Annotated in this window: 111 protein-coding genes and 2 pseudogenes (1 of these 113 cut by a window edge); 67 read left to right on the plus strand and 46 right to left on the minus strand. The window is 62.2% G+C overall.

The window, feature by feature from the left end:
• Positions 1-193, plus strand: a pseudogene (locus ACM5SV_RS08955) (hypothetical protein); the annotation flags it as partial.
• A 303-nt stretch (positions 194-496) separates the two neighbouring features.
• Here ACM5SV_RS08955 and ACM5SV_RS08960 read toward each other — a convergent pair.
• On the minus strand, positions 497-1,189 hold the full coding sequence (locus tag ACM5SV_RS08960) for a helix-turn-helix transcriptional regulator (RefSeq protein ID WP_113547069.1): 693 nt from the start codon (positions 1,187-1,189) through the stop codon (positions 497-499).
• Positions 1,190-1,318: 129 nt separating this feature from the next.
• Here ACM5SV_RS08960 and ACM5SV_RS08965 point away from each other — a divergent pair, with 129 nt between their 5' ends.
• From ACM5SV_RS08965 to ACM5SV_RS08975, 3 genes are all read left to right on the plus strand, one after another.
• A complete protein-coding gene (locus tag ACM5SV_RS08965) occupies positions 1,319-1,954 on the plus strand; it encodes a LysE family translocator (RefSeq protein ID WP_128408250.1) in 636 nt (211 codons plus the stop codon).
• Between the two features lie 192 nt (positions 1,955-2,146).
• On the plus strand, positions 2,147-2,587 hold the full coding sequence (locus ACM5SV_RS08970; RefSeq protein WP_113547071.1) for a c-type cytochrome: 441 nt from the start codon (positions 2,147-2,149) through the stop codon (positions 2,585-2,587).
• 163 nt (positions 2,588-2,750) lie between these two features.
• Positions 2,751-3,665: a cytochrome c gene (locus tag ACM5SV_RS08975; protein ID WP_017993396.1), complete on the plus strand. Its 915-nt coding sequence runs from the start codon at positions 2,751-2,753 to the stop codon at positions 3,663-3,665.
• Positions 3,666-3,791: 126 nt separating this feature from the next.
• Here the strand turns inward: ACM5SV_RS08975 and ACM5SV_RS08980 are convergent, their stop codons facing one another.
• Both ACM5SV_RS08980 and ACM5SV_RS08985 read right to left on the minus strand, forming a co-directional pair.
• Positions 3,792-4,421, minus strand: a complete 630-nt coding sequence (locus tag ACM5SV_RS08980) for a glutathione S-transferase family protein (protein WP_222014450.1) — start codon at positions 4,419-4,421, stop codon at positions 3,792-3,794.
• Positions 4,422-4,609: 188 nt separating this feature from the next.
• Positions 4,610-5,104 carry a GNAT family N-acetyltransferase gene (locus tag ACM5SV_RS08985; protein ID WP_113547072.1) on the minus strand — a complete coding sequence of 165 codons (495 nt, stop codon included), beginning with the start codon at positions 5,102-5,104 and terminating at the stop codon, positions 4,610-4,612.
• A gap of 268 nt (positions 5,105-5,372) precedes the next feature.
• Between ACM5SV_RS08985 and dmeR the strand changes: the two genes are divergently transcribed.
• The 3 genes from dmeR to bla all read left to right on the plus strand — a co-directional run bounded on the left by dmeR (position 5,373) and on the right by bla (position 7,788).
• Positions 5,373-5,645 (plus strand): Ni(II)/Co(II)-sensing transcriptional repressor DmeR, encoded by a 273-nt coding sequence (gene dmeR / locus ACM5SV_RS08990; RefSeq protein ID WP_128439239.1) that lies wholly within the window; start codon positions 5,373-5,375, stop codon positions 5,643-5,645.
• An 80-nt stretch (positions 5,646-5,725) separates the two neighbouring features.
• Positions 5,726-6,736, plus strand: a complete 1,011-nt coding sequence (gene dmeF, locus ACM5SV_RS08995; protein WP_222014449.1) for a CDF family Co(II)/Ni(II) efflux transporter DmeF — start codon at positions 5,726-5,728, stop codon at positions 6,734-6,736.
• 125 nt (positions 6,737-6,861) lie between these two features.
• Positions 6,862-7,788, plus strand: coding sequence for a class A beta-lactamase (gene bla, locus ACM5SV_RS09000; RefSeq protein WP_128439237.1), 927 nt, complete (start codon positions 6,862-6,864; stop codon positions 7,786-7,788).
• 59 nt (positions 7,789-7,847) lie between these two features.
• On the opposite strand, the gene ACM5SV_RS09005 is transcribed toward bla, so the two are convergent.
• The 4 genes and pseudogenes from ACM5SV_RS09005 to ACM5SV_RS09020 all read right to left on the minus strand — a co-directional run bounded on the left by ACM5SV_RS09005 (position 7,848) and on the right by ACM5SV_RS09020 (position 14,318).
• Positions 7,848-8,312 (minus strand): hypothetical protein, encoded by a 465-nt coding sequence (locus ACM5SV_RS09005; RefSeq protein ID WP_012756627.1) that lies wholly within the window; start codon positions 8,310-8,312, stop codon positions 7,848-7,850.
• Between the two features lie 71 nt (positions 8,313-8,383).
• Positions 8,384-10,723: a glucose/quinate/shikimate family membrane-bound PQQ-dependent dehydrogenase gene (locus ACM5SV_RS09010; RefSeq protein WP_222014440.1), complete on the minus strand. Its 2,340-nt coding sequence runs from the start codon at positions 10,721-10,723 to the stop codon at positions 8,384-8,386.
• 207 nt (positions 10,724-10,930) lie between these two features.
• Positions 10,931-12,660, minus strand: a pseudogene (locus ACM5SV_RS09015) (ABC transporter ATP-binding protein).
• 155 nt (positions 12,661-12,815) lie between these two features.
• Positions 12,816-14,318 (minus strand): protein adenylyltransferase SelO, encoded by a 1,503-nt coding sequence (locus tag ACM5SV_RS09020; RefSeq protein WP_222014438.1) that lies wholly within the window; start codon positions 14,316-14,318, stop codon positions 12,816-12,818.
• A gap of 241 nt (positions 14,319-14,559) precedes the next feature.
• Here ACM5SV_RS09020 and ACM5SV_RS09025 point away from each other — a divergent pair, with 241 nt between their 5' ends.
• Positions 14,560-16,014, plus strand: a complete 1,455-nt coding sequence (locus ACM5SV_RS09025; protein WP_012756631.1) for a DHA2 family efflux MFS transporter permease subunit — start codon at positions 14,560-14,562, stop codon at positions 16,012-16,014.
• Positions 16,015-16,111: 97 nt separating this feature from the next.
• Here the strand turns inward: ACM5SV_RS09025 and ACM5SV_RS09030 are convergent, their stop codons facing one another.
• The gene (locus tag ACM5SV_RS09030) at positions 16,112-17,059 is read right to left on the minus strand and encodes a homocysteine S-methyltransferase family protein (protein ID WP_128407981.1); all 948 of its coding nucleotides are present in this window, start codon (positions 17,057-17,059) and stop codon (positions 16,112-16,114) included.
• Positions 17,060-17,277: 218 nt separating this feature from the next.
• Between ACM5SV_RS09030 and ACM5SV_RS09035 the strand changes: the two genes are divergently transcribed.
• The gene (locus tag ACM5SV_RS09035; RefSeq protein ID WP_017993401.1) at positions 17,278-17,946 is read left to right on the plus strand and encodes a TetR/AcrR family transcriptional regulator; all 669 of its coding nucleotides are present in this window, start codon (positions 17,278-17,280) and stop codon (positions 17,944-17,946) included.
• Positions 17,947-17,957: 11 nt separating this feature from the next.
• Here the strand turns inward: ACM5SV_RS09035 and ACM5SV_RS09040 are convergent, their stop codons facing one another.
• Together ACM5SV_RS09040 and ACM5SV_RS09045 are read right to left on the minus strand one after the other, a co-directional pair.
• A complete protein-coding gene (locus ACM5SV_RS09040; RefSeq protein WP_017993402.1) occupies positions 17,958-18,482 on the minus strand; it encodes a DUF1697 domain-containing protein in 525 nt (174 codons plus the stop codon).
• A 216-nt stretch (positions 18,483-18,698) separates the two neighbouring features.
• Entirely contained in the window at positions 18,699-20,807 is a 2,109-nt protein-coding gene (locus ACM5SV_RS09045) for a S9 family peptidase (RefSeq protein ID WP_128407980.1), read from the minus strand.
• 250 nt (positions 20,808-21,057) lie between these two features.
• Here ACM5SV_RS09045 and ACM5SV_RS09050 point away from each other — a divergent pair, with 250 nt between their 5' ends.
• The 3 genes from ACM5SV_RS09050 (at position 21,058) to ACM5SV_RS09060 (ending at position 23,005) form a co-directional block, all read left to right on the plus strand.
• Positions 21,058-21,447 carry a DUF930 domain-containing protein gene (locus tag ACM5SV_RS09050; protein ID WP_012756636.1) on the plus strand — a complete coding sequence of 130 codons (390 nt, stop codon included), beginning with the start codon at positions 21,058-21,060 and terminating at the stop codon, positions 21,445-21,447.
• Between the two features lie 102 nt (positions 21,448-21,549).
• Entirely contained in the window at positions 21,550-22,362 is an 813-nt protein-coding gene (locus tag ACM5SV_RS09055; RefSeq protein ID WP_221973309.1) for a polysaccharide deacetylase family protein, read from the plus strand.
• An 85-nt stretch (positions 22,363-22,447) separates the two neighbouring features.
• Complete coding sequence (locus ACM5SV_RS09060) at positions 22,448-23,005, plus strand: PH domain-containing protein (RefSeq protein WP_012756638.1); 558 nt, start codon at positions 22,448-22,450, stop codon at positions 23,003-23,005.
• A gap of 12 nt (positions 23,006-23,017) precedes the next feature.
• On the opposite strand, the gene ACM5SV_RS09065 is transcribed toward ACM5SV_RS09060, so the two are convergent.
• The 3 genes from ACM5SV_RS09065 to ACM5SV_RS09075 all read right to left on the minus strand — a co-directional run bounded on the left by ACM5SV_RS09065 (position 23,018) and on the right by ACM5SV_RS09075 (position 26,668).
• Positions 23,018-24,316 carry an NAD(P)/FAD-dependent oxidoreductase gene (locus ACM5SV_RS09065; RefSeq protein WP_113547082.1) on the minus strand — a complete coding sequence of 433 codons (1,299 nt, stop codon included), beginning with the start codon at positions 24,314-24,316 and terminating at the stop codon, positions 23,018-23,020.
• An 18-nt stretch (positions 24,317-24,334) separates the two neighbouring features.
• Positions 24,335-25,501, minus strand: a complete 1,167-nt coding sequence (locus tag ACM5SV_RS09070; RefSeq protein WP_113547083.1) for an AI-2E family transporter — start codon at positions 25,499-25,501, stop codon at positions 24,335-24,337.
• A 201-nt stretch (positions 25,502-25,702) separates the two neighbouring features.
• Positions 25,703-26,668, minus strand: coding sequence for a VOC family protein (locus ACM5SV_RS09075; RefSeq protein ID WP_206641131.1), 966 nt, complete (start codon positions 26,666-26,668; stop codon positions 25,703-25,705).
• A 188-nt stretch (positions 26,669-26,856) separates the two neighbouring features.
• Between ACM5SV_RS09075 and ACM5SV_RS09080 the strand changes: the two genes are divergently transcribed.
• The 4 genes from ACM5SV_RS09080 (at position 26,857) to ACM5SV_RS09095 (ending at position 29,612) form a co-directional block, all read left to right on the plus strand.
• Positions 26,857-27,276, plus strand: coding sequence for a universal stress protein (locus tag ACM5SV_RS09080; protein WP_128407977.1), 420 nt, complete (start codon positions 26,857-26,859; stop codon positions 27,274-27,276).
• A 116-nt stretch (positions 27,277-27,392) separates the two neighbouring features.
• Positions 27,393-28,061 carry a PAQR family membrane homeostasis protein TrhA gene (gene trhA, locus ACM5SV_RS09085; RefSeq protein WP_128407976.1) on the plus strand — a complete coding sequence of 223 codons (669 nt, stop codon included), beginning with the start codon at positions 27,393-27,395 and terminating at the stop codon, positions 28,059-28,061.
• Positions 28,062-28,127: 66 nt separating this feature from the next.
• The gene (locus ACM5SV_RS09090) at positions 28,128-28,679 is read left to right on the plus strand and encodes a GNAT family N-acetyltransferase (RefSeq protein ID WP_012756644.1); all 552 of its coding nucleotides are present in this window, start codon (positions 28,128-28,130) and stop codon (positions 28,677-28,679) included.
• Between the two features lie 231 nt (positions 28,680-28,910).
• Positions 28,911-29,612 (plus strand): pentapeptide repeat-containing protein, encoded by a 702-nt coding sequence (locus tag ACM5SV_RS09095; protein ID WP_222014436.1) that lies wholly within the window; start codon positions 28,911-28,913, stop codon positions 29,610-29,612.
• 95 nt (positions 29,613-29,707) lie between these two features.
• On the opposite strand, the gene msrB is transcribed toward ACM5SV_RS09095, so the two are convergent.
• Positions 29,708-30,121 (minus strand): peptide-methionine (R)-S-oxide reductase MsrB, encoded by a 414-nt coding sequence (gene msrB / locus ACM5SV_RS09100; RefSeq protein ID WP_012756646.1) that lies wholly within the window; start codon positions 30,119-30,121, stop codon positions 29,708-29,710.
• Between the two features lie 189 nt (positions 30,122-30,310).
• On the opposite strand from msrB, the gene ACM5SV_RS09105 reads away from it, so the two are divergent.
• From ACM5SV_RS09105 to ACM5SV_RS09145, 9 genes are all read left to right on the plus strand, one after another.
• The gene (locus tag ACM5SV_RS09105) at positions 30,311-30,526 is read left to right on the plus strand and encodes a hypothetical protein (RefSeq protein ID WP_012756647.1); all 216 of its coding nucleotides are present in this window, start codon (positions 30,311-30,313) and stop codon (positions 30,524-30,526) included.
• Positions 30,527-30,734: 208 nt separating this feature from the next.
• On the plus strand, positions 30,735-33,092 hold the full coding sequence (locus ACM5SV_RS09110) for a putative monovalent cation/H+ antiporter subunit A (protein WP_221964147.1): 2,358 nt from the start codon (positions 30,735-30,737) through the stop codon (positions 33,090-33,092).
• Positions 33,093-33,096: 4 nt separating this feature from the next.
• Complete coding sequence (locus ACM5SV_RS09115; protein WP_012756649.1) at positions 33,097-33,516, plus strand: Na(+)/H(+) antiporter subunit B; 420 nt, start codon at positions 33,097-33,099, stop codon at positions 33,514-33,516.
• A complete protein-coding gene (locus ACM5SV_RS09120) occupies positions 33,516-33,893 on the plus strand; it encodes a Na+/H+ antiporter subunit C (RefSeq protein ID WP_032994420.1) in 378 nt (125 codons plus the stop codon). Before ACM5SV_RS09115 ends, ACM5SV_RS09120 begins: the two co-directional genes overlap by 1 nt.
• A gap of 64 nt (positions 33,894-33,957) precedes the next feature.
• Positions 33,958-35,511, plus strand: a complete 1,554-nt coding sequence (locus ACM5SV_RS09125) for a Na+/H+ antiporter subunit D (protein ID WP_222014434.1) — start codon at positions 33,958-33,960, stop codon at positions 35,509-35,511.
• The gene (locus ACM5SV_RS09130) at positions 35,508-35,981 is read left to right on the plus strand and encodes a Na+/H+ antiporter subunit E (protein ID WP_222014431.1); all 474 of its coding nucleotides are present in this window, start codon (positions 35,508-35,510) and stop codon (positions 35,979-35,981) included. Before ACM5SV_RS09125 ends, ACM5SV_RS09130 begins: the two co-directional genes overlap by 4 nt.
• Entirely contained in the window at positions 35,978-36,331 is a 354-nt protein-coding gene (locus tag ACM5SV_RS09135) for a cation:proton antiporter (protein ID WP_222014429.1), read from the plus strand. Before ACM5SV_RS09130 ends, ACM5SV_RS09135 begins: the two co-directional genes overlap by 4 nt.
• Entirely contained in the window at positions 36,328-36,660 is a 333-nt protein-coding gene (gene mnhG, locus ACM5SV_RS09140) for a monovalent cation/H(+) antiporter subunit G (RefSeq protein ID WP_012756654.1), read from the plus strand. Before ACM5SV_RS09135 ends, mnhG begins: the two co-directional genes overlap by 4 nt.
• Before the next feature lie 440 nt (positions 36,661-37,100).
• Complete coding sequence (locus tag ACM5SV_RS09145) at positions 37,101-37,532, plus strand: MucR family transcriptional regulator (protein ID WP_003546634.1); 432 nt, start codon at positions 37,101-37,103, stop codon at positions 37,530-37,532.
• Between the two features lie 275 nt (positions 37,533-37,807).
• Here ACM5SV_RS09145 and ACM5SV_RS09150 read toward each other — a convergent pair whose 3' ends face one another.
• Both ACM5SV_RS09150 and ACM5SV_RS09155 read right to left on the minus strand, forming a co-directional pair.
• Positions 37,808-38,230, minus strand: coding sequence for a SufE family protein (locus ACM5SV_RS09150; RefSeq protein ID WP_003557812.1), 423 nt, complete (start codon positions 38,228-38,230; stop codon positions 37,808-37,810).
• 247 nt (positions 38,231-38,477) lie between these two features.
• Positions 38,478-38,972: a DUF5330 domain-containing protein gene (locus ACM5SV_RS09155; protein WP_012756656.1), complete on the minus strand. Its 495-nt coding sequence runs from the start codon at positions 38,970-38,972 to the stop codon at positions 38,478-38,480.
• A 412-nt stretch (positions 38,973-39,384) separates the two neighbouring features.
• Between ACM5SV_RS09155 and ACM5SV_RS09160 the strand changes: the two genes are divergently transcribed.
• The gene (locus tag ACM5SV_RS09160) at positions 39,385-40,965 is read left to right on the plus strand and encodes a sensor histidine kinase (protein WP_204338266.1); all 1,581 of its coding nucleotides are present in this window, start codon (positions 39,385-39,387) and stop codon (positions 40,963-40,965) included.
• Positions 40,937-41,890 carry a peptidoglycan-binding protein gene (locus tag ACM5SV_RS09165; protein WP_222014428.1) on the plus strand — a complete coding sequence of 318 codons (954 nt, stop codon included), beginning with the start codon at positions 40,937-40,939 and terminating at the stop codon, positions 41,888-41,890. The genes ACM5SV_RS09160 and ACM5SV_RS09165 overlap by 29 nt, the downstream gene beginning before the upstream one ends.
• Before the next feature lie 103 nt (positions 41,891-41,993).
• On the opposite strand, the gene ACM5SV_RS09170 is transcribed toward ACM5SV_RS09165, so the two are convergent.
• On the minus strand, positions 41,994-43,031 hold the full coding sequence (locus ACM5SV_RS09170; RefSeq protein ID WP_222014423.1) for an AraC family transcriptional regulator: 1,038 nt from the start codon (positions 43,029-43,031) through the stop codon (positions 41,994-41,996).
• Between the two features lie 58 nt (positions 43,032-43,089).
• On the opposite strand from ACM5SV_RS09170, the gene ACM5SV_RS09175 reads away from it, so the two are divergent.
• The 3 genes from ACM5SV_RS09175 to ACM5SV_RS09185 all read left to right on the plus strand — a co-directional run bounded on the left by ACM5SV_RS09175 (position 43,090) and on the right by ACM5SV_RS09185 (position 46,062).
• The gene (locus ACM5SV_RS09175) at positions 43,090-44,064 is read left to right on the plus strand and encodes an oxidoreductase (RefSeq protein WP_222014422.1); all 975 of its coding nucleotides are present in this window, start codon (positions 43,090-43,092) and stop codon (positions 44,062-44,064) included.
• Positions 44,065-44,199: 135 nt separating this feature from the next.
• Entirely contained in the window at positions 44,200-45,648 is a 1,449-nt protein-coding gene (locus ACM5SV_RS09180; RefSeq protein ID WP_222014421.1) for a methyl-accepting chemotaxis protein, read from the plus strand.
• Positions 45,649-45,714: 66 nt separating this feature from the next.
• The gene (locus tag ACM5SV_RS09185) at positions 45,715-46,062 is read left to right on the plus strand and encodes a DUF1491 family protein (protein ID WP_222014419.1); all 348 of its coding nucleotides are present in this window, start codon (positions 45,715-45,717) and stop codon (positions 46,060-46,062) included.
• 115 nt (positions 46,063-46,177) lie between these two features.
• Here the strand turns inward: ACM5SV_RS09185 and ACM5SV_RS09190 are convergent, their stop codons facing one another.
• Positions 46,178-47,185, minus strand: coding sequence for an SDR family oxidoreductase (locus tag ACM5SV_RS09190; protein ID WP_222014417.1), 1,008 nt, complete (start codon positions 47,183-47,185; stop codon positions 46,178-46,180).
• 185 nt (positions 47,186-47,370) lie between these two features.
• Between ACM5SV_RS09190 and ACM5SV_RS09195 the strand changes: the two genes are divergently transcribed.
• Positions 47,371-47,973 (plus strand): TetR/AcrR family transcriptional regulator, encoded by a 603-nt coding sequence (locus tag ACM5SV_RS09195; RefSeq protein ID WP_128439221.1) that lies wholly within the window; start codon positions 47,371-47,373, stop codon positions 47,971-47,973.
• A gap of 125 nt (positions 47,974-48,098) precedes the next feature.
• On the opposite strand, the gene ACM5SV_RS09200 is transcribed toward ACM5SV_RS09195, so the two are convergent.
• Both ACM5SV_RS09200 and ACM5SV_RS09205 read right to left on the minus strand, forming a co-directional pair.
• Entirely contained in the window at positions 48,099-49,148 is a 1,050-nt protein-coding gene (locus ACM5SV_RS09200) for a DUF2336 domain-containing protein (protein WP_128439220.1), read from the minus strand.
• Positions 49,149-49,396: 248 nt separating this feature from the next.
• Positions 49,397-49,603, minus strand: coding sequence for a hypothetical protein (locus ACM5SV_RS09205; protein ID WP_113547109.1), 207 nt, complete (start codon positions 49,601-49,603; stop codon positions 49,397-49,399).
• 540 nt (positions 49,604-50,143) lie between these two features.
• Here ACM5SV_RS09205 and ACM5SV_RS09210 point away from each other — a divergent pair.
• Positions 50,144-50,311 carry a hypothetical protein gene (locus tag ACM5SV_RS09210; protein WP_012756666.1) on the plus strand — a complete coding sequence of 56 codons (168 nt, stop codon included), beginning with the start codon at positions 50,144-50,146 and terminating at the stop codon, positions 50,309-50,311.
• 13 nt (positions 50,312-50,324) lie between these two features.
• On the opposite strand, the gene ACM5SV_RS09215 is transcribed toward ACM5SV_RS09210, so the two are convergent.
• The 3 genes from ACM5SV_RS09215 to ACM5SV_RS09225 form a co-directional block, all read right to left on the minus strand.
• Entirely contained in the window at positions 50,325-50,873 is a 549-nt protein-coding gene (locus tag ACM5SV_RS09215; protein ID WP_012756667.1) for a membrane protein, read from the minus strand.
• Complete coding sequence (locus tag ACM5SV_RS09220) at positions 50,866-51,453, minus strand: DUF1214 domain-containing protein (protein ID WP_012756668.1); 588 nt, start codon at positions 51,451-51,453, stop codon at positions 50,866-50,868. Before ACM5SV_RS09220 ends, ACM5SV_RS09215 begins: the two co-directional genes overlap by 8 nt.
• A gap of 205 nt (positions 51,454-51,658) precedes the next feature.
• Positions 51,659-53,869, minus strand: a complete 2,211-nt coding sequence (locus ACM5SV_RS09225) for a transglycosylase domain-containing protein (protein ID WP_222014416.1) — start codon at positions 53,867-53,869, stop codon at positions 51,659-51,661.
• 203 nt (positions 53,870-54,072) lie between these two features.
• On the opposite strand from ACM5SV_RS09225, the gene ACM5SV_RS09230 reads away from it, so the two are divergent.
• The 4 genes from ACM5SV_RS09230 (at position 54,073) to ACM5SV_RS09245 (ending at position 56,735) form a co-directional block, all read left to right on the plus strand.
• A complete protein-coding gene (locus ACM5SV_RS09230) occupies positions 54,073-54,549 on the plus strand; it encodes a YcgN family cysteine cluster protein (RefSeq protein WP_113547094.1) in 477 nt (158 codons plus the stop codon).
• Between the two features lie 200 nt (positions 54,550-54,749).
• Complete coding sequence (locus ACM5SV_RS09235; RefSeq protein WP_012756672.1) at positions 54,750-55,733, plus strand: TerC family protein; 984 nt, start codon at positions 54,750-54,752, stop codon at positions 55,731-55,733.
• A gap of 44 nt (positions 55,734-55,777) precedes the next feature.
• The gene (locus tag ACM5SV_RS09240) at positions 55,778-56,080 is read left to right on the plus strand and encodes a hypothetical protein (protein WP_012756673.1); all 303 of its coding nucleotides are present in this window, start codon (positions 55,778-55,780) and stop codon (positions 56,078-56,080) included.
• A gap of 28 nt (positions 56,081-56,108) precedes the next feature.
• A complete protein-coding gene (locus tag ACM5SV_RS09245) occupies positions 56,109-56,735 on the plus strand; it encodes an exopolysaccharide biosynthesis protein (protein WP_041935487.1) in 627 nt (208 codons plus the stop codon).
• On the opposite strand, the gene ACM5SV_RS09250 is transcribed toward ACM5SV_RS09245, so the two are convergent.
• On the minus strand, positions 56,732-57,301 hold the full coding sequence (locus ACM5SV_RS09250) for a TetR/AcrR family transcriptional regulator (RefSeq protein WP_012756675.1): 570 nt from the start codon (positions 57,299-57,301) through the stop codon (positions 56,732-56,734). The genes ACM5SV_RS09245 and ACM5SV_RS09250 overlap by 4 nt on opposite strands.
• Positions 57,302-57,471: 170 nt before the next feature.
• Here ACM5SV_RS09250 and ACM5SV_RS09255 point away from each other — a divergent pair, with 170 nt between their 5' ends.
• Complete coding sequence (locus ACM5SV_RS09255; RefSeq protein WP_017993424.1) at positions 57,472-58,386, plus strand: SDR family oxidoreductase; 915 nt, start codon at positions 57,472-57,474, stop codon at positions 58,384-58,386.
• 100 nt (positions 58,387-58,486) lie between these two features.
• Here ACM5SV_RS09255 and ACM5SV_RS09260 read toward each other — a convergent pair whose 3' ends face one another.
• From ACM5SV_RS09260 to ACM5SV_RS09280, 5 genes are all read right to left on the minus strand, one after another.
• A complete protein-coding gene (locus ACM5SV_RS09260) occupies positions 58,487-59,536 on the minus strand; it encodes a fatty acid desaturase (protein ID WP_128439270.1) in 1,050 nt (349 codons plus the stop codon).
• Positions 59,537-59,833: 297 nt separating this feature from the next.
• Positions 59,834-59,977: a hypothetical protein gene (locus ACM5SV_RS09265; protein WP_003546677.1), complete on the minus strand. Its 144-nt coding sequence runs from the start codon at positions 59,975-59,977 to the stop codon at positions 59,834-59,836.
• Between the two features lie 469 nt (positions 59,978-60,446).
• Positions 60,447-60,782 (minus strand): hypothetical protein, encoded by a 336-nt coding sequence (locus ACM5SV_RS09270; RefSeq protein WP_012756679.1) that lies wholly within the window; start codon positions 60,780-60,782, stop codon positions 60,447-60,449.
• A 199-nt stretch (positions 60,783-60,981) separates the two neighbouring features.
• Positions 60,982-61,359: a hypothetical protein gene (locus ACM5SV_RS09275; protein WP_017993428.1), complete on the minus strand. Its 378-nt coding sequence runs from the start codon at positions 61,357-61,359 to the stop codon at positions 60,982-60,984.
• A 96-nt stretch (positions 61,360-61,455) separates the two neighbouring features.
• Positions 61,456-62,856, minus strand: a complete 1,401-nt coding sequence (locus ACM5SV_RS09280) for an MFS transporter (RefSeq protein ID WP_012756681.1) — start codon at positions 62,854-62,856, stop codon at positions 61,456-61,458.
• Between the two features lie 123 nt (positions 62,857-62,979).
• Between ACM5SV_RS09280 and ACM5SV_RS09285 the strand changes: the two genes are divergently transcribed.
• The gene (locus ACM5SV_RS09285) at positions 62,980-63,942 is read left to right on the plus strand and encodes a LysR family transcriptional regulator (protein WP_012756682.1); all 963 of its coding nucleotides are present in this window, start codon (positions 62,980-62,982) and stop codon (positions 63,940-63,942) included.
• 7 nt (positions 63,943-63,949) lie between these two features.
• On the opposite strand, the gene ACM5SV_RS09290 is transcribed toward ACM5SV_RS09285, so the two are convergent.
• The 6 genes from ACM5SV_RS09290 to ACM5SV_RS09315 form a co-directional block, all read right to left on the minus strand.
• On the minus strand, positions 63,950-64,330 hold the full coding sequence (locus tag ACM5SV_RS09290) for a VOC family protein (RefSeq protein ID WP_012756683.1): 381 nt from the start codon (positions 64,328-64,330) through the stop codon (positions 63,950-63,952).
• 190 nt (positions 64,331-64,520) lie between these two features.
• Positions 64,521-65,363: a transglutaminase-like domain-containing protein gene (locus ACM5SV_RS09295; protein WP_012756684.1), complete on the minus strand. Its 843-nt coding sequence runs from the start codon at positions 65,361-65,363 to the stop codon at positions 64,521-64,523.
• Positions 65,364-65,390: 27 nt separating this feature from the next.
• A complete protein-coding gene (locus ACM5SV_RS09300) occupies positions 65,391-65,666 on the minus strand; it encodes a DUF1488 domain-containing protein (RefSeq protein WP_012756685.1) in 276 nt (91 codons plus the stop codon).
• On the minus strand, positions 65,657-65,986 hold the full coding sequence (locus tag ACM5SV_RS09305; protein ID WP_313903239.1) for a hypothetical protein: 330 nt from the start codon (positions 65,984-65,986) through the stop codon (positions 65,657-65,659). Before ACM5SV_RS09305 ends, ACM5SV_RS09300 begins: the two co-directional genes overlap by 10 nt.
• Positions 65,983-66,318, minus strand: coding sequence for a hypothetical protein (locus ACM5SV_RS09310; protein ID WP_012756687.1), 336 nt, complete (start codon positions 66,316-66,318; stop codon positions 65,983-65,985). Before ACM5SV_RS09310 ends, ACM5SV_RS09305 begins: the two co-directional genes overlap by 4 nt.
• Positions 66,315-66,578, minus strand: coding sequence for a hypothetical protein (locus ACM5SV_RS09315; protein WP_012756688.1), 264 nt, complete (start codon positions 66,576-66,578; stop codon positions 66,315-66,317). The genes ACM5SV_RS09310 and ACM5SV_RS09315 overlap by 4 nt, the downstream gene beginning before the upstream one ends.
• Positions 66,579-67,090: 512 nt before the next feature.
• On the opposite strand from ACM5SV_RS09315, the gene ACM5SV_RS09320 reads away from it, so the two are divergent.
• The 4 genes from ACM5SV_RS09320 (at position 67,091) to ACM5SV_RS09335 (ending at position 69,778) form a co-directional block, all read left to right on the plus strand.
• A complete protein-coding gene (locus tag ACM5SV_RS09320; RefSeq protein WP_012756689.1) occupies positions 67,091-67,408 on the plus strand; it encodes a co-chaperone GroES in 318 nt (105 codons plus the stop codon).
• A gap of 49 nt (positions 67,409-67,457) precedes the next feature.
• The gene (gene groL, locus ACM5SV_RS09325) at positions 67,458-69,092 is read left to right on the plus strand and encodes a chaperonin GroEL (RefSeq protein WP_017993434.1); all 1,635 of its coding nucleotides are present in this window, start codon (positions 67,458-67,460) and stop codon (positions 69,090-69,092) included.
• Positions 69,093-69,158: 66 nt separating this feature from the next.
• Positions 69,159-69,551 carry a hypothetical protein gene (locus tag ACM5SV_RS09330; protein WP_012756691.1) on the plus strand — a complete coding sequence of 131 codons (393 nt, stop codon included), beginning with the start codon at positions 69,159-69,161 and terminating at the stop codon, positions 69,549-69,551.
• A gap of 65 nt (positions 69,552-69,616) precedes the next feature.
• Entirely contained in the window at positions 69,617-69,778 is a 162-nt protein-coding gene (locus tag ACM5SV_RS09335) for a hypothetical protein (RefSeq protein WP_012756692.1), read from the plus strand.
• A gap of 103 nt (positions 69,779-69,881) precedes the next feature.
• Here the strand turns inward: ACM5SV_RS09335 and ACM5SV_RS09340 are convergent, their stop codons facing one another.
• Genes ACM5SV_RS09340 through ACM5SV_RS09350 form a run of 3 tightly spaced genes read right to left on the minus strand, consistent with a single transcriptional unit; the run spans position 69,882 to position 72,935 of the window.
• Positions 69,882-71,048 carry a Gfo/Idh/MocA family protein gene (locus ACM5SV_RS09340; protein ID WP_222014413.1) on the minus strand — a complete coding sequence of 389 codons (1,167 nt, stop codon included), beginning with the start codon at positions 71,046-71,048 and terminating at the stop codon, positions 69,882-69,884.
• Between the two features lie 7 nt (positions 71,049-71,055).
• Positions 71,056-71,979: a TIM barrel protein gene (locus tag ACM5SV_RS09345; protein ID WP_017993436.1), complete on the minus strand. Its 924-nt coding sequence runs from the start codon at positions 71,977-71,979 to the stop codon at positions 71,056-71,058.
• A gap of 41 nt (positions 71,980-72,020) precedes the next feature.
• Positions 72,021-72,935, minus strand: a complete 915-nt coding sequence (locus ACM5SV_RS09350; RefSeq protein WP_012756695.1) for a sugar phosphate isomerase/epimerase family protein — start codon at positions 72,933-72,935, stop codon at positions 72,021-72,023.
• A 208-nt stretch (positions 72,936-73,143) separates the two neighbouring features.
• On the opposite strand from ACM5SV_RS09350, the gene ACM5SV_RS09355 reads away from it, so the two are divergent.
• The gene (locus tag ACM5SV_RS09355) at positions 73,144-74,145 is read left to right on the plus strand and encodes a LacI family DNA-binding transcriptional regulator (protein WP_222014411.1); all 1,002 of its coding nucleotides are present in this window, start codon (positions 73,144-73,146) and stop codon (positions 74,143-74,145) included.
• 68 nt (positions 74,146-74,213) lie between these two features.
• Here the strand turns inward: ACM5SV_RS09355 and ACM5SV_RS09360 are convergent, their stop codons facing one another.
• Together ACM5SV_RS09360 and ACM5SV_RS09365 are read right to left on the minus strand one after the other, a co-directional pair.
• Positions 74,214-75,119, minus strand: a complete 906-nt coding sequence (locus ACM5SV_RS09360; RefSeq protein ID WP_012756697.1) for a S1C family serine protease — start codon at positions 75,117-75,119, stop codon at positions 74,214-74,216.
• 156 nt (positions 75,120-75,275) lie between these two features.
• A complete protein-coding gene (locus ACM5SV_RS09365) occupies positions 75,276-76,220 on the minus strand; it encodes an AraC family transcriptional regulator (protein ID WP_128439213.1) in 945 nt (314 codons plus the stop codon).
• A 126-nt stretch (positions 76,221-76,346) separates the two neighbouring features.
• Here ACM5SV_RS09365 and ACM5SV_RS09370 point away from each other — a divergent pair, with 126 nt between their 5' ends.
• The 3 genes from ACM5SV_RS09370 (at position 76,347) to ACM5SV_RS09380 (ending at position 79,767) form a co-directional block, all read left to right on the plus strand.
• The gene (locus ACM5SV_RS09370; RefSeq protein ID WP_012756699.1) at positions 76,347-77,306 is read left to right on the plus strand and encodes an SDR family NAD(P)-dependent oxidoreductase; all 960 of its coding nucleotides are present in this window, start codon (positions 76,347-76,349) and stop codon (positions 77,304-77,306) included.
• A 377-nt stretch (positions 77,307-77,683) separates the two neighbouring features.
• Positions 77,684-79,087 carry a PLP-dependent aminotransferase family protein gene (locus ACM5SV_RS09375; RefSeq protein ID WP_012756700.1) on the plus strand — a complete coding sequence of 468 codons (1,404 nt, stop codon included), beginning with the start codon at positions 77,684-77,686 and terminating at the stop codon, positions 79,085-79,087.
• Positions 79,088-79,398: 311 nt separating this feature from the next.
• Positions 79,399-79,767, plus strand: coding sequence for a DUF983 domain-containing protein (locus ACM5SV_RS09380; protein WP_003546717.1), 369 nt, complete (start codon positions 79,399-79,401; stop codon positions 79,765-79,767).
• A gap of 109 nt (positions 79,768-79,876) precedes the next feature.
• Here ACM5SV_RS09380 and ACM5SV_RS09385 read toward each other — a convergent pair whose 3' ends face one another.
• Positions 79,877-80,776, minus strand: a complete 900-nt coding sequence (locus tag ACM5SV_RS09385; RefSeq protein WP_222014409.1) for a LysR family transcriptional regulator — start codon at positions 80,774-80,776, stop codon at positions 79,877-79,879.
• Between the two features lie 143 nt (positions 80,777-80,919).
• Here ACM5SV_RS09385 and ACM5SV_RS09390 point away from each other — a divergent pair, with 143 nt between their 5' ends.
• The 4 genes from ACM5SV_RS09390 (at position 80,920) to ACM5SV_RS09405 (ending at position 83,653) form a co-directional block, all read left to right on the plus strand.
• Entirely contained in the window at positions 80,920-81,531 is a 612-nt protein-coding gene (locus ACM5SV_RS09390) for a glutathione S-transferase family protein (RefSeq protein WP_128439210.1), read from the plus strand.
• 61 nt (positions 81,532-81,592) lie between these two features.
• Positions 81,593-82,525 carry a pyridoxamine 5'-phosphate oxidase family protein gene (locus ACM5SV_RS09395; protein WP_128439209.1) on the plus strand — a complete coding sequence of 311 codons (933 nt, stop codon included), beginning with the start codon at positions 81,593-81,595 and terminating at the stop codon, positions 82,523-82,525.
• An 85-nt stretch (positions 82,526-82,610) separates the two neighbouring features.
• Positions 82,611-83,072, plus strand: a complete 462-nt coding sequence (locus ACM5SV_RS09400) for a DUF1348 family protein (RefSeq protein ID WP_012756704.1) — start codon at positions 82,611-82,613, stop codon at positions 83,070-83,072.
• Between the two features lie 20 nt (positions 83,073-83,092).
• On the plus strand, positions 83,093-83,653 hold the full coding sequence (locus ACM5SV_RS09405; protein ID WP_128439208.1) for a TetR/AcrR family transcriptional regulator: 561 nt from the start codon (positions 83,093-83,095) through the stop codon (positions 83,651-83,653).
• A gap of 149 nt (positions 83,654-83,802) precedes the next feature.
• Here the strand turns inward: ACM5SV_RS09405 and ACM5SV_RS09410 are convergent, their stop codons facing one another.
• Entirely contained in the window at positions 83,803-83,934 is a 132-nt protein-coding gene (locus tag ACM5SV_RS09410) for a hypothetical protein (protein ID WP_020486941.1), read from the minus strand.
• 156 nt (positions 83,935-84,090) lie between these two features.
• Here ACM5SV_RS09410 and ACM5SV_RS09415 point away from each other — a divergent pair, with 156 nt between their 5' ends.
• Both ACM5SV_RS09415 and ACM5SV_RS09420 read left to right on the plus strand, forming a co-directional pair.
• A complete protein-coding gene (locus ACM5SV_RS09415) occupies positions 84,091-84,795 on the plus strand; it encodes a hypothetical protein (protein WP_222014408.1) in 705 nt (234 codons plus the stop codon).
• A 51-nt stretch (positions 84,796-84,846) separates the two neighbouring features.
• Positions 84,847-85,152: a Dabb family protein gene (locus ACM5SV_RS09420; protein ID WP_012756708.1), complete on the plus strand. Its 306-nt coding sequence runs from the start codon at positions 84,847-84,849 to the stop codon at positions 85,150-85,152.
• Positions 85,153-85,391: 239 nt separating this feature from the next.
• Here the strand turns inward: ACM5SV_RS09420 and ACM5SV_RS09425 are convergent, their stop codons facing one another.
• Entirely contained in the window at positions 85,392-86,618 is a 1,227-nt protein-coding gene (locus tag ACM5SV_RS09425) for an MFS transporter (protein ID WP_113547102.1), read from the minus strand.
• A 373-nt stretch (positions 86,619-86,991) separates the two neighbouring features.
• Here ACM5SV_RS09425 and ACM5SV_RS09430 point away from each other — a divergent pair, with 373 nt between their 5' ends.
• From ACM5SV_RS09430 to ACM5SV_RS09490, 13 genes are all read left to right on the plus strand, one after another.
• A complete protein-coding gene (locus ACM5SV_RS09430) occupies positions 86,992-87,240 on the plus strand; it encodes a hypothetical protein (RefSeq protein ID WP_012756710.1) in 249 nt (82 codons plus the stop codon).
• 55 nt (positions 87,241-87,295) lie between these two features.
• Positions 87,296-87,967, plus strand: coding sequence for a response regulator transcription factor (locus tag ACM5SV_RS09435; protein WP_012756711.1), 672 nt, complete (start codon positions 87,296-87,298; stop codon positions 87,965-87,967).
• Positions 87,957-89,360: a sensor histidine kinase gene (locus ACM5SV_RS09440; protein WP_012756712.1), complete on the plus strand. Its 1,404-nt coding sequence runs from the start codon at positions 87,957-87,959 to the stop codon at positions 89,358-89,360. Before ACM5SV_RS09435 ends, ACM5SV_RS09440 begins: the two co-directional genes overlap by 11 nt.
• A 118-nt stretch (positions 89,361-89,478) precedes the next feature.
• Positions 89,479-89,901, plus strand: coding sequence for a hypothetical protein (locus ACM5SV_RS09445; protein ID WP_012756713.1), 423 nt, complete (start codon positions 89,479-89,481; stop codon positions 89,899-89,901).
• A 182-nt stretch (positions 89,902-90,083) separates the two neighbouring features.
• Positions 90,084-91,262 carry a c-type cytochrome biogenesis protein CcmI gene (gene ccmI / locus ACM5SV_RS09450; RefSeq protein WP_419425185.1) on the plus strand — a complete coding sequence of 393 codons (1,179 nt, stop codon included), beginning with the start codon at positions 90,084-90,086 and terminating at the stop codon, positions 91,260-91,262.
• A complete protein-coding gene (ccmE, locus tag ACM5SV_RS09455; protein ID WP_012756715.1) occupies positions 91,259-91,756 on the plus strand; it encodes a cytochrome c maturation protein CcmE in 498 nt (165 codons plus the stop codon). Before ccmI ends, ccmE begins: the two co-directional genes overlap by 4 nt.
• On the plus strand, positions 91,753-93,750 hold the full coding sequence (locus ACM5SV_RS09460; RefSeq protein WP_222014399.1) for a heme lyase CcmF/NrfE family subunit: 1,998 nt from the start codon (positions 91,753-91,755) through the stop codon (positions 93,748-93,750). The genes ccmE and ACM5SV_RS09460 overlap by 4 nt, the downstream gene beginning before the upstream one ends.
• Positions 93,751-93,926: 176 nt before the next feature.
• On the plus strand, positions 93,927-94,391 hold the full coding sequence (locus ACM5SV_RS09465; RefSeq protein ID WP_222014397.1) for a cytochrome c-type biogenesis protein: 465 nt from the start codon (positions 93,927-93,929) through the stop codon (positions 94,389-94,391).
• Positions 94,392-94,606: 215 nt separating this feature from the next.
• Positions 94,607-96,202: a Do family serine endopeptidase gene (locus ACM5SV_RS09470; protein ID WP_017993453.1), complete on the plus strand. Its 1,596-nt coding sequence runs from the start codon at positions 94,607-94,609 to the stop codon at positions 96,200-96,202.
• 66 nt (positions 96,203-96,268) lie between these two features.
• Complete coding sequence (locus tag ACM5SV_RS09475; protein WP_017993454.1) at positions 96,269-97,024, plus strand: response regulator transcription factor; 756 nt, start codon at positions 96,269-96,271, stop codon at positions 97,022-97,024.
• The gene (locus ACM5SV_RS09480; RefSeq protein ID WP_017993455.1) at positions 97,021-98,430 is read left to right on the plus strand and encodes a sensor histidine kinase; all 1,410 of its coding nucleotides are present in this window, start codon (positions 97,021-97,023) and stop codon (positions 98,428-98,430) included. The genes ACM5SV_RS09475 and ACM5SV_RS09480 overlap by 4 nt, the downstream gene beginning before the upstream one ends.
• A 235-nt stretch (positions 98,431-98,665) precedes the next feature.
• Positions 98,666-101,623 carry a bifunctional [glutamine synthetase] adenylyltransferase/[glutamine synthetase]-adenylyl-L-tyrosine phosphorylase gene (locus ACM5SV_RS09485; protein WP_222014395.1) on the plus strand — a complete coding sequence of 986 codons (2,958 nt, stop codon included), beginning with the start codon at positions 98,666-98,668 and terminating at the stop codon, positions 101,621-101,623.
• A 100-nt stretch (positions 101,624-101,723) separates the two neighbouring features.
• Positions 101,724-102,374, plus strand: a complete 651-nt coding sequence (locus ACM5SV_RS09490) for a glutathione S-transferase family protein (RefSeq protein ID WP_017993457.1) — start codon at positions 101,724-101,726, stop codon at positions 102,372-102,374.
• Positions 102,375-102,386: 12 nt separating this feature from the next.
• Here the strand turns inward: ACM5SV_RS09490 and ACM5SV_RS09495 are convergent, their stop codons facing one another.
• The 3 genes from ACM5SV_RS09495 to ACM5SV_RS09505 form a co-directional block, all read right to left on the minus strand.
• Positions 102,387-104,696, minus strand: coding sequence for a PAS domain-containing sensor histidine kinase (locus tag ACM5SV_RS09495; protein ID WP_064654037.1), 2,310 nt, complete (start codon positions 104,694-104,696; stop codon positions 102,387-102,389).
• A 192-nt stretch (positions 104,697-104,888) separates the two neighbouring features.
• Positions 104,889-107,537, minus strand: coding sequence for an aminopeptidase N (gene pepN / locus ACM5SV_RS09500; RefSeq protein ID WP_222014385.1), 2,649 nt, complete (start codon positions 107,535-107,537; stop codon positions 104,889-104,891).
• 188 nt (positions 107,538-107,725) lie between these two features.
• Positions 107,726-108,832: a methyl-accepting chemotaxis protein gene (locus ACM5SV_RS09505; RefSeq protein ID WP_032996269.1), complete on the minus strand. Its 1,107-nt coding sequence runs from the start codon at positions 108,830-108,832 to the stop codon at positions 107,726-107,728.
• A gap of 347 nt (positions 108,833-109,179) precedes the next feature.
• On the opposite strand from ACM5SV_RS09505, the gene ACM5SV_RS09510 reads away from it, so the two are divergent.
• Both ACM5SV_RS09510 and ACM5SV_RS09515 read left to right on the plus strand, forming a co-directional pair.
• Positions 109,180-110,118: a DMT family transporter gene (locus ACM5SV_RS09510; RefSeq protein ID WP_222014383.1), complete on the plus strand. Its 939-nt coding sequence runs from the start codon at positions 109,180-109,182 to the stop codon at positions 110,116-110,118.
• Positions 110,119-110,363: 245 nt separating this feature from the next.
• Positions 110,364-110,686, plus strand: partial view of a hypothetical protein gene (locus ACM5SV_RS09515; protein WP_222014382.1) — the 5' portion only. It continues 550 nt past the right edge of the window; 323 of the gene's 873 nt are visible here — the first part of the coding sequence; it begins with the start codon at positions 110,364-110,366; the stop codon falls past the right edge of the window.

Consider the following 110,686-nt stretch of genomic DNA (forward strand, 5'->3'; position numbering starts at 1 on the left):
GAGCCTGGCCGGCCTCGACAGCTTGCCGGCCAAGAAGCCGGAACTGGCCCGGGCATGGCTCTACGCCAGACTGATCGTCGCCATCATCGCCGAACAGATTGCCGGGCAAGTCCCGGACTCTCCCCCCCTCTGGATGTGGCAACCCCACTGGCTAGCCCCCCATTGGCAAGCCCATCGCGCTGGCGTCTCATGAAGATCGCCCTGGCCACCATTTGCGCCGCCATCCGCGGACCACTTCTGTGGCAGGCCGTCTGTAATCTCGTCACGCGAAGTCGTCGCCACCTCTGTGAGCCGCCGCGACGACGCCGAAAACAATGCGACGATCTACACGCTCGCTTAACCTAGCGCATATGACCCTAACCCTCTCCCCGTAAACGGGGCGAGGGGACGTGCCTTGCGCGAGGTGAGTGGGGAACGGCGACGTTGCGGCATATCCCCTTCGCCCCGTTTACGTGGAGAAGGTGGCGGTAGCCGGATGAGGGGCAGGCGCCACACATCAAGCCGGCACAGCCTTCTCCGTCCACCCACTGGTCCAGAGTTCCCTCAGCCGGTCGCCGTCGCCCTTGAAGAAATCCTCGGCTGTCGCGCAGCGCTCCACCCGGTCGCTGCGGAAATTGCGGATTGCCTGGCGCAGCTCGCACCATGCGACGATATTGGCGGTCTGCGAATAATAGATCAGCGCGACCGGCCGGATTGTCCGCTCGCTCTCGCGGCCGAGTTCATCGCGATAGCCGAGCATTAGCTTGCGCTCGTCGCGGATCGCGCGGCGCACGATTGCCAGGTCGAAGCCCGCCGGCTGCGCGATCGAGCCCCAGGCATAAAGCGCCTTGTTGTCCATCGCCTGGCGCAGCGGCGCCGGCACGGCGCCTGATATCTTCCGGTTGACCCGGCGTGCGGCCTGTTTCAGCTCCTCGTCCGCCGTCCGTTCGAGCAGCGCTAGCGACAGCACGATCGCCTCCATCTCCTCGATCGAGAACATCAGCGGCGGCAGGTCGAAGCCCGGCCGCATGATGTAGCCGATGCCGCGCCCGCCTTCGATCGGCACCCGCATCGCCTGAAGGGCGGCGATGTCGCGATAGATCGAGCGCACGGTTACCTCAAGCGTCTCGGCCATCGTCGCCGCCGTCATCGGTTTTCTTGCCAGCCTGAGGATCTGGATGATCTCGAAAAGCCGCGAGGCCTTGCGCATTTAACCTCTCCCATCCGCCACGCTCCTGACAATACACTGTCAGTTGGGTTCCCGTATAGAGCCGCCTATCGGATTGAAATCAATCAGGGTCTTTCAAAACGACCCGCAGAACCAAAGGCGGTAACTGACATGAACTACAATGAAAACCTCTGGCTCTTCTTCACCCTTCTCTTCGGCATCATCATCGTGCCTGGTATGGACATGCTCTTCGTGCTCGCCAATTCGCTGACCGGCGGCGTCAAGCGCGGGCTGGCGGCGACCGGCGGCATCATGGCCGGCGGCGCCGTGCATTCGGCCTATGGCGCGGCCGGCGTCGGCGTGCTTGTCACCATGCTGCCGCAGCTCTTCAACGTGCTGCTCTTTGCCGGCGTCGCCTACATGATCTGGATCGGTATTTCGCTGATCCGCAGCTCGATCACCGTCGAGGCGGTCGGGCCGGGAACGGCACGCTCCGGCTGGCGCGCCTTCCGCCAGGGCGCCGTCACCTGTCTCGTCAATCCGAAGGCCTATATATTCATGTTTGCCGTCTACCCGCAGTTCCTCAGGCCGGAATATGGCCCGATCTGGATGCAGGGCCTGATCATGGGCATCATGACTGTCGTCACCCAGTTCGCCATCTACGGCACGCTGGCGATGACGGCCGGCCGCAGCCGCGACCTGCTCGTCGCCAACCCTGACGTCACGGCCTTTGTCGGCCGCTTCGCCGGACTGCTGCTGGTTGCCGTCTCCGCCTTCAGCCTCTGGCAGGGGTGGAAAAGCGCCTGAACCGCCACTGCATGTCGCCCGGAAGTGTGCAACGGTTCCGGGATAACGACATGCATAAAAGCAGAGAACGGCCTATCACATTGTTTTTATGACAATCCGGCAAAAAGTGACTGTCTGCCGCCGTGGATTTTGTCATGCTCCCGGTGCAGATTGGCCATCGGCCAGCTTGGCCGAGGAAAAAGGGAGAGAAATATGAATTGGAAAGCAGCAGCTGCGGCTGTAGCGATCGCCGGCATGGCCTTCGGTTCGGTGACCGCCGCCGACGGCACCCATGATTCGCGCATTGCGCTGATGAAGCAGATCGGCGGTTCGGCTGGCGCGCTGGCGGCCATCGCCAAGGGCACGAAGCCTTACGACGCCGAGGCGGTGAAGGCGGCACTGACGACGATTGCCGCAACGGCCAAGGTTTTCCCCGATCAGTTCAAGCCGGGCACGGAGACCGGCGACAAAGAGGCGAGCCCGAAAATCTGGGAAAACATGGACGACTTCAAGGCGCGCGCCGCCAAGCTCTCCACTGACGCCGAAACTGCGCTCGCCCAGCTTCCGGCCGATCCTGCGGCCGTCGGCGCCACGATGAACACGCTTGGCGCCAATTGCGCGGGCTGTCACAAGGCCTATCGTATCAAGGAGTGATAGGCCGGCCTGAGCAATTCCAGCAAAGGTGCGCGGCTTGCTTCAGCGTGATGTGGGGGAAATGGAACGCTCGGGATCCGCGATCCGTGCCGGGCTTGCCGCCGGCGCGGATCGCTTTATGTGGGACCGACGGTGGCAACATTGGCAAAAGGAGAGGCGGCGCATGGTCCGCAGGTTCATCCGGGTACTGCTCTGTCTGATCGGCGTCGCTGTGCTCGGCGGGGGCGCCTTCTATCTCGTCACCGCACCCGATCCGCTGCCGGAGAGCCATTGGGCGGGTCTCGGCGCGCCGGATCCGGCAAATGGTCAGATGGTTTTCTGGGCGGGCGGCTGCGTCAGCTGTCATGCCGCACCCGGTTCCGAAGGCGATGCAAAGCTGACACTTGCAGGCGGTCTGGCGCTGAAGAGCCCCTTCGGGACCTTCCACGTGCCGAACATCTCACCCGATGAAAAAGCCGGCATCGGTGGCTGGACACTTGCTCAGTTCGGCAACGCGATGAAGCGCGGCGTCGGCCCGGGCGGGCAGCATCTCTACCCGTCCTTTCCCTATGGCTCCTATTCCCGCATGAGCGACAAGGACGTCAACGATCTCTATGGCTTCCTGAAAACCCTGCCGAAGAGCGCAAACGTGGCGCCGCCGCACGAACTGCCGTTCCCCTTCAACATCCGGCTGGCGCTCGGCGGCTGGAAATTTCTCTATCTCAACGACCAGCCGCGCGTCGCCCTGGCAAAGAGCGACGACAAGATCAAGCGCGGGCAATATCTCGTCGAAGGCCCCGGCCATTGCGGCGAATGCCATACGCCGCGTGATGCGCTCGGCGGCTTCAAGGCGGATCAGTGGCTTGCCGGCGCGCCCAATCCGGAAGGCAAGGGTCGCATACCCAATATCACCCCGGCTTCCGAGAGCATCGGCGGCTGGAGCGAGGCCGATATCGCCAGTTATCTCGAAACCGGCTTCACCCCCGATTTCGATTCCGTCGGCGGCTCGATGGTCGATGTGCAGCAGAACATCGCCCATCTGCCGGCCTCCGACCGTGAAGCGATCGCAGCCTATCTGAAGGCCGTGCCGGGACGCTAGAGCATGTTGCGAGCAACGACATGCGTAAAAACAAACATCCGAAGCGCGTCGCATGAATCAAGTTTGATGCGACGCGCGCTTTAAAGTGCGGTTGTGCTTGGCGCCTTCGCAGGGTCCCACGCCTGTTTATAGGGAGGTGGGACCCGGCATCAGATCATAGGGATGGCGCCAGCCGGGCATCGTGCTGATACGATCTTTCCAGGCTGCGATAGCCGGGAAGGCGCTGTGATCTATCCCGGTTTCCTCCGGCATGAAGACGTAGCCCGCCAGAGAGAGGTCTGCGATCGTCAGCCGGTCGCCGACCATGAAGGCCTGGTGCGCCAGATGTTCGTCAACAATGGCATAGGCAGCTTTGGCCCTCAGTCTCAAAAACTCGACGACGGGCGTCTCGCCGCTCTTCTGGAGGCCATACATGAACCTCAGCGTCGCGTAATAGCTCGTGAATTTGTGGTTGTCGAAAAGAATCCAACGCATAATGTCTCGTCGCTCTTCGGCTGTCTGCGCCCCGAAGTGGCCTGTCACCTCTGACAAATAGTCCAGGATAATCCCCGATTGGCTGATCTTCGTTTGGCCGTGCTCGAGCACAGGGGCTTCGCCCTGCTTGTTTATGGTTTTTCGCCATGCTTCAGTGCGTGTTTCGCCGCCGAGATAGTCAACGAAAATGCTCTCCCACTCGATGCCGGCAAGTGTGAGGAAGAGCGCGACCTTGTAACAGTTCCCCGAGAGAGCGAAGCAATGTAGTTTGAAATCTGGCATGAAAGCTCCTCATGCAATTCGATAATTGTCAGTAGGCTGAACCGGTCCCTACATAAACCCGACCGGCCGCTTCATGACCTCCAGCCCTGAAGCGCGTCGCAATCTTTCAGATTTGCTCGTCGCGCTTTAGGCCTTTATGTCAACGCATCCTGTTATCGCAACACCGCTCACACTTTGCGCGACGCGCTTTAGGCGATCGATTGCATGTAGCGCATGCCGGTCACTGGCCGCGGGGTGAATTCCAGCTGTTCGTAGAAGCGGTGCGCCAGCACGTTTCCGGTGGCAGCGCTGACGGAGAGGTAGCCGCAGCCGGCGTTGCGGGCGGTCTCGCGCGCCCGGTCGACGAGCAACTGGCCGGTGCCGTGGCCGCGATGGCCGTCGCGCACGAAGAGATGGTGCAGGTCCATGCCGCGCTTGCCTTCCTGCGCCCTGTAGAGCGGCACGAGAATGGCGTAGCCGATCAGCCCTTCGCTGGTCTCGGCGACGAGCGCATTGATCCAGGGCAGCGGGCCGAAGAGGTCGCGCTCCAACTGCTCCGCCGTTGTAGCAGCCGCATCGCCGTGATGGGCGGCAAGCAGGGCGATCATCTCGTTGAGTTCGGGCAGGTCGCGCGGCTTGGCGGCGCGGATCGTCACCACCGATGGGCGCATCAGTGAAATTTCGCTGTCTTCGATTTCGGTCATGGTCTTCGCGTCCTTTGATAGTCTGCCGTCAGGACGCTGCCGATACAACAAAGCCGCCTGACGGCGGCTTGTTGACAATATGATCTTGTCCAGCCGCCCTTTACAGGTACAGCCAAAAATACGAGCGGCTCTGGTGCGCGTTCTTGATCATGGATCATAAATCGTCGGAAACGCGGGCTTTGTCAATGGCGGATCAAGCCCATCACAGGTATTGAGCCTCGGCTTCAGCCTTGATACTATACCCCCCTATGCTATATGAGAGTCCATCATGTCTCACACCACCCTGCAGAAAAAGAAGCTCGTCGCCCGCATCAGCCGCCTGAAGGGGCAGATGGAGGCGGTCGAGCGCGCGCTCGAGGCCGAGCGCCCCTGCGGCGAGATCCTGCAGCTGCTCGCCTCGATCCGCGGCGCCCTGACCGGGCTGACCGGCGAGGTGCTCGACGATCACCTGCGCGAGCATGTGCTGAATGCCGCCGACGAAGCGGCGAGGGCCGAGGCGGTCGAGGAAATATCGGAAGTCTTGAGAACCTATATGCGCTAGAGAAATTCCAGGCAAAGCGCGAAGCGGTTTTGCCGAGAAGTGCGTAAAAACAAAGAATTAGAGCGACGAAGGAGACCGTCATGAGTGCCGGAATCGACAAGGCTGGAATGGATGCCCTGGAACACGATCACGTCTTCCTCGGCAGTGAACATGCGCGCAACGAGCGGCGCATCTGGCTGGTGATTGCGCTGACGGCGGTGATGATGGTGGCGGAAATCGCCGCCGGCACCATCTACGGCTCGATGGCGCTCGTCGCCGATGGCTGGCACATGTCGACCCATGCCAGCGCACTGCTGATTTCCGCACTCGCCTATCTCTTCGCCCGCCGGCAGGCGCGCAATCCGCGTTTCACCTTCGGCACCGGCAAGCTCGGCGATCTCGCCGGCTTCGCCAGCGCCATCGTCCTCGCGCTGATCGCCCTGCTGATGGCCTGGGAGAGCCTGTTGCGCCTTTCCAATCCCGTGCCGATCGGCTTTGCCCAGGCAATCGCCGTGGCGGTGATCGGCCTTGCCGTCAATCTGGTGAGCGCCTGGCTGCTGGCCGGCGGCGGCCATGCCGCGCATGGCAATCATGCGCATCACGGGCATGGTAATCATGCCCATGCCCATGCCCATGCCCACGGCCATCATCATCACGGACATGGCGATCATGCCCATCACGCAAAGACCGGCGACAACAACATCCGCGCCGCCTATCTGCATGTCATCGCCGATGCCCTGACCTCCGTGCTCGCCATCGCGGCGCTGACGCTCGGCAGTCTCTACGGCTGGCTCTGGCTCGATCCCCTGATGGGCATCGTCGGCGGGTTGGTGATCGCCAACTGGTCCTGGAGCCTGATGAAATCTTCGGGCGGCGTCCTGCTCGACGTCATTTCCGAAGGCGAGACGCTGCCGGCCGAGATCCGCGGCGCCATCGAGACGGAGGACGACCGGATCACCGATCTGCATGTCTGGCAGGTCGGCCCCGGCCATCATGCCGCGATCGTCGCCGTCCTCACCTCGCAACCGCGCGACCCGGCTTTCTACAAGGGCAGGCTCTCGGCGCTGGAGGAATTGTCGCATGTGACGGTTGAGGTCACACGCGCCGCATGATCGGGGCGGGCGGAGACGCTCGGCGGACGACAAGATCGCTCGACGGACGATTAACATCGCCGTGGGGACGACAAGTCGCCGCAATCGCTGCTTAGCTCTGTCCTCCTGATACGCCGGAGGATTTCATGGATCGCAGTCTGACCCGCCGCATGCTGATAGGCTCGGCATTGTGCCTACCCGTGCTGACGCTTCGAGCCAATGCTGAGGAGGGGGCTGAGGAGGGGGCCAAGGAGAGTGCCAAAGAGAGTGCAGGCGAGGGCGAGGACAATATTGAACATCGCCTTGCCGCTTTGGAAAAACGCACCGGCGGCCGCCTCGGTGTCTCGGTGCTCGACACCGAGACGAGCATCTCCTTCGGTTATCGCGGCAGCGAGGCCTTTCCGATGTGCAGCACCTTCAAGGCGCTGGCCGCCGCTTTCGTGCTCGCCCGGGGCGACAAGGGCGAGGAGAACCTCGACCGGCGGGTGAGCTACGGCAAGGACAAGCTCGTCGATTATTCGCCGATCAGCGAAAAACACGCCGGAACCGATGGCATGACCCTTGCCGAACTCTGCGAGGCGGCGGTGACCGTCAGCGACAACACCGCCGGCAACTTGCTGCTCGAAAGTTTCGGCGGTCCGGCGGGGCTGACCGATTGGCTGCGCTCGATCGGTGACGGCACGACGCGTCTCGACCGCACCGAGCCGACGTTGAACGAGGGCCGGAAGGGTGATCCGCGCGACACGACGACACCGGATGCGATGCTCGACACGCTCGGCAACCTGACGCTCGGCTCGGTCCTGGCCGAGGCCTCCTCAGACAGGCTGATAGCCTGGCTGGTGGCGAGCACGACGGGAAAGGAGCGGCTCAGGGCCGGCCTGCCGGCGGATTGGAAGGTCGGCGACAAGACCGGCACCGGTCCGAATGGATCTCTCGGCGATATCGCGGTGATCTGGCCGCCCGATCGCGGCCCGATCGTCGCGGCCGTCTATATCAGCGAGACGACCGTGCCGGTAAAGGAGCTCAACCCGCTCTTTGCCGAAGTCGGCCGCATGATCGTCGAGATGGTGTGAATCATAAAAAATGCGGCGGAGAAGGCTCTCCCGCCGCATGCTGTCGATCTTTCAGTGGCTCAGGCGGCGGTGATATCGTCTGCCGTCTCGGTGCCGTCATCCTCGATGCCGGCCATCTCGCGCTTGATCTGGTCGGCGATTTCCTTCTCGATTGCGGCGCGCTGGTCGGCCGGCATGGCGGCCAGATCGGCCTCGGTCAGATCGTGCTGCTCGAGGTAGCGGGCCCGGATATATTCCGCCGGCGTCATGTTGCCCCATTTGGAGAATTCGTCGACCAGGGAGTCATGCGCAGCGCTTGCCGCCACTTCTTCGTCGGAGGGCGGGTTGATATAAGGGCCTTCGCTGCTTTGAAGAGCCCAGATCGTATTGGCGATCGAAGGCGGCGTGCTGCTGGGCTCGAGACCGGGCGCGGTATTGCGCGCTGTTTTGGTGAAGTCCGTCGTCTGCTGATTCTTGGATTTGGCCGGCTGATCGAAAAGGCCGCCGATGCCGTAATAGTTGCGAATATTGCTAGAGATTTCCATAAAAACTCTCCCCGAAAACCGGGGAGAGAATGAAGCGGTAAACCTGCGCAGAGCTTGCGGGAAGCTTGGTGTCACGGCAACGTATAGGCGATCACATAATCGCCGGGCGTGGTGCCGACCGAGCCGTGGCCGCCGGCGACCATGACGACATATTGCTTGTTGTCATCGGTCATATAGGTCATCGGCGTCGCCTGGCCGCCGGCGGGAAGCCGTCCCTGCCAGAGCTCCCGGCCACTCGTCACGTCATAGGCGCGCAGGTAGTTGTCGACCGCGGCCCCCAGGAAGGCGACGCCGCCCTTGGTCAGCATCGGCCCGCCGATGCCGGGCACGCCCACCTTGAAGGGCAGGGGCAATGGCGTCATGTCGTGGACGGTGCCGTTCTTGTGCATATAGGCGATCTTGCCGGTGCGCAGGTCGACGCCGGCGACATAACCCCATGGCGGCGCCTGGCAGGGGATTTGGAGCAGCCCGAGGAAGGGACCCATGAAGACGCCGTAGGGCGCGCCGTCATTGCGGTTGAGCCCCTGTTCGCTGCCCTTCTCGTCCTGGCCTCTCGGAGGAATGTCGGCGGCCGGCACCAGGCGCGAGGTGAAGGCGAGATAGGTCGGCATGCCGAACATGATCTGCCGCTCCGGATCCACCGCCACCGAGCCCCAGTTGAAGGTGCCGAAATTGCCGGGATAGACGATCGTCCCTTTCAGCGAAGGCGGCGTAAAGCGGCCCTCATAGTGGTAGCGGTGGAAGTCGATGCGGCAGGCCATCTGATCGAACAGCGATACGCCCCACATGTCTCTTTCCTGGAGCGGCTCTGGCGAGAAGGTGAGGTCCGAGATCGGCTGCGTCGGCGAGGTATGATCGCCCGAGACCGCGCCGCCTGGCGCTGGTATTTCCTTGATCGGGATGATCGGCTCGCCGCTGCGCCGGTCGAGCACATAGATATCGCCCTGTTTGGTCGGGCCGACCAAGGCCGGAACCACGGTGCCGTCTTGCTTCGTCAGGTCGATCAGCGCCGGCTGGGCCGGCACGTCCATGTCCCAGAGATCGTGATGCACTGTCTGGCGCACCCAGCGCAACTGGCCGGTGGCGATATCGAGCGCGACGATAGAGGAGGAGAATTTCTCGACATTGTCGCTGCGGCCGATGCCGATCTGGTCGGGTACTTGGTTGCCGAGCGGGATGTAGACCATGCCGAGCGCCTCGTCGACGCTGAAGACCGACCAACTGTTCGGCGAGTTGGTCGTATAGGTCTGGCCCTCGGTGATCGGCGTCGTCACATCGGGATTGCCGGAATCCCAATTCCAGACCAGGGCGCCGGTATTGATGTCGAAGGCGCGGATGACGCCGGATTGCTCCTCAGTCGAATAATTGTCGTTCACCGCCCCGCCGACGATGATTTTGCCCGCCACCGCGACCGGCGGCGAAGTGGAATAATAGTATCCGGCCGGGTTGAACCGCATGCCGGTTTCCAAATGCAGCACGCCCTGGTCGGCAAAGCTGGTGCAGACCTTCCCGTCCGCCGCATCGAGCGCGATCAGCCGGGCGTCTGAGGTCGGCAGGTAGACGCGCTCGGCGCAGGGCTGGCCGGCGGCAACGGTTGGATCGGCATAATAGGTGACGCCGCGGCAGGTCTGATGCTGCCGGTCGGGGTTCATGCCCGAGTTGGCGTCGTATTTCCATTTTTCCTTGCCGGTCTTGGCGTCGAGCGCGATCGCCCAGTTATGCGGCGTGCAGAGATAGAGCGTGTCCTTCACCTTCAGCGGCGTCACCTGATAGGTCGTCTCGCCGACATCGTCCGGCCGCTTGACGTCGCCGGTCTGGTATCGCCACGCTTCCTTGAGGGTGGAGACGTTCTCGGCGGTGATCTGGTCGAGTGGCGAATAGCGCTGGCCGAAGGGCGTGCGGCCGTATTGATGCCATTCGCCGTCCGGGACGCTGCCGCCGAAAGCGGGATTGGCGGCGACCGTATCCTTGGGCAGCTCGCCGGCGAGATCATGCGGGTCAGTCGTCATCGAATAGAGGGCGACAAGGATGGCGAGAATGACAGGCGCGGCGAGCGGCCAGGGGTTTGCGGCATAGGTGATGCCCGTTGGGCTGCGCAGGCCAAGCGGCCGGCGGATCCATGGCGTCAGCAGCCAGAGCCCGAGCAGGATGATCATGCCGCCGCGGGGCCCAAGCTGCCACCAGTCGAAGCCGACCTCCCAAATCGCCCAGGCGAGTGCTGCGACGACGAGCACCGCATAGACCCAGAGCGCCGCCGCCTTGCGCATCAGCAGCAGCCCGGCGGTAGTCAGGAACATCAGCCCGGCGAACAGATAGAAGACGCTGCCGCCGAGCGTGACGAGCCAGAGCCCGCCGCCGCCGAGAGTGAGCCCGACGATGATGAAGAAGATGGAGGTGACGATGATCGCCATAAGGCTGTCTCCCGCTGAGGTTAGCCGGGCTGAAGGATCGGCGGAAAAGTCCCGCCGATCAGGCAGATAGCGCGAAGGAGATGCCTTTCAACGGCCACAATTGCCGCAGGGGCTACAGCGCCGCGCGTCTTTTAAGACGCGCAAAGAACGCTGTAACACTTTGAATGCTGCATAACTTTAGCCTTAAATCGATTCCGATTTAAGGAATTATGCAGTCGGTCCGGATGCACCGAACTGGGCTTGATGCAGCCTGGCGTAGCCGCCTTCGCGCGCCAGCAACTGGCTGTGCGTGCCCTGTTCGACGATGCCTGACGTTCCCACCACGACGATGCGGTCGGCGTTGCGGATGGTGGCGAGTCGATGGGCGACGACCAGCGTGGTGCGTCCCTTGGAGAGCGCCGACAGCGACTGCTGGATGGCATATTCGGTCGCCGAATCAAGCGCCGAGGTGGCTTCGTCGAGGATGAGGATCGGCGGATTTTTCAGGAAGATGCGGGCGATCGCCAGGCGCTGCTTCTGCCCGCCGGAAAGCTTGACGCCGCGTTCGCCGACGACAGTATCGAGCCCGTTCGGCAGCGACAGCACGTATTCGTCGAGGGCGGCGCGCCGCAATGCATCGATGATCGCCGCGTCGTCGGCGCCAAGCCGGCCATAGGCGATATTGTCGCGGATGGTGCCGCCGAACAGGAATACGTCCTGGGCGACGATGCCGATCTGCGAACGCAGCGACATCTGTGTCATGTCGCGGATGTCGATGCCGTCGATCAGGATCGAGCCGGAATCCACCTCGTAGAAGCGCGGCAGCAGCGAGCAGATCGTCGTCTTGCCGGCGCCGGACGGGCCGACGAAGGCGATCGTCTCGCCGGCCGCGATCGAAAGTTCGAGCCCGTCGAGCACCTTGCCGTCGCCGGTATAGCCGAAGCTCACCTTCCGGTAGACGATGTTGCCGGCAAGGTGATCGACGCTGATCGCGTTTACCCGGTCGGCAATATCAGGGGCGGTATCGATCAGCTGCGTGAAGCGCTTGAAGCCGGCAATGCCCTTCGGATAGCTCTCCAGCACCGAGGTGATCTTGTCGATCGGCCGGAAGAATACATTGACCAGCAGCAGGAAGCCGACAAAACCGCCATAGCTGAGCTCGCCCGATATGACGAACCAGGTTCCCGATATCATCACCACCAGCTGCACGAAGCGCGTGCTGAAATAGCTGAGCGTGATGCTGGCGGTCATATAGGCATAGGCGTTGAGTTTGGTTGCCCTGTAGCCCTCGTTGTTGCGGGCGAACAGATCGCGTTCGTGATCCTCGTTGGCGAAAGCCTTGACGACGCGGATGCCGCCGACGCTTTCATGCACGCGTGTATTGAACTCACCGACCTGCCGGAACAGGTCTCGCCAGCTGAGCGTCATCTTGGCGCCGTAGCGGCTGACTAGCCAGGTCATGAACGGCACGATGGCGGTCGTCAGCAGCGCCAGCTTCCAGTGCACGGTGAACATCAGGATGAAGGCGCCGATGAAGGTCATGATCGCGATGAACAGGTCTTCGGGACCGTGATGGGCGACTTCGCCGACTTCTTCGAGGTCCTTGGTCACATGGGTGATCAGATGGCCGGTCTTGTTGTTGTCGAAATAGCGGAAGGACAGCTTCTGGATATGGTCGAAAGCCTGCCGGCGCATATCGGTCCGATCCCGATTCCGAGCGCATGGCCCCAATAATTGACCACCGCCATCAGCGCCGTGTTGAACAGGTAGACGACCAGCAGCAGCCCGGCCGTCGCCGCAATCAGCCACCAGTCCCGCTGCGGCAGCAGGGTGTCGACGAAGAGCTTGACGGCGATAGGAAAGCCGAGTTCCAGCAGCCCGGCAACGACCGCGCAGCCGAAATCGAGAAAGAACAATTGCTTGTAGGGACTGTAATAGCGAAAGAATCTGAGCAGCATGGACGGCCCCACGGGAAATGCGGAAGGAGGCGCCGCTCCTCGTCAAGGACGCTGTAGCGGCGGCGATCCTGCAAGGACAGCCCTTTTCGTCGCAGGCCGGATGGAAGCGGATCGCTGTGGCGCAACTGCCGCACCGAAAACGATCGAAGCGCCTGTCACGTTCCGCAGAAGGTCGCAAGCACCCGTTCGTCGGGCTTCGGCGGTTCCCGATAGGCAACAAAGCCCGGCTGGTCCTCATAGGGTTTCGAAAGCACGCTCAGCAGCGCCTCGAACAGCGAAAAATCGCCATTCTCGACGGCGGCCTCGATCGCCTGTTCGACGCGGTGATTGCGCGGAATGAAGGCCGGATTGACGCGGCGCATGGCAATGGCGCGCTCGGTGGCCGTCTGCGGATCGCGTGACAGCCGCTCGCGCCACTGCGTAAGCCACGCGCCGCGGGCGTCCGGCTCGCGGAAACTCGCCGCAAATTCAGGCTCTGCGGCATCATCGCCGGCAAGATCCGATAGCCGCCGGAAGGTCAGGGTGAAATCGGCGCCCTGCGCCTGCATCAGTGACAGTAACGCCTGCACCAGGTCGAGATCGCCGTCCTCTTCGCCGGCAAGGCCGATCTTTTCGCGCATGCCGGCCAGCCAATGCGCCTGGAACCGTTCACCGTAACTCTTTATCACGATATTGGCCTTGTCGACCGCGCCGTCGGGCTCGGCGTCGATCAGCGGCAGCAGCGTTTCGCCGAGCCTTGCGAGGTTCCATTGGCCGATGCCGGGCTGGTTGGCATAGGCGTAACGACCATGCTGGTCGATCGACGAAAAAACGGTCGCCGGATCATAGGCATCCATGAAAGCGCAGGGGCCGAAATCGATCGTCTCGCCGGAGACGGTCATATTGTCCGTGTTCATCACGCCATGGATGAAGCCGACATGCAGCCAGCGGGCAATCAGCGGCGCCTGGCGTTCGCAGACCGCTTCGAACAGCGCGAGATAGGGGTTCTCGGCTTCTTTCAATGCCGGATAGTGCCGGTCGATCACATAATCGGCCAGAGCCCGCACGCCGTCGGTATCGCCCCTGGCTGCGAAGTACTGGAAGGTGCCGACGCGGACATGGCTGGCCGCGACGCGGGTGAAAACCGCGCCCGGCAGCACCTCTTCGCGATAGACTGGCTCGCCTGTCGTCACCGCCGCCAGCGCCCGCGTGGCGGGAATGCCGAGCGCGAACATCGCTTCGCTGATGATATATTCACGCAAGACCGGCCCGATTGCCGCCCGCCCATCGCCGCGGCGCGAAAAAGGCGTTGGTCCGGCGCCCTTCAGCTGGATGTCGTAGCGCTTGCCGCTGCGGCCGACCACCTCGCCGAGAAGGATCGCCCGCCCGTCACCGAGCTGCGGCGAGAAGCCGCCGAACTGGTGCCCGGCATAGGCCATCGCCAGCGGTTCGGCCCCTTCGGGAACGAGATTGCCGGAAAAGATCGCCGCGCCATCGCGGCGCAAGGCCTCGACATCGAGCCCGAGTTCGGCGGCGAGCGCCTCGTTGAGCTTGATCAGCCAAGGCTCCGCCACCGCGGTCGGCGCTTGCGCCGCAAAGAAGTGGGGCGGCAAACCGACATAGCTGTTGTCGAACGGAAAGGCCGCACCGGGCCGGTTTTTCTGCAGGGCGGAGGTCATGGTTCATAGGTAGGGCCGGGGTGTCTGTGGCGCAAGCCGGACATTCACGAAGATCGAACCGATGCAAGGAATCGTGACCTGCCTTTACCTCTCGTCAAAGCAGCTTTGCCATAAACGACATAGCGCCGCCATGATCGCGGGCGTATAGCAAATCGTCTCCCCTTGGCTTTGCGCCATGTCATCCCCCGCGGCCTTGCTGCCTTTGTGTGCTCCGCCGCGCCACCGCGAGTGATCCCGGACGATGTCGGATCAGATTTACCAGGCGCCGATGGTTCGGCGCGCCACGCCCAATTTTCGGGTGATCGCGATGATTGTCGCGAGTGCGATGCTGATGGAAAACATCGATGCGACCGTGCTTGCGACCGCGCTGCCCACCATGGCGCGCGATTTCGGCGTCGGCGCCCCGGCCATGTCGATCGCCCTGACTTCCTATCTCTTGAGCCTTGCGATCTTCATCCCGGCAAGCGGCCGGATGGCCGACAGTTTCGGCTCCCGCACCGTTTTCCGCTCGGCGATCGCCGTCTTCGTCGTCGGCTCCATCCTCTGTGCTCTGGCGCCGACGCTGTCCTTCCTGGTGCTGGCGCGGCTGCTTCAGGGCATAGGCGGCGCGATGATGATGCCGGTCGGGCGCCTGGTGCTGATGCGCAGCGTCGACCGCAAGGATATGGTCAGCGCCATGTCCTGGCTGCTCGTACCGGCGCTGATCGGCCCGATTGTCGGCCCGCCGCTCGGCGGCTTCATCGTCACCTATCTCGACTGGCGCTGGATCTTTTATATCAACGTGCCGATCGGCATCATCGGTATGATCTTCGTCTCGATCTACATCGACGAGGTCAAGGGCAAGGCAAGTGGTCCGTTCGATACGATCGGTTTCGTCCTCTCGGGCATCTCGCTCGGTTCGCTGCTCTTCGGCTTCGAAATGTCGAGCCATGAGGGCGAGGGTGCGTTTTCGATCTTCCTGATCGCCATCGGCCTGCTCTTCGGCATCGCCTATCTCAGGCATGCCCGCAAGCATCCGTCGCCGATCATGGATTTCTCGCTGATGAAGGTGCCAAGCTTCGGCACGTCTGTCATTGCTGGTTCCCTGACCCGCATCACGCAAGGGGCGCAGCCCTTCCTCCTGCCGCTGCTCTTCCAGATCGGCTTCGGCCTGTCTGCCGCCGCGGCCGGCCAGATCATCATCGCGACCGCGCTTGGCGCTCTCGCCATGAAGCCGATGGCCAAGTTTGTCTTCCGCCGGCTGGGCTTCCGCAGAAGCCTCATTCTCAACGGTATCCTCGGGACGATCGGCTATGGCCTTTGTGCCGCCTTCCGGCCGGACTGGCCGATGCCGCTGATCTTCGTCGTCCTGGTGCTCAGCGCCTTCTTCCTGTCGTTCCAGTTCACCGCCTATAACACCATTGCCTATGACGAGATCAGCAAGGAGCGGATGAGCTCGGCCACGAGCTTCTACACCACCTTCCAGCAGCTGATGCTGTCACTCGGCATCTGCATCGGCGCCTTGGCGCTGCACGGCTCCATGGCTTTGTCAGGCACTGAGACGCCGGCTCTTGGTGATTTCTCGGCCGCCTTCATCGTCGTCACGATCATCTCGATCACCGCCACCTTTTGGAACCTGCGCTTCTCGCCGACCGCCGGCGAGGAGATCACCGGCTATAGGGCGAAACAGAGGAAGGGCGCCGTCGCCGAAAGCTGACGCCGCCCGCGGCCCGTCCACCGCCGTCGCCATTTCTGTTGTGCCGTGTCGGCACCCTCTGCCCTGCCGGATACAACATCTCCTCCCTCTCAGGTCGTCACGCCGCTTGCGGCAGGCATGCCTCGCAGATCGCCGCGACGTGGCGGTGGTCGGTGCCGCAGCAGCCGCCGAGCACGCGGAGCTCCGGCATGCGGTCGATGAGCTTGCGGTAGCGGCGGCCGAGATCTTCGGGATCGCCCGCATCGAGCGTCTCGCTATTGTCGAGCTGCTCATGGCTCATGGTCGAGGCATTGGCGCGGATGCCCGAAATGCGCTTCACCCAGGCGCTTCCAGGATCGAGCGCTGTTTCGAAATGCGTCGGGTGGGCGCAGTTGATCATGTAATAGGCAGGCGCCCCGCCGGTCATCGCATCGGTCGTCTCGATGGCCTCCTGAATGCTGCGGCCCGTCACCAGCCGGCCATCCGTTTCCAGCGTGAAGGAGATGGCCGAGGGCATGCCGAGCGACTGTGCGGCCCGCGCCACGCCGATCGCCTCGTCGATATTAGTCAGCGTGAAGGCGCTCACCATATCGGCTTCAGTGCCGGCAAAAGCCCCGATCTGAAAGGCGTGGTAGTCTTCCGCTTCGGCCGCATCCATGAAGCCTGCCTTGTAGCCGTCGCCGCGCGGGCCGATCGCGCCGCTGATCACGATCGGCTGCTCCGGCCGTTCATAGGCGCTGCGCAAGCCGACCAGCAAGTCGATGGCCTCCTCATTGACCGCCTTCAGGGCTTCGCTGGTATAGCCGAGCTTCTGCCCCCAGTCCGGATTGGCCCGCCAGGTGGCGGTATCGAGCACGAAGCTCGTGCCGTGCCGCCGTGCGATATCGAGATAACGGCGATAGTAATTCCGCATGCGCTGCCGCCCGTCTTCGGAAGCCAGCAATATGAAGGCGGCGAAATGCGGAAGCTCGATCCCTTCCTGGAAGATCATCGTCGTTTCCATGCCGCCATCGGTAATGAAAGTGCCGCCTTTGAGCTGCGGCAAACAGTTTCTGTACTTTGCCATTGTTGAAGCCTCTCCATCGCGGCAGCCGATTGGCTGCCGTCGATGAATGATGTTCTGGCGCTTAATCGGCTGCCAAACTAGGCGACTTGAGGTATACTCCAGGCGGTTGTGGCTTTTGCCGATTGATATCAATTGCTTGCTTCAACCGATCCTGCCGGGGGCGGAGGCAGGTTTGATCGTGCGAGACTGAAAACTGTACCGCCGGTACAGGAGGGGACATGCGAAAGGGCGAGGAAACGCGGACCCGCATCCTCGATGTGGCCGAAGCGGCAGTCTTGCAGAAGGGTTTCGGCGGCACTTCCATCGAGGAGCTGATCGCCGAGACCGGCATCACCAAGAGCGGCTTCTTCTATCATTTCAGGGACAAGAACGAGCTCGCCAAGGCGCTGCTCAACCGCTACATCGAAAATGACGAGCGCATCTACGACGAAATCTTCAGCCGCGCGCGCGACCTGACCGACGATCCGCTGCAATCCTTCCTGCTCGGCCTGAAGCTGCTTTCCGAATTGCTCTCCGACCTGCCGAACGGCCATCCGGGCTGCCTTGTGGCGGGCATCTGCTACTACGAGCGGCTGTTCGACCGGGAGATACGGGAGATCAACCGGAATGCGGTGCTTGCCTGGCGGCGGCGCTTCGGCCGCATGATCCGGGATATCGTGGCCGTCTATCCGCTACGCGAACCCGTCGACGTCGACCAGCTTGCCGACATGGTGTCCTCCGTCCTGGAAGGCGGCATCGTTTTGTCGAAGACGCTGAAGGAGCCGAACACGCTGGCCGAACAGGTGCTGATGCTCCGCACCTTCGTAAAGATGCTCTTCCTGCCGGTGGCGGAGATGCCGAAGGCGTCGAGCGGTTCAGCCTTTCATGGAGGCGCAGAGCCGCACTAGCTTTTTGGGCGTCAGTCCTTGCCTTCCATCGCCGCGGCCATTTCCGCGAGCTTTCGCACGGTGTTGAGATTGCGCGACGTTCCAGTCTTCAGCGCCGGCAGCTTCAGCTTCGAGCGGCCGGAGCCGTTGGGGTAATGCACGTAGATTTCCCGGCCGGCGAGTTTCGCCTCCTCGCCGTCGGGCGCAACCATCGTCGCCAGCGCATCGCCGGTCGCCTTTTCGGGCAGGAAGTAGACGAGCAGGAAGTTCGGCTTGGCATCGGGAAAGGGTGCGTTGGCAACGATTCCGTCGAGTTCCTTGCGGCTGCGCACCATCACGCCCGGCCGCTTGCCCATCGTCTTGCCGAGCGCCTCGTCGAGCCGCTCCTCCACCGTCTTTTCCGCTTCGTCCGAACGGAAAAGCACGTTGCCGCTCTGGATGTAGGTCTTGACGTCGGAAAAGCCGAGGCCTTCGCAGATCGCCTTCAGCTCGGCCATTGGCAAAGAGCCGGTGCCGCCGACGTTTACGGCGCGGAGGAGGGCGATATAGACGGGCATTTCTTTCTCCCTTGACCTCGTGCCGTGCCGCCCCCCTCTGCCCTGCCGGGCATCTCCCCCACAGGTGGGGAGATTGGCTGGGCGCGATGGCTTCCCCAAACAACAGGCCGTCACATCAATCTCAAATCAGGGCGAGGCATGGCCTCCTGCCGATCTCCGGGGAGATGCCCGGCAGGGCAGAGGGGGGTGCCGTGCCACTAGCACGCCCCCAACCCTTCACATCTTGCCGGCAACCTTGATCGCAAACGCATACTCAAACGCGATCTCTTCCAGCCGCTGGAAGCGGCCCGAGGCGCCGCCGTGGCCGGCGTCCATGTTGGTCTTGAGCAGGATCGGCGCGTCGCCCGTCGTCTTGTCGCGCAGCTTCGCCACCCATTTGGCCGGCTCCCAATAGGTGACGCGCGGGTCGGTCAGGCCGCCGAGCGCCAGGATGGGCGGGTAGGCTTTTGCGTCGACATTGTCATAGGGCGAGTAGGAGGCGATCTGCTCATATTCTTCCTGGCTGTCGATCGGGTTGCCCCATTCCGGCCATTCCGGCGGGGTGAGCGGCAAAGTGTCGTCGAGCATGGTGTTGAGCACGTCGACGAAGGGGACGGCGGCGATGAGGCCGGCGAACTTCTCCGGCGCCATGTTGGCAACCGCACCCATCAGCATGCCGCCGGCCGATCCGCCCTCGGCGATGATCGTCGCGTAAGAGGTGAACCTCTGTTGATTCAGATAATCGGCCGCTGCGACGAAGTCCTTGAAGGTATTCGTCTTCTTGTCCATCTTGCCGTCTTCGTACCAGGAAAATCCCTTGTCCTTGCCGCCGCGGATATGGGCGATGGCATAGACGAAGCCGCGGTCGGCGAGCGACAGGCAGTTGGTGTTGAAGCCGGCTGGAATGGTGATGCCGTAGGCGCCATAGCCGTAGAGCAGGCAGGGGGCGCTGCCGTCGAGTGGGGTATCCCTGCGATAGAGCAGGGTGACCGGCACCTTCTCGCCATCCCATGCCGGGGCAAAGACGCGGCGGGTGACGTAGTCGTCGGGATTGTGGCCGGACGGCACTTCCTGCGTCTTCAATAGCGTGCGCTCGCGCGTCACCATGTTGTAGTCGTAGAGCTGCGACGGCGTCGTCATCGACGAATAGGAGAAGCGGATGATATCCGAGTCATATTCCGCCGCGCCCTGCAGCCCCAGTGAATAGGCTTCCTCGGCGAAGGCGATCGCATGTTCCTCGCCGGTCTCCCGATTGCGGATCATGATCTGCGGCAGCCCGTCCTTGCGCTCCAGCCACAGAAGATGGCGGGCATAGGCCATGTGGCTGATAACGAGCGTGCCGGGCTTGTGGGCGACCACTTCGCGCCAGTTCTCTTTCACCGGATTGTCGACCGGCGCTTCCATGATCTTGAAATCCTTGGCGCCGCCGTCATTGGTGAGGATGTAGAAGACGTCGCCGCCCTCGGTCAGCGAATATTCGATGCCCTCTTCGCGTGCCGCCACCAGTTTCGGCTCGGCTGTCAGGTCCTTGGTCGACAGCAGCCGGTATTCGCTGGTCTCGTGGTCGTGAATGTCAATATAGATGAAATCGTCGAGCAGCGAGCCGCCGACGCCCATGAAGAAGCCGGCATCCGCTTCCTCATAGACCAGCCGGTCTTCCGACTGCGGCTGGCCGAGAATATGGTGGAACACCTTCGACGGCCGGTGATTCTCGTCGAGCGCCGAATAGAAGAAGCTCTTGCCGTCGGGCGCCCAGACGCCGCCGCCGCCGGTATTCTCGATCCGGTCGGCAAGGTCTTGCCCGGTCTGGAGGTCGCGCACCTGCAGCGTGAAGAATTCCGAGCCCTTGTCGTCATAGCCCCAGATGCCGCGGCTATGGTCGCTCGTATGGTCAAGGCCGGCGAGACGGAAATAGGCCTTGCCGGCGGCCTCCTTGTCGCCGTCGAGCAGCACCGTGCGGATCGTTTCGTCGGCGACATTGCCATCGCGGGCGATGCGGAAAAAGCGCGGCTGTTCGCCGCCGGTCACATAGAAGGTGCCATAGGCATAGGCGCCGTCCTTCATCGGCACCGAGCTGTCATCTTCCTTGATGCGGCCGCGCATTTCGGCAAACAGCACCTTCTGCAACGGCTTGGTGTCCTCCATCGCCGCGTTCATATAGATGTTTTCGGCTTCGAGATGCCGGCGGATCTCAGGGTCGAGAATCGACGGATCCTTGAACATCGCCTGCCAGTTGTCGGCGCGCAGCCAGGCATAGTCGTCCGTGCGGGTGATGCCGTGGCGCGTATCGGAGATCGGCTTCTTCGGTGCGGCAGGCGGTGTCGGCAGGCTCTTGAAAACGGACAAGGAATGGCTCCGGGTCGGAATGCGGGTTGGCAAGAGATAGAGGCGCGCCGCCGCCGGATCAAGCGGCAAGGGTGCGACAAGGCCGCGGATGACCTTCCACAGACAAGGAGGACGCCCGGCCCACCTTGCCTTGATGTCACCACAATATTTAAGAAAGTCCGCTATCTCAGTGAATTTGCACGTGCCAAGCTCCCGGCAAGCTGTCGGCGGTAGGGTAAGAATTGCAGAACAGTAAGGGATTTTCACCGCAATGCCGAAACGTCTGGTCCTGTTTCTATCCCTCGCAAGCCTTGCTGCCCCCGCCTTTGCCGTCGATCCCGCCATCAAGAAGCAGCTGGAAAAACTCGATCCCTCGACCCGCCTGGAACAGAGCTGCGACACCGAGGCGATGAGCCGTATCAACAAGGACAGCACCGGCTTCAAGCCCGACAAGGTGATCGCCTACACCTTCAAGGACCCGATCCCCGGCGACAATTCGCTGGACGCGCCGGGTGCCGTCTTTCGCAGCAAGGGCGACTGGTACCATCTCTCCTACAATTGCATCACCGGTCCGCAGCATATCAATGTGCGCGAGCTCAACTACGAGATCGGCGAGAAGGTGCCGCGCGAGAAGTGGGACAAGTATTATCTCTATGATTGATACGGCCCTGTCCGTCCAAGCGGCTGCGGTGACATCCGGCCGCATGGCGCCGGGAGAGAGCTGCCGCTAAAATTGGCAGTTCGAATCATAGAAACCCATTACATGAACCGCATCCTGCTCGCTTCGGCGTTCCTTCTCGTCAGTATCTCCGCTGCATTCGCGGACGGAATTCCGTCAGCCGTGCCGACGGCGGTTGGTTCGGTCCCGGCTGCGGTTAGGCCGGCCCCGAAGGCGTCGGCGCTAAAACTCGTCGAGCCGCATCTGCACATCGCCCGCTCGAACCTTGTCGGCCACGCTCGCATTGCGCTGACCTTCGATGCCTGCATGGGGCAGGCGGACGAGCGCATCCTTTCGACGCTGGTGCGTGAACGTATCCCGGCAACGATCTTCGTCACCGCCCGCTGGCTGAAGCGCAATCCCGCAGCACTTGCCGTATTCCTGCAAAATCCTGATCTCTTCGAACTCGAAAATCATGGCCAGAACCATATTCCGGCCGTCGATACGCCGACGCTGGTCTATGGCATTGCGTCCGCCGGCTCGCCGCAGGCGGTGCGGCAGGAGGTCGAAGGCGGCGCTGCCGCCATGGTCGCGGCCGGCATTCCGGCGCCGCACTGGTTCCGCGGCTCGACCGCCAAATATGATCTTTCCGCCATCGGCGAGATCCGCGCCATGGGCTATCGCATTGCCGGTTATTCCGTAAACGGCGACGGCGGCTCGCTGCTCGGGGCTGTCATCACCGAAAAGCGCATCGCCTCGGCCAGGGACGGCGACGTCGTCATCTCCCACATCAACCAGCCGACCCATGCAGCCGGCGAGGGCGTGGCGAAGGCGCTGGTCGATCTCAAGGCCAAGGGCACGCAATTCGTCCGCCTCCAGGATGTCGAGGACACCGGCGACGACAAAACGACCGAATAGAGCGTCCGAACCTCTTGCTTGTTTACCCCCGGAAAACGAATAATGCTGTTTTTGTTTGTTCGGTTGCGGGAACGTAGGGGAGCGCATGTCTCGTGCGGTTTGGAATGTCGAAAGTGAAATTCGAAATGAGCTTCATCCCGCGGAAGTGGTTGTCTGGACAGGGCAGCCAAGTGCCTGGGGAACTTTCGTTTTTAAATGTCCCGATGTGCTTTTTGGCGTGATCTTCGTGATCGTGGGTTCCCCCGCGCTATTGTGGGCAAATAACGGGGTTATCAGCATCGATCAGCCAGCTGGAATCATGGGCATCATATTCCCCGGGATCTTCATGCTCATTGGCATCTCGACTATCGCGGGCGTGGTTTTCGATATGATCGCCACGAGTCGAACCGTTTACGCCGCCACCGATCGCAGGCTTCTCATCATTCGAAACATGATCAGGCGACGCGCGACGACGATAGCACCAACAGCCATCAACGTCGTGGAGGCCCGGGAAAAATGGGACCGCTCGGGAACCCTCACTTTCCGTCGGGAGGGAGACGGGGATAGCGTCAAAAAATTCGCCTTTATCGGTATCCCAAACGTTCGCGAAGTGGCTAAGCATGTTGAAGAATTGCGAATGAGTGCAAGAAAACAAGCCAGCTAGACGACTGAAATTTCAGCGCCTTTGGCTTTCCGTCTCGCTTCTATGCATTCCCGAATGAAAGCGCGCCAAACCCGGCCCATCCCTGTCGACCGCAAAATCCTCGAACCATTCGCGATGCATGCCGGCGAGCATGGCGCCGATCATCTGGGCGGCGAGATAGGAAAAGGTGATGCCGTTGCCGCCGTAGCCATAGGCTGCGAAGACATGCGGCGTCTCCGGCACCGGGCCGATCAGCGGCAGACCGTCGACCGTCTCGCCGAAAGTGCCGCACCAGGCGTGTTCCACCCGCGTATCGGCTTTCGGCCACAGCCGCTTCATCTTCTCCTGGATCGCCATGGTCTTTGCCGGCAGCTTGCGGTCGCGCGCCTCCGCATCGATCGTCTCGTCATCTTCGCCGCCGGCGACGATGCGATTGTCCGCCGTCGTGCGCATGTAGAGATAGGGGTGGCTGTCCTCCCAGATCAGCGCCCTGTCGCGCCAGAAATTTGCCGGATCCTGCGGCACGGTGGCGAGCGCCCAGCTCGAACTCGAGCGGTGCAGCTTCGGCATGTCGAGACCCGGCATCGAATAGCCGGTCGCCAGCACGACATGCCGCGCCTCGATCACGTGGCCTCCACCTGTCTCTGCCGTGACGTGATTGCCTTCGCTGTGAAGCGCGGTTACGGAAGCGTTGACCAGCCGCGCGCCGCGCCGCATCGCCATCTCCAGCAGCGCCCAGGTCAGAAGCAGCGGATCGCACTCTGCCGAACCCGGCGAATAGATCGCACCATCCCGGTCGAGTTCGAATTGTGTGAAGAGATCGGGATGTTCGAGATAGACGCCGGGCAGGCCCGCCCGGCGACGAAGCTGGCGCTCCTCCAGGAGGTCACGCGCGCCTTCCCGGCCGTCAGCCAGATAGAGCGTGTTGCGCGGCCGGAAGCTGCAGGCGATGCCGTTTGCGGCGATCAGCTTGGAAAGGCCGGCGACCGCGGCACCACTGCGGCGGTAGATGCCGGCGGCGCGCTCGAAGCCGTAATAATCCTCGAGTTCGGTGAGCGTGCTGTCGATTTCCCATTGCAGCATCGCCGTGCTCGCCGCAGTGCTGCCGAAACCGGGCTCCTCCCGGTCGATGATCGCCACCGAAAAACCGCGGGCCGTCAGATGTTCGGCAACCAAGGCACCGGTGATACCGCCGCCGATCACGGCGACATCGATGGAAAAGCTCTGCTCGATCGGCCGCCATTCCGGCCGTATCCCGCTCTTCCCCCAGAGAGAACGGCCGCTCACCATCTGGTCGTGATCGGATTCGGCAAGATCGAGATCAGATGCCACTGACGTTCCCCCGGTTGATCATTTCGGCAACTGCGGCTGCGGCTTTTCCTCGATCAGCAGTTCATCGATGACAGTCATGACGATCAGCGAGAGCGGCAGCGCGAGCATGGCGCCGACGGCGCCCCACATCCATGTCCAGAACAGGATGGCGAGGAAGACGACGAAGGGATTGATTTCCAGCCGCCGTCCCATCACTGCGGGGAAGATCAGGTTCTCCATGAGCAGATGCACGGTGAAGAAGGCAGCGGCCGGCATCAGGCCGATAAGGAGGCCATCATGGGTCAGGATGCCGGCGACCGCGACGGCAAGCGTCATCAGTGTGATGCCGAGATAGGGGATGAAGCTCGACAGGAAGGCGAAGAAGCCCCAGAGCACCGGGGCCGACAGCCCGCCGGCATAGGCGATGACAGTCATGACCACGCCGAGCCCGACATAGATCAGCGAGGCCGTGGCGAAATAGAAGCCGAGCACCTGCTCGACGGCGTTGATGACACGGATGGCGGCCAGGCGTTGCGTGCGGGTGCGGAAGGTCATGATGATCGTCTTGCGCAGGTTGACCCGACCAGCGAGGAAGAACAGCAGCGCCGCAAAGAAAATCAATCCCTGCACCAGGGCGGGCGTCAGGCTGGTGGTCACGACATGCAGCACATTGCCGGTGTTTTCGAGCAGCGCACCGATCGACATCGACCCGCTTTCGAATGTCGCCGGCGTGATATGCAGCCATCTGATGCGCTCCAGATAAGGCATGACGCGGTTGATGGTTCGCTCGGCGAAGGCGGGGCCTTCATTGGCTAGCGTCATTAGCGGGTCGGCAAGCGAGTTGATCAACAGGAAGATCACCAGCGCAACGCTGCTTGACAGGATGAAGGCGTTGGCAAGCCGTGGCACCCCCATCCTGCTGAGCTTCTCTGCCGCCATACCGAGGATCATGCCGACGACGACGGCAAGTGTGATCGGAATGAGGATCAGCGACATCAGATAGACAGCGGCAAGGAAGAGAATGCCGAACATGCCGATGATCGCCCAGGCCATGCTGACATCGAGCCCGTCCTTTTCCAGCCGGTGCAGCGGTGGTGGCGGCAGCTCTTCGGCCGCCTCCTTCAGCGACTGTGCCCAGGCGCTGGTGTGGCGTTCGCCGATGGCGATCTTCTTTGCTTGTTTGCGGATGCCATTGGCGATGCCCATGCGGTGAGGTCCCCGAAGCCCCATTGCTTCCTCACGGAAACGCGCCGATGCGGTTCCGGTTCCTCAAGGGTGTGACAATGTGGCGCGGTGCATGTGAAGGCGCACGGCATTGACGCCCGTTGCCGTCTGGCATGCAACCGAAGCAGGCCGATTCCCGCCGTTATTCCTTCAACCGATAAGGCTGATCCGTAGTTACTGGAGTTACGCCGAAAGCGTCAGGCCGATACCCCAGGGATCTTTCAGAAACACGCCGCCGTCGCGCTTCTCGCTCTTGATCTCCAGTGCGTCGAGCTTGGAGACCGCCGCATCCAGCGTCGCCTTGTCGTTGAAACGGAACTTGTAGTCCGAAAGCCCGGTCATGTTGCCGGCGCGTGCCGTGGCGCCTCGGCTGTTCCAGATATTGGCGCCGAGATGGTGGTGGTAGCCGCCGCTTGCAAAGAAGCTCGCGCCCGGATAGCGCGCCATCAGCTTGAGGCCGAGGACGTCGCGGTAAAAGGCGTCGGCCTGCGGGATGTCGCCGACCTGCAGATGCAGGTGGCCGATCGCCGTCCCCGCAGCCATGCCGTCCCAGCGCTCATCAGGCGCGCTGTTGTAGAGCGCCTGCAGGTCGAGGCGAAGCGTCGCCATCTCCACCATGCCGTCCTCATGGAATTTCCATTGTTCGTGCGGGCGGTCGGCATAGATCTCGATGCCGTTGCCTTCCGGATCGGAAAGATAGATCGCTTCGCTGACCAGATGGTCCGAGGCGCCGTCGAGCGTGACGTTATTCCGTGCCGCGTGGCGCAGCCAGCGTGCGAGCTCCGTCCGGTCCGGCATCAGGAAGGCGGTGTGGAAAAGGCCTGCGGCATTGCGCGGCGCGATCATGGCATTCTTTGCGGTGGTCAGCGTCAGCAAAGGCAGGTCGCCGACACCCAGCACTTCGCCGCTCGCCGTCTTCTCGATCACCTTCAGGCCGAGCATCGATTGGTAGAAGCCGGAAACCAGACCGAGGTCGGTCACAACCAGATGCGACTGGTCGATATAGGCGGGTCGCGTCAGCGCATAGGAAGTTTCGGTCGTCATGGATTGGTCTCCTGCCTCTGAATTGGCCCTTGAGATAGAAGGCGTACCGGCGGTGGCGGCAAATGTGCCGCCTGCAGCAAGCCCGAGGAAGTTTCGCCGGTTCATTCTCTGAGGTCCCCTCGGTTGCCGTACTTGATCTCTATATGGCGCATCCCGATTGTTCACAGAAGATCTGTTTTTGAGGATGAAGCGTTGAGCAGGCGTTGACGATGACTTGCGCCCACTTGATCGCGATCAATGCGTTCATATCTTCTTTAGAGAAAGCTTATGCATCGCAGTCATGGAGGGAAGCCATGTACAGAAAGATCATCGTAGCGATCGCGCTCGGCGGCATCGACAAGGGAGAAAAAATCCTCCGCAAGGCCGCGTCCTTGCTCGACGAAGGCGGCGAGATCATCGCGCTCAATGTTGTCGAGGATGTGCCGAGTTATGTCGCGATCGAACTGCCGGCCAATATGGTCGAGGACGCCATGAAGGATGGCCGCGACAAGCTGGAAGCACTGATCGCCGCAGCCGGCGTCACGGCAACCATCGAGATCCGCAACGGCCCGCCGGCCAAAGCGATCATTTCGGCCGCCGAAAGCCACGGCGCTGACCTGATTATCGTCGCCTCGCACGTTCCGGACTTTTCCAACTACTTCATCGGCGCCACCGCCGATCGGGTCGTGCGCCATGCCAAATGCTCGGTGCTGGTCGACCGGCAGAAGGTTTGATTTTTGCGCCACTGCGGTCTGTCACGAAGATTTACCGCCCGTGCGCTTTGCCGCAGTTGCACCTCCGTCCGTTCGATGCGACGATTGCAATCGGGGTATGAAACGGATTGGCGTGCATGGGCGAGTTCAACGGCATTCGCTGGGCTTATGATAGATACGAATTGATCGCCGACGGCATTGTCCACGGTGTCGGTCTCGTGCTGGCGCTGATCGGGGCCACCGTGCTGATTTTCTACGCCACGGTCTGGAGCTCCTACGGCGCGCTCGCCGCCGCCTGGATCTATGGCGTCGGGCTGGTGCTGACGCTTGCCATTTCCTTTTCCTATAACGCCTGGCCGGTCTCGCGCACGAAATGGTATCTGCGCCGTTTCGATCATTCGGCGATCTTCCTCTTGATCGCCGCCACCTACACGCCCTTCCTCGAACGCGGCGCCGACGATCCGCTGCTCTTGTTCATGTTGGTCGCCATCTGGTTGTTCGCCGCCGTCGGCATTTTCTTGAAATGCGTCTTTCCCGGGCGTTACGACCGTCTTGCCATACTGCTTTATCTCGCCATGGGCTGGAGCGGCGTGCTGGTGGCCGAGCCCGTCGCCTCGCGCATTCCCGCCGCCTCGATGCTGCTGATCGTCATCGGCGGTGTCATCTATTCACTCGGCGTCATCTTCCATGTCTGGGAGAAGCTGCGCTTCCAGAACGCCATCTGGCACGGCTTCGTCGTCACCGCGGCGGCCGTGCATTATTCGGCCGTCTTCACCTGTTTCAGCCTGTCGCCACCAGGCCTCTGAACGACTGATGTGCCCGAAGCCGTTCCTGTTTTGCGTCCGCCGTTTACATCTCTCGAGGCGGGGCGTATGCCCGCCTTCGCAAACAATATGAACCCGAGCATCATGACAGACGCTGTCCTCCTCCGCGACGCCACCGAAGCCGATCTTTCCGCCATCCGCGATATCTACAATCACGCCGTCGAGCACACGACGGCAATCTGGAACGACACGCTGGTCGATCTCGAAAATCGGCTGGAATGGTTCAAGGCGCGCAAGGCACGCGGCTTTCCGGTCATCGTCGCCGAAATGTCGGGCAAGGTCGCAGGCTACGCCTCCTATGGTGATTGGCGCGCCTTCGACGGCTACCGCCACACGGTCGAGCATTCCGTCTATGTCGACAAGGATTGCCGCGGTGGCGGCATCGGCGAGCGGCTGATGCGGGAGCTGATCGTGCGTGCTGCCGCCGGCAATATCCATGTGATGATTGCCGGCATCGAGGCTGAGAACACCGCCTCGATCAGGCTGCACGAAAAGCTCGGCTTCCGCATCGCCGGCAGGTTTTCCGAGGTCGGCACCAAGTTCGGCCGCTGGCTGGACCTCACCTGCATGGAACTTCGCCTGCCCGGCAAGGTGGATTGATCCACCTGGCCGGCAAGGCGGATTGACCTGCCTGCCCGGCAAAGCCCCAGATTGATCAGGCAAAGCGCCAAACTCATCAGGCAAAGCCCCAAACTCATCAGCCAAAGCCATTGTGAACGGCGCGCGCCATCTTTTTATTGTAGTCTGAGCTGTGTAAGAATGTGGAAGCAGTCTGCTTCGCGGAAGGCGGCCTGAAAGCATATTGTAGGCGTCATGGGGGTGAATAGTTCAATGGCAAAGCACGGATCGTCGCTCGGTCTCCTTGCCCTCGTCCTTCTGGCATTTGCGCCGGTTGCCGCACGGGCCGCCGATTGCGGCAGCCTGGCCTCGCCGAAGCTCGACTGGCAGGAATGCACCAAGAAGAACCTGATGTTGCAGGGCAGTGATCTCGAAGGCGCCAATCTTGTCGGCACCGATTTCTCGCTGACCGATCTTGCTGGCGCCAACTTCAAATCCGCCAATCTGGAGAAGGCGACGCTGGTGCGCGCCTCGCTGGAGGGCGCCCATGCCGAAGGCGCCAACTTCGCCAAGATCGAGGCCTATCGCTCCAGCTTCGCCAATATCGCGGCCGATGGCGCTTCCTTTGCCGGCGCCGAGTTGCAGCGCGCCAATTTCGCCGGCGCCCGGCTCGCCGGCGCGAGCTTCGAAAAGGCCGAGCTCGGCCGCGCCGATTTCGACAAGGCGGTGCTGACGGGGGCGAAATTCTCGTTCGCCAATCTCTCCCGTGCCGATCTCTCCGGCGCCACCTTCGAAACCACGCCGATGTTCGATCGTGCCTTCATGTTCCTGACCCGCATCGAAGGCCTTGACCTCTCGGCCGCAACCGGGCTCGAACAGGCCCAGATCGACCTTGCCTGCGGCGATACCTCGACCAAGCTGCCGGCCGGCCTCTCCGCACCGACAACCTGGCCCTGTCCCGCCGAGCACGAGTGATCAGGCAGGCTCGCCGGCCTTATGGTCGAGCTGCGCAAGCGGCTGTCTCGGCTTATCATCCGAATGAACCGCTTGCCGATTACGGGGCCGGTCGCTTACTTCCCAGGCTCGAACACCATGGAGTGGCCGTTGATGCAATAGCGCAGGCCGGTCGGCGGTGGGCCGTCGGGAAAGACGTGGCCGAGATGGGCGTCGCAGCTGCCGCAGCGGATTTCGGTGCGCACCATGCCAAAGGCCGTGTCGCGATGCTCCGTCACCGATTCGGGCGACACTGCTTCGAAATAGCTCGGCCAGCCGCAGCCGGCATCGAATTTCGTGTCGGAGCGGAAAAGCGGCGCGTTGCAGCCGACGCAGCGGTAAAGCCCCGTCTCGAACGAATCCCAATAAGGGCCGGTGAAGGCGCGTTCGGTGCCGTGCTGGCGCGTGATGCGGTACTGCTCGGGAGTGAGCTGCTCTTTCCAGTCGGCGTCGGTCTTGTGGATCTTGGCGGTGGTCGCAGTTTCGGACATGAGGTGCTCCTTTCGCCGAGGGGCGGGTTCCGTTTCGCGAGAAATGTGGTGCGCCGCGTTCAGTTCATCAAGTCTCCCGCCGGCGCGCCATGAGATTGGCCGCATACCCAATTGGGGGAAGAGGCTTGCTTTTACATCCGTTAGGGGTTTTCTGTTAGGGTTAATGTTGCGTGCATTGGAGAATCACTGGTGTTTGAAACAGCAATCGTCCTGCTCTACGGCCTCGTGGCCGTGGCAGCCATGGCGGTCACACTGTTGGAAGGCTGGGCCAACCATGACGGCGTGACGCTTCATCGTCTCGCCGGGCTCTTCGCCTGCCTGCTCTGGCCGCTGACGCTTGTGGTCTTCATCCTCCACGGTTGCATCGCCCGGCTGCTGACGCGTCTTTCCAGATCGACGGCCTGATCGGCTTTGAACATCACCATGCAGTGCGGCTCGCGGCCGAAATCACTTGAGACGCTCCCCCGTTTCGCCTAAGCCAGAGGACAGGCTGGTTTTCTCCGGTTTTTCCGTCTGTTGCTCTTGCAACAGACTTTTGCCTTTACAGCGCCGCGCGCCTTGTCGGACGTGCAAAGGACTGTAACATTTTGAATTATGCAGTAGAGGAGGGGACATGGCCGATGTCACGGCTCTGACATTTCTGGCCCTGTGTCTGCCGCTCGTCGGCGCTCTTGCCGCCCCCTTCGTCATCCGCATCTTCGGCGCAAACGGTGCCTGGCTCCTGGCGGTCGCTCCCTTGCTCGCCTTCCTGCATTTCCTGCGTTTCATTCCCAAGATCGCGCGCGGCGAGGTCGTCGCCGGCGGTTATTCCTGGGTGCCGAGCTTTCATCTCTCTTTTTCCTGGTTTCTCGATGGCCTGTCGCTGACTTTCGCGCTGCTGATCACCGGCATCGGCACCCTGATCGTGCTTTATGCCGGCGGCTACCTCAAAGGACACAAGGATCAGGGCCGCTTCTTCTCCTTCATCTTCCTCTTCATGGGCGCGATGCTCGGCGTCGTCGTTTCCGACAGTTTCCTGATGCTCTTCGTCTTCTGGGAATTGACGTCGATCACGTCCTTCCTGCTGATCGGCTTCGACCACGAGCGTGAGGCGGCTCGCCGCGCCGCCCTGCAGGCGCTTGTTGTGACCGGCGGGGGAGGGCTCTGCCTGTTGGCCGGCCTGCTGCTGCTCTGGAACATCTCGGGCGTCACTGAGATGTCGCGGCTCATGGGAGCGGGCGATATCGTGCGCGAAAGCCCGCTCTATCTCGCTGCCCTCATCCTGGTCTTGGGCGGTGCCTTCACCAAATCGGCGCAGTTTCCCTTTCATTTCTGGCTGCCGAACGCCATGGAGGCGCCGACGCCGGTTTCCGCCTATCTGCATTCGGCCACCATGGTGAAGGCAGGCGTCTATCTGCTGATGCGGCTCAATCCCGTCATGGGGGCAACCCCTGCCTGGGAAATCCTTCTGCCCTTCTTCGGCGGGCTGACGCTGGTCGTCGGCACCGCGCTCGCCATCCGCCAGACCGACCTGAAGCTCAAGCTCGCCTATACCACCGTCTCCTCGCTCGGCCTGCTCGTCATGCTGATCGGCTTCGGCTCGGACCATGCGGTGGAGGCGGCGGCGCTCTATCTGGTGGCGCATTCCCTCTTCAAGGGCGCGCTCTTCATGGTCGCCGGCATCATCGATCACGAGACCGGCACGCGCGATATCACCAGGCTCAGCGGCCTGATGCGGGCGATGCCGCTCACCTGGATGATTGCCCTTGCGGCGGCCTTCTCGATGGCCGGCCTGCCGCCCTTCTTCGGTTTCCTCGCCAAGGAGGAGATTTATATGGCACTTGTCGGCGGCGATATCCGCGCGCTCACCTTTACCGCCATAACCGTCTTCGGCAATGCGCTGATGTTTGCCGTCGCCTTCGCCGTGGCGCTGAAACCCTTCCTCGGCCAACCGGTGGAGACGCCGAAACCGCCGCACGAAGCGCCCGTCCTGCTTTGGCTCGGCCCGGCCGTTCTCGCCGTCCTCGGCCTGCTCGCGGCGATCTTTTCGACCTTCACCCATACCGTCCTGTCCTCGCCGATCGCCTCCGCCATCCGCCAGACACCCGTCGAAATCGACATTTCGCTGACGCCGCATATCGGCCTGCCCTTGGCGCTTTCCGCCCTGACCGTGCTGCTCGGCATCGGCGTCTACGGGCAGCTCGCGCGCGCCCGTTTCCTGATGGCCGTTTTCCTGCGCGCGGCCGGACCTGGGCCGGACCATGGCTTTGATGTTGCACTATCGGGCCTTGTCCGCTTTTCCGGCCGCGTCATGCGTGTGCTCCAGCCGGGGCGGCTGGAGATCTATGTCACCTGCACCTTCCTCTGCGTCGCCGCTATCCTCATCATTCCGCTTGTCGTCTATGGCGAACTGCCGCGTCTGCCTGCCTGGCCGGCCGATGTCAGGCTCTATGAATGGGCGGTCTTCCTGATCGCCGCCGTCGGCCTTGCAGCCGTGCTCGTTGCCCGCGACCGGCTGACGGCGATCGTCTCGCTCGGCATCCAGGGTTTCGCCGTCGCCATCATCTTCCTGCTGTTCGGCGCGCCGGATCTGTCCTTCACCCAGTTCATGGTCGAAACTCTTTCGGTGGTGATCCTTGCCCTGGTCATGACCAGGCTTCGTCTCTCGCCCGCCGATCGGCGGCCGCTCGGCCGCAAGCTCTTCGACGGCGTGCTGGCGCTTGCCTGCGGCCTCGGTTTCACGCTTCTGCTGATGCGGGCGACGCAGGCGCCGTTCAACGATGCGCTGACGGAATTCTTCAACGCCTATTCCAAATCGATCGCCCATGGCGCCAATGTCGTCAACGTCATCATCGTCGATTTCCGCGGCACCGACACGCTCGGCGAAATCGCCGTCGTTGCGGTCACCGGCCTTGCCATCCTGGCGCTTATCCGCATTCGCGCCGGCAGCGAGCGCAAGCTTGCCGCCAATGATCCCGCGACGGAGGGCTGAGCGCGTGAACACCCTCATCTTCCGCACCGTCGCCCCGTTCCTCACCGCACTGATGCTGCTGTTTTCCGTCTTCGTGCTGCTGCGCGGCCATAACGAGCCGGGCGGCGGCTTCATCGGCGGGCTGATCGCTGCCTCGGGACTGGCGATCTACGGCATTGCCCGCGGCGTCGGCGCCGTTCGCCGGGCGCTGTTTTTCCATCCGCTGTCGATCGCCGGCTTCGGCCTGTTCCTGTCCACCGCAGCCGGTCTTCTCTCCATCCTGTTTGCCGTTCCCTTCATGACCGGCCTGTGGATCTATCCGACGCTTTTCGGCGCCGAGGTGCCGCTGTCGAGCGTCATGCTCTTCGATATCGGCGTCTATCTTGTCGTGCTCGGCGCCATCACGTCGATCGCATTGGCATTGGAAGAAAAGGAGGTGGAATGATGGAGCCGCTTCTGGCGATCCTCGTCGGTCTGTTCTTCGCCGCCGCCATCTATCTGATGCTGTCGAAATTCTCGATCCGCATCATGCTCGGCATCGCCATCCTCGGCAACGCCGTCAACCTGCTGCTCTTTACCGGTGGCCGGCTGACGCGCGAGGTGCCGCCGATCATCCCGGCGGGTCTCGACAGCTTGCCCGCAGGCACGGCCAACCCGCTGCCGCAGGCCCTCATCCTGACGGCGATCGTCATCTCCTTTTCCTTCCTTGCCTTCCTGCTGGTGCTGACCTACCGCGCCTATCAGGACCTCGGCACTGACAACACCAGCGACATGCGCGCCGCCGAGCCCGACGACCGGCCGCTGCCGCCATTGGGGTATTGAGGATGTTGGTGCGGATGCTCACTACACGGCAAACCCTCTCGTGCGATAGCGGAGGCGCCATCTGATGGCCGCCGCCACCTCCACCGTCGATCTCTCCGCCGCCCTGATCACCACCCCGGTGCCGATCAGTCACTGGCTTGCCATCCTGCCGGTCGCCCATTGCATCACGCTCGGCGCCGTCCTGCTGATGCTGCGCGCCTATCCCCGCCTGCAGGCCTGGCTTGCCATCCCTGGTCTTGCGGCGCTGGCGCTGATCGATGCGGCGCTGCTCGCCAAGGTCGCGGCCGACGGGCCGCTGACCATGGTCATGGGCCGCTGGCTGCCGCCCTTCGGCATCGCCTTCACTGTCGATCTCTTCGGTGCGCTGATGGCTTTTGCCGCGGCCCTTGCCGCACTCGCCGGCGGCATCTATGCGCTGGCCGATATCGGCGAAAGCGGCCGGCGATATGGTTTCTTCCCGCTGCTGATGCTGCTGATGGCCGGCGTCACCGGCGCCTTTCTCACCGGCGATATCTTCAATCTCTATGTCTGGTTCGAGGTGCTGCTTATCTCCTCCTTCGGGCTGATCATCCTTGGTTCCGAACGTGAGCAGATCGACGGCGCGCTGAAATATGCGGTGCTCAATCTGATCGCCACGACCCTGTTCCTGGTCGGCGTCGGCATTCTCTATGCCGCCTTCGGCACCCTCAACATGGCCGATATCGCTGCGAAAGCTGGTGATTTGCGCGGCACGGCGCCGCTGATGACGCTGGCAAGCCTCTTCCTGCTCGCCTTTGGCATGAAGGCGGCGGCCTTCCCGGTCAATTTCTGGCTGCCCGCCGCCTATCATACGCCGCGTATCGTGGTCTCCGCACTGTTTGCCGGCCTGCTCACCAAGGTCGGCATCTACGCGCTGATCCGGGTGATGGTCATGCTGTTGCCGGTGGAGCGCCAGGAATTGAGCCCGGTGATCGCGCTCGCCGCCGCCGCGACCATTGTCGTCGGCGCTCTCGGCGCGCTTGCCGAAAACGATATCCGCAGGCTGTTCGGCTATGTCGTCATATCGGGCATCGGAAACATGCTGGCCGGCGTCGCCCTCGGCGGCCTTGGCGGCATCAGCGGCGCTGTCTTCTATGCGCTCCATTCGATGGTGCTGATGACCGCACTTTATCTTGCCGCCGGCGAGATCGCCCGGCGCGGCGGCGGCTTTTCGCTGTCGGCCCTCGGCGGGCTCTACCGGCAAAGCGGCGGTTTCACCGCACTCTCCCTCGTGCTCTTCCTGGCCGCCTGTGGCCTGCCGCCCTTTTCCGGCTTCTGGCCGAAGGTCATTCTCGTCAAGGCCTCGCTCGATCTCGGCGCCTGGTGGCTGGCGGCCTCGATCCTCGTCGGCGGTTTTCTGACGACGATCGCCTTCGGTCGTCTCTTTCTGCTCGCCTATTGGCGCCCGGCGGCGATAGCACTGACGCCGTCCGGACCGAGGTGGCGCACGGGCCTGCCGCTCGCCGCGCTGACCGCGCTGGTCATCGGCTTCGGCATCTTGCCGGAACAGTTGCTGGCGCTGTCGCAATCGGCCGCCGCCGGCTTGGCCGATCCCCACGCCTATCTTCATTCGGTCTTCCCGGAAGGGCGTGCGCCGTGATCTTCTTCCTCTTCAACCTGCTGCTTGCTACTGCCTGGGTCACTGTTACCGGCAGCGCCTCGCTGCACAATCTCGTCCTCGGCGTCCTGCTCGGGGCCCTGGCGCTGGTCATCATCCGCGAATCCTTCGGCGGCAAGGGACGCATCCCCCGCGTCCTCCCGGTATTCTCGCTCGCCGCTCTGTTCCTCAAGGAGTTGTCGCTGTCGGCCTGGAAGGTCACGGTCACCGTGCTCTCGCCCGATATGAAGCTGAAACCCGGCATCTTCGCCTACCCTTTGACGGTGACGAGCGATTTCGAGATCACTTTGCTGGCAAACCTCATCACGCTGACTCCAGGCACGCTTTCGGTCGACGTCTCCATAGATCGCCGCACGCTCTATGTGCACGCGCTCGATTGTTCCGATCCGGAGGCGACCAGGCGTGATATCGCCAACGGTTTCGAACGCAAGATCATGGAGGCCTTCCGGTGATCACATCTGCCGCCATCGTCGCAGCCGCATCCTCGGCCGCACTCGTCATCCTCGGCCTGGCGCTGATCCTCACCGTCTGGCGCGTCGTTGCCGGCCCGACATTGCCGGACCGGATCCTCGCCCTCGACATGCTGACCGGCATCGCCATCGGTTTCATCGCCGTCATTGCGGTCAAGACCGGATTTTCGCTCTATATCGATATTGCCATCTCGCTCGGCCTCGTCGGTTTCCTGGCGACCGTCGCCTTCGCCCGATTCGTGCTGTCGCGCGGCAATATCAAATCGAAGCCGTCCGCATCTGCGGCAAATGGCAACACGCAAAAACGCCGGGCAGGGGGGAAGAAGCGATGATCGATTATATCGTGGCTGCCGTCACCGCCTTGCTTTTGATCGTTGGTTCGCTCTTTACGCTTGCGGCAGCGATCGGCCTGGTCCGGCTGCCTGATCTCTATACGCGCATGCATTCGGCCTCGAAGGCGGGGACTGTCGGCTCCGGCCTGTTGCTCCTTGCCGCCGGCCTTTATTCGCAGGACCCGGCGATTCTCGCCCGCGCCATTGCCGGTTTCGTCTTCTTCCTGCTGACGGCACCGGTGGCGGCCCATCTGCTTGCCAGAGTTGCCCATCGTTCGGGATATGATCTCGGTGCACTCTCGGTCCGTGACGATATCAGGGATCGTTGAGGCTATGCTGTTCGGCGACTTTACCAGATTTATGCAAAACTTATGCACAGGAAGCTGTGAGTAAAGCTTGCCGAAGAGCCCCTCAATTCTTCATCTGTCATTTTTTCTCAAGAAAAACGACAAATAATAATTGGCCTTTCGACCAAACGATGGTATTTGAAAATGCAAGTAGAGTTCTGATTGTGAATTGCAATCGTACTGCTTCCAAGTCCCTCAGTTTTGATTTTTAATGTCTAAACTGGGGCCATCGCCTGGAGCATGACGTAGTGGTTTCCAGTCAGGCAGTATAAGAACAGGTCAGGCTCTTCGGAATCTAGGGGTGGATTTCGCGTTTTTCGAAACAGAAGGTCGCTTCCTGTGCTTTTGCTGTTCGCTTCTACGAGGCGGGTCTTTGGCGTGTCAGTCAAAGACCGTTTGAGCATGCTAACAGGAGAAAGAATATGACGGATATAGCGACCGGCAGTGCGCCGGAGCTGCTTGTGGAACTGACAGCCGACATCGTCGCAGCTTATGTCAGCAACCATGTTGTACCGGTCAGCGACCTGGCCAATCTGATTTCCGACGTGCATTCGGCACTGAGCAACACGTCCGTACCGCAGCCTGCTGCGGCGATCGTCGAAAAGCAGAAGCCTGCAGTTTCTGTCCGCAAGTCCGTACAGGACGAGCAGATCACGTGTTTGGAATGCGGCGGCAATTTCAAGTCCCTCAAGCGTCACCTGATGACGCATCACAGCCTCTCGCCGGAAGAATACCGCGAGAAGTGGGACCTGCCGACCGATTACCCGATGGTAGCGCCCGCTTATGCCGAAGCGCGTTCGCGCCTGGCAAAGGAAATGGGCCTCGGGCAGCGCCGCAAGCGCGGCCGCGGCTGAGCTTTTTCGAAAGCATCAACGACAAAAAGCCGGGTCTTGTGCCCGGCTTTTTTGTGCCTTCGCAAGGGGAAGAAATACATTTTCCGGTATTTGAAGCGTTGCGTCTGATTCGGCCGGACGCCACGACTGCGTAAGAGATCCCGTCTTATGCTTTGCCGACAGGCTTTGAATGTATTCCTATACTATGAGCAAGTGTTAATATACTCGATTGCAGAGCCGGCACTGACCCGCTTGCTCGCCTTATGGCTCTGAAAGCCGGCCAGCCACGGTCGCGGTCAAGCCGCAGCGCGGACTCTTGCCTCTTCGCGGATCCTGTTCACCATCGAGCGCAGTCCGTTCGAACGCTGCGATGACAGGTTCTCCACCAGGCCGATCTTCGAGAATATCTCGAAGGCATCGAGCCCGGCGATCTCCGATGCCGTCTTGCCGGAATAGGTGGCAAGCACGATGGCGACGAGGCCGCGCACGATATGGGCGTCGGAATCACCCTCGAAGCTCATGACCGGATTGTCGGGATCGCCTGCCGTATGAGTCACCAGCCAGACCTGGCTGGCGCAACCCATCACCTTGTTCTCCGAGGTGCGCTTCTCCTCGGCCAAATCAGGCAGCGCCTTGCCGAGTTCGATGACATAGCGGTAGCGATCTTCCCAATCGTCCAGGAAAGCGAAGTCGTCGATGATCTGGTCGAGGGATGCCATGGAGAAGCCTTTCACTATTAAAGCAGTTCCAGCAAAAGTGCGCAGCGGTCTTGCGTCCGGAATGCGTCAGGAAATGCTCTAAGAGTGCATATAGGTGAAAGACCGGCAGATTTGAACCGTTAAAAAGAAACGCCGTGAGGGATGGGCATCCTCACGGCGCAGCAACATGCTGAATTAAACAGGGCAGGCACGTCAGGCATGGGGCATCTCCGCGTCATGCGGACCACCGATGCAAGCTGGTTGAGGGTTAGGTCGCCGGCTTCGGCGTCGGCAGCGGAATAGCGCCGGTCACCACCGTCTCAGAGGAGGCGTCATCTTCGACCGGCGGACGGTAAGGCATCGGCTGGTTGAGCGCTGCCTTGGCCTCGCGCACCTTTTCCTGGATGGCAGGCGTGGTGAGGGAAGGCATGTTGAGCGCCACTGGCACCTGCGGGTCGGCAAGCTTTGCGGTTGCCGGCGTCTCATCCTTGAACTGGCTGTCGAGAAGTTCATAGGCAACGCGGGCGCCTTCACGGGCCCGGTAGCCGAGTGCGGTGAGGGTCTCGGTACCCTTGGCGCAGACTTCGGGCTTCTCCGAGCACATGCCGGTCAAATAGTCGTAGGCGCCGCTTGCCGCCGTGAACGCGTCGGAAAGCTGCAATTGCGGGCCGCTGGCCAACTTGTCGGAACTCTCCGTGCTGAAGACGGAAAGAAGCACGAGCACAAGGCCAAACCAGAAGGATCCTTTGATCAGAAACCACATTGTCGTCGCCCATCCTGTTTCCCCGTCCGGTTCTTGTTGCCGAATCAGGCCGGTTGTCCGGTGTGTTTTCACCCTACCGCCAAGTTGCGAATGCCGCTTTTCGAAACTCACGCGCATTTGCGGCAAATTTAGTTCAAATTTTAGCGAACGGCATTTGAGCCGCATTTTAGTCGAATGCGAGCGATCGCCGTTAAGCATCAGGGCAGCACCTGCTTGCAATTGCAGGACTTTTGCCGGCTCGCCTTGCCACAGGAGTTAACGCAATGCTGAAATATGAGGAAAATCCGTCGCTTACCCCCTATTAACCACAAAAGGCAAAGAGCCTTCCAGATGCTTCAAAACGAGAATTTCAGCCGTTTCAGGCTGTGAACAGCGCTTTTGCCTTATCCTTTCTTTAAGTCGCCAAGGCCTATTGTCCGGATCGATCGACAGCCTTTCGGGCGGGTATTGCGTGCGTGTATTGAGTAACATTGGCGGCTGGATGACGGCCCTCGTAGACCGGGCAGCGACAAGCTGGCTCTCCCGGACGGGCGGCGGTGAAGCCGTGCGCCAACGCGAGCTCGCGATCCTGCGCCGCCTCGTGCTGCTCTCGTCGGCCGCTCTCGTTGCCGCTCCCATCGGCCTTTCGGCAGTCACCAGTCCTGCCGTCGCGCTGCCGGCAGGTGTCGCCATGGTCTGCGCCGCCTTTCTTTTTTCCGCCGTCGGCAGCATCGCGCTCGCCCGTCAGGGCTCGGCAGCCGGTATCGCCACCCAGTCGGCCGAGGATTTCTTCCTTGCCGCCACCCCGGGCCTCGTCTTTTTCCTCGACCCGCACGGCAGTGTGGCGACCATCGGCGGTCGCGACCGGCGCGACTTCCTCGGCTGGATGCGTGATCCCAAGGGCAGGGGCTTCCTCGAGCAGGTGCATGTCTCCGACCGCATCCTTTTCCTGCAGGCGCTCGATGGCCTGCGCCGGGGCGAGGATGCTCAGAGCGTCGATCTGCGCCTCGACCGGCCCTCGGTCTCGCGCGATCAGCGCCAGTTTGCATATCTGAGAATGGACATGACGGCCCGGCGCGATGCCGACGGCGAACTTGCCGCCATCATTGCCCAGCTGCGCGATGTCTCCGTCGAGCAGCAACTGCGTGACGAAGCCCAGAACCGTGCGGCGGACGCCGAATCCGCAAACGACGCCAAGTCGCGCTTCCTCGCCGCCGTCAGCCATGAGCTGCGCACGCCGCTGAACGCCATTCTCGGTTTTTCCGATATCCTGATCGGCGAATATTTCGGCAAGTTCGAAAACGACCGTCAGCGCGAATATGTCGGCCTGGTCCGCGAATCCGGCGCGCATCTGCTGTCCGTCGTCAACACCATGCTCGACATGAGCAAGATCGAAGCCGGCCGCTACGAGCTGATCCTCGAAGCCTTCGATATATCAAGCTCCGTCAAATCCTGCGAGTCGATGCTGGCATTGCAAGCCAAGACCAAGGGCCTCACCCTAACCAGCCGTATCCAGCGCGACCTCGGCGAGGTCGTCGCCGATCAGCGCGCCATCCAGCAGATCCTCATCAATCTCGTCGGCAATGCCATAAAGTTCACCGAGGCCGGCGGCGTCGTCTCGGTCGATGCGGCAGCCCGAGACGGCATCCTCAAACTGACGGTCAGCGATACCGGTATCGGCATCCCGGCCGACAAGCTGGCATTGTTAGGCCAGCCCTTCGTCCAGATCCAGAACGACTATACCCGCCGCTTCGAAGGCTCCGGCCTCGGTCTCTCCCTGGTCAAGGGGCTGGTGGCGCTGCATGGCGGGTATTTCGCCATCGCCAGCCAGCCGGGCGAGGGCACGATCATCACTATCGAGATCGCAGCGGACGGCTCGGGCGCCCAACACGCCGAAGACGCCGGTCATGGCGCGACTGTCGAGTTTCCGCCGCGGCTGAAGGGCGCGGTCAATAGCGGTGTAGAATTGAAAGAGGGGCGTTTCGATGGCCGCGCGCAAGCGAAAATCGCCTAAGGGAAAAAGAGGACGGCAGCAGCCGGGCCTTCTGATGTCAGGCGCTGCCGCTCTCGGCGGTCTCGGCCTGCAGGGCGCCTCCGTGCTCGGCGGGGTCGGCCTGCAGGGCGCCTCCGTGCTCGGCGGCGTCATCGGCCGCAATCCGTCGGTCGCCGGCGGCGCGATCACCTTCGCCGTCATCTTCTCCTTCGTCGCCGCCAATGCGCTCTGGTATCAGCCGGGCCTGCATCCGCATCCGATCTTCCGCACCCGCGATCCGCAGTCTCCGACCGTGCTCGGCGCCCGCCGCCCGGCCGAGGAGCAACAGGGCGACGTCACCACCTTCCGGATCGAACGGCCGCAGGATACTGCCACCACCAACGCGACACCGGCGCCCGCCGCACCCGGCCAGCAGCCAAGCCAGCTCGTCATGGACATCCAGCAGCAGCTGGTGCGCCGCGGTCTCTATAGCGGCATACCCGACGGCATTATCGGCCCGCGCACCAGCGCGGCCATTCTCTTCTTCGAGGAGACCGTCGGCATGACCCAAACCGGCGATCCGACGCCGGAGGTGCTAGTGGCGCTGAAGACCGATGCCGCTGGCCCTTCGACCGTGCCCGCCGAAAAGCCGCCCGAGGATGTGAGCTCGAAGGCGGCGGCGGAAGACCCGGTGGCAGCCGCGATCCGCAGCGCCGAAAAGACCGTCAAAACGGCTCCATCAGCGGCAAAGCAGGTTCCATCAAGCGAAATCACCAATGTTGACCTGGTGTTGAAGATCCAGAAGGGTCTTTCCAACATGGCCTATGCCAATGTCGGCGTCGACGGTGTCGCCGGTGAGCAGACCCGCGCGGCCATCCGCCATTTTCAGAAGCACTACAACCTGCCCGAAGACGGCGAGCCGAACCAGGCGGTGCTGAAGAAACTCAAGGAAATCGGCGCGATATAGAGCAATTCCAGCAAAAGTGCGCAGCGGTTTTGCGTCCGGAATTGCGCAACCAAAATGTTAGAGCATTTTCGCGACTTGGAGCAAAACGGAAATGCTCTAACCACTAGGATGCCGCCTTCAACAGCCGGTAATGTGTCGTCATCGCCTGGCCCTCGACATCCACCACCTCTTCGATCGGCCCGGCCTCGCGGGCCATCGCCACGCGATAGCGCCTGGGCGCCATACCCGTCATCCGCTTGAAAGCGTTGCTGAAGGCGCTTTCGGATGTGTAGCCGAGCGAAAGCGCCAGCGCCGAAACCGGCATGCTACCCTCCCGCAGCTCGCGTTCGGCAAGGCGCATGCGCCAGCCGGTGAGGTAGGTGAGCGGCGCAACCCCCGCCACGGTCTTGAACCGCAGTGCAAAGCTCGTGCGCGACATGCCGGCCGCCTTTGCCAGTTCGCCAAGCTGCCAGGACCGGCCGGGATCGCCATGCATCAGCCGCAGCGCCGGCGCAATGCGATCGTCGCCGAAGGCGCGGAGCCACCCGACCGTCAATGGCGCCGAGCTCATGATATGCGCCCTCAGCACCTGCACGAACATCAACTGCGCAAGCTGGGTCGAGGCGAGCAGGGCGCCTGGCCGCTTTGCCGCCATCTCCCGCACCAGCTGGTCGAGCAGCCAGCGCAGCACGCCGGCTTCGGCAAGGGCGGCGCGCACATGAATGATCGGCGGCAACACGTCGGACAACAGCTCCATGCCCTGCGGCCCGAGCGCGATGTGGCCACCGAGATAATGGAAATCCTCGCCAACGCCGTGGCGCGCCATGCCGTCGACCTTCTCCTTGAACGCGCCGACCGCGTCAGTGGGCGCAACGGCAAGGTCGCTCGCCAGGATGAAGGAATGCCGGCCGTTCAGAAGCGCAACGTCGCCCGCCTCGAGCAGAATGGGTTCGCTGCCATTGTCGAGGCAAAGCCAGCAGCGCCCTTTGGCAACCGCGCTGATCTTGATCCGGTTCGGCCGGGGGAAGCGCAGCGCCCAGGCACCGCCGGCGATCAGCCCGCCCGACACCAGGCAGCGCGCATCGAGCAGATTGAGCATTTCGGAGAGCGGGTCACTGATCATTTTTGAACGATGAAGCAGGAAATCTGGATTTGCAAGCATTCAGAATCCCGTTTCCGAGGCGTACAGAAGGCCATCTTGCAACAACGGAGGGCATGCCATGTCCACCCCACAAGCTCCCATCGGTTCCGCCTTCGGTGCGGCATCAACCGCCGCCGACGTCATTGCCGGGCGCGATCTTTCAGGCAAGGTCGCGATCGTCACCGGCGGTTATTCCGGTCTTGGCCTCGAGACGGCTCGTGTGCTCGCCGAAGCCGGCGCCAGGGTTGTCGTCCCCGCCCGCAATCTCGAAAAAGCCAAGGCAGCCGTGGAAAGCATTCCCGGCCTTGTGCTGGAAAAGCTCGACCTGATGGACCCCGGCTCGATCGACGACTTCGCCGACCGCTTCCTCGAAAGCGGCGAGCCCCTGCATCTGCTCATCAACAATGCTGCCGTCATGGCGAACCCGCTGACGCGTGACGCCCGCGGTTACGAATCGCAGTTCTCCACCAATCATCTCGGCCATTTTCAGCTTACGGCTCGCCTCTGGCCGGCACTGGTGAAGGCCGAGGGCGCGCGCGTCGTCGCCGTCTCCTCGCGCGGTCACGTCTTCTCCGGCGTCGATTTCGATGATCCGAATTTCGAGAACCGCGAATACGCGCCCTATCTCGCTTACGGCCAGTCGAAGACGGCAAATGCTCTCTTTGCGATCTCACTGGACGCTTTGGGTGCGAAGCACGGTGTCAGAGCCTTCTCGCTGCATCCCGGCGGTATAGTCACCACCGATCTGGTCCGCCACCAGTCGAGCGACTTCCTCAAGGCGAGCGGCTATGTCGACGAGGATGGCAAGCCGGTCATCGATCCGGAAAACAACAAGAAGACGATTGAGCAGGGGGCGGCGACCACCGTCTGGTGCGCCGTCAGCGAGAAGCTAGAGGGGCTCGGCGGCGTCTATTGCGAGAACTGCGATATCGCCACCGCCGTCCCCGGCGATTCGACCGAGATGCTCGGCGTCCGTCCTTGGGCAACCGATCCGCAACTCGCCGAACGCCTCTGGCAGTTGAGCGAGCGGCTGACGGGCTTCATCGCCAGCTGATGGGGCGCCGCACGGCCGGCCCACAGTCACGGAGTTCGATTTCCCTACAACCTAAGTCTAAGGTGCTGCCACTGTTTGCAACTTGTTAACCATGTTGCCTGAAGCTTTTCTGATTGGAGCGGGGGAGCGTCGGTCATGCATGCGCTGAAGGCGATAGACGATCTGGCCGCAGAACCTGTGGTCGAAGCGGTGGGGCCAGATCCCGAGGCGCTGCGCCACATCCTGCTGCGTCTTGCCGAAGAAGCCTCCACCCTTGGCATCGACCTCGTCGATATCGCCGGCGCCATCCAGGACATGGCGGGAATGTCGGCCCGGCATGCCTCGGCCTTCGATCATGTCACCCGCACCGCGCTGTCGATTGCCGAGACCAACCGCTCGGTCGCCGTGTCGCTGCGCGAGACCGACCGCACGGCGGCCGAGGCCCGCCACATGCTGAAAGAATCGGCCGACCGCCTGACCGGCTCCGTCGCCGAGATCGGCCATATGGTCCAGTCCTCCAACGAGATCGGCACTGAGATTGCCGGCTTCTCCAAGTCGCTTGCCGATGTCGACAATATTGCCGAGGAGATCAGCATCATCGCCCGCCAGACCAACCTGCTGGCGCTGAATGCCGCGATCGAGGCGGCGCGCGCCGGCGATGCGGGCAAGGGTTTTGCGGTCGTCGCCACCGAGGTCCGAGCCCTTTCGCTGCAGACCTCGAAGGCGACTGGTTCCATCCAGCAGACGCTGGACGAACTGCGTGTCAAGATCGACCGGCTGTCGGCTGTCGGCAGCGATGCGCGCGACAGTGCGGCCGGCGTGCGTGACAAGTCGGAGGCGATGCGCGGCGCCTTCGAAAGCATGGAACATGTGATCACCCGCATCCTCGACAGTTCGACTGTCATGGCCAACACCACCGAGGCGGTCGACCAGCAATGCGCCGGCTTCGTCGAGAAACTCGGCGAGATGTCAGCCGAGGTCGCCGGCTCGAATGTCAGGCTACAGCAGGCGGCAAAGCGCGTCGACAGCGTCGTCGGCCTCTCGGAAACCCTGATCCAGCTGACGGCGAGCGCCGGCGTCAAGACTGCCGACAGCCGCTGGATCGAGGAAGCGCAGTCGGTGGCAAGGCAGATTTCCGGCGCCTTCGAACGTGCCGTCGCTGAAGGGCAGATCGGGCTCGATGCTCTCTTCGGCCGACGCTATCGGCCGATAGCGGGCTCCGATCCGGCACAGGTGATGGCAGCCTTCACCGAACTCACCGACCGCCTGCTGCCGCCGATCCAGGAACCCGTCACAACCTTGGACGAGCGCATCGCCTTCTGCGCGGCGATCGACGAGAACGGCTATCTGCCGACTCACAACCGGAAGTTCTCGCAAGCCCAGCGGCCCGGCGACACCGTCTGGAACACCGCCAATTGCCGCAACCGCCGCATCTTCGCCGATCGCGTCGGCCTTGCCGCCGGCCGCAGCACCGCGCCCTTCCTCGTCCAGACCTACAGGCGCGACATGGGCGGCGGCAATTTCGTGATGATGAAGGATATCTCCGCTCCGATCACAGTGCGCGGACGGCATTGGGGAGGCTTGCGGCTGGCGATTAAGGTCTGAGCCCTGGGGTCAAACTCTGACCGACCCCGCATTGCCGCCACCGGCGCGCCGGTCTATACCGCGCCGATGAGATTACGCGCCGACATCTTCGTTTCCGCCCTCTTGCGCCGCGTCTTTGCCAGCGGCGATTTCGCCGCCGTCGAGAAGAAGGGCGCGGAGGAGGCGGGTGCAATCTTCATCCGTCAACACTTCCGCGACGGCCTGGAAACGCTCTATGCGCCGGCGCCGCAGACCGCCTTCGACGAAGGCCAGGCCGGCGACCGCCTGTTCGAGATCCGCCTGTCGCGCGGCGAACCGGAAGCAGTGCGCGCGATGCTGGAGCGCGAACGCAAGTTCGATCCCGATCTCTGGATCGTCGAGCTGGAGGCGGAGGAACTGGGGGACATGATCCCGCTTATCAGGGACAGCGGATGACGGCCGGAGGCAGCCGTCAGGTCAGCGCCATTTCAACAGCCGCTCGCTGAGATCCCAGAGCCTGTCCGCGTCGCGCAGCAGATGTTGGTCGCGGCGACCCTGTTGAATGGAGCGGTCATGCCTTCAGAAGGCTTTCGGCGCAGTCGACGACGGTCACGGCACCGGGTCGGGGCGTAAAGCCGAGCAATCGCTGCGCCTTCTCTGAGGTGAGCCGGAACTTGCGTCCGATCAGCGGCGCCAGGCTTTTCAGCTTCGGCAGGAAGGGCAGCAGGAGCCTCACTAATATGGTCGGCAGGCGCCGTGTCGGCGTCTTGAGCCCGCTCGAACCGAGGCCCACCCGCAGCGCCCTGGCAATATCTTCCATCCACATGAATTCGCCGGCGGCGATGAAGCGTTCGCCGGCTGCCCCCGGCGAGATCATCGCCTTTATGTGCAGTTCCGCCAGATCGCGCACGTCGACCACCCAGAAGCCAAGCCGCGGCATCGCGCGCGGGCGGCCCTGCAGCAAGTCCTGGATGATCCCGGCGGAGCCGGGCGTCTCCTTGAAAAGGACCGGGCCGAAGACGGCGCCCGGCAGCACCGTCGTCAGCCGGCTGGTTTTTCCGCGCCCTTCCATGAAATCCCAGGCCGCGCGTTCTGCGAGGATCTTCGACACGCGATAGGCATCGAACTGCGGATCGTCGGGATTGGCCCAGATCGTCTCGTCGCTGATCCGGTCGGTGCTGAGCGGCGGGCGGGCGGCGGCCGCAGCCGACGTCATGACGACGCGTTTCACATCTGCCGCAATGGCCGCTCGCAACACGCGCAGAGTTCCGGCGCGGGCGGGTTCGAGGAATGCATGCTTGTCGCCGGGCTCTCCGCCGCCGAGCGGTGATGCGACATGGAGGACATAATCGCAGCCTTGCATCGCTATCTCCCAGCCTGCGTCGGCAAGCAGATCGGCGACGACGAATGGGAGGTTGTCGGTGTTCCCGGCTACTACGGCGATAGCCGAGCGAAGACCTGCTTCCCGGGAAAGGTCGCGTATCGTCGTGCGCACGAGATAACCGCGCTTCAGCAGTTCGACGATGCACCAGCCGGCCACGAATCCGGAGCCGCCGGTTACAAGCACTGTCTCAGCCATGCCGTCTCCTCGTTCAACACATCAAGGTATCGTGCGCCGGGATCTGCGTTCTTGCCGTCGCGACAGTCTCGTTCGTGCTGTGCTGCACAGGCCTTCGGCCCGTCGTTGCCATCAATTGTTTACACTCGTATACTTCAGGGAGAAGCAAGAGTCTACAGATGTAGACAATGGATGGAACAAGAGGAATGACACGCACCACCAACGCGCGTCCGCGTAATGCGGCGGCGACACGCGAGGCGATCCTGGCGTCCGCGAGGCGCGCATTCGCGCAATCGGGTTATGACGGCGCCGGCGTACGCGACATCGCAGCTGGCGCCGGCGTCACCGCCATGCTCGTCAATCGCTATTTCGGCTCGAAGGAGAAGCTGTTTGCCGAGGTGATTGCCGCGACGATGGCGGCCCCGATTATCCTGACGGCGGAAAACCTTGCCTCCGCAAAACTTGGCGAGGCCATCGCCGCCTCGCTTGTCGACATCACCAAGGCGGGCGATACTCCGCTGGAGGGCTTTCTCATCATGCTGCATTCGGCATCGAGCAAGCGCGCCGCCGAGATCGGCCGTGAACAGATCGAGGCTGGCCATCAAAAGGTGATGACGGGTGCGCTCAGCGGCGATCTGGCGCCGCAGCGCGCCGCTCTCATTCTATCTATTGTCGCAGGTTTCCAGGTGATGCGGCAGATGATAGGCCTCTCGGCACTTGCGGATGCGGAACCCGAAGCGCTGGTGAAGCTGCTTGCACCGGTCTTCCAGTTGCTCATCGAGGCGGAGGGAGCAGACAGGCCGCTCTAAAGCATGTCGAGTAAAACTGCGCAGCGATTTTGCGATAACGACACGCGTAAAAACAAAGACCTAAAGCGCGAGGAGCGAATCTGAACGATCACGACGTGCATTAGGCGGATCGGGCTATTTTGCCTTCAACGAGACCGCCGTCCCATGACGCGCATGTCGCGCTGCGGCGGCGCCTGGCGGATGAAGCGATAGTCGGGCGTTGCCGCCGGCGCGGGCAAGGCGGGCGCTTCCGGCTTATAAGTGTAGCGATCGGCGCGCCGCCAGGCTTCGACGCGTTCGTGGCATTCTTCCGGGTCGAGCGCATCGAGCACCATCCAGCCGCGCGTGACGTTATGCTGCTGTTCGGCAAGGTGCGGATAGAGCCTTTCGAGCACGAAGACGGCGTCGAGAAAGCCCATGCCGAGGCTGGTCAGCGTCGTGGCGAGCTGCTGGCCGGAAAGATCGAGCATGATGCGCTCGGCAAGCCAGCGGCTGGCGGAAAGCGCATCGGCAAGCGCGGTTGCGAAATGCGTCGCCTCACGCGAACGGGCGAAGCGCACCAGCAGCGCCTCTTGAATGTCGGTGAGCGTGCGCAGACCGAGCCTGTCCTCGTCGGCACGGCCGAGATGGCCGGCAAGCCCGAGGATGCGCTCGCGCAACGCCTCTTCATTGGCAATCCGCTGTTCCGCCAGCGCATCTGCCTCGTTGGTCTCAGTCGGCGCTGGTGAAAGCGGGACCGCCGGCGATTCCATCACTGGCGCCGATGCGCTCGCGGACCGCGGCTGGCTCTGGCGCAGCGCCACCAGCGCATCGATGACCTTCGGCGAGAGTGAATCGCGGCTGACGATCGCCTTGACATGTGCTGCACCCTGCATGCGCGCGATGGTGATCAGCGTGTCGTCGGCGACTGCCTTTGAGGCGGCAAGAAAAGGCGCCGCGATCTCGATCGGCTGGTTGCCGATGAACAGCGCTACAGCGGCCGGCATGTTCTGGCATTGGGACAGCGCCGCGACCGCCTGGCGCTTGGCCTCGTCGGAGGAAGCCTGGAACAGCGGCATGAAAAGTTCGGCGAATTGGCGCAGTTCGGACCTTGTCGGATGAGACAGGTTCTCGAAACTGCTGACAGTCGCCATCAACACCACGTCCTTTTTCCTGACGGCCAAGGGGCCTTCTAGGTCTCGAAACCGGTCACGCACAAAAACACCCCGAAAACGCAGAACAAGGGGACCAAGGGCCGATATGCGCTGGCGGAACGCATGTCAGGCCATACGGTTATGAACAAATCCTACACCGGTACGGTTAATGCATGCTGAAGATTTTATTAAAATGCTACAGAAATATACACGCGAAAAGTGTCGCGACATGGTTGGCCGGCAATATAAAAATGCGCGGTTTGAAAGGAGTATTGCAACGATGCCTATCGCTGCCGTGATGGTGGAAAAACTCAGGCGGCCCTTTGATCGCGTAGCGCGTGCAGCAGCTTTTCGCGGCTGTCGTAACCTGCCTGATAAAGGTCGAGTGCTGCGGATGCCGCGAATTGCGCGTCGACGCTTTTGATGTCGATGCGCCGTTCTGTGCACCAGGCATCAAGCGCACTGCGCAGCACGTCGAGATCGTCAGGCGAGAAAGATGAATTTACCAGCAAAGACACCGCTTGCCCTCCGCATTCCGGCAAGAACGTGGAAAATCCCGATCGATCGGAGCCCGGAAACGTGTGATCGACATGAGCGAACATACGCGCATCCGCGCGCCTCGCAATTAAATATTTTCGTGATGTATTTTTGCAACATCGCGCTTTTCCCGGCCGGCGGATTGCAGCGCCGATGTCAACTATATGAATTGTTTCTAAATTTATCCGTTGAACTCCAGCCGGCAGTTTGCGCAGGCGGGGTGAAACCAAATCAACTCTTCGAGCGTTAAAGGGGAAGTAACGTGAACTGTGTTTGGCATCGGCCGAATATTAGTAAACTGTTAACTGTCATCTGTCTCAATTCGGATAGGAACGACGCGATTTGAGTATTTGGATCGTTGAAACTCCGCATCACGGTATTTCAATCAGGTGCCGTGGGAAAGGCGCGAATGCCCTCGGTCCGGTCATCCCGGTACTGCAGGACGCGCCGGCCCGCACATTGGCGGGCAGGGTGAAATCCATCGCAAGTTCATCCGTCTCGGGCAGTGCATGGAGACGAGAATGGCAATAGTAGTCGCATTGGCGGATCGGCAGCCGCGGGCGCCGCGTCGTCCGGACAAAGAGCCCCGCGAAGCCAAGATTCTTTGGTTCACCGGCGTCCGCTACGAGCGGTTGGCCGAGAGCCCGAAACATCGTCCGGCGCCCGCGCCACGCGTCAACAAGAAGTAACCGCTCTTCAACCTCAGCGAGCGGCGAATTGCTCGCAGCCGGCTTCCGTCAGGAAGTTGCGCGCAGCCTCATCGAAGCTCGCCTGCGGCGCCAGCGTCCGCAGCACGGCATAGCCGTCAGGCCGTGCCATTTCCACCAGGATCGCCTGTTGCAGCTCCTGCGGCAAGTTCTTGCGTAGGTCTGTCAGCTGGATCGGACTGCCGGCCAGCACATCGAGCGCGCCGCCGACCGATGTCCTGTCGTTCATGCTGAAGACCTCGTTGGAGGCGCTGTCGTAGATCGCGATCGACCAGAAGGGCACATTGCCCTTGGCAGTGAAATGCACCGGCGCATCCTCGACGTCGAAGGAGCAGACGGCGGTGCGCAGGAAGGGGTCGCCATTGGCAAGGCCGGCTTCGTCATACTGGTTGCCAAGCAGGTAGAAATTGTTGAGGTCGCCCTCTGCCTCCACGCGGGTCGCCGCATCCCTGCCGGTGAAATGCGGCAGCGACAGGATGATCACGAGATGCAGCAGGGCTGCGCCGAAAAGACCGGTCAGGACCGCGAAGAATATCCTAAGCATTGCCGCATCCGGTCTTGGTGAGCTTCGGCATGGCGAGGTCGATCACGCCGGAACTGCCGGCGGTCGGGGTGTCGAACAGCGTCAGTACCAGCCGGAAGGTGCCGGCCTGTGGCAAGGCCAGCCAGTTGCCCGGCTGTGCGACGGCTGAGATCTCGATCGAGAAGCCGCTATCTTGCTGGCGCAGCACCGTCCAGGAATTCAGCGCTGAGGGATGCCCGGTCGTCACCGCCGCCGGATTGCCGCCATTGTCGGCGGTAAAGAGGGTCCAGAGCCGGGCAGGCGGCGTCTGCCCGCTGATGCGGTAGCGGCAGCCGGCATTCAGCCGCGCGCCCTCGTCGTCGACGCTCGCCGTAAACGTCAGGCCCTCGGCGCTGCCATAGAGCAGCTTGCCGGCGCGTGCCCGGTGCGACTTGGCATAAGGATCGGCCTCGACCGTCTGCAGCGCTGGAAAGGCCTCCCAGGCGCCGAGCTTGATCGCCCCGAAACCCTGTGTCGCGTCCAGCGCATAAAGCGAAATCATGATCCCGCCGCCAAAGGCGACGATCAGCGTGATCGCGATAAAGAGGGGGAATCGAAACACGTCAAGACCTTGGAAACCATATCGGATGAAAGGGTTACCACTGATTCTGGCAGGGTGGAATGCCGCGCCGTGACATGGGAGCCGATTGATCCACGGTTATGTCCATGCGGCAAAGCCGTCATGCCAAGTGCGGCAACGGCAATCCGTGCCGATATATCGAGGCGGGCGGAGGCTGATTTCGGGATCGTGCGCCAGGCGGAGCCTGCTACTCCGCGCTCGCCACCTTCGCTGGCGCGAGCGGGGCGGCATTCTTCAGCTTTTCGCCGAGCTTCTTGAGGATGTCGGTCGATTGAACCGAGAGCATGCGCGGCCGGATGAGCTGCGGCAATCCGTCCTGCGGCTTGGCGGCGGCGGTCTTGGCGAGATCCTTTTCCGAGGGCAGGGGGTTTTCGACGCCGGGGATGGCCCGCAGCGTCACACCCTGGTGGGCGTAGTCCATGGCGCGCTTGAAGGTCATCGCCGGCAGCGAGCCGCCGGTCATCTCGTTGGTCGAGGTGTAGTCGTCATTGCCGAACCAGACGGCGCAGGTGTAATTGCCGGTGAAGCCGACGAACCAGGCGTCGCGATAGGCCTGGGTCGTGCCGGTCTTGCCGGCCGTCAGGATGCCGTTGTCGAGGGCTGCCTTGCGCGCCGTGCCGACATAGGGAACACGCGACAACATCTGGTTCATATAGGCGTCGGCCTGTTCGGAGAGCACGCGTTTCGGCGCCGGCTCGTCACGGTCGAAATCGTAGAGCACGTCGCCGTCGTAATCGAGGATCTGGGTGATGCCGTGGCGGCGCGACTGGTAGCCGCCGGCCGGGAAGGTGGCATAGGCCGTCGCCTGGTCGAGGACCGTCACCTCGGAGGTGCCGATCGGGATGGTGACGTCGTCGCGGATGGGCGTTTCGACGCCGAGGTTCTTCGCCATCGCCCGGATCGGCTGAATACCGAGTTTTTCCTTGGCGAGCCGCACCGGCACGGTGTTGATCGACTGGGCGATCGCGGTCTCGAGTGTGATGCGGCCGGCATAGCGGTTTGCGTAATTGTGCGGGCTCCAGTTGCCCCAGTAGATCGGCGCATCGACGATCGTCGTCTGCGGCGTCATGCCGCTCTCCATCGCCACAGCATAAGTGTAGACCTTGAAGGACGAGCCCGGCTGGCGCAGCGCCCTGCTGGCGCGGTTGAACTGGCTCTCCCCGTAATCCCGGCCGCCGACCATGGCGCGCACGGCGCCACCGTTTTCGATCATCACCATCGCGCCCTGCTTGGCGTGATAGGCCTCGCCATATTCGCGCAGCGACGTCTCGACCGAATCCTCCGCCGCCTGCTGGATGCCCATGTCGATCGTCGTGCGCACCATCAGCGAATGCTGGTGGAAGCGCGACGAAAGCCGCTGGACCTCGTCGAAAGCCCAATCGAGGAAGAAATCGGGCGATTCCACCTCGTTGCGGTCGACGACGGTGGCCGGATTGCGCCTGGCGGCGATCACCTGGCCCTCGGTCATCAACCCGCTCTGCACCAGATTGGTCAGCACTTCGTTGGCGCGGGCACGCGCCGCCGGCAGGTTGACATGCGGCGCGTATTTCGCCGGCGCCTTGAACAGGCCGGCAAGCATGGCGGATTCGGCAAGGTTCACATCGGTGATGTTCTTGCCGAAATAGAACTGCGCCGCCGCCGCCGCGCCAAAAGTACCGCCGCCCATATAGGCGCGGTCGAGATAGGTGGAGAGGATTTCCTTCTTGGAAAGGTTCGCCTCGAGCCACAGTGCCAGGAACGCCTCGGTGACCTTGCGGTCGATCGAGCGTTCGTTCGACAGGAACAGGTTCTTGGCGAGCTGCTGCGTCAGTGTCGAGCCGCCTTGAACGACTTCGCCCGCGCGCGCATTCTCGCTCATGGCGCGGAAGAGGCCGATGAAATCGATGCCGAAATGGTCGAAGAAGCGCCGGTCCTCGGTGGCGATCACCGATTTGATCAGCGAATCCGGCAGCTCGTCGATCGGTACGGAATTCTGGTGGATGACGCCGCGATGGCCGATGACGTTGCCGTAGCGGTCAGTGAAGGTGACGGCGAAATCGCCGCGGTTGCGCCAGTCTTCCTTGGTTGCCTCGAAGGCGGGCTGGGCAAGCAGCAGCATCAGCACCGAGCCGGCCGCCCCGAGCGTCAGCCCTTCGCCGGCGAGTTCGAAGACCATGCGCTTCCAGCCGCGCACGCGGAAGCGGCGGAAGAAAATGGTAATGTCTTCCCAGATCTCGGCAGCGCGGAAGCCGGCGTTCCAGACGGTCGAATCGATCCAGGAATCGATGCGCAGTAGAATGTGACGGCTCTTCGCCGGCCGCTTTTCCGCTGCCTCGCTCGCCGCTTTTCCGGGCCTTTTTTCTGGCCCGTTTTCTGGCCCATTTCCTGGCCCATTTCCTGGGTTGTCCGGATCCTGCACGTCCTGTATTCCCGCCTGATCTCGCTTCGGTCATATCAGACAAAAGCGCGAGGCCCGCATATGGCCGCAAATCTCTCCGATACCAGGAGAGAATTCTCCGAGTACCAGGAGTATACTGAAGGATTGATTGATTTTGCGGCCGATAACAAGAGAGATGCATAAGGGTCACGCGAATTTGCGGGTCGCTGTTGCATGAAACGACGATGAACGATGTGCCCTTCTGGAAGAGCAAGACGCTTGCCGAGATGACCGTCGCCGAGTGGGAAAGCCTCTGCGACGGCTGCGGCCTCTGTTGCCTCAACAAGATCGAGGAATGGGATAGCGGCGATATCTATTTCACCTCGGTCAGCTGCAAGCTGCTAGACGGCGAAAGCTGTCGCTGCTCCAGCTATGAGAACCGCTGGGATTTCGTGCCGGACTGCGTGCAGCTGACCAAGGAGAACGTGCCCGATATCGCCTGGCTGCCGCCCACCTGCGGCTACCGGCTGGTCAATGAAGGCCGCGACCTCTACTGGTGGCACCCGCTCGTCTCCGGCGACCCGGAGACCGTCCATGCGGCCGGCATTTCCGCGCGAGGCCGCGCGATCAACGAAAATGAGATCGATCTCGATGATCTCGAGGATTATGTCGTCGACTGGCCGCTGACCGTGGGCGAGGAGAAGGACGACGAGGACGCCTGAGACCGCTGGCGAAGGCTTTCTCTCGCACGGCTTGCCTCCGGCGCGATGCGTAAAATTGGCACTGGCCGCTGCTTGATTATTGAAAAGTGAGACCCTACTTGCGGTGCAACCCGCTGGTCCGGGCCCCTCTGGCGAGAGCTTCGGCACTCTTGCGATGTCGGACCTCTTCTCCGACAACCAGTGCCGACAGGGGACTATCCTTGAATCTCTCATTTTTGTTCGTCGAGTGGCTGGGAACGCCGCTCTGGATGTGGTCGAGCTTTTTCGCCCTCGTCATCGCCATTCTGTCGTTCGACCTCGGTATTCTTCATAAGCAGAACAAGGAGATCGGCGTCGGCGAAAGCGTCAGGCTTTCCGCTCTCTATATCGCGCTCGGCCTTACCTTCGGTGGTTTTGTATGGTGGTACCTCGGCTCCGAGGCCGGTCTTGCCTATATGACGGGCTTCGTCGTCGAAAAGACGCTGGCCCTCGACAACGTCTTCGTCATCGCTCTGATCTTCTCGTTCTTTGCCGTGCCGCGCATCTACCAGCACCGGGTGCTCTTCTGGGGCATTCTCGGCGTCATCGTGCTGCGCGCCATCATGATCGGCGTCGGCGCGACGCTGGTCGCCGAATTCGCCTGGCTTCTCTATATCTTCGCCGCGTTCCTGATCGTCACCGGCATCAAGATGCTGGTCATCAAGGAGGCAGAGCCTGATGTCTCGAAGAACATCCTCGTGCGCTTCATGCGCAGCCGCTTCAACGTCACCGAGGAACATCACGGCGAACGGTTCTTCGTCAGAAAGGCAAATCCCAGGACGGGGAGGATGACTTGGTTCATCACGCCGCTCTTCATGGCGCTGGTGATGGTCGAGGTGGCCGACGTTATCTTCGCCGTGGATTCGGTCCCCGCGATCTTCGCAATCACCACCGATCCGTTCATCGTCTACACCTCGAACATCTTCGCGATCCTCGGCCTTCGCGCCCTTTACTTCGCGCTTGCTGCGATGATTCATCGCTTCCGTTACCTCAAGCCGGCGCTTGCCATCGTGCTGATCTTCATCGGCTCGAAGATCTTCCTCGCCGACCTGCTGGGCCTTGAAAAATTCCCGGCCGCGCTCTCGCTCAGCATCACCTTCGCGATCATCGCAGCCGGCGTGGTCTGGAGCCTTCTCAAGACGCGGGATCCGCAGCAGCCCGCCTGAGCGGGCTCTGCACAGGGAATACGTCAACAAAGAAGGAAACAGATATGATTTCGAATTTCATCGGTTGGATTTTTGCCCTGCTCGTCGTCGATCCGTTGCAGGCTGAGATCCAGCAACAGGCTGAGCGCGCCCGGCTTCCCGTGGAGATCGTCCGCCAGTCCCAGGCCTGCCTGACATCCCAGGGGCCGAAGCTCATAGAGCGCGCCGCCGGCGACTACGGCTGGGCGGCGGCCACAGTCGTCAGCATAGCGATCGGTCATACCGCGCCGGCCGAACTTCTCGACGGCAGCGACCCGCAATGCGCAGCCCTGGTCGGCGCCCTGAAGGGAGCCGGCGCGGGTGCGTGACGGCGACCAGCTGAAAATGGACTGCGTAATGTCTGATCAAGCCGGAAATAGACGGCCGCCGCGCGGTGTGGCCACCGCGCGGCTCCGGGAGATGCTGGAACTCGCCCGGGCGAAGGGCGGCCTCTCCATCGGCGAGGCTCTGGAGGCGATGGGCTCGACCAGCATCGCCTTCACCATCCTGTTCCTGGCAATCCCGGCACTGACCCCGATTCCCGGGCCATTCGGAATGGTTTTCGGTACCGCGCTGGCGCTGGTCTCCCTCCAGATCGTTGCGGGCGGCCGGAAGGTCTGGCTGCCCGCCATCGTCAGGGATCGCCGGGTTTCATCGGCGGCGCTCGATCTCGTCGTGGGTCACGCGGTCCCGGTGATCGCCCGGGTGGAGAAGGTCGTGCGCGCCGGCCGGCTGCAGGCCCTCACCGGCCCGACGGTGCAGGCGCTGCTCGGCATTCCTGTCTTCCTGCTCGCCGTGGTGATCGCGCTGCCGATCCCCTTCGGCAATATTCTGCCGGTGTTCTCGCTGGTGGTGCTCGCCGTCGCCCTGATGGAGCGGGATGGTCTCGTCACCCTGATCGGACTGCTGCTCACATTGGCGACCATCGTCGCGACTGCCGCCTTGCTATATTTTATCAAGGCGATGATCTTCACGGCCTCTTAACCTGAATGGACAGGTACCGCGGCGAGGAAATGCCGCAACTCCGTCTGGACATAGGCAGCCACCGGCCCTTCGGCGCCAAAACCCCACCAGATGAGCGAACCCTGCCATTGCGACAGCATCAGCCGGGCGATCGTCTCCGGCGCCTTCGCCGAGCCGAAACATCGCGCGATTGCCGCCGTCAGTGCCGCTCCCCAGGCCGCACCCCGGGCACGCAGCACCGGATCGCGAAAATCCTCGCGAAGCACCAGCAGTCCCTCGCCATAGGCGGCGGCATTATCGCCGTAATCCTGCGACAGGCCGACGAGCAGCGCGACGGCGCCTTCTTGCGTTTTCGGCACGACCTCGGCAAGCCGCGCCGTTTCCGCATCAAGCCTGTCCCAGGCATAAAGCAGCGCGGCGCGCAGCATCGCCGCTTTCGTGGCGAAGCGCTGTACCAGCGTCGAGCCGGAAAGACCGCTCGTTTTCGCCACCGCCGCAAAGGTCGCCGCCTCCGGCCCCTCGGCATGGATCAGCGCCAGCACCATGGCGAGAAGCTGTTCGTCGGACAGTGTGCGGCGACGCGGCATGAAATTCCTCTTGCATTCACATTATATATAAACGATCATTCGTTTATAAACAAGGAGCGCCGGCCAATTCCTGGCGCTTCCATTACGGCATAAGGCGTTCTACAGCGCCGCGCCTCTTTAGAGGCGCAAAGGACGCTGTAACACTTTGCATTGGCGTGGAGGATGGAGAAGTGACAGCAAACTTGCGGGAGAAAGTTGCCTTGGTGGCGGGTGCCACGCGCGGCGCCGGCCGCGGCATCGCGGTGGAGCTCGGCGCCGCCGGCGCCACCGTCTACGTGACTGGGCGCACGACGCGCGCCAAGCAATCCGAATATGCCAGGCCGGAGACGATCGAAGAGACGGCCGAACTGGTAACCGCCGCAGGCGGTAAGGGTATCGCCGTGCAGGTGGACCATCTCATCAAACAACAGGTCGAGGCGCTGGTCGCCCGCATCCGCAGCGAAGCCGGTCGGCTGGATATTCTCGTCAACGACATCTGGGGCTGCGAGAAGCTATTCGAATGGGACAAGGCCGTCTGGGAGCATTCGCTGGACAAGGGCCTGCGCATGCTGCAGCTCGGCATCGAGACGCATCTGATTACCGCCCACTACGCCTTGCCGCTGATGATCGAGCGGCCCGGCGGGCTGCTGGTGGAGATGACCGACGGCACAGCCGAATACAATGCCACCCATTACCGGCTGTCGCCCTTTTACGACCTCGTCAAAACGGGCGTCACCCGCATGGCCTGGGCGCATGCGCAAGATTTGGCGAAACACGGCGCCACCGCCGTTTCGATCACGCCCGGCTGGCTGCGCTCCGAAATGATGCTGGATGCTTATGGTGTTCGCGAGGAGAACTGGCGCGAGGCGACGAAAGTGCAGCCGCATTTCGCCATTTCCGAAACGCCGCATTTCGTCGGCCGCGCCGTTGCGGCCATCGCCGCCGATCCCGACCGCGCCCGCTGGAACGGCCAGTCGCTGTCGAGCGGCGGAGTGGCCAAGACCTACGGCTTCGACGATATCGACGGTTCGCGGCCGGATTGCTGGCGCTACATGGTGGAAGTGCAGGAGCCGGGCAGACCGGCTGACGTGACGGGTTATCGCTAAACAATTCCAGGGAAACGGCTTTCCCTGGAATTGGATGCAGGCAAAAGGTTAGAGCGGCTCTGCGCTTCCGTGAAAGCTAAACCGCTCTAACGCCCCGTTATCATGCTGCGGCAAGCCGCGCCGCCTCGCGAAACGAGACCAGTCGCTTCGTCTGTTCGTCCCACAGCACCAGCTTGACGCAACGCAGGCTTTCCATGAGCGTGATGCGGCCCAGATCGGCAAGCTCAGGATGATCTCGCAGCACCTCCGGCAGCCGGTAGTAAGGCACCCGGCTCGACAGATGATGCACGTGGTGGATGCCGATATTGCCGGTGATCCACCGTAGCACTGGCGGCAGGTCGTAATGCGAGGCACCGTGGAGGGCCGCATGCTGGAACTGCCAGTCCGGCTCCTTCGACCAATGTGTTTCCTCGAATTGATGCTGGACGTAGAACAACCAGACGCCGGCAGCGCCTGCCAGAAGCACGGTCGGAAGATGCACCAGTAAAAAGGGGACGATCCCGACCGCCCAGATCAGCAGCGCGGCGACCACTGCGATGGCAAGATTGGTTGCCATGGTCGAGACCCAGGGCAGGGCGCCGGAGCGCATCATGCCGAAAGGCAGGCGCTGCTTGAAGAGGAACAGCCATGCCGGTCCGATCCCGAACATCACGATCGGGTGCCGGTAGAGCCGGTAGCCGAGCCGGCCCCAGCGCGACAGCGCGTTATATTCGGCGATCGTCAGCGTTTCGATGTCGCCAACGCCGCGTTCGTCAAGGTTTCCGGCCGAGGCGTGGTGCTCCGCATGCGCCCGGCGCCAATAGTCGTAGGGCGTCAGCGTCAGGATGCCGATCGTGCGTCCAACCCAGTCGTCGACGCGGCGACGGGCGAAAAACGAGCCGTGGCCGCAATCATGCTGGATCATGAACAGCCGGAGCAGGAAGGCGGCGGCGGGAAGGACGAGGATCAGGCCGGGCCAGAAGCTGTAGTGAACCGCTGCCCAGGCGGCAGCCCAGAACAGCGCGAAGGGGACGACGGTGACGGCAAGCTCGAAAGCGCTGCGTCCGGCTCGTGGCTGGCGATATCCGGCAAGGATCTTCAACCAGCGCTTTTCAGCGAAAAGCTCGGCATTCCCCCGGGATCGCTCCGGGTTTTCGTCGGGCTCGCCCAAAGGGGCCACTTGGATTTCCTCGCACTCGCTGCGGCGCGCAGATTCGATCACAGAGTGACGCCGTGAAAGGCCGCGACGGCCGAAAGGCCGAGTGCAATCACTACGGCCGAGCGGATGAGGAAGAGCGGATAGTCGAAGTGGTACATTGTAAGAAGTGTGGTCATGGTTGCAGCAATTCCTGTTTTTCTGTAGACATGTCAATAGGTGATGATGTCACGCCGGCGCGTCCGCCAGGACGCGTTATCACTTGCGCTGTTAGGCGCAGCGAGGGCGAGAGCGGCGGCTCGATAAGAGGTTCTATTTCTTTGGAGCACTGCCCTGCGGGGCGGTTTTGGTCGCCGTCTTCATCTGATTGGCGAATGTGCTTTCCACCTTCGCTGCCTGCTTGTCCTTCTTCGGCTTCCGGACCTCGCGATTGCTTCTTACCTGTCCTTTTGCCATCGATAAAATCTCCCTTTAGATCGAAATTGAAAGCCGCAGCCTGCGTGGTATTCGCCCCGTTTGTCGGTCGCGATCGGAGATCGCGGGATCGTCATGAGGGGCAACCCGACAACACCGGGCCGCAGGGATGGAATGAAAATGATGCCTGCTGAAACCGCATCGCTGTCTGGAGGCGGATGACCGGAGAGGTCACCGAAAGCCAAACCCGACGTTGAGACGGGACGTCACCATGCTTTCGCGATCGGGAAAATGGCGGGGCCGGAAACCCGGTCACCGCTAACGCCGCATCGGCCAAATCAGCGAGCTTCCCTTATAGACTAAAATTGAGGTGCCATTAAGGCCGCCGCCGCAGGAAAGCCATATTTCCACAGGGCATAAAGCGCGCCGCGCAAAACTGCGCAGCGATTTTGCGATAGCGACACACGTAAAAACAGGACCTGAAGCGCGAGCAACGAATCTTGCGAACGCCTTAGTCATTCACGGAAAACAGGCGGATCAACTTCGTTCTTTCCATCTCCGCTCGGCCTGATGTCGACATGATGCCGCGGTCCAAACAGAGTTCTATGTCCCGTCCGATATCGAGCGGCACCAGCATGCCGCCGGCCTTGAGCAGACGGTCTGTCATCGACAGAAGCATATCCACTTTCGCCTGGCAGCCATCGACTTCCAGGAGCGCCACCCGGCGCTCCCTGTCGATGTCGGCAAGATCTCTAGCCTGTTGCCGTTGTTGGTAAGCCCCGAATTGCACCCATCCGAAATAACCGGCCGCTGCGACGCAGATACAAAGCAAGAGGGTTTTTCGCACAATATTCCTTCGGAGCCGGGCGGCTCGCTTGCCGCTAAAGCATGTCGCGCAAAAGTGTGAAGCGGTTTTGCGCTAACGGCATGCGTAAAACAAAGACCTAAAGCGCGAGGAGTGAATCTGAAAGATCGCGACGCGCTTTAGAACATTCAGTGAGAGCATGAGGTCGTCCGAAAACCGCTCACACTTTTCGCGTTATGCTCTAGCCAGCAGCGCGTCTTTCGCGGGGCAATCCCTGTATCGCATATCGGTTAAAGACGGGGGTTACCGGTTTCGGCGGCGTCTTCAGCTTGCCGAAATGGTGTTCGAGCGCTTGTGAGAGCATGGCCGGCGAGGTGACGCCCTCTTCGAACAGCCTGATCAACAGTATGGCCGCGACGTTGAAGACACGTTCGTTGCCGATCAGGATTTTGGCGTCGTAGCCGGCGTCGTCGAGCACGCCTTGCAGCATGTCGAGATCGGACGAAGTCAGATGCGACTTTTCGAAAGTGGAAGACATCGGTCCTCCTTTCATCGGGGCAAGGGTATAAAAACCCTCAGTCGGCAGCGCCCGTACACTGGCTGCCGAAGTTGCGACCATGCGCCTTTCACCCAGGCAACGCAACGGGATTCTTGCTGCAGATATCGCTCCGGTTCATGAGCAGCCCGCACCGGTCAGGGTGCGGGCCGATGACGGTTATTCCGCCGCCTGATAGCTGGGTCTCCGGGCGGCCGATGTCCGCGGACCGGCAGCGGCAAGCAGGGTAATCGCCACCGCAAGCAGCGCCACGAAGGCGATGCCGGCGACATAGGGGTTCCAGCCGAAATGCGGTGCGGCGCCGAAGACTGCCGAGGCGGCCGCAAGCACGATGCCGCCGCCGATCTGGAATGAGGCAAAGAGCAGTCCGGAGGCGAGTCCCGCCTTGTCATCCTCCACATCGGAAAGGGCCGCAACCTGCACCGAGGGGTAGGTCAGGGCGTAACCGAGGCCGAGCGGGATCTGCGAGAACAGCACGAGCAGGATCGGATCGACATGTCCAAGTGCGGTCACCCAGAAGATGTAGCTGAACGCCTGCAGACCGACCCCCACTGCCATCAGCCCGGTGGCGCCGCGATTTTGCGCAAGCGTCGCAAAGCGGGGCGCCAGGAACATCACGAAGACACCGCCAAGCGCAAAACAGAAGCCGGTGGTGAAGGCCGACCAGCCGAGGACGTTCTGATAATAGAGCGTCGCCAGGAACTGGAAGCCGACATAGGCGCCCTGGAAGAGGGCGGCAATCGCATTGGCATGCCGGAGCTTGGCCCGCCGGAACATGCCGAGCGGCACCATTGGATCGGCATGGCGCGCTTCGACCACGAGGAAGAGCAGGATCAGCGCCAGCGACGCGACGAGCGAACCCCAGGTCGCAAAAGCCTGCCAGCCGGCGGCCGCAGCATTGGTGATGCCGAAGACGAAGAGCAGCAGCCCAGGGGTGATCGTCAGCGCGCCGGCCCAGTCGAAGGCCGGCCGCGGTCCCGTCCTTTTCGGGTCGGCGGGCAGCACCAGTGGCGCAACAAAAAGCGTCAGGATGGCGACGGGCGCGCCCATGACCAATGTCGCCCGCCAGCTGATAATCGTCGCAGCACCACCGAGCACCATGCCGAGCACGAAGCCGGCGGCGCCGGTGGAGGAGAAGACCCCGAGCGCCTTTGCCCGTGCCGTTCCCTCGCCGAAGACGGAGAGCAGCAGCGCAAGCGCCGCGGGCGCGGTGAAGGCGGCGGCAATGCCCTTGACCAATCGGGCGGCGATCAGCGTCGGGCCGCTGTTGACGAAGCCGCCGGCGATGCTGGCGGCGGCAAAGATCGCCAGCGACCAGAGAAAGACGCGGCGATGGCCGAAGACATCGGCGACCCGGCCGCCGAGCAGCAGGAAGCCGCCATAGCCGAGCACATAGGCGCTGACGGCCCATTGCAACGAGGTCGCCTCCATGCCGAGTTCGGCCTGGATGGCGGGGAGCGCAACGCCGATGGTGGAGACGTCCATGGCGTCGAGGAAATTGGCGGCGCAGAGCAGCAGCAATGCCAGCCCCGCTCCGCTTCGCGATTTGGAAAGAGTCATCGAAATCGTTCCTTCTTTGCTGCCGCCTCATCGGGGGAGGTTGCCGGGCGGCAGGGAACGAGAAAATGTACAGCTTCCATTCCTATTGCAAATTGATAGTAGCCATGCCAGGTATTACTGACGATGATGAATGATGTCACCCTTCGCAAGATCGACCTCAATCTCCTGCTGGCCTTTTCGGTGCTGATGCAGGAGCGCAATGTCAGTCGCGCCGCCGAGCGCCTGCTGCTCGGTCAGCCAGGCCTGTCGGCCGCTTTGCGGCGCCTGCGCGAGGCGCTGGACGATGAACTATTCGTGCGTGTCGGGCGCGGCCTGCAACCGACGCCGCGCGCCCTTTCCATCGCCCCGGCGATCGAGGATGCGCTGTCGGGTATCGAGCGCGCCATCCGCCCGCAGGCCGAGTTCGATCCGGCAAGCTGGCAGGGCGAGTTCCGCATCGGCATGTGCGACAATCTCGAATCGGCCTTCTTCGGCCCGCTTGCCGCCCGTCTCCTCCAGCTTTCACCCGGCGCCCGGCTGATCGGTATCGCTTCCGAAAAGCGCGATGCTGCACGCCGGCTGGATGAAGGCGTCTTCGATTTCAGCGTCGCGATGCACGACGAGCCCGCCTCCTGGCACATTCGCGCGCCGCTGTTCGACCAAGTCTCGATCTGCATCTACGATGAAGCTCAGCTCGGGCTGAAGGCGCCGTTGAGCCTCAGGGATTTCGCCAATGTCGCGCATGTCACCGTCTCGTTCGAAGGCAACACCTCGACCGGTATCGACATGGCGCTGAACCGCACCGGCGATGTGAGACAGGTGGTGGCGACCGTGCCGCGCTTTTCCGCTCTGCCGATGGTGCTGAAGGCGATGCCCGCCATTGCCACGGTGCCGGAATCGATCGGTCGCTGCATGGCGCAGTTACATGGGCTGATGCTTTGCGAGCCGCCGCTTTCGCTGCCGGCCGATCCCGTGACGATGCTTTATCGCCGAGTCGACCAGACGGACGGCCGGGCGCGCTGGTTCCGTCGCCTGTTCATCGATGTAGCCAATAAAGCGCTCGAAGCTTCCGGCTGCTGCGTATCCATTCCGAGAGCCGCTGCCTGACGGTCCGTTATAGCTCGCCTTTGTGGAAATAAGCTTCGAGGCGATAGCCGTCCGGGTCGATGATGAAGGCGGCGTAATAGAATTGCCCATAATCCGGCCGCACACCTGGTTCGCCATTATCCGTGCCGCCGGATGCAACGGCCGCCGCGTGAAAGGCATCGACAGCGGCCTCATCAGGCGCGACGAAGCAGAAGTGCAGCCCGGATCGCATGTCGGCAACAACGGGCTGTTCGACCTGCATCACCCAGAGCCCGACCCTTTCCGGGCCGTAGCCGATCATGGAGTCGGAATTGGACAGGCGCTCATATCCGAGCGGCGTCAGCGCCGCATCGTAGAAACGGCGGGCTCTTGCGAGGTCTTTTACGCCGATGGAAATGTGATCGAACATGGACTGCCAACTCCCTATCTTCCGCTAACCCCGAAGGACTGCCCACACCCAAGATGGCTCGACGCCAACATCTTTCAACCGTTGTTCTAAGCATGTCGGATAAAAGTGTGTGGGACAGGCAGTCCCGCGACATCTGCCGCCTGCGGCAAAGCCTGCGGCTGGACATTGCCGCATCCGTTCAGGTCTCGTTCTAAACAGCTTCCTCGGCGACGTTTTGCATCGGCTCCACGTTCGTCACCTCATAGGTCCAGACTCGAAACGCCTTCAGCACATGCGGTCCGAAGGAATTGATGAGCGGTATGTCGGCGGCGTCGCGCCCGCGTGCGACGATGATACGACCGATCCGCGGCGTGTTGTTGCGCGGATCGAATGTATGCCATGCACCGTCCAGGAAGACCTCGATCCAGGCGCTGAAGTCCATCGGATCGACGACGGGAATACCGATGTCACCGAGATGGCCATTGATATATCGGGCAGGAATGTTGAGGCAACGGCACAGCGCCACCGCGAGATGCGCAAAGTCGCGACAGACGCCGACACGTTCGTGGAACGCCTCGAAGGCTGTCCGCGTCGATCGCGCCTGCATGTAGTCGAATTGGATATGGCCGTGAACGAAGTCGCAGATCGCCTGAACGCGGCCCCAGCCGGGTGAGACGGTGCCGAACATATCCCATGCAATTTGACTGAGACGATCCGTCTCGCAATAGCGGCTGCCCATCAGGTAGACGAGGCAATCATCCGGCAACTCCGAAACCGGGACTTCCCTGGCGCCTGGCAGCGACCTGTCCAGTTTGCCGTCGTCTTCGATCGTCGCATCGCCCCATATGGTCAGGTCGCCCGCTGGCGCAACCAGCCGAAGACAGCGGTTGCCGAAGAGATCGCGATAGGAAGAAGTGGGGACATCGGGCGTGGTGAAGACCGTTTCCGGAATTCTGATGTCGGCCGCGCGATCGTCATGAACCGACAGCAGACAGACCAATGCGGTCGGCTGCGGGCAGGTCAGCGTCATTTCATAGCCGTAACGGATCAACATGGAGCGTTCTCGCGCGTCCGGATCCGTCTAGCGGAAATCCGCCGCAGTTAGAGTATAGAAGGCGCGGCGGCGGTACGAATAGGCTTTGTGCGCCACGTCCTGAATGGAGTTGCGCAGGGCGTCGAACGACGAAAGCCACCCCGTTTCCGAAGGCTCGGTTCTTTGCAATGCGGCGTCGGATTTCGCCAGCGCGCCAACCTCGACGAAAAACAACACCTGGAACATGCCGTCATGGCCGATGAAGCGCACTGCATTTCTCGCCGCATCGAAGCTGCGGCTTTGGTTCAGAAAGGCTAGCGCCATGGTTGAACCGGCGGGGTCTGGCGACCGCTCCGGGCGGTGTCCGACAGCCTCAGCCACTCCTTCCGGTATCCTATGTTGAGAAGATTGAAGGACATCATGTCTTCACCGGCCTCCGAACGGCTCTTGCCGATCATGCCATGGTCGGCGTGCACTGGAACGCTTGCAGAGACACGATAGACGGTCCACGAACGGGCAGATTCGATCCGGCGGTCATGTTCGACCTCCATCAAGTAGCGGCCCGACGCACCACATTTATTTTCCCATGTGCCGACGGCAACGGCATTCCGTCTGCGTTCGGCTTCGTCTTCATGACTGTTCACGATGTCAACCTTTCGTCATTCGGGCCGTGGCCATGGCCAAACGTCCTCTCGATCAGTGTTGCGCCGCTACCGGCGGGCGATAGGTTTACCAGTTCCAGGCTATCTTCCGTCGCGACCCGCTCATGACGTTCATCGTCACTGTGGATACGGTATTGCAGCACATTTCCTCTCAGAGGCAGTGTGGCGGTAATGCGGTATGTGTCGGGAAGCTTGGAGGGAACGACCAAGAACCCGTCCTTCACTCGGACAGTCTGCCCCACCTTGAAGATATGCGTTGCTGCCTCGCGCCGGATTGAGCGTCCATTGCGTTGCGGGATGCGCGTAGCGGTCATGACGGTTTGTGGTCCTTTTCGATCGCGGTTTCGAGATCTGACAGGTGGATAGGCATCATCTGCTGCGTCGAACTCTGCGCAGCGATCGCCGGCAGGTGGATGAAGGCGCCGACCCGTCGCCAGGCAAGCCTGGAAACGCTGTCGATCAATTCCTCGTCATAGTCGACGCGGTATTCTCCGGCTGGCTGCGCCCCGTCGAAACCGGGCAGACGGAATGGGGATGAAAAGCGGACGACGGTTTGTGTGGTACGACTGGTCACGGCTGAGGCCTCCGCAGGAATACACCGATGCGTTTCCTGTATCGTTGAGATCCGAACCGGACGAACTCGAGGCTGCCGGTACATCCGCGGTCAGCGCCAAGCTCATTCCGGATCGGAACAGGCGAACTCAACGCCGGAACGACGTCATGGATCGCTATCGAGAATTCAGTGGTGATGGCGGGTCGTAGGTCTCTGACACCGCGAAGCCAAGTCGGCCAAATCGACGAAGCCTATCATTGCGCCTCGATTGAGTTTAAATCAAGATAAATTCTGATTTATCTATGAAAAACGCCAAATTAACTCTTCGCTCACGAAAATAAAATGGAGCGCGATGGCGTAAAAAATTCTATTTATTTGCTGATCAATACAAAATATCCGGTCGGATTGATTTCCTGAATATCTCAAAAAAGTTCATGGGCGAATAATATTTCTTAGCACTCCTATCAATCGAGTGCCACGAGTGCTATTTATGAGTTGCAGCCGCCCTACGCGCCGGCAGCAGAAAGACCTCTATGAAATTCCGTTCACTTCACGACCGCGTCGTCATTCGACGTGCGGAAGGCGATGTCAAATCCAAGGGCGGGATCATCATTCCAGACACCGCCAAGGAGAAGCCGCAGCACGGCGAAGTGGTCGCAGTCGGCCCGGGCCTTCGCGACAAAAGCGGCAATCTGGTCCCGCTCGATGTCGAGGTCGGTGATCTCATTCTGTTTGGAAAATGGTCGGGGACAGAGGTCACGATCGATGGCGAAACCCTTCTGATCATGAAGGAGACCGACATCATGGGCATCGTCGAAAAGACTGAAGCGGCTGCCGACAAAGCTGCCTGACCGTCGAATTTGTGACCAGCATCTCAAGACCGAACTGGGAAGAAATATCATGTCTGCCAAGGAAATCAGGTTCTCCACCGACGCGCGCGACCGCCTGCTGCGCGGCGTCGAATTGCTCAACAACGCCGTCAAGGTGACGCTTGGCCCGAAGGGTCGCAACGTTGTCATCGACAAGGCCTATGGCGCGCCGCGCATTACCAAGGACGGCGTTAGCGTCGCCAAGGAGATCGAGCTCGCGGACAAGTTCGAGAACATGGGCGCGCAAATGGTGCGTGAAGTGGCTTCGAAGACCAATGATCTTGCCGGCGACGGCACGACGACGGCAACCGTTCTCGCCGCCTCCATCTTCCGCGAAGGCGCCAAGCTCGTCGCTGCCGGCATGAACCCTATGGATCTCAGGCGCGGCATCGATCTCGGCGTTACCGCCGTCGTCAAGGAAATCAAGGCGCGGGCGATGAAGGTCAAATCGTCAGGTGAGATCGCCCAGGTCGGCACCATTGCCGCCAATGGCGACGCCGCCATCGGTGAGATGATCGCCAAGGCGATGGACAAGGTCGGCAATGAGGGCGTCATAACGGTCGAAGAGGCGCGAACCGCCGAGACCGAACTCGACGTCGTCGAGGGTATGCAGTTCGACCGCGGCTATCTCTCACCCTATTTCGTCACCAATGCCGAGAAGATGCGCGTGGAACTGGAGGATCCCTATATCCTCGTTCACGAGAAGAAACTCGGCAGCCTGCAGGCGATGCTGCCGATCCTGGAAGCCGTCGTACAGACCGGCAAACCGCTTCTGCTCATCTCGGAGGACGTCGAAGGCGAGGCCTTGGCGACGCTTGTTGTCAACAAGCTGCGCGGCGGCCTGAAGGTCGCAGCCGTCAAGGCGCCGGGTTTCGGCGATCGCCGTAAGGCGATGCTCGAAGACATTGCCGTGCTGACCGCCGGCCAGATGATTTCCGAGGATCTCGGTATCAAGCTCGACAACGTCACGCTCGATATGCTCGGCCGCGCCAAGCGCGTGCTGATCGACAAGGAGAGCACCACGATCATCGACGGCTCCGGCGAGAAAGCGGCCATCCAGGCGCGCATCCAGCAGATCAAGGCGCAGATCGAGGAGACCACCTCCGATTACGATAAGGAAAAGCTGCAGGAGCGCCTGGCGAAACTCGCCGGCGGCGTCGCGGTCATCCGTGTCGGCGGCGCCACCGAGACGGAAGTCAAGGAAAAGAAGGACCGCATCGACGATGCACTGAACGCCACCCGTGCGGCGGTCGAAGAGGGCATCGTGCCCGGCGGCGGCGTGGCACTGTTGCGCGCCAAGTCGGCGCTGACGGGGCTGACCGGGGAGAACGCCGACGTGACGGCGGGCATCTCGATCGTGCTCAGGGCGCTCGAAGCCCCGATCCGGCAGATCGCCGACAATGCCGGGTTCGAGGGCTCCATCGTCGTTGGAAAACTCGCCGGCAGCAATAATCACAATCAGGGCTTCGACGCACAGACGGAGACCTATGTCGATATGATCGAGGCCGGCATCGTCGATCCCGCCAAGGTCGTGCGCACCGCTCTGCAGGACGCCGGCTCGATTGCGGCGCTGCTGATCACCGCCGAGGTGATGATCGCCGACATTCCCGCAAGAGACTCCGCCCCTGCAGCCGGAAATGGCGGCATGGGAGATATGGGATACTGAGAACAGCCTGAACTGTTCCGGCGTGGCCGGACGGCGCAACCCGAACAATAGACAGGGAGAATTCCAATGTCCGTGCAGAGCAGCAGCAAGACATCGATCACCCAGCGTTTCGAGAGTTACCAGCCATCCAAGACGCTTCTCGTCTGGGCCTGCGTCGTCACGGCGATCGCCACGATGATTATCGGCTTCAGCTGGGGAGGTTGGGTAACAGGCGGCACGTCAAGCAAAGCGGCAGTCGCCGCCGGCGACACCGCACGCGGAGAGCTGGCGTCGGCCATTTGTGTCGAGCGGTTCAATGCGGCGCCGGACGCGAGCGCTAAACTGATCGAGTTCAAGGCGATTACCGAAGGCTACAAGCAGCGGCAGTTCGTCGAGGCCGGCGGTTGGGCGACCATGCCTGGGCAGACTTCACCCGACAGCCGAAGTGTTCAAGCCTGCGCCACCGCGCTTGCCGTCTGACACCATTTTCAGAGCGCTCCGATAGGTGTGCGGAGCGCTTCCACTCTCAAAGCAGGAAATGACCAATGATCCGTTTCGTGAAAAAGAGCGACCCGCAGCCACCCGCAGACGACAACCGCTTCCAGAAAATCCGCGAGGCAGCTGCCGACGAGCATAAGAAAGCCGCCAATGACAGCACGCCCCGCCGCGCCCCGCGGGCGCCGGAAGATGAAGACCCGCTTATCTGAGAGGGTATGGAAAGGCGTCCTTGAACAGGTCTCCAGCGCAGCTGTGTAAAGCCGGCATACGGCGCGATCTGAGAACAGGGACGCACCAGGGCCCCTTGAACACCTAGCGATAATCCAGCCAGATCCCGCCGGCATCGGCGGAACGCACGCAGTTTTCCACCCAGCGCACCCCTTCCAGTCCGGCATCGACATCGGGAAAGACCAGCTCTTCGATCCCCGCAGGGGCGCGGCCGCGCTCTCTGTTGATGGCGAAGCCGAAGCGGCGATAGAGGTTCGCCCAGGCTTCGAAGAGACCTTCCGGGTGGCCGCCGCCGATCCGGTCGTCGATCCTGGCCTCGGGATAGAGATAGTCCATGCCACGCTCGAGAATACGGGCCGGTTCGCCCTGGATCTCGTAGGAGAGCTGGTTCGGCCGCTCGTCCCACCATTCGATACTGGCCTTCGAGCCGACGATGCGGATCTTCTGGCCGTGCATGGAGCCGGCATTGACGGCGCTCGACCAGATGGTGGCGATCGCGCCATTATCATATTCCATCAGGGTCACCGCATTGTCTTCGAGCGGCGCTCGGCTTTTGACGAAGCTCTGGCGGGTGCAGAGGAGACGTCTGATCTTGAGGTGCGGCAGGATGACCTTGGCGATATAAAGCGGGTGGGTCCCGACATCGCCGAGGACATAGCTAGGACCTGCGAATTTCGGATCGACGCGCCACCGCGTCGAGGGGTTCTGTTCCTCCACCGCAGCACTATGGAAGCCATGGGCGAATTGCAGGTTGACGATGCGGATTTCGCCGAGATCGCCATTCCTGACCATGGCGCGCGCCTGCTCGATCATCTGATGGCCGGCATAACCATAGGTCACGCCGACGATCCGGCCGCGCGCCTGGGAAAGCGTCTTCAGTTCTTCGGCCTCGGCGATCGTGAAGCAGAGCGGCTTTTCGCAGATCACATGCAGATCATGTTCAAGTGCTGCCTTGCAGATCGCGAAATGGGTGTTGTTGGGTGTCGCGATCGACACGGCCTCGATGCCGTCGGCTCGCCGGGCCTCAGTCGCAAACATCGCCGCATAGTCCCGGTAGCTCCTGGCTTCGTCGAGCCCGAGATCGACGCCGAACGCGCGGCCGCGTTCCGGATCGATATCGAAGGCACCCGCCGCAAGGGCAAAGACGTCGTCGCGATGCGCTGCCGAGCGATGAATATAGCCGATCTGGCTGCCTCTGCCGCCGCCGACCATGCCCCAACGGATCGGCTTTCGCCTGTCATTCGTCATCATCTTTTCCCTAAAAACCAACCGATCGCAGGTAATCGCGGCTTTGCTTCACATCTTCGAGGCTGCCGGCGACATTCCTCGGATCACGCTCCTGCTCGACGGTGATGAAGCCGTGATAGCCGATCTCCTCGAGCGTTCGCTTGACGGCGGGATAATCGATGACGCCGCGGCCGATCGGGCACATCACGCCCTGTCCGCAGGCATCGAAGAAGCGGATCGTCTCGCCAAGCACACGATCGAAGACGGTCTGGTCGATGTCCTTGAAGTGGACGTAATCGAGCCTGTCGGCATAGCGGCGGAGCATCTCCACGGGATCCATGCCGGCATAATAGCTATGGCCGGTGTCGAGGCAGAAGCCGGCGATCTCCTGCGGAATGTCTCTTGCCACCCGCTCGATCTCATCGGCGAATTCGATATAGCCACCCGCATGCGGGTGGATGACGGCGCGCACGCCATATTTGCGCTGAGCGAGTTCAGCAATCGCCGTGATATTGGCGATCATCCCGGCCCAGGCCTTGTCATCGAGACGCGGCGCCCGATCGGAATGGCCGGCGGCATAGTCCCGCTCGTCGTGGCCCCAGTCCATCACTGTGAGATAGGGTGTCCTGAACCGCTGGCCTGCCACTTGATCCGGCTGCGGCAACTTGGTGATGACGGCGCAGATCTCATCCGTCTGCCGCAGCAATGTCTCCCGGTTTTCAGGAGAGACCAGATCGTCGAAGATCGTGCCGGCGACGATGAAGAGATTGCGCTCGGTGAGCGCCTTGGCGACGAGCGCATCATCGAGCGGCACGTAACCATAGGGGCCGAGTTCGAGGCCGCCATAGCCGGCCGCCGCCGCCTCGTCGAAGACGCGTTCCCAGGCGGGAAGGTTTGGATTGTTGACGTCGTCCACGCCCCAGCAGCAGGGGGCTGTCGTAATGGTGATGGTCACGGTTTTATTCCTGATAGTGGTGCCGGGGCGGATGTTGACGATCAGCCAAGTTTCCCGGGCCAGTATTTGTCGACATATTTCTGGATTTCGGAGCGCATGAAGCGCCCGGAATCGTCGGCGCGCTCCTCCCAGCCGAAGACGCAGGCGGTGATGATGCCGTCGAATCCGACCGCGGCGAGCGAGGAGAAGAAGACATCCCAATTGATCTCGCCTTGGTACATATCCATGTGCTGATGGATGGTGACCTTCGCGCCCGGCGGATTGATGATGTAGCGCAGCCCGGATGAGGCCTTGTGATTATAGGTATCGGCCACATGCACATGGGCAATCAGCGGGCCGGCATCGCGGATCATCTGCGCCATGTCGTCACCGAAATAGAAGGTATGCGGCGCGCAGTAGAGGAACTTGACGTTCTTCGAGCCGATGGTCTTCAGCATGTCGATCGCCGGATGCAGCGTTTCGCACCAGTCTTCCGGATGCGGTTCCATGTTGAGCGTGACGCCTTCGCGCTCGAACACCGGAACGAGTTCTTCTATCGAGCGCCACCAGGCGGCCTCGCTGTGCTCGTGGGTATGCATGCCGCCGCAGCAGCTGGCGCGGTGGCTGCGATCCGGCGATGGCCCGCGGCCGAATTCCGAGTTCATCGTATCGCAGCCCATTTCGGCCGAAATCGCGATCGCTTCCTTCCAGTAACGCACTGCTGCCTGCCGCTCGTCCTCATGCGGGCTCGCCCAACGATACATCGGCAGGATCGAGGCGAGCTGGACGCCGTGATCCTTGAGGGCCGCCTTGAATTCCGCGATGCGTTCCTTATGCGCCCGCGGGCGCACCCACCAGGGCAGAAAATCGTCGCGCGGTGAAAGCTCGATATGCTCATAACCGAGTTCCGCTGCCTTGCGGCAGAGGTCGCGCAGGTTGAGGTGACGGTGCATATGCGGGTCGAGTGCGATCTTCATCTGGCTCCTCCGTCATCCCCGGCCGCTTCGTGCCGGCGGATGATCCTTGATCTCGGTTGTTTTGGACCGTCCGGTGCTCCTCCCGGATTGCTGGTACGATACGGCTGCGGCGCCCCCATGCTCCAATGCTTCCTTGATCAAATTTGATCATTGACCTCACAGCAGGCCGATGCTTTGCTGTGTCAAGCTTTGGGAGTGGGTGAGCCTGATGAAGGTGACTTTGAAGGATGTCGCAAGCCAAGCCGGCGTTGGCACCGCGACCGTCGAGCGCGTCCTCAACGGCCGCGGCGGCGTGCGGCCGGAGACGGTGGAGAAAGTCTTCCTGGCGGCAAGGCGGCTTGAATACCGGCAAAGCCTGCCGGTCGCCCATCGCGGCCTGATCCGGATAGAGGTGATCCTCGTTCGCCCGGAGACCAGCTTCTATTCGCGTCTGAACCGGGCGTTCGAGCGCATCGCCGCCTCGCTCGGCGACAGCATCACCGTTCACCGCACCTTCGTTCGCGAGAACGAGCCGGCGCAATTTGCCCGCTACATCGCCAATCCGACGGCGCGCCGATCGGCGCTGATCGTAGTGGCGCCCGACCATGCCGATGTCGTCACCAGCGTGCGCAAGGCGGCCGGTCTCGGCATTCCCGTCGTTCAGATCATGACCCGTCCGGCCCCGGAACTGCCCTATGTCGGCATCGACAACTATGCCGCCGGACGCACCGCAGCTCACTACATGTCGGGCATGCTGGCGCAGCGCACCGGTTCGTTCGTCGCTCTCTGCCACAGCGGCGCCTATGAGAACCATAAGGAGCGGATCCGCGGCTTCTCCAGCTATCTCTCGGAGAAGGGTTCAAACGACCATCGTTTCATCGAGGTCATGTTCGACCTCGATGACGAGCACAATGCCATGGAGCTGCTGCAAGCGGCACTCCGGCGCGAGCCCGGCATCATCGGGGTCTATAGTGCAGGCGGCGACAACAAGGGTGTTGCCAGGGTGCTCGCGGCCAACAAGGCTGGGCGGCCGTTCTGGGTCGGCCACGAATTGACGCGAGAGACGCAGGACTATCTCAGCCGTGGCATCATGTCGATCGTGCTCGACCAGGCGCCGGAGGTCCAGGCGAGGCGATCGATAGATCTTGCCCTGAACAGGCTCGGTCTCATCGAGATGGAGGTCAGCGCCGAGCCGGTGCGCTTTCTGACGATCACACCGGAAAATCTTTGAGGGGGATAAGGGTGCCCGGACAATCCGCTCGAACGAGCGCCAGCGGCTTTCACGGCGCCGGCGCGGACTTACTGCAGCTGCGGCTTCTTAAGAAAGCTGTTGCGGTCGGCGGACTTGATGCGCAGCCAGGCTTCCCGGCCGTTCCTGAGGATGCGCATGGGGATCTCGGCGCCGGCCGGGCCGCTGCTCCAGACCTTGCGGTAGAAATCGGCCAAGCCATCGACCTCTTCGTCGCGGATTTCCGAAATGATATCGCCCTGACGCAGGCCCGCCTGAGCGGCCGGCCCGCCTTCGGCCACGCTCATGACCACCACGCCGCCATTGCTCTCGGCGGAGAAGGCGCCGAGCCAGGGCCGCGGCGGTCTGTTGACCTGTCCCCGGTTCAAGAGATCGTCGAGGATCGGCGGCAAAAGGTCGATCGGCACGACCATGTTGATATCGGCGACCTCGTCGCCATCGCTCATCTGCAGGCGAAGCGAACCGATGCCGAGAAGCTTGCCGTCCGAACCGATCAGCGCCGCACCGCCCCATGAGGGATGGGCTGGTGACGTGAAAATCGCCTCGTCCAGCAGATATTCCCAATAGCCGGCGAATTCCTGCCGGGCGACGATATTAGCCTCGACGAATTCTCCGATGCCATCGGCCAGCACGACGGGATCGCCGGCCTTGGCCGTGGCCGCGTCGCCGAGATCCACCGCCGGCGCATTCAGAGGGCCAAGCGCCTGCACCAGACCGAAGCCGCTTTCCTGATCATAGGCAAGCGCATGCGCGGGAACCACACGCCCGTCATGGGTCGTCAGCCAGACCTCTTCGGCCTCGGTGATCAGATAACCGATGGTCAGCACCAGCCCGTTGTCGCGAATGACCACGCCGCTGCCCTCCCGGACAGTGCCCAGCGTCTCCGCTGTGAAGGCATCTTCCGGAATGGAGGAACGGACGGCCACGACTGACCGCAAAATCGGATCGATATTCATGCTTTCATCCCGATGGGCGCCGACGCGAAAGGCCGAAAGCCGGCGCATTCTTCCTTGAATAGGTAAGAGAATCGACGGCAGGTGCAAGACCGTATCGGAGCGAATTTCGGCAGGCCAACGCGCGACCTCCCTCCGATGCCTGCACCAATCAAGGTTTCACTGAGCGCCGAGACTATCTCGCATGGCACTGGCGGGCGGCTGAGCGCGACCATATTGCCGCGGCGAGCATCCCATCACTCTTTTGAAAGCGGTGCTGAATGCGCTTTCGGATTCATAACCGAGCGACAGGGCGACACCGGCAATTGCTTCGGCCGAGCTTGTCAATCGGTCACCGGCGAGAAGCATGCGCCAGCGCGTCAGATAATCCATCGGCGCAAGCCCGACCTTTTCCTTGAAGTGGAGAGCAAAACTGGACCGCGACATCGAGGCACGTTCAGCCAGTGACTGCAGCGTCCACTTGCGGGCTGGATCGGCATGCAGGGCACCGATAGCCGCACCGATCCGCCGGTCGGTAAGCGCGAAAAGCCAGCCGACGCCGCGCGCATTCGGCGATGCGATATGGAGGCGCAACACCTGCATGAGCATGACATGAGCAAAATGCTCCGCCATCAGAAAGCCACCCGGCTGCTGGTCGCGCAATTCGCGCGTCATCCGATCGAGACACCAGCGCAGCACGGCGGCGTGATCGGAATCCCTCTTCACGTGGACGATCGGCGGCAGGATTCCGAGAAGGATGTCCGAATTTCCTCCCGAAAAGGAAAAACGGCTGCCGATCAGGAAGAAATCGCCGCCGCCATTGCAAGTCGCAATGCCGTCGCGGGCGATCGAATAGATCGCATCGGACGGGATCGCTTCGAGAGCCGGATCGCTGGCGAGACGAAAGGCTCGGCGGCTCGTCAGCAGAAAGCAGTCGCTTTCCTCCAGGCGGACAGCTTCGGGGACGCCATCGACGCTCAGCCAGCACGCGCCTGAAATCACTGCGTTGAACTTGATGCCGTCAGGGGGAGGAAAATCGATCGCCCAAGCACCGCCAGCGTCAAGCCCCGCGGAAACATAGCTGCGCGGTTTGAGCAATGCGAGAACATCGGATAACGGGTCCATGTAGAAATCCGGACGATGGCGAAGAGATGCCGGACCTTAGCGCATGGATCGTCTGGAAGCCACGCCTTATTCTCGCGACCGTCATCCCGAGCGACGGCAACGCGCCGCAGAACAAAGGTAATTATCATGAGTGACAAACAAGTCCCCATCCGCTCCGGATTTGGAGCCCACACGACGGCCGGCGAGGTTTTGGCCGGTCTCGATCTTTCCGGCAAGCGCGCCATCGTCACCGGCGGCCATTCCGGCCTCGGGCTCGAGACCACGCGCGCTCTGGCGGGCGCCGGCGCGAAGGTGACCATCGGCGCAAGGAGCATCGAGGCGGCGCGTAGCGCGGTCGCCGGTATCGATGGCGTAGAGATTGATCGGCTCGACCTTTCCGACCTCGAAAGCGTTCGCGCCTTTGCCGAGCGGTTCGTCGCATCTGGCCGCAGCATCGACATTCTGATCAACAGCGCCGGCATCATGGCCTGCCCGGAAACGCGTGTCGGCGACGGATGGGAGGCACAGTTCGCGACCAATCATCTCGGCCATTTCGCCTTGGTCAACCGCCTCTGGCCGGCGATCTCGCGCGGCACTCGCATCGTTTCGGTTTCCTCCGGTGGCCATGGCAACTCGGCCATACGATGGGAGGATGTGCATTTCGAGACCGGTTACGACAAATGGCAGGCCTACGGCCAGTCGAAGACCGCCAACGCACTTTTCGCCGTGCATCTGGACAGGCTCGGGCGCGACACCGGCATCCGCGCCTTCTCGCTGCACCCGGGCAAGATTTTTACCCCCTTGCAGCGCCATCTCGCAAAGGAGGAAATGGTCAGTGCCGGCTGGATCGATGCAGACGGCAATCCGATTGATCCGACGTTCAAGACACCAGCCCAGGGGGCAGCGACGCAGGTTTGGGCGGCGACCTCGCCACAACTCGAAGGTATGGGAGGCCTCTATTGCGAGGACTGCGATATCGCCATCCGCGCAACGGTTGGAGAACCCGGCGGCGTCAGCGACCATGCAGCCGATCCCGAGGAGGCGGCACGCCTGTGGATCTTGTCGGCAAGGCTGACCGGCATTGACGCTTTCGCGGCGTACGCCTGAAGCCATGGCTCGCGGCAAACCGTCGTCAATGCGCGCTGAAGACGCTGCCGATTGTCTTGCCGTCCTCGCGCCTCACCGGGGACTTCTCGGGTGAAGCCCGATCGGCAAGCCGAGCGGATCGTCAGCACGTCATTGGCGCACACGCTGCCGAAATCGGCCTGCGACAGCGCGGTCGTCGTGCCAGATCGAATTTGCGCAAACAGCAGTCAAATCCGGCGACAATCCGTCATTAAATTGTATCAAGGCGTGCGCAAAAGCTGCGGCATTTCGACGTGCATCATTCTCGGGACTTGGCGCGCGACATTTTTCGTGACAGCGGCACTATGCAACAATATACGGTCAATCTCATCAGGAATCAGACCGACACGGATCACGACATGAAAGACTGGCATCCCGATCTCAGCCGCAGCAGCAGTCCGCGTTATATGGCGATCGCCGATGTGATCGAAATGGATCTGCGCAGCGGGCATCTGGTGGTTGGGGACCGGCTGCCGCCGCAACGCGAACTCGCCAAGCGGCTGAATGTCGATTTCACGACGGTGGCGAGAGGTTATGTCGAGGCGCAGAAGCGTGGGCTTGTGGATTCGCATGTCGGCCGAGGCACCTTCGTTACCGGTGGCGCGGACAAGGAGCGCCAGGGATTCGCGCCCGACGCCGCGCCCGATCCCCGCCGCGCCTCCATCGTCGATTTCTCGATGAACATGCCGCCGGAAACGCACGACCCCGAGCTGATCGCCCGCATGCGCGAGGGCATGTCGGCGGTGACGGCGAACCTCATTCCGCTTCTGCGCTACCAGGGCTTCGGCGGCTCCAGCATGGACAAGGAGGCTGCGGCCTCCTGGCTCAGCCGTCGCGGGCTGGTGCCCTCGCAGGAGCGCATCTTCGTCACACCCGGTGCCCATCCGGCCCTGCTGGCGATCTTCGGCCTGCTGGCAAAACCGGGCGAAACCGTGCTTTCGGAAATCATCACCTATCCCGGCATGCGCTCGATCGCCGCCCAGCTGCGGCTCAATCTGGCCGGTCTGCCGATGGACGAGGACGGTATCCTGCCGGACGCCTTTGCCGAGGCCTGCGAGAGATTGAAGCCGAAGGCGCTCTATCTCAATCCGACGCTGCAGAATCCGACGACGCTGACCATTCCGGCCAGGCGCCGTGAGGAGATCTGCGCCGTTGCCCGCAAATATCATGTGCCGATCGTCGAGGACGATGCCTATGGCTTCATTCCGCAGCACGGCCCGGCGCCGCTCGCGGCAACAGCGCCCGATCTGACCTGGCATATCGGCGGGCTGGCGAAATGCATCGGCGCGGGTCTGCGACTTGCTTATGTCGTAGCGCCGGACAGCAAGGCCGTGTGGCCCTTCGTCAGCGCCATGCGCGCCAACAATGTTATGGCCTCGCCGCTGACCGTGGCGCTCGCCACCCGCTGGATCGAGGACGGCACCGCCGATACGATCCTGCGTTTCATCCGCGCCGAGGCCGCCGCCCGCCAGCAGATGGTCGCCGCCATCCTGCCGGCCGGCAGCTACCGCGCCGATCCGATCAGTTTCAACATCTGGCTGCCGCTCTCCAACGGCTGGACCCGCTCGACCTTCGGCAGCCACACCCGTTCTTCCGGCATCGGCGTCGTCGCAAGCGATGCCTTCACGGTCGAGGGCGCGGCGCCCGAGGCCGTGCGTGTCTGCCTTGGCGGACCGATCACCCGGGAGAAATTGCAGGGCGCACTGGAATTCATGGCCCATGCGCTGGAAGGCCCGCCGGAAATGGCAGCGTCGTTCTTCTGACGCGGAAACGCCGCCCCAGGCTGATCAGGCACGAGCGGTCGAGATCAGATCGGTCTGGCCCTGATCTGTCGGGGCCTGGGCGAAGCGAAACCGTCACGTTCACGTCTGATTCGCCCAGGCTGCCAGGCCTGGCTGCGGCCCCAAATGCTGCTTGATAAATCTGCAGTCAGCTTGCTGCCGGCATGCGCTGGGGAGCTCTGCGGCATTCTGGCGAATTGACTGGTAATTTCCCTATAATGTAATTATATTGAATGCAGTCATTATAGATATTGATGGCATAAATGTTCGCGAAGCAAGAAAGCGAGATCGTCATGGACACGGAATATCCCCCACTTCCTCCGATGCAGACCGGCATCAAGGGACGCTGTCCGCGCTGCGGCCAGGGCCATATGTTCAAGGGCTTCCTGACGTTGCGGCCGGAATGCGAGGTCTGCGGTCTCGATTATTCCTTCGCCGATCCGGCCGACGGTCCGGCCTTCTTCGTCATCTGCTTCGCCTGCATCCCGAGCGTGCTGCTCGGCGTCTGGTTGGAGGTGGCCTTTTCGGCGCCGATTTGGGTGCAGCTTCTGGTCACCGGTCCGTTCATGCTCGCCACCTGTATTCCGCCGCTCCGGCCGCTGAAGGGCTGGCTGGTCGCCAGCCAGTATTTCTACAAGGCGGAAGAGGGCAAGCTCGCCTAGAGCATGATGCCGAAAAGTGTGAGCGGTTTTCAGACGACATCATGCTCTACTTCTTTGATTTAGATCAGGATTCAGATTTTAGGCCGATCGGGCCTAAAAGCATCCTGATCTAGGACTTGTTTAGCGTCGCGCGCAGGCGCGGCGTCGCGAAATCGAGCAGCGCCCGCAGTTTCAAGGGCACCAGTCCCTGCGCGGGATAAACGAGATGCACCGGCGCCGGCGGCGGTTCGAAATCGGCAAGCAGCGGCACCAGCAGGCCAGCCATCTCGGCGCGTGCGGCCTGGTAGGAGAGCACGCGGGTGATGCCGAGGCCGGCGACAGCCGCATCGACCGCGGCCTCGGCAGTGTTGACGGCAAGCCGCGAGCGGATCGGCACCGTGAGGTCATGTCTCCCTTCAATGAATGTCCAGCTCAGCATCGAGGCCATACCCTCGAAGGTGACGCAGTCGTGCCCGGCGAGATCGCCTGGATGCCGGGGGAGTGCGTGCCGTGTGAGATAATCCGGGCTGGCATAGACCGTGCGGTGGATCGCGCCGAGCCTTGTGGCGATCAGGTTACTATCAGGCAGGTTGCCGATCCTCAGCGCCACGTCGATATGATCCTCGACGAGGTTCGACAGCCGGTCGCCAAGCATCAGCCGCAGATTGATATCGGGATAGGCTTTCAGGAAATCCACCACGACAGGCAGGACATGCAGCCGCCCGAAGACGATCGGTGCGGTCATCGTCAGTTCGCCCTTCGGGGCGCTGTATTCGCCGGCTGCCGTCCGTTCCGCCTCTTCCACCCGATCGAGAATTTCCCGCGCCGCCTCGACATAGGAGCGGCCGGCCTCCGTCAGCGTGATCTTCCGGTTGCTCCGTTGCAGCAGCTGGGCGTTGAGATGGGCTTCCAGTTCCGAAACCTTGCGGCTGACGGTTGCGAGCGGGGATCGCAGATGCCGTGAGGCGGCCGACAGGCTGCCCTGTTCGACGACGGCAAGAAGCACGGTCATGGCGTCGAGGCGGTCCATTCTATCCTTCCATGAATTGGTAAGATGCCTCCCAGATTAGCATTCTACTGCAGCCAGATGGAAGGCAGTAAATTAGAGAGCAGATGGTTCGAAGCGGCCATCGCCAACCGCGTCCCGTCGATCGGAAGACCAGAGGAACCATCATGAAACTCTACCATCACCCGCTTTCCGGCCATGCGCATCGGGCTCACTTGTTCCTGTCGCTGCTTGGCGTTCCCTATGAACTGGTCGAGGTCGACATGGCGGCAGGCGCCCACAAGGCGCCGGACTTTTTGAAGCTCAATCCCTTTGGCCAGGTGCCGGTGCTCGACGACAATGGCACGGTCATTGCCGATTCCTCTGCCATCCTCGTCTATCTCGCGCGCAAATACGGCCGCACCGACTGGCTGCCGGAAGAGGCGGTGGCCGCGGCGCGGATACAGAAATGGCTCTCGGTTGCAGCAGGCGAGATCGCTTATGGGCCATGTGCTGCGCGCCTAGTCACCGTCTTCGGCGCTGACTTCCGCACCGACGAGGTGATCGCCCGGGCGCACCGCATTCTTGCGCTGATCGAGGCGGAGCTCCACGGTCACAGCTTCCTGCTCGGCGACAATCCTGTGATCGCCGACGTGGCGCTCTACAGCTACATCGCCAATGCGCCGGAGGGTAATGTCGATATCTCGGCCTATCCAAGCGTTCGCGCCTGGCTTGCGCGCATCGAGGCGCTGCCGGGTTTCGTCGGTTTTCGCAAGACCAAGATCGGCCTTGCCGCGTGACAAGCCGCCGGGGCAGGGACGCTGCCCCGGTTCCCAAAATGCTGCCCCGAAGGAGGCCGTGATGCTGGAACAGACAAGACAGGATGCCACATCGCCCTGGCATGCGGGCGAACTCGCCATGCAGCGCAGTGTCGGTGTCGCCGAACGCATGGACGGGCCGGGCCGGAATTTCGTCCGCAAGGCCATGCCGGAGCAGCATCGCGCCTTCTTTCCGATGCTGCCTTTCGTCGTGCTCGGCGCGGTCGATGCCAAGGGCGATGTCTGGGCAACGGTCAGGGCCGAGCGCCCGGGGTTCATGGCCTCGCCGGAGCCGGAGATTCTCGAGGTGCACCTGCCGCGTGACGCAGCCGATCCTGCCGATGCCGGCATGGAGGATGGTGACGCGATTGGAATGCTCGGCATCCAGCTCGAGACCCGGCGGCGCAACCGGCTGAACGGCGTGATCCACAGGACGGATGCTGAAGCTTTCCAAGTACGCGTCGGCCAGAGCTTCGGCAATTGCCCGCAATATATCCAGCTTCGCTCCTCCGCCTTCGTCCGCGATCCCGATCTGCCGACGGCGATGCCGACGCTTCATTCCAGCCAACTCGACGATCGGGCGCTAGGGATGATCGAGGGCGCCGATACGTTTTTCGTCGCCTCCTATGTCGACCGCGACAATGGCGAGCGACAGGTGGACGTGTCCCATCGCGGCGGCAATGCCGGCTTCGTCCATGTCGGCGCCGATGGCGTACTGACCATTCCCGATTTTCCCGGCAATCGGTTCTTCAACACGCTGGGTAATTTCCTCGTCAACCCGAAGGCGGGGCTGGTCTTCATCGATTTCGAAACCGGGGACATCCTGCAGATGACGGGCAGGGCCGAGGTGCTGCTGGATTCGCCTGAGATCGCCACCTTTCAACGGGCGGAACGGTTGTGGCGTTTCACGCCGCAAAAGATCGTGCTTCGCCCGGATGCCCTGCCGTTGCGGTGGCGCCGGCCTCCCGGCCTTTGAGAAACGCCGCCTGGAAGCGGCTTGCCAATCAATGTACTGATCAGTACAATGATAACCGTTCAGTACAGGAGCGCCCGGAGAACCTATGTCCAGCCTCGTCCCGCCTTTCACCCTTGAGACCGCCACCCAGAAAGTCCGTCTTGCCGAGGATGGCTGGAACAGCCGTGATCCCCAGCGCGTCTCGCTCGTCTATACGCCGGACAGCCGCTGGCGGAACCGCGCTGAATTCATCACCGGCCGCGCGGAGATCGTCGCTTTCCTCACCCGCAAATGGGCAAAGGAGCTGGATTACCGGCTGATCAAGGAGATCTGGGCCTTCACCGATCATCGCATCGCCGTGCGCTTCGCCTATGAATGGCACGATGACAGCGGCAACTGGTTCCGCTCCTATGGCAACGAGAACTGGGAATTCGACGCCGCCGGCTTGATGCAGCGCCGCTTCGCCTGCATCAACGACCTGCCGATCCGGGAATCGGAGCGCAAGTACCATTGGCCGCTCGGCCGGCGGCCGGATGACCATCCCGGTCTGACCGAACTCGGCCTCTAAACAAGCCAGGGAAGCCACGGGTGAAGACCGTCTACGAACGCGCCGACATCGTACCGCTGCTCGCCGAAATCTTCCGCGAGCTCGGCTATGAGGGCACTTCGCTCAGCCGCATCACCGAACGCACCGGCATCGGCAAGGGCAGCCTTTACCACTTCTTCCCCGGTGGCAAGGAGGAGATGGCGGGCGCCGTGCTCGCCGATGTCGATGCCTGGTTCGAACATGCGATCTATCAGCCGCTGAGAAAGGACGACGCCGATCAGGCGATCGCGGCGATGTGGACGAATGTGAACGACTACTTCCGCTCCGGTCGCCGCATCTGCCTCGTCGGCGCCTTCGCGCTTGACGAAACCCGCGAGCGGTTTTCGGCAGAGATCGGCGATTATTTCATTCGCTGGATCGACGCCTTGCGCTCGGCGTTGATGCGGGCAGGCCGGTCTGAGGGGGAGGCGCAAACACTCGCCGAGGAGGGCGTCGCGGGCATTCAAGGCGCACTGGTGCTGTCGCGTGCGCTCGACGACAGGATGATTTTCACCCGATCATTGGACACGCTGGCGAAACGGCTAGATGCTGTGATGCGATGAGGGGGCTGTACTACGATGAGGGGCGGTCAACCGCTGGGACGTGTATTGTACCTATGAAAAAATTCACCCGGCCATGAGTGACTGGCCGGGGCGTTGATCGGGCGCTGGGGCGGCGCTCGAGCTTAAATCGGTACCGCTTTGCGTCTATTTCAGCGTTGCTGTTGAGGCTGCTGGGCCGGGCGCGTATTTTCCCGTTCAGGGCGAACCTGGCGCCATTCGTTTTCCATCTGGTCGACGACATGCTGGGGAATGGTGGTTGGGCTATTGGCGGACGTCTGCATCGGAAGTCTCCTCTTTTCGCAGTAAGGCTTCAGGGCAGGAAGATGCATTGCACAAGACAAAAGGCGTGTAAATCAGTGGCTTAAACACTTTAAACGATTAAATCGAATTTAATCGATTAAGATAGTTTTAACCTTGATATTTGAGGGAAGCGCGGAATGGTTGTCCACATGGACCGGGCATTCTTTTTCGACACGGTACGGCACGGACTCTTCAAGGGAAACCTGACTCAGCCTCAGGTAGTGGGCATCACGGCGATTCTCGACGCCTGGGAAGAACGGTTTGCCGATGCCGACCGGCGGTGGCTCGCCTATATCCTCGCAACCGCTTACCACGAGACCGCCTATACGATGCAGCCGGTGCGTGAGACGCTGGCGGAAAGCGATGCGCGCGCAGTCGAGATCCTCGAGACGGCCTTTGCCGCAGGCCGGCTCTCTTGGGTGAAGACGCCCTACTGGCGGCCGGACGAGGATGGCTGCAGCTGGCTCGGACGCGGCCTGGTGCAGCTCACCCACAAGCGGAACTACGAGGCGATGGGTGTGCTGACGGGGATCGATCTCGTTGCCGATCCCGACCGGGCGATGGAGATGGATGCGGCGGTGACGATCCTGATCGAGGGCATGCTGCAGGGAAGTTTTACCGGCCACAAGCTCGCCGATCACCTGAACGCGACGACCGCGGATTGGGTGAATGCGCGCCGCATCGTCAATGGCACCGACCGGGCGGAAAAGCTCGCCGCTTATGCCATGGTCTTCGATGCGGCGATACGTCCCGATGCGGCCCGTGGCATGCTCGCGCGGTTGAAGGCCTGGGGCGCGCGTGTTATCGCCCGGCTGACAGCTGGAGCGCCGCGCCTCCGATAGGGTGCGCCAAGGTCGCTTCATCATTTTGATAAATCTGACAGGAGCTTCCGCGTGATCCGTCATATCGTCTTCTTCACCGTGCAGGAGGAACATCTGCAGGAGGTGAGGGCCGGGCTTTCTATACTGACCGGCATTCCGCATGCGCGGCTGCTGGAAATCGGCACCAATGTGAAGACCGATCAGCTGGGCACCGAGATCGATCTCGTAGTCTATGGCGAATTCGACGACGAGGCGGCCCTTGCCGCCTACAAGGCGCATCCCGATTATCAGCTCTCGATCGATCGCGTGCGGCCGCTCCGGGAAAAGCGCATCGCCGCCGACTACGATAACCGCACGGCTGTGACGCGGCCGCTCTGACTTGCCCAGGCGTTTGGCCACGCTGTATTCCATCGAAATTTCAACTGGATGAATGATTTTCCGGATTCGGATCGCCCGGAAGCTGACTCAACTTCTGAGTCCTCAGACTCACCTTTCGAAAAAGCGGCGGCAAGCGATTCAAAAGATTCGTGAAAAGCGGCTTCTGGTTCATGATCTGGCTGCCGCAGCGGTTGCGGCGTATGGACGGAAAGCCGCGCTCGTCCATGCTTGGATGATAATCAAGAGACATTAAGAATGGCTGACTCTGATGCGCGGGCACCGCGCACCAGCGCCATCAGCATCAGCACGAAGGCCAGCGACAAGGCCGCGAGAACGGCGCAGGCGGCGAGCGCCGGGCCGGTGCCGGCGCGATCGAGGATGGCGGTGAAGATGACGGGGGCGATGGCGTTGGCGAGGTTCTGCGGCAGCGACAGCCGGGCCGATTGCAGTCCGAATTCGCGCGGTGAGAACAGCGCCAGCGGTAGCAGCGCGCGGGCGACGGTCATGACCCCGGTGCCGAACCCGTAAAACAGGACGAAGGTGACAAGCAGCGGCGTCGACGGGCTGGCAACCAGCATCATCAGGAAACTGATCATCATCAGGCTGATGCCCATGACCGCGCTGAGCATGGGGTTGCCGTGCCGGCCGAGCAGCATGTCGAGGAAACGTGCAGAGATGCCGAGGACGCCGCGTGCCGAGCCGAGCTGCAGCGCAAAGGCCGGCGAGGCGCCGGACTGGCGGAAGATTTCGAGCAGTGATGGCGAGATGCCGAAGGTGACGAAGGTCGAGATCGTCGTCGTCGCGGCGATCAGCAGGAAGGCTTTTCGCTGCTTGGCTTTCGACAGCGGCACCGGAGCGATTTCGGCTGTGCCGCCTTCGACATGTGTTGCGATCGGCTTCGGCAGGCCTAAGAGATGCAGCGGCAGACAGACGAAGAATTGCAGCGCCGCACAGACCAGGAAGGTGAGGCGCCAGCCGACCGCCTCGTTGAGCAGGCTGAGGATCGGCCAGAAGATGGCGCTCGAAAGCCCGGTGAACAGCATCAGGATGGCGATGACGCGTTTGCCGTTTGCTCCTTCGCGCTCGACGACGGCGGTATAGGCCGGCGCCGAGAGGCCAAATGCGCCGCCGATGCCGATGATGACCCAGGCGCTGGCATAGAGCACGATGCCGTTTGCGGCGGCAAGCAGAAGCAGCCCGAGCGCAAAGGTCAGCGAGGCGGCCGAAAGCACACGGGCAGCACCATAGCGGCCGAGCCATCGGCCGGTCGCCGGACCGACGATGGCGCTGACCACCATCATGATCGTCAGGCCGGCAAACGCCACTTCGTTCGCCAGGCCGAGATCCGGCGCGACGACACGGCCCATGACCCCGAGCATGTCGAACGTCGTGCCCCAGCCGATCAGCTGGGTAACGGCGAGGACGGTGACCGTCTGCGCCGAGCGGAAGCGGGAGGATTTTGGCATTGGTGCTGAAACGGTCTGAAATGTGGGGGCGGCAAGGACATAACAGTTTCAACCGGCCCGTGAAAGCTGCGGTCGGCAGGAATCGGAACGGCGCGGCCGATTCGCGGACAAAGACTGTGGTGTCGGTCCCGCCGGCTCCCCACCTTTACCGGAGGTGATAAAGAACGCGTGGATAAGGCTGGAGGTCATCGTTTTTGGGTGCAATGGCGGTGGCCGTAGCTGGCTGCTGCGGCGTTTTCCAGGCCCTGAAACCGGCTGCTTCGAACAGTCGAGAACAGTTCTAAACACCCTGCATTACGGGGCATTCATTTGCCATTCAGGTCGCGTGAGTACATATTCGGAGCAAGTTGGCATTACCTTGAAAGCATAACACATGGCCTTTCCTCTGAGCGTCGCAGCATTGGCCGCCGGACTGGTGGTATCGGCGCCCTCACCGGACGCCACGAGCAGTTTTGTCGTGCGTATCGGAGGCGATTGCAGCGCCGCCGCAGCCCAGGTCGTCGAGCAGACCGGCGGCCAGCTCCTGTCCGTGCAACCGGTGGGCGATACCTGCATCATCACCGTTCTTGTGCAGGGCAATGGACAGCGCCCACGCAAAGTCACGGTAAAGGTTCCGATGTAGGCGGAATCGGCTTATTCAGGACATTGATTGATTTGAAGCGGACGAAGGCGGACCGATGCGCATCCTGGTAGTCGAAGACGACGTGAATCTGAACCGGCAGCTGGCCGACACGCTGAAGGAGGCGGGCTATGTCGTCGACCAGGCGTTCGATGGCGAGGAAGGCCATTTCCTCGGCGACACCGAACCCTATGACGCCATCATCCTCGATATCGGCCTGCCGGAGTTGGACGGGGTCACCGTTCTAGAAAAATGGCGTGGCGCCGGCCGCGGTGTGCCGGTGCTGATCCTGACGGCGCGCGACCGCTGGAGCGACAAGGTCGCCGGCATCGATGCCGGTGCCGACGACTACGTCACCAAGCCCTTCCATGTCGAGGAAGTGCTGGCCCGCCTTCGGGCGCTGATCCGGCGCGCGGCCGGGCATTCCTCATCCGAGATCATCTGCGGGCCGGTGCGGCTCGATACCAAGTCCTCGAAGGCGACGGTCAACGGCACGACGCTGAAGCTGACCTCGCACGAATATCGCCTGCTTTCCTATCTCATGCACCACATGGGCGAGGTCGTTTCGCGCACGGAACTGGTCGAGCATATGTACGACCAGGATTTCGACCGTGATTCCAACACGATCGAGGTCTTCGTCGGCCGCCTGCGCAAGAAAATGGGGGTCGACCTGATCGAAACGGTGCGCGGTCTCGGTTACCGCATCCAAGCGCCGAAACATGCGAATTAAGTCGCTCACCGCACGTGTGTTGCTGCTGACCACGGTCTGGTCGACGGTGGCGCTGGTGGTGATCGGCCTCTTGATCTCCACCCTCTACCGCAAGAGTGCCGAACGCGGTTTCCAGGATCTGTTGCGGGCGCAGCTCTACAACGTCATCAATTCGGTGACGATCGGCGATCAGGGCGCTCTCAGCGGCAGCCCGCAGCTCGGCGACCTGCGTTTTGCCCAGCCGAAGACCGGCTGGTACTGGGTGGTGGAGCCGCTCGGCACCTATACGACCGCGCCGCTGGTGTCGCCTTCGCTCGGCTCGGCGCTCATTCCGGTTCCCTCCGTCGTCGAGGCGCCCTTCGACAAGAATTACGAGCGCTACTATCAGGTGACGGATGCTTCCGGGAACCGCGTGCAGGTGGCCGAGACCGAAGTGGTGCTCGATACCGACGGCCGCGCGGCGCGCGTCCGCGTCACCGGTAACGTCGATGTCGTCGAGGACGACGTGCGCACCTTTTCCCACAGCCTCTATCTGGCGCTGGCCGGTTTCGGCGTCGGCAGCCTGATCGTCAATGCGCTGGCGATTCTCTACGGCCTTAAGCCGCTCGACAAGGCGCGTGCCGCGCTGGAACGCGTCCGCGCCGGCGAGAGCGAACAGCTGAAGGGCGACTTCCCGCGCGAAATCCTGCCGCTCGCCAACGAGGTGAACGCGCTGATCGACAGCAATCGTCGCATTGTCGAGCGGGCCCGCATGCAGGTCGGCAATCTCGCGCATTCGCTGAAGACGCCGATCGCCGTGCTTCTCAACGAGGCGCGCGTCCTGGAAAAATCCCATGGTGAGCTGGTCCGCAGCCAGGCGGAAGCGATGCAGGGGCAGGTGCAGTCCTATCTCAATCGGGCGCGCATCGCCGCGCAGCGCGAATCCGTGCTCGCCCGCACCGATGCCGAGCCGGCGCTTGAACGGCTGGTGCGCGTCATGCGCCGGCTGAACGTCGATACCGAATTCGATCTCGTCGTCTCGCCGCCGCATCTGGCCGTTGCCATGGAGCAGCAGGATCTCGAGGAGACCGTCGGCAATCTCCTGGAAAATGCGGCGCGTTTTGCCAAAAGCCGGGTGCGGCTTTCGGCCGTCGAGGCCGCCGAGGATGTGAAGGGGGTGGAGGCGAGCGGCCGCCGCCATTGGGTGGAACTCGCCGTCGAGGATGACGGGCCGGGCCTGGAGCCGGACCAGATCCGCGAGGCGCTGAAGCGCGGCCGCAGGCTCGACGAAAGCAAGCCTGGAACCGGGCTCGGCCTTTCGATCGTCACCGAGATTTCCAACGAATACCAGGGACGGCTCGAGCTTTCCCGCGGTGAATGGGGCGGGCTGAAGGCCAAGCTTATCCTGCCCGGCGTCACAAAGGATGTTGCATGAGCAACTGCTTGATGTCACAAAGATACTGGCAAATGTATAGCATGCTTTGCCTTAATGCTGACACGGGGACGCTGCACTTCGATCGGCTGAAATTGACCCCTGATCGTGGTTCGACGCAATGATTTTACGCTCGCAAGGCATGATCGCTTCCGCTCTTCTCGTCGCCGTCGCGCTGTCCGGCTGCACGACGACGAAGAGTGCCGCTTCGCGCGGCATTTTTTCGAGCAAGCCCTCGGCATCGGCCGCCTTCATCACCGCGCTGCAGGGCGGCATCGTCGGCCGCAGCGGCGTGACGCTGAACGACAGCGACAAGCAGCGCGCGCTCGAGGCGGAATATCGGGCGCTGGAAGGCGCCGCCGTCGGCCAGCCAGTGCTCTGGACCGGCAAGGACGTGACCGGCAAGGTCGTTGCGGCTGCACCCTATCAGGTCGGTTCCCAGAACTGCCGGCAATATACCCACACGCTGACCGTCGACGGCAAGGACACGGTGACGCGCGGCGCTGCCTGCCGCAATGACGACGGCAGCTGGTCGCCGCTCTGAATTGCGGCCAATAGAGCGCCGCGCGTCCGACAGGACGCGCTAAGGACGCTCTATCACTTTAAATGGCGCATAATCCTTTCCGAAAATCGATTCCGATTCTCGGGGTTATGCGCTAGCCTCAAATCTTCGTCATTCCGGCTTTGGCAGTTGGAATGAAGGCGCGCTTCACGTATTTGGGCGACATGCTGTTCTGGATTCTCGTTGCCGCTTTGACGGCAGCCCTCGCCGTCATCCTGCTCTACCCCCTTCTGCGCGGAGCGAAGGCGGCGGATAATATCCGTGCGGGCGAGGCGGCGGTCTATCGCGACCAGTTGCGCGAACTCGACCGCGATCTCGATGGCGGGCTGATCACCCCGGAGGAGGCTGATTATGCGAGGGCGGAAATCGGCCGGCGGCTGATCGCCGTCTCTGCCGACGAGCCGGCTGAGACGCCGAAACCCGCACGGCATCACCGTTTCACCGAAGCCTTCGTTCTCCTGGTCCTGCCGGTTCTCGGGCTCTGTCTTTATTTGACGACGGGCAGGCCGGACCTGCCCTCGCAGCCGCTGGAGGCGCGGCTGGAAAACCCTGGCAACGACGTGGCGGTGCTGATCGCCAAGGCGGAACGGCACCTGGCTGAGAAGCCCGATGACGGCAAGGGCTGGGACGTGCTGGCGCCGATCTATTTCCGCACGATGCGCGTCAACGATGCGCAACTGGCCTATCGCAATGCCATCCGGCTTCTCGGCCCGAGCTCGGTCCGGCTCGATGGCCTTGCCGAGACGCTGATGGCGGTCTCCGACGGCGTGGTGACGGAGGAGGCGCGGCAGGTGCTGGAACAATCGCTGACGCTCGAACCTGACAATCCGCGTGCCCGCTTCTACATCGCCCTCAGCATGGAGCAGGCGGGACGGCCGAACGAGGCGCGCCAGGCCTTCGAGGCGCTGGCAAAACAATCGCCATCAGATGCGCCCTGGCTGCCGCTGGTCAACCAGCATATCGCCATGAACGGCGGCGCGCCGGCCGGGACCAATCCGGCTGCCCCAGGCGCCGATCCGGCTGCCCCGGGCGCCGGTCCGGCTGCCCCCGGCAATCCCACGCAGCAAGATGTGGCGGCGGCCGAGACTATGAGCGCGGGCAACCAGCAGCAGATGATCCGCGGCATGGTCGAGAGCCTCGACGCCAAGCTCAGCGAGGATCCGAACAATTTCGAGGGATGGATGCGGCTCGTCCGCTCTTACGCCGTATTAAACGACAAGGATCGCGCCGCCGGCGCCTTGAAGCGTGGGCTTGCGGCCTTTCCGCCGCCCGGCGAACAGGGCAGGCAATTGCTGACGCTTGCCAGGGAACTCGGCATAGCCACGGAGGGAGCGACGCAATGACACGCAAGCAGAAGCGCCTGGCGGTGATTGCGGGCGGCATGGGCTTCATCCTCGCCGCCGTGCTGCTGGTGATGTTCGCCTTCAGCCAGTCGGTCGCCTATTTCTACATGCCGGCCGATCTCGCCAAGACGCCGGTGGCGCCGGAAACCCGCATCCGCCTCGGCGGCCTGGTCGGTGAGGGCAGTGTCGTGCGCGGCACCGGTTCGACGGTGGAGTTTGCCGTCACCGACGGCAGCACCAATGCCGTGAAGGTCAAATATACCGGCATCCTTCCCGATCTCTTCCGCGAGGGCCAGGGCGTCGTCACCGAAGGCATGTTTGCCGCTGGAACGAACGTCTTCGTCGCCGACACCGTGCTTGCCAAGCATGACGAGACCTACATGCCGAAGGATGTGGCCGACAGGCTCAAATCCCAGGGACTGTGGAAGGAAGGCCAAGGCCAGGAAGCTCAAGGGAAAGAAGCTCAGGGCCAGGAAGTGAAGGCGACGCCATGATCATCGAGATCGGCCATTACGCGCTGGTGCTGGCGCTGGCCACGGCGCTCATCCTCTCCATCGTGCCGGTGATCGGAGCCCGCCGTCACGACCGGGCGATGATGGATGTGGCGACGATCGGCTCGCTGGCGATGTTTGCGCTCGTGGCCTTCTCCTTCGGTGTGTTGACTTATGCCCATGTCGTCTCGGATTTCTCGGTCGAGAACGTCTGGGAGAATTCGCATTCGCTGGTGCCGCTGCTCTATAAATATTCCGGCGTCTGGGGCAATCACGAGGGATCGATGATGCTCTGGCTGTTGATCCTGACGCTGTTCAGCGCGCTGGTCGCCATCTTCGGCCGCAATCTGCCGGAGACGCTGAAAGCCAACGTATTGGCCGTGCAAGCCTGGATTTCGGTCGCCTTCACGCTGTTCATCCTGCTGACCTCCAATCCCTTCCTCCGTCTCGATCCGGCGCCGGCCGAGGGCCGCGATCTCAACCCGGTTCTTCAGGATGTCGGCCTCGCGATCCATCCGCCGCTGCTCTATCTCGGTTATGTCGGCTTCTCCGTCTGCTTTTCCTTTGCGGTTGCGGCCCTGCTGGAAGGGCGCATCGACGCCGCCTGGGCACGCTGGGTGCGGCCCTGGACGCTGGCCGCCTGGACCTTTCTGACGCTTGGCATCGCCATGGGCTCCTACTGGGCCTATTACGAGCTCGGCTGGGGCGGCTGGTGGTTCTGGGACCCGGTGGAAAATGCCTCCTTCATGCCGTGGCTAGCGGGCACCGCACTGCTGCATTCGGCGCTTGTCATGGAGAAGCGCGAGGCGCTGAAGATCTGGACGGTGCTGCTCGCCATCCTCACCTTCTCGCTGTCGCTGATGGGCACCTTCCTGGTGCGCTCCGGCGTGCTGACCTCGGTGCATGCCTTTGCCAGCGATCCCTCCCGCGGCGTCTTCATTCTCTGCATCCTGCTGATCTTCATCGGCGGGGCGCTGTCGCTCTTCGCCTTCCGCGCGCCGAAGCTGTCGGCCGGCGGGCTGTTTGCGCCGATTTCGCGCGAGGGCGCGCTCGTCGTCAACAATCTCATCCTGACGGTCGCCTGCGGCACGGTGCTCACAGGTACGCTCTATCCGCTGCTGCTGGAAACGCTGACCGGCGACAAGATTTCCGTCGGGGCGCCCTTCTTCAACCTGACCTTCGGCCTGCTGATGGCGCCGCTGGTCGTCATCGTGCCCTTCGGGCCGATGCTTGCCTGGAAGCGCGGCGATCTGCTTGGCGCCCTGCAGCGGCTCTATGTCGTCGCAGGTCTGGCCTTCCTTGCCGCGGTGGTCTTCTTCTACATTCAACATGGCGGGCCGGTGCTTTCGGTGCTCGGCCTCGCTGCCGGGCTGTTCCTGATCCTCGGTGCTGTCGCCGATCTCTGGTACCGCGCCGGCATCGGCAAGGTCGCAGGCCGTCTCGCCTGGCGCCGGCTTTCCGGCCTGCCGCGGTCGGCCTTCGGCACGGCCCTTGCCCATGCCGGGCTCGGCGTCACCGTGCTCGGCATCGTTGCGGTGACGACGTTCGAGAGCGAGTATGTCATCGAGATGAAGCCCGGTGAGGTGACCGAGGCCGGCGGTTACAGTCTGCATTTCGACGGCATGCAGCCGGCGACCGGGCCGAACTATACCGAGGACCGCGGCCACTTCACCGTCCGGCGCGCCGGTGTCGCGGTTGCCGATACCTGGTCAGCCAAGCGCCTCTACACTGCCCGCCAGATGCCGACGACGGAGGCCGGCATCCTGACCTTCGGGCTCAGCCAGCTCTATGTGTCGCTCGGTGACGCCACCAAGGACGGCGGCATTGTCGTGCGCATCTGGTGGAAGCCGTTTATTCTCTGCATCTGGGGCGGAGCGGTGTTTATGGCCTTCGGCGGCCTGGTCTCGCTCAGCGACCGCCGCCTGCGTGTCGGCGCGCCGCGCCGCAAGGCGAAGCCGGCAAGGCCGGCAGCTCCCAAAATGGAGCCGGCGGAATGATGCGCTCACCGGACCCCTCATTCCTGTGCTTGTCACAGGAATCCAGCGCGCCCAAGTCCTTGGGCGCGGGAGACTCTTATTTGCGAAAAGGTTCATTCACGGCGCGGACGCGCCGTGGCTGGATTCCTGTGACAAGCACAGGAATGAGGGGAGGAGAGGTTGGGCGCGTCTCGCAGATGTCGCGGCTTCTCTCTCGCCTTCTCATCGTCCTTTTCGTTCTCTTTGCGCCCGCCCCCGCCTTCGCCGTCAATCCGGACGAGGTGCTGGCCGATCCGGCGCTCGAGGCGCGGGCCCGCACACTTTCGGCGGAACTGCGCTGCATGGTCTGCCAGAACCAGTCGATCGACGATTCCAACGCCGATCTGGCCAAGGACCTGCGCCTGCTGGTGCGCGAGCGCATCACCGATGGCGACAGCGACGAGGCGGTGCTGAACTATATCGTCTCGCGCTACGGCGAGTTCGTGCTCTTGAAGCCGCGTGTCAGCATGAAGACGGTGCTGCTCTGGGGCGCACCGGTACTGCTGGTGCTCGCCGGCGGGCTGTCGCTGCTGGTCTTTGCGCGCAAGAGGGCGGGCAAGCCGACCGGCAGCAAGCTGACGGCAGACGAGCAGGCGCGGCTGAGCGAGCTGCTGAAGAAATAACCAACCGGGCTGAGCCGGTAGACGAGCATTTCCGACCGCGTCCAGGCCGCCCAGAGAAGCCCGCGGCACGTTCGGCCGTTTGCCAAACCTTGCAAACATTACCAACTTTTCATTGGCCGGACAGTTCGCAGTAAGGTGCGGCGTCCTATATCTTTACTCATCGACTGATCCGGCATCGCCGGCTCTGAGAACTAAGAACAAGAGAAGGTGCTCCAATGCTCAAGAATTTCAACGGACGTCCGTCCCTCGCCACTGTGCTCAAGGCTTCTACCGTTGCCGGTATCGCAGCCGCTGTGCTCGCAACCGGCGTTCCGCTCGAAATCACCCGGTCTTATGCCGAAGCTGTCAAGGTTCAGGCGCCCGCCGTTCCGAGCTTCGCCAATGTCGTCGACGCCGTTTCGCCGGCCGTCGTTTCCGTCCGGGTCGAAAATCGCGTCAATCCCGTCTCCGACAACAACAATGACGGCTTCTCCTTCGATTTCAACGGCCGCGGCTTCGACGACCTACCCGACGATCATCCGCTGAAGCGGTTCTTCAAGCAGTTCGGCCAGGATCCGAATGATCAGCAGGGCCATTCCAGGCGCTTCGGCCAGAACGGACCGAATGGTGGCCCGAATGGTCCGGGCGGCAAGGGTCGCCTCCGCCCCGTCGCCCAGGGCTCCGGCTTCTTCATCTCTGAGGACGGCTACATCGTCACCAACAATCACGTCGTTTCCGATGGTCAGGCCTTCGTCGCCGTCATGAAAGACGGCACCGAACTCGATGCCAAGCTGATCGGCAAGGATCCGCGCACCGATCTCGCTGTGCTGAAGGTCGACGGCAAGGGCAAGAAGTTCACCTACGTCAACTGGGCCGACGACAACAATGTCCGCGTCGGTGACTGGGTCGTTGCCGTCGGCAATCCCTTCGGTCTCGGCGGCACGGTTACAGCCGGCATCGTCTCAGCTCGCGGCCGCGATATCGGTTCCGGTCCTTATGACGATTATCTGCAGGTGGATGCCGCCGTGAACCGCGGCAACTCCGGCGGTCCGACCTTCAACCTCAGCGGCGAAGTCGTCGGCATCAACACCGCGATCTTCTCGCCGTCGGGCGGCAGCGTCGGCATCGCCTTCGCCATTCCCGCCTCAACCGCCAAGGACGTCGTCGCCGATCTGATGAAGGACGGCCAGGTTTCGCGCGGCTGGCTGGGTGTCCAGATCCAGCCGGTAACCAAGGACATCGCCGAATCCATCGGCCTTTCCGAGCCGAGCGGCGCTCTGGTCGTTGCCCCGCAGGCCGGGTCGCCGGGTGACAAGGCCGGCATGAAGGCCGGCGACGTCGTCACCGCGCTGAATGGGGAGACGATCAAGGATGCCCGTGATCTCAGCCGCCGTATCGGTGCGATGCAGCCGGGCAGCAAGGTTGAGCTTTCGGTCTGGCGCGCCGGCAAGGCCCAGCCTCTCACCGTCGAACTCGGCACGTTGCCGATCGACCAGAAGGATGCGTCTGCCGATGACAACAGCCAGCCGCAGCAGCCTGAGGCACCGGCTTCCGAGAAGGCGCTTGCCGATCTCGGCCTGACGGTCGGCCCGTCTGACGACGGCAAGGGCCTGGCGATAACAGACATCGACCCGAACTCCGATGCCGCCGACAAGGGCATTAAGGAAGGTGAGAAGATCACCTCGGTCAACAACCAGGAGGTCTCCAGCGCCGACGACATCGTCAAGGTGCTGAACCAAGCCAAGAAGGACGGGCGCACCCGCGCTCTCTTCCAGATCCAGTCCAGTGAGGGGAGCCGCTTCGTAGCGCTTCCGATCAACGGCCAGGGCTGATCTTCAAGAAAACTGGAGCCGTGCGGACGAGAGTCCGCGCGGCTCGATTCTTCTGACCTTTGAAGGATGATCGCGATGAGCGCCGCCCCGCAGGAAGATGCTTTGAGCCTTGCCGAAACGCAGCCGGTGGGTAATGTCGGCCGCATGAAGATTCTCATCATCGAAGATGATCTCGAAGCCGCGGTCTACCTCACGAAAGCCTTTCGCGAGGCGGGCATCGTCGCCGATCACGCCAGCGACGGCGAGAGCGGCCTGTTCATGGGGTCGGAAAATACCTACGACGTCATCGTCATCGACCGCATGCTGCCGCGCCGGGACGGGCTCTCGGTCATCAGCGAATTGCGCCGCAAGGCGATCCATACGCCGGTCCTCATCCTCTCCGCGCTCGGCCAGGTCGATGACCGCGTCACCGGGCTTCGTGCCGGCGGCGACGATTATCTGCCGAAGCCTTATGCCTTCAGCGAATTGCTGGCGCGCGTCGAGGTGCTCGGCCGCCGCAAGGGCACGCCGGATCAGGACGTCGTTTATCGCGTCGGCGATCTCGAACTCGACCGGCTCTCCCATGAGGTGCGCCGCGGCGGCAAGGAGATCCCGCTGCAGCCGCGCGAATTCCGCCTGCTCGAATATCTGATGAAGAATGCCGGCCAGGTGGTGACCCGCACCATGCTGCTCGAAAATGTCTGGGACTATCACTTCGACCCGCAGACCAACGTCATCGACGTCCATGTCTCGCGCCTGCGCTCGAAGATCGAGAAGGACTACAGCCAGCCGCTCCTGAAGACCATTCGCGGCGCGGGGTATATGATCAAGGATGAGGGATGAGCCGTTTCAAGGTTCTCTTCAAGTCCACCGCAGTCCGCCTTTCGGCACTCTACATCCTGCTTTTCGCCATCTGCGCCGCGACGCTCGTCTTCTATGTGACGGCAATGTCGGAACGGCTGCTGACGGGCCAGATCCGCGATGCCGTCAGGCAGGAGGTGGAACAGGTGCAACGCGCCTATGACACCGGCGGCATGAACCTTCTCCTGCGCACGATGGAGCGGCGTGCCCGCCAGCCGGGCGCCAACCTCTACATCATCGCCGGTCCTTCGGGCGATATTCTCGCCGGCAACGTCGCGTCGGTGCAGCCGGGTGTCTTCGAGGAGATCGGCTGGACCTCCGCGCCATTTGGCTACCAGCGTTATACCGACAGCGGCGTCGAGCGCCGCCACAAGGCGATTGCCAATATCTTCGTGCTCGACAATGGCCTCAGAATCCTGATCGGCCGCGACCTCGGCGACCCCGAGCGTTTCCGTCTGCTGGTGCGCCAGGCGCTGATGGTGGCCTTGGCGATCATGGGGCTCGGCGCCATCATCATCTGGTTCGGCATCGGCCGCAACGCGCTGAAACGCATCGACCGCATGTCGGATGCCAGCAAGAAGATCATGGCCGGCGACCTGTCGCAGCGCCTGCCGGTGGGCGGATCCGGCGATGAATTCGACCGCTTGTCGATGTCTTTGAATACCATGCTGGAGCGCATCGAGAAGCTGAACGAGGGCCTGCGGCAGGTCTCCGACAACATCGCCCACGATCTCAAGACGCCGTTGACGCGGTTGCGCAACAAGGCGGCCGATGCGCTCGATATCGCCGATGGCGAGACGCGGCGCACCGCGCTCGAAGGCATCATTTCCGAATCCGACCAACTGATCCGCACCTTCAACGCGCTGTTGATGATCTCCCGCGTCGAGGCCGGATCGGTCGCCGCCGAGATGTCGCCGGTGGAGCTTTCGGCCATCGTCTCCGATAGCGCCGAGCTTTACGAACCGGCGGCGGAGGAGGCGGGGCTTGGCTTGAGCTCCAGCATCGAACCGGATGTCGAGGTGCAGGGCAATCGCGAGCTGATCGGCCAGGCGATCTTCAACCTGCTCGACAATGCCATCAAATATTCTTCCGATACGGAAGGGGCGGGCAAGGTAACGCTGAAGCTCGCCCGCCGCCCGGATGGCATCTGCCTTTCGGTCGCCGACCACGGGCCGGGCGTTCCGGCCGACAGGCGCGACGACGTGGTGAAGCGCTTCGTCCGCCTCGATGAAAGCCGGTCGAAGCCGGGAACGGGGCTCGGGCTTTCGCTGGTGGAAGCGGTGATGGAGCTGCACAATGGCCGGTTGGAACTCTCCGACACCGATCCCGACAAACCCGAAAAGCGCGGATTGACGGTCAGCATGATCTTCCCCGCCAAGGCTGCCTGATTGCCGAGATCGATGATCGGCTGAATCGCGTATTGGCGGTTTTCCACCAAGACCCTAGTTTAATGCCGATCGAAGGAGGCGTTCCCGAGATTCTGCGTGGTCGTTTCCCTCGAGCATGTCGCGCAAAACTGTGCAGCGGTTTTGCGATAACGGCATGCGTAAAACAAAGGCTGAAAGCGCAAGGAGCGAATCCGAAAGATCGTGATGCGCTTTAGGTGCTAAAGCAGGAGAGCGCATGCTGACGAAATCGACGCATGGTCTGAAGGATGTGGCCGAAGGGCTGCTGCGTCCGCTGAACCAGACGGAGTTGAAGCTGGCGCTGGCCGACCTTCAGGAGGCCGGCGGGAGCGAGCCTTCCGTGGCTGCGATGCTGAAGACGGAAGGGCCGCTTCGCGATTTCATCGCGGCCGTGCTGACGCTGTCGCCTTATCTGCGCGAAATCGTCAATCTCGATCCCGCCATCCTCGCTGGTGCCATCACCCAACCGCTGGAGCCGCAGATCGAGGCGCTGGTCGCCGAGGCGCGGCGCTGCTGGCAACCGGACGGCGAGGGGACAGCGCCCGCGGAATCCGTGGTAATGAGCAGGCTGCGCATCATCAAGCGCAAGGTGGCCTTCCTGGTCGCGCTCGCCGATCTTGCACGCATCTTCGACGGCCGGGCGACGACGGCCTGGCTGAGCGAGCTTGCCGAAGCTTCGGTTGCCGCCGCGATCGACCATTTGCTGCTTTCGGCGCATGAGGGCGGAAAGCTGCGGCTGCGGGATGTGGCGGCGCCGAGCGACGGCTCCGGGCTGATCGTGCTCGGCATGGGCAAACTCGGCGCATCCGAACTCAACTATTCCTCCGATATCGACCTCGTCGTCGTGTTCGACGAACAGGCGGGAATCGTGCCCGACCCGGATGACGCGATCGAGATCTTCCCCAGGATGATGCGGCGGCTGGTGCGCATCCTGCAGGAGCGGACAGCGGACGGCTACGTCTTCCGCACCGATCTCAGATTGCGTCCTGATCCGGGTTCGATGCCGCTGGCGATCCCGGTCGATGCGGCGATGATTTATTACGAGGGCAGGGGTCAGAACTGGGAACGGGCGGCTTTCATCAAGGCGCGCGCCGTTGCCGGCGACTTGACCGCGGGCAGTGATTTCCTGCGCGGGCTCGCCCCTTTCGTCTTCCGCAAATATCTCGATTACGCGGCGATTGCCGATATCCATTCGATCAAGCGGCAGATCCACGCGCATAAGGGCCACGGTGCGATCGCCGTCAAAGGCCACAACGTCAAGCTCGGCCGCGGCGGTATTCGCGAGATCGAATTCTTCGTCCAGACGCAGCAGCTGATCGCCGGCGGCCGCATGCCGGCCTTGCGTGGCCGGGCGACGGAGGAGACGCTCGGTGAACTCACCAAAGCGAAATGGATCGACGCTGAAACCCGCGACGAGCTGATCGAGGCCTACTGGTTCCTGCGCGATGTCGAGCATCGCATCCAGATGGTGCGCGACGAGCAAACTCACCTGCTGCCGGAGACGGATGCCGATTTGAAGCGCATCGCCTTCATGATGGGCTTTTCCGACACGCCGAGCTTCTCCGAACGGCTGGTCGGCGTGCTGAAGACGGTCGAGCGGCGTTATGCCCACCTCTTCGAACAGGAGAGCAGGCTTTCCACAGACACCGGAAATCTCGTCTTCACCGGCCAGGGCGACGACCCGGATACGCTGGAGACGCTGAAGAAACTCGGTTTTACCAGGCCGTCGGATATTTCGCGCATCATCCGCACCTGGCACTATGGCCGCTACCGGGCGACGCAATCGGTCGAGGCGCGTGAAAGGCTGACGGAGCTGGCGCCTCAGCTCCTGCGGGTCTTCGGCGAAAGCAAGCGCGCCGACGAGGCGCTGTTGCGCTTCGACAGCTTCATCTCGGGCCTTCCCTCCGGCATCCAGCTGTTCTCGCTGCTCGGCAGCAACCCGGCGCTGCTGTCGCTGATCGTCAACATCATGTCCTCGGCACCCCGGCTTGCCGAGGTGATCGCCGCCAAGCCGCATGTCTTCGACGGCATGCTCGATCCCGGCCTGATGGCCGAGCTGCCGACGCGAGATTATCTCGGCGAACGGCTGAAGGGCTCGCTTGCCCAGGCCCGCCATTATGAAGAGGTGCTCGACCGGCTGCGCATCTTCGCCGCCGAGCAGCGCTTCCTGATCGGCATCCGCCTGCTCACAGGCGTGATCAACGGCGTGATGGCTGCACGCGCCTTCACCCATCTCGCCGACCTCATCATTGCGGCGGCACTCGATGCCGTGGTCGGCGAGATGCGGGCAGCACACGGCGACTATCCCGGCGGGCGCATCGCGGTCGCCGGCATGGGCAAGCTCGGCAGTTTCGAGCTGACGGCCGGTTCCGACATCGATCTGATCCTGCTCTATGATTATGACGATTCGGCTTCCGAATCCGACGGGCCGAAGCCGCTCGACGCGACGCGTTACTTCACCCGCATCACCCAGAGACTGATGGCCGCCTTGTCGGCGCCGACCGCCGAAGGTGTGCTCTACGAGGTCGACATGCGGCTGCGCCCATCCGGCAACAAGGGGCCCGTCGCCACCCGCATCAATGCCTTCGGCAAGTATCAGCGCGCTGAGGCATGGACCTGGGAACATATGGCGCTCAGCCGCGCCCGGCTGATCTGCGGCAATGAGAGCCTGATCGCCGAGGCGGAACTGATCGTTCGCGAGGTGCTGTCGGCCGATCGCGATATTGCTAAGGTGGCGCATGATGTCACCGAGATGCGCGGACTGATCGACAAGGAAAAGCCGCCCTCCGGTCCGTGGGACCTGAAGCTCATTCCCGGCGGCGTCATCGATCTCGAATTCATCGCCCAGTATCTTGCACTGATCGCACCGACCAAGGGCGTCGGCATTGCCGTCAATGGGGTGAGCACTGGTGAAGCTCTGAAGGTGCTTGGTGACCGGCTGATGGCAACGTCCGATCTCGACATATGTCTCGAGGCCTTCACGCTTTATACCGGCCTTTCGCAACTGATCCGCCTCTGCATTGATGGCCTGTTCGATCCGAAGGAGGCGCCGGCGGGTCTCGTCGAACTCGTCTGCCGCGCTGGCGACTGCCCCGACATCAGGACGCTGGAAGCGGAGATGAAGCGGCTTTCGAAAGCGGTTCGGAAAATATTCCTGACTGTCGTGAAAGCCTGATCTCACACCAGATGGAACGACCGTGAGGATTATCTCGAGCATCGCCTGTCGGATTCTCGGTTAGCCAGTCGTCTTCAGGGCAAAGCTATGGAGAACACGAATGACGATTACCATTACCGCCTTTGAACGGTCGCCCGATCGCGGCAGGGGCCTGGCCCGTGACATGCGCGTTCGCTGGGCGCTCGAAGAAGTGGGCCAACCTTACGACGTTCGTCTTGTTTCGTTCAAAGAGATGAAGGAGCCCGCGCATCTGGCGCTGCAGCCATTCGGGCAGATCCCGACCTATGAGGAAGGCGATCTCACTTTGTTCGAGTCCGGCGCCATCGTCTTCCATATCGGCGAGCGCCATGCGGGCCTGCTGCCGGACGATGTGAATGCCCGGGCGCGCGCGCTCACATGGATGTTTGCCGCGCTCAACACGGTGGAACCACCGATCTTCGACCGCGCTCTCGTCATGATCCTCGAGCGCGACAAGCCTTGGTACGATCACCGCCTTTCTGCCCTCGAGGACAGCATCCGCAAACGGCTGATCGGTCTCTCCCACCGTCTTGGCGATGCCGACTGGCTCGATGGTGCGTTCAGCGCCGGCGACCTGCTGATGGTGTCGGTGCTGCTCAGGTTGAAAGGATCTGCCATACTGGAGGAATATTCGAACCTCTCCGCCTATGTCGCCCGGGCCGAGGCGCGGCCGGCATACAAGCGTGCTTTCGCCGCTCAGCTGGCGGTTTTCACCGCCGCATCGGCCGGCTAAATGAGGTCGGCTCTAGATATCATCCGGAATGCGCAGCGAGATCACGGTGCCGACCGCTTCGCGTGAGCGGATCTTCATGCGGCCGCCATGCAGCGAGGTCAGGGAGCGCGAGATGGCGAGCCCGAGGCCTGAGCCGCCCTTGCTTTTGGCATACTGGCTCTGCACCTGCTCGAAGGGCTGGCCGATCTTCGACAGCGCCGAGCGTGGAATGCCGATGCCGGTGTCGGCGATGGTGACGACGACGGCGCCATCGACGCGGCGGGTGCGTACCGCGATGCGGCCGCCATTGTCGGTGAACTTCACCGCATTGGAGAGCAGGTTGAGCAGTACCTGTTTCATCGCCCGGCGGTCGGCCATCAGCGTCAGGCCGGAGCAGATGCGCTGTTCGATGACGATGTTCTTTTCAGCAGCGGGCATGGCGGTGAAGCGCAGGCTTTCCTCGATCAGCGGCACAAGATCGATGCGCTCGCAATGCAGCCTGACATGGCCGGCTTCGATCTTCGACATGTCGAGAATGTCGTTGATGACGTTGAGCAGATGTTTGCCGCTGTCATGGATATCGCGGGCATATTCGTCGTATTTCAGCGAGCCGAGCGGACCGAACATCTGGTTCTGCAGGATTTCCGAGAAGCCGAGGATGGCGTTGAGCGGCGTGCGCAGCTCATGCGACATGTTGGCCAGGAATTCCGATTTCGCCTTGTTGGCGGCCTCGGCGCGTTCTTTCTCCGCCTGGTAGTTGGAGTTGGCCGTCGAAAGCTCGGATTTCTGGATCTCCAGCGTCTGGCGCGAGGCGGACAGATCGCCGATCGTCGCCATCAGCCGGCGCTCGGATTCGCGCAGCCGCTCCTGGTGGCGTTTCATCAGTGTGATGTCGGTTCCGACCGAAACCCTGCCGCCGTCGCGGGTGCGCCGCTCGTTGATCTGCAGCCAGCGCTCGTCGGCAAGCTGCACCTCCGTCGTGCGCGAATAGCCGGAGCCGTCGGCATCGGAAATCCGCCGCTCGATGACAGGCCGGGCGGCGGCGGCATTGACGGTCGAACGCTCGGTGCCGGGCACGAGCACGCTGTCCGGCAGGCCATAGGCCTGCTGGAAATGCGTGTTGCACATGACCAGCCGATCGTTCTTGTCCCAGAGCACGAAGGCTTCCGAGGTGCATTCGATGGCGTCGGCCAGGCGCTGGTCGGCTTCTGCGTAGCGCTGGGCGAGCCGATGCTGTTCGGTCACGTCCATGGCGATGCCGATCAGGTGCATACGGCCGGAATTGCTGCGGATCACCTGGGCACGCGCCCGCATCCAGACATAGTGGCCGCCGGCATGGCGCATGCGGAAGATCTGATCGACCTGGCCGGAAGCGCCCTTGCCGATGGCGCGCGCGATCTCGTAGAGCCCGCCGTCATCGGGATGCATCAGTCGGGCGGCTTCGCCGAAACCCATCGTCTTGTCGGAACCCGGCAGGCCGAGCATGTCGTACATCGAGCGCGACCAGAAGAATTCGCGGTTCTCGAAATCGAAGTCCCAGAGGCCGCAACGGCCGCGCGACAGCGCCGTCTCGACGCGCAGGTTCGATTCCAGGAAGATGTCGTCGGCGTCGCGAGCGCGCTTCACCTGCGTATAATAGGCATAGAGGATGACGAGCAGGATAGAGGAGATGCCGGCAAACAGCGTCACGTTGAGCGCCAGTTCCTCACGCCAGAGCCGGCCGATCTCGTCGAGCGAGGTGGCGGCGACGATATAACCGCCGGCATTGCCCATCAGCGTGATCTCGGCATAGTGCGGCACGCCGCCGATCGTCGTTTCGATGACGCCGGCGCGATCGCCGAAGCGGCGGATCGCCGAGACCTCGGGGAAGAAGTCGCCGACATTGCTGCCAACATGCGAAAGCCCGGCGGTGGTCGCGGCAAAAACCTTGCCGCTTGCCTGCACGAGCAGCACGAAAGCGCCGCTGTCCAGCCGGTCCTGCGGCAGGTATTTGGCGAGGCGGGCCTGCGCCCCGGTGATATCGCCGCTGTCAAAGATGTCGGCCGCATCGGCAAACACCGCAGAGGCGGTCGCCGCCGAAAGTGCGGTGGCATGGCGCGCCGAGGCCTCCAGCCGCCCATATTCGCTCATCATGCCGAAGAAATGCGAGGCGGCGACGACGGAGAGGAAGGCGACGATCAGCGCCGGGATGGCCCGCTTCAAGACCAGCTCGGCCTTCGGCAGATAACGCAGAAGTGGTTCCGATGTCGCATGGCCCGAAAGGCTGTCGCGCCAGGCATTGAGCCCGTCAAAATCGACACGCAGCCGTCCTCCGGCCACGGTTGCCCGCCGCACGTCCATCATCTCTTCGCCTTGTCCCTCATGTGATTCGCGCGCCGCTCGCTCGAACCTGACCTAGAGAATCATGGGTGATTCGCCTTGTCCAGAGGCAAAGGTAAAAATCCGTTAACTATTTATAATTTCGGGTTTTTCCAGATGATTCGAGGTGCTGGGCGACCGGCCGCCGAATTTCTCCTGATGGCCGGTCGAATCAAATTACCCCTTAAGCGTGCGCTCGACGATATCGCGCACGTCGGTCGAAAGATCGGTGGCTCGCTCGATCTCGATCAGCGCCGAGCGTGCGTGATCGGCACGCACGGGTTCGAGCGAGCGCCAGGAGCGCATCGAGGTGAGAATGCGGGCGGCAAGCTGCGGGTTGCGCCCGTCGATATCGAGAATCTGATCCGAGAGGAAGTGATAGCCTTCGCCATCGGCGCGGCCGAATCCGGTGGGGTTGGCAAAGGCGAAGGTGCCGACCAGCGACCGCATCCGGTTCGGATTGGTGCGCTTGAAGAGCGGATCGTCCATCAGCGCGCGGACCCGTCCCAGGGTTTTTGCGCCCGGAATGCCGGCCTGGATCGCGAACCATTTGTCGATGACCAGCGCATTTTCCGCGAAGCGGTCACGGAAGGTGGCGAGCGCCTCGCTCGTCTCCGCGCTGTCGGGAAAACGATGGGCGAGGATGGTCAGCGCATGGCTGAGATCGGTCATATTGTTGGCCGCATCGAAGGCGGCCTTGGCGCGGGTCGGCGTCTCTTCGGCATGCGAGAGGTAGGTGAGGGCGCTATTGCGCAGCGCCCGCAGGCCGGCGCTCTTCGCATCCGGGTTGAAATCGCCTGATGTCGTCATCGCTGCGTAGAGGCCGGCAAAGACATCCTTTCCGGCATCGGCGATCTGTTTCAGGACCGCCTGCCGGCCGGCATGGATGGCATCGGGGTCATTGTTGCCGCCGAGTTCACGGGCGATATCGGATTCGCTCGGCAGAGCCAGCGCCTGGGCGCGGAAGGCGGGCTCGAGGCTCTCGTCGGCAGCGGCGGCAATCAGCGTCTCGACGAAGGTCGCCTCGCAGATCACAGGCTTGCCCTCGCGGGCGTCGCGTGCCGCTTTCAAGAGATTCGGCAGCGCCAGATCGGTCAATGCCTGCCAGCGGGCAAAATGATCGGTCTCATGGCGGGCGAGATGGGCAAGATCGGCCGGGCTCTGATCGAAATGCAGGTTGATCGGCGCCGAGAAGCTGCGGTTGATCGAAACGACCGGCCGCGAGCCAACGCCATGGAACACGGCCGTCTGCGTGCGGCCGGTGAGATGCAGCACCTCGCCGGCATATTCCGCGCCGTCGACCGAGGTCGGCTCGATCTTGCCGCCGTTTTCGCCAAACAGCGCGAGGCTGAGCGGAATGTGCATCGGCTCCTTGCTCGGCTGGCCGGGCGTTGCCGGGATCATCTGTTCGAGCGACAGGGTGAAGCTGCCGGCTGCCGCATCATAGCTGCCCGATGCGGTGACGAGCGGCGTGCCGGCCTGATGGTACCAGAGCGAAAATTGCGCGAGGTCGCGCCCGCTTGCATCCTCGAAGCATTTGACGAAATCCTCGATCGTCACGGCCTCACCGTCATGGCGGTCGAAATAGAGGTCCATGCCCTTCTTGAAGCCGTCCTTGCCGAGCAACGTCGCGATCATGCGCGTGACTTCGCTGCCCTTTTCGTAGACGGTCGTCGTGTAGAAATTGTTGATCTCGCGATATGTCGTCGGCCGCACCGGATGGGCGAGCGGGCCGCTATCTTCCGGGAACTGCTCCGATTTCAGGTGGCGCACTTCGGCGATGCGCTTGACGGCGCGCGAGCGCTGGTCGGAAGAGAATTCGTGGTCTCGATAGACCGTCAGGCCTTCCTTGAGGCACAGCTGGAACCAGTCGCGGCAGGTGATGCGGTTGCCGGTCCAGTTGTGAAAATATTCATGCGCGATGATCGTCTCGATATTGGCATAGTCGGCATCGGTGGCGATCTCGGGATCGGCAAGCACGTATTTGTCGTTGAAGACGTTGAGGCCCTTGTTCTCCATCGCGCCCATGTTGAAATCGGAGACGGCGACGATCATGAAGATGTCGAGATCGTATTCGCGGCCGAACCTCTCTTCGTCCCACTTCATCGAGCGTTTCAGCGCGTCCATGGCATAGGCTGCGCGCGGCTCCTTGCCGTGCTCGACATAGATCTTCAGCACCACCTCGCGACCGGACATGGTCGTGAACGTGTCTTCGACAACGCCGAGATCGCCAGCGACGAGCGCGAAGAGATAGCTCGGCTTCGGATGCGGATCGAACCAGGCGGCGAAATGTTTGCCGGGGCCGTAGCCGGCGCCGCCGAGGAAGTTGCCGTTCGACAAAAGCAGCGGGTTGGCGTCCTTGTCGGCGATGATGTTGACCGTGAACGGCGCAAGCACGTCAGGCCGGTCGGGGAAATAGGTGATGCGGCGGAAACCCTCCGCCTCGCACTGCGTGCAGTAGATGCCGCCGGTGCGGTAAAGGCCCATCAGCTTGGTGTTGGCCTCAGGGTTGATGACGGTGGTGATCGTCAGTTCGAAGGGCGCACTCTCCGGCAGGTCGCGCACCGTCAGGCTTTCCGGTGCTGCGTCGTAACGCGAAGGGTCCAGCTCCACCTGGTCGAGCAGCAGCCCCGACAGCGTCAGTTCGTCGCCGTCGAGAACGATCGGCGCTGCCGGATCGGCGCCCGGGCGACGATGAAAGATCAGACGCGCCTCGACCTTTGTCTCCGTCGGGTCGAGTTCGAAGGTCAGGTCCACACGTTCCAGCACGAAGTCGGTGGGACGGTAATCTGCCAGATGAATGACCTGGCCGGTATCTGTTCGCATGGTGTTTCCTGAAGACCGTTATTTGACAACCGCGGAATACAGAGGCGGGCGCACTCTGCCATAAATTTTGCCGGGAATGATTACATTAAAGTCTGAACTAAAGTTAAAGCAAATTGCCCGCGAACACCAAGTTCGCGGGCAAAATATCTTATTGGAAACGAATGAACGCAGCTGAGGGGAGAAAGCCTCTACTTCAGATTGAGCGCAGCCTTGATCGTCGCGTCATTTTCCGTCTGCTGCACGACGACGCCGTACCAGCCGAGCCCGTCGTAATCCTCATAGCCGAGGGTGCGTGCGAAGGCGACGATTGAGCCGTTATTGTCGTAGTAGCTGCCTTTCGCCTGGCCGGACGGATTGGCGAGCGCGAAATGGGAAAAGAGCAAGGCGGGATTGGTGGTGGCGATCACCCGGCTCTTGCCGTCGAGCAGCATGACCGTCGTTCTTTCCGCCAGCTGCGGCGGCAGGTTGGCCTCTTTCTCGACGATCGCCTGGCCCTGGTTCTGCCAGTCGAAATAGACGCCGAGTGTGCCGACCAGCCGCCCGTCGAGCTTGCCCTCTTCGCGGATGCCTGTGGCATAGACGAGCGCATGCCTGTTGTCGTGCAGCGGGCTCGCTTTGACGTCGTCGACAATATACGCGTCGCCGGAGGAGCAGACCGACGCCGCGCGGAACCACGGATCGCCGGCAAGGCTCGTGCCTGCGATCTTGCGCTGGAACTTGGGATTGGCGGAGGCGATCACCTTGCCCGAGAGATCGGTCATGACGAGATCGAGATAGACGGTGTAGAAGCGGTTGATGGCGCCGAGACGCTCCGCCGCAAAGGCGACAGTCTCACGGGCCGGGTTCTGCAGCGCCTGCCAGAGCGCCGGATCCGTCGCCCACCAGCGCACATCGGCCGTACGCTCGAAGAGATTGCGGACGATGAGCTGCACCAGCGTCTGCGCCAGATCGGTGAGGCGAACGCCCTCCATCTCCTCGACCAGCGAATCGGCCATGGCGCGGCTGAGGCCGATGCGGCCAAGCACGTTGCTTTCAAACCTGCCGGTAATGTCGGTCGCGATCTGCGCCAGCCGCTGCACCTCGTTGGCAACGACCGCGAAGCCCTTTCCGGTCTCGCCGGCTCTGGCCGCCTCGATCAGCGCATTGATCGCCAGCAGCTTGATCTGCTTGACGATATGGGTGTTGTCGGCGCTGAAGCGCTCGAGGTCGGTGCTGATGCCGTCGGTGACGACGCGCATGGAGCGCGGGGTCGCATTCTGCGACTGGGCGATGGTTTCGGCGCTAAGCGGCTTCATCAAATGGGATCCTGAAAGGAGCGGGCAATTGTTTGTGCGGTGAAGAAAATTTCGAGATCAGCGATAAAAAACGATGCTTGCCTATGGTTTTCAATTGGTTAACGCCGACCGCCGCGAGATGAACATTTTCGGGGTGAATGGATCAAAAAGGGAAAATTTCACAGCCGTGGCGCATAAGCAGCACGGTAGAGCCTGCCGCTGAGGCGATTCGGTGACTCTCAGATGTTGCTTGCGGTTTTTTCGCCAATCGGATTTTTCTTTCGCTACGATGGATGACGTCGCCCGCTGCGTTCGCGAGTCGAACGCGTCTTCCCGTTCCGGTTAAGTCAGTATTAAGAGCCAGGATCATGCACTCGGTTCTCAGAAACCCGATGAGAGGCATTGCGCTGAAAGTCTCGTCGGTCGTGGTCTTCCTGGCCATGCAGACCTTTATCAAGCTGGCGGGCTCAGACATCCCGCCGGGTCAGGTCACTTTCTGCAGGTCGTTCTTCGCGCTCTTCCCGATCATGGCCTATCTGGCCTATAACAGGCATCTGCGCGCCGCCTTCTACACGGCCAATCCAATCGGTCACCTGAAGCGCGGCACGATCGGCATCTTGTCGATGGCTTTCGGTTTCTACGGCCTCCTGCATCTGCCGCTGCCTGAGGCGATCGCGCTCGGCTATGCGCTGCCGCTCGTCGCCGTCATCTTCGCTGCCGTTTTTCTCGGCGAGACCGTGCGCATCTATCGCTGGAGCGCCGTCCTGGTCGGCATCGTTGGCGTCGCCATCGTTTCCTGGCCGAAACTCACGCTGTTTCGCGACGGCGGCATGGAAGCAGAACAGGCCGTCGGCGCGCTCTGCGTGTTGTTCTCGGCCGTTCTCGGCGGCGTGGCGATGATCCAGGTGCGCCGGCTCGTCGAGGAAGAGAAGACGGCGACGATCGTGCTGTATTTCTCGATCACCGCCTCGGTCTTCTCGCTGGCTTCTCTTCCCTTTGGCTGGCTCATCCTGCCATGGCCGACGGCGCTCTATCTGATCGCCGCCGGTTTTTGCGGTGGCGTCGCGCAGATCCTGTTGACGGAAAGTTACCGCCACGCTGACGTCTCCACCATCGCGCCGTTCGAATATACCTCGATCCTGCTCGGCGGCATCGTTGCCTACTTCGTCTTCGGCGACGTGCCGAGCGTGACCATGCTGATCGGCACCGTCATCGTCGTCGCCGCCGGCATCTTCATCATCTATCGCGAGCACCAGCTGGGCATCGAGCAAAGAGAGGCGCGCAAGGCCACGACGCCGCAAGCCTGAGACCTGCAAGTGCATGTTATCAAGGTTTTAACGCGCCGATTGCAGTGGGTTGAGGATTGCGCTCAAAGAGTGAAAAGAATGGTGAATTCTTGGGATACCGTCGGCCTGTGGAATATGATTGTTGAACATGAGAGAGTATCATTTATTCCAAGCTGTGCATGTCTGAATGGCCGCTGATGCCGGAGGAGCTCTCGGGTGTCGTTGCTCCGAACGCTGCCCGGCGAGCGGAGGTGGAGAAAAGCATAATGGCATTCACAGCGGAGCAATTGGTGGGGAACTCTTCCTTTCTGATGAGCATTCGCTTTTTGGCTGGGCAGATGCGCGGCATGTTCGATGCCGGTCCGCGGCTGGCGCGATTGCTCGCTTCCCATCAACGCTGGCTTCTGACCCAGACTGCCTATGCCCTCAACCTGGAATATGATCCGCGCGACCCGACGTCGGGTTTCACCGCCGTGCGCCTAACCGGGCGCATCACCGCGCACAAGGTGGCGAGCCGCAACACCGTGCTCGCCTTCATCGAAGAACTCTATACCTACCGCTTCATAACCCACACGCCCGGCGACGAGCG

The sequence above is a fragment of the Rhizobium sp. CRRU65 genome, assembly GCF_048551595.1.
Taxonomy (GTDB): domain Bacteria; phylum Pseudomonadota; class Alphaproteobacteria; order Rhizobiales; family Rhizobiaceae; genus Rhizobium; species Rhizobium leguminosarum_J.

Coding starts and splice junctions, on each gene's coding strand:
- ACM5SV_RS08960 (WP_113547069.1), bottom strand. CDS start 1,189: ATGCGCAAGGCCTCGCGGCTTTTCGAGATCATCCAGATCCTCAGGCTG.
- ACM5SV_RS08965 (WP_128408250.1), top strand. CDS start 1,319: ATGAACTACAATGAAAACCTCTGGCTCTTCTTCACCCTTCTCTTCGGC.
- ACM5SV_RS08970 (WP_113547071.1), top strand. CDS start 2,147: ATGAATTGGAAAGCAGCAGCTGCGGCTGTAGCGATCGCCGGCATGGCC.
- ACM5SV_RS08975 (WP_017993396.1), top strand. CDS start 2,751: ATGGTCCGCAGGTTCATCCGGGTACTGCTCTGTCTGATCGGCGTCGCT.
- ACM5SV_RS08980 (WP_222014450.1), bottom strand. CDS start 4,421: ATGCCAGATTTCAAACTACATTGCTTCGCTCTCTCGGGGAACTGTTAC.
- ACM5SV_RS08985 (WP_113547072.1), bottom strand. CDS start 5,104: ATGACCGAAATCGAAGACAGCGAAATTTCACTGATGCGCCCATCGGTG.
- dmeR (WP_128439239.1), top strand. CDS start 5,373: ATGTCTCACACCACCCTGCAGAAAAAGAAGCTCGTCGCCCGCATCAGC.
- dmeF (WP_222014449.1), top strand. CDS start 5,726: ATGAGTGCCGGAATCGACAAGGCTGGAATGGATGCCCTGGAACACGAT.
- bla (WP_128439237.1), top strand. CDS start 6,862: ATGGATCGCAGTCTGACCCGCCGCATGCTGATAGGCTCGGCATTGTGC.
- ACM5SV_RS09005 (WP_012756627.1), bottom strand. CDS start 8,312: ATGGAAATCTCTAGCAATATTCGCAACTATTACGGCATCGGCGGCCTT.
- ACM5SV_RS09010 (WP_222014440.1), bottom strand. CDS start 10,723: ATGGCGATCATCGTCACCTCCATCTTCTTCATCATCGTCGGGCTCACT.
- ACM5SV_RS09020 (WP_222014438.1), bottom strand. CDS start 14,318: ATGACCTCCGCCCTGCAGAAAAACCGGCCCGGTGCGGCCTTTCCGTTC.
- ACM5SV_RS09025 (WP_012756631.1), top strand. CDS start 14,560: ATGTCGGATCAGATTTACCAGGCGCCGATGGTTCGGCGCGCCACGCCC.
- ACM5SV_RS09030 (WP_128407981.1), bottom strand. CDS start 17,059: ATGGCAAAGTACAGAAACTGTTTGCCGCAGCTCAAAGGCGGCACTTTC.
- ACM5SV_RS09035 (WP_017993401.1), top strand. CDS start 17,278: ATGCGAAAGGGCGAGGAAACGCGGACCCGCATCCTCGATGTGGCCGAA.
- ACM5SV_RS09040 (WP_017993402.1), bottom strand. CDS start 18,482: ATGCCCGTCTATATCGCCCTCCTCCGCGCCGTAAACGTCGGCGGCACC.
- ACM5SV_RS09050 (WP_012756636.1), top strand. CDS start 21,058: ATGCCGAAACGTCTGGTCCTGTTTCTATCCCTCGCAAGCCTTGCTGCC.
- ACM5SV_RS09055 (WP_221973309.1), top strand. CDS start 21,550: ATGAACCGCATCCTGCTCGCTTCGGCGTTCCTTCTCGTCAGTATCTCC.
- ACM5SV_RS09060 (WP_012756638.1), top strand. CDS start 22,448: ATGTCTCGTGCGGTTTGGAATGTCGAAAGTGAAATTCGAAATGAGCTT.
- ACM5SV_RS09070 (WP_113547083.1), bottom strand. CDS start 25,501: ATGGGCATCGCCAATGGCATCCGCAAACAAGCAAAGAAGATCGCCATC.
- ACM5SV_RS09075 (WP_206641131.1), bottom strand. CDS start 26,668: ATGAACCGGCGAAACTTCCTCGGGCTTGCTGCAGGCGGCACATTTGCC.
- ACM5SV_RS09080 (WP_128407977.1), top strand. CDS start 26,857: ATGTACAGAAAGATCATCGTAGCGATCGCGCTCGGCGGCATCGACAAG.
- trhA (WP_128407976.1), top strand. CDS start 27,393: ATGGGCGAGTTCAACGGCATTCGCTGGGCTTATGATAGATACGAATTG.
- ACM5SV_RS09090 (WP_012756644.1), top strand. CDS start 28,128: ATGCCCGCCTTCGCAAACAATATGAACCCGAGCATCATGACAGACGCT.
- ACM5SV_RS09095 (WP_222014436.1), top strand. CDS start 28,911: ATGGCAAAGCACGGATCGTCGCTCGGTCTCCTTGCCCTCGTCCTTCTG.
- msrB (WP_012756646.1), bottom strand. CDS start 30,121: ATGTCCGAAACTGCGACCACCGCCAAGATCCACAAGACCGACGCCGAC.
- ACM5SV_RS09110 (WP_221964147.1), top strand. CDS start 30,735: ATGGCCGATGTCACGGCTCTGACATTTCTGGCCCTGTGTCTGCCGCTC.
- ACM5SV_RS09120 (WP_032994420.1), top strand. CDS start 33,516: ATGGAGCCGCTTCTGGCGATCCTCGTCGGTCTGTTCTTCGCCGCCGCC.
- ACM5SV_RS09125 (WP_222014434.1), top strand. CDS start 33,958: ATGGCCGCCGCCACCTCCACCGTCGATCTCTCCGCCGCCCTGATCACC.
- mnhG (WP_012756654.1), top strand. CDS start 36,328: ATGATCGATTATATCGTGGCTGCCGTCACCGCCTTGCTTTTGATCGTT.
- ACM5SV_RS09145 (WP_003546634.1), top strand. CDS start 37,101: ATGACGGATATAGCGACCGGCAGTGCGCCGGAGCTGCTTGTGGAACTG.
- ACM5SV_RS09150 (WP_003557812.1), bottom strand. CDS start 38,230: ATGGCATCCCTCGACCAGATCATCGACGACTTCGCTTTCCTGGACGAT.
- ACM5SV_RS09155 (WP_012756656.1), bottom strand. CDS start 38,972: ATGTGGTTTCTGATCAAAGGATCCTTCTGGTTTGGCCTTGTGCTCGTG.
- ACM5SV_RS09165 (WP_222014428.1), top strand. CDS start 40,937: ATGGCCGCGCGCAAGCGAAAATCGCCTAAGGGAAAAAGAGGACGGCAG.
- ACM5SV_RS09170 (WP_222014423.1), bottom strand. CDS start 43,031: ATGCTTGCAAATCCAGATTTCCTGCTTCATCGTTCAAAAATGATCAGT.
- ACM5SV_RS09175 (WP_222014422.1), top strand. CDS start 43,090: ATGTCCACCCCACAAGCTCCCATCGGTTCCGCCTTCGGTGCGGCATCA.
- ACM5SV_RS09180 (WP_222014421.1), top strand. CDS start 44,200: ATGCATGCGCTGAAGGCGATAGACGATCTGGCCGCAGAACCTGTGGTC.
- ACM5SV_RS09185 (WP_222014419.1), top strand. CDS start 45,715: ATGAGATTACGCGCCGACATCTTCGTTTCCGCCCTCTTGCGCCGCGTC.
- ACM5SV_RS09190 (WP_222014417.1), bottom strand. CDS start 47,185: ATGGCTGAGACAGTGCTTGTAACCGGCGGCTCCGGATTCGTGGCCGGC.
- ACM5SV_RS09195 (WP_128439221.1), top strand. CDS start 47,371: ATGACACGCACCACCAACGCGCGTCCGCGTAATGCGGCGGCGACACGC.
- ACM5SV_RS09210 (WP_012756666.1), top strand. CDS start 50,144: ATGGCAATAGTAGTCGCATTGGCGGATCGGCAGCCGCGGGCGCCGCGT.
- ACM5SV_RS09215 (WP_012756667.1), bottom strand. CDS start 50,873: ATGCTTAGGATATTCTTCGCGGTCCTGACCGGTCTTTTCGGCGCAGCC.
- ACM5SV_RS09230 (WP_113547094.1), top strand. CDS start 54,073: ATGAACGATGTGCCCTTCTGGAAGAGCAAGACGCTTGCCGAGATGACC.
- ACM5SV_RS09240 (WP_012756673.1), top strand. CDS start 55,778: ATGATTTCGAATTTCATCGGTTGGATTTTTGCCCTGCTCGTCGTCGAT.
- ACM5SV_RS09245 (WP_041935487.1), top strand. CDS start 56,109: ATGTCTGATCAAGCCGGAAATAGACGGCCGCCGCGCGGTGTGGCCACC.
- ACM5SV_RS09250 (WP_012756675.1), bottom strand. CDS start 57,301: ATGCCGCGTCGCCGCACACTGTCCGACGAACAGCTTCTCGCCATGGTG.
- ACM5SV_RS09265 (WP_003546677.1), bottom strand. CDS start 59,977: ATGGCAAAAGGACAGGTAAGAAGCAATCGCGAGGTCCGGAAGCCGAAG.
- ACM5SV_RS09275 (WP_017993428.1), bottom strand. CDS start 61,359: ATGGTCGCAACTTCGGCAGCCAGTGTACGGGCGCTGCCGACTGAGGGT.
- ACM5SV_RS09280 (WP_012756681.1), bottom strand. CDS start 62,856: ATGACTCTTTCCAAATCGCGAAGCGGAGCGGGGCTGGCATTGCTGCTG.
- ACM5SV_RS09285 (WP_012756682.1), top strand. CDS start 62,980: ATGATGAATGATGTCACCCTTCGCAAGATCGACCTCAATCTCCTGCTG.
- ACM5SV_RS09290 (WP_012756683.1), bottom strand. CDS start 64,330: ATGTTCGATCACATTTCCATCGGCGTAAAAGACCTCGCAAGAGCCCGC.
- ACM5SV_RS09295 (WP_012756684.1), bottom strand. CDS start 65,363: ATGTTGATCCGTTACGGCTATGAAATGACGCTGACCTGCCCGCAGCCG.
- ACM5SV_RS09300 (WP_012756685.1), bottom strand. CDS start 65,666: ATGGCGCTAGCCTTTCTGAACCAAAGCCGCAGCTTCGATGCGGCGAGA.
- ACM5SV_RS09310 (WP_012756687.1), bottom strand. CDS start 66,318: ATGACCGCTACGCGCATCCCGCAACGCAATGGACGCTCAATCCGGCGC.
- ACM5SV_RS09320 (WP_012756689.1), top strand. CDS start 67,091: ATGAAATTCCGTTCACTTCACGACCGCGTCGTCATTCGACGTGCGGAA.
- groL (WP_017993434.1), top strand. CDS start 67,458: ATGTCTGCCAAGGAAATCAGGTTCTCCACCGACGCGCGCGACCGCCTG.
- ACM5SV_RS09330 (WP_012756691.1), top strand. CDS start 69,159: ATGTCCGTGCAGAGCAGCAGCAAGACATCGATCACCCAGCGTTTCGAG.
- ACM5SV_RS09335 (WP_012756692.1), top strand. CDS start 69,617: ATGATCCGTTTCGTGAAAAAGAGCGACCCGCAGCCACCCGCAGACGAC.
- ACM5SV_RS09340 (WP_222014413.1), bottom strand. CDS start 71,048: ATGATGACGAATGACAGGCGAAAGCCGATCCGTTGGGGCATGGTCGGC.
- ACM5SV_RS09350 (WP_012756695.1), bottom strand. CDS start 72,935: ATGAAGATCGCACTCGACCCGCATATGCACCGTCACCTCAACCTGCGC.
- ACM5SV_RS09355 (WP_222014411.1), top strand. CDS start 73,144: ATGAAGGTGACTTTGAAGGATGTCGCAAGCCAAGCCGGCGTTGGCACC.
- ACM5SV_RS09360 (WP_012756697.1), bottom strand. CDS start 75,119: ATGAATATCGATCCGATTTTGCGGTCAGTCGTGGCCGTCCGTTCCTCC.
- ACM5SV_RS09365 (WP_128439213.1), bottom strand. CDS start 76,220: ATGGACCCGTTATCCGATGTTCTCGCATTGCTCAAACCGCGCAGCTAT.
- ACM5SV_RS09370 (WP_012756699.1), top strand. CDS start 76,347: ATGAGTGACAAACAAGTCCCCATCCGCTCCGGATTTGGAGCCCACACG.
- ACM5SV_RS09375 (WP_012756700.1), top strand. CDS start 77,684: ATGAAAGACTGGCATCCCGATCTCAGCCGCAGCAGCAGTCCGCGTTAT.
- ACM5SV_RS09380 (WP_003546717.1), top strand. CDS start 79,399: ATGGACACGGAATATCCCCCACTTCCTCCGATGCAGACCGGCATCAAG.
- ACM5SV_RS09385 (WP_222014409.1), bottom strand. CDS start 80,776: ATGGACCGCCTCGACGCCATGACCGTGCTTCTTGCCGTCGTCGAACAG.
- ACM5SV_RS09390 (WP_128439210.1), top strand. CDS start 80,920: ATGAAACTCTACCATCACCCGCTTTCCGGCCATGCGCATCGGGCTCAC.
- ACM5SV_RS09395 (WP_128439209.1), top strand. CDS start 81,593: ATGCTGGAACAGACAAGACAGGATGCCACATCGCCCTGGCATGCGGGC.
- ACM5SV_RS09400 (WP_012756704.1), top strand. CDS start 82,611: ATGTCCAGCCTCGTCCCGCCTTTCACCCTTGAGACCGCCACCCAGAAA.
- ACM5SV_RS09410 (WP_020486941.1), bottom strand. CDS start 83,934: ATGCAGACGTCCGCCAATAGCCCAACCACCATTCCCCAGCATGTCGTC.
- ACM5SV_RS09415 (WP_222014408.1), top strand. CDS start 84,091: ATGGTTGTCCACATGGACCGGGCATTCTTTTTCGACACGGTACGGCAC.
- ACM5SV_RS09425 (WP_113547102.1), bottom strand. CDS start 86,618: ATGCCAAAATCCTCCCGCTTCCGCTCGGCGCAGACGGTCACCGTCCTC.
- ACM5SV_RS09430 (WP_012756710.1), top strand. CDS start 86,992: ATGGCCTTTCCTCTGAGCGTCGCAGCATTGGCCGCCGGACTGGTGGTA.
- ACM5SV_RS09435 (WP_012756711.1), top strand. CDS start 87,296: ATGCGCATCCTGGTAGTCGAAGACGACGTGAATCTGAACCGGCAGCTG.
- ACM5SV_RS09440 (WP_012756712.1), top strand. CDS start 87,957: ATGCGAATTAAGTCGCTCACCGCACGTGTGTTGCTGCTGACCACGGTC.
- ACM5SV_RS09445 (WP_012756713.1), top strand. CDS start 89,479: ATGATTTTACGCTCGCAAGGCATGATCGCTTCCGCTCTTCTCGTCGCC.
- ccmI (WP_419425185.1), top strand. CDS start 90,084: ATGCTGTTCTGGATTCTCGTTGCCGCTTTGACGGCAGCCCTCGCCGTC.
- ccmE (WP_012756715.1), top strand. CDS start 91,259: ATGACACGCAAGCAGAAGCGCCTGGCGGTGATTGCGGGCGGCATGGGC.
- ACM5SV_RS09460 (WP_222014399.1), top strand. CDS start 91,753: ATGATCATCGAGATCGGCCATTACGCGCTGGTGCTGGCGCTGGCCACG.
- ACM5SV_RS09465 (WP_222014397.1), top strand. CDS start 93,927: ATGTCGCGGCTTCTCTCTCGCCTTCTCATCGTCCTTTTCGTTCTCTTT.
- ACM5SV_RS09470 (WP_017993453.1), top strand. CDS start 94,607: ATGCTCAAGAATTTCAACGGACGTCCGTCCCTCGCCACTGTGCTCAAG.
- ACM5SV_RS09475 (WP_017993454.1), top strand. CDS start 96,269: ATGATCGCGATGAGCGCCGCCCCGCAGGAAGATGCTTTGAGCCTTGCC.
- ACM5SV_RS09480 (WP_017993455.1), top strand. CDS start 97,021: ATGAGCCGTTTCAAGGTTCTCTTCAAGTCCACCGCAGTCCGCCTTTCG.
- ACM5SV_RS09485 (WP_222014395.1), top strand. CDS start 98,666: ATGCTGACGAAATCGACGCATGGTCTGAAGGATGTGGCCGAAGGGCTG.
- ACM5SV_RS09490 (WP_017993457.1), top strand. CDS start 101,724: ATGACGATTACCATTACCGCCTTTGAACGGTCGCCCGATCGCGGCAGG.
- ACM5SV_RS09495 (WP_064654037.1), bottom strand. CDS start 104,696: ATGATGGACGTGCGGCGGGCAACCGTGGCCGGAGGACGGCTGCGTGTC.
- pepN (WP_222014385.1), bottom strand. CDS start 107,537: ATGCGAACAGATACCGGCCAGGTCATTCATCTGGCAGATTACCGTCCC.
- ACM5SV_RS09505 (WP_032996269.1), bottom strand. CDS start 108,832: ATGAAGCCGCTTAGCGCCGAAACCATCGCCCAGTCGCAGAATGCGACC.
- ACM5SV_RS09510 (WP_222014383.1), top strand. CDS start 109,180: ATGCACTCGGTTCTCAGAAACCCGATGAGAGGCATTGCGCTGAAAGTC.